The following is a 103,485-nucleotide window of genomic DNA, read 5'->3' as shown; positions in this document are numbered from 1 at the left end:
TTAAATACGGACTGATTAGAATCGCAAATGCGTTAATCAATCCAATAAATAACAGCGATTTAGATAAATGTTATAAACTTTTGTCATGTACTTAGTAATATCACGTTTCTTTTGAATAGAGGCGATCACTAAAAACAGGATGCCCAAGCCCATAATGTGACCGGCCCCGATAAATAAAGCAAATACCCCAATTAAAGTAGTGATTATTCCTAAAGTTATCTGCTTCTTAATATAGGTTTCGCTGGGTCGAATAGTAAAATTAACAGTCATTCTGTTATTATTTGTGAGTTATAAAAATCCCTTTTTTGAATTCTATGAAGCCCTATTAAACCTTACTTGAAGTAGCACTTCCGATTACGGATACTACCTTTAATTGGGAGTTTAATAGATAATTAAGTATTTTCTATTTCGCAACTGTTAGAAAAAGGTGGCTCTAGCTTGTTCTTTAACGGCTTTACTGGCAGTAAACGGAATTCGTGTTGTATAGCCCGCATGTGCCGCAACAATATTCTTAGTAGGCCACCTGAATATATCGGCATTCCATTTAAGAACAGTATCATTGTACACCTCTCTGGCCGCTGTAATTTCTCTTTGCAAATAACTATTCTGCTGCATCGCATCTGCTAATGAGCGATGTGCTTTTAAATCGGGATATGATTCAAAGGCCAGATTAATTTGGCTCATCACATTGTCTACATTTGTGGCCACATTATTGCGATTATTATCAGAAACACCACTTCCACTTCTTAGGGCGGCCACCGACTTCATCACATCTTTATCTAGTTCAACAGCCTTCTCTACAATACCAACAGCGTTTTGCAATATCTGAACTCTTTGCTCAAGAAAGTTATCGATTTGAGAGGCGTTATGCTGCAATTTTTGCTGCAAAGCATTAAAATAATTCTTCGCACTGATCTTCATAAATAAAAAGATTAAGCCCGGAAGAATACCCAACAACCACAAAACTATTTCAAAAAAAACCGAACCTGCCCCAATTTTCGCCGGTAATTGCTTTTCAATGACATTGATATTTCTACCTTCATCATTGACAAATTCGGTACTCATTTCATCCAATTGATTTGCCATAATACTATCTCCTTTTTTGATTGATTTTTATATTTATTAATTCATTATTCGGGCCTTAATTATTCCAATATCTTCATAGCCACTAGTTCGATCATCCGGACTAAAGCCCTGACTACCCTTTGTCTTAACTTCCATTTTTGTTTCCCGGCTCACTCTGATATATTCTGACCAATGAACAGGCACGTCATGCCAATAACCGTCTCCCCCTTTAACTGAAACATAATCCGTTCGATCAACGGTTCGGTATCCCCATGCGTTCACTGCAACCATATCAACTTCATCATTACTGCTGATAAGCGACGTTTTATACATGGTAACAGTATTACAATCAGGTGGTGTTACCTCTTTTAAAGGAAGGCAACTGGCAGCTTCTTCATGATGATAAAAACTGACGTTACTCTCGTATAAGTTTTCATAAATGTGTTCGTGTGTTTGATGCTGAGCATATACTGGAATTGCTAAAAGTGGCGCAAAAGCAAAGTATATGTGTTTAAAGTAACTGTTGTGATACTCTATAAATTTAGATTCGATTTTGTCAAAATCAATATCGGTTAAATAGCTCAGGTTTAAATTTTGTACTACATCTCCCAAATGTTGAGGATATAGATTGTTAATCATCTTGCTTTTATAAAAAGAAAAATCATCCCCAAATCCTACACAGTTGTCTTTTATCAGTTTAGACATTTCTTGTTGAGCCAAAGGTGTAAAAAGCAATCTGAATTGTGACTCGTTATCCCTATCTTTTGCATAAAACAAAGCGTCAAACTCATTATTTCCCAGAGCCGTAAAAGTCCCCCCTTTTTTCATCGAGGTTTCTGTTAATTTCTGTAGTTCTTTACTTCGCTTTTTAACCTTACTAGCAATTCGTTTGGGTTTTAATTCATGGATTTGAGAAGGCTGTCGCGAAAACGACAATTTGTCTGCAGCTTCATTCGCATAAACAAGTTGCGAGTGAATATTAAAATAAGGACACGGCTTATTGACAGTAGCATACAAGGTTTGCGAATGATTCACCGTTTGATAATTGCCGTTGGAATCTCTTTCCCTGGTTGTCCAATGAATTGTTAAAGAGCCTTTATAATCTTTAGTCCCCATTCTATGTTTACGGAAATTGCGCAAAAAGAAGGGATTCCCCTTTATCTCTCCAAACTGTATATGCCGGGTATTCTGATTGATATCCTTTTCATGAGCCGCAACATTGAAACCAAACCTGCTGATCATTTGAGAAAGCCTTTTATTATCGAATGCTTCATCAAACTGAATCAGTGGCAAAGTTTTACTAAATAGTTCTGTATGGTAATTTTTAACCAGTAACAGATTGTTTAAAGGACGCATTTGTAATTCGGCTTCACCCTTTAATTTTTTCGCCACTTCAAGTAATTTACCTTCAATTTTACTCAACGCTTCTAGTTTTCTTTTAAACTTATTGAATAACCAGTAGGCCAAAACAAAAACGACAACAGCTACGCCAACACTAACAATATATTCAACTGTGATATAATCAGATACCAACTTATAACCACTATAAATAATTGTGATAATTGATACGCCGATAAAAAAAGCAGCTACATTTCGAAATCTTGTCTGCCATTTAATGCCTTTGCTAATGCCAGAAGTCTTGGTGTCATTATCTCGTATTTTTCGGTTTGTTGCCCGGTTCGCTTCAATATCAACCTGCGATTTTTCAACCATTTCATTAAACAAATTGACGGTATTTTCATTGTGCAATTGTTTATATTGATTTTGATACGCATCAACCGGGGAATACAACTCCTGCGTTGATAGGTTATTTTCTTGAGCCGCCATTAAATTTCCTTTCCTTTTGAATCTTCTTTGACATAAAAGCTCGTTCTTTTCTCATCGTCTATAATTTTTCGAGCTCCATAAGCCCCAATTAAGCCAATGGGCAATAAGAAGGCTGATGAAACCAAAAAAATCCAAGCCCCTACTACTTTGTTTCCAAATTGTATTATGGCCATTCCAATTAAATTAAACACAACAATGGCCCCTACAACATAAGAAAGAAAGTAATGCTCCGGGTCAGCAATAAAACTCAGGGCGATAACAATATGTATCACCAAAGCAACAGTTAATTGTTTATTCATATGTAAAAATTAAATTGATCAGACTATACAGGAGAAAATCTAAATTGCAGCCTAAAGTAGGCTATTTAAGGCGTGCAGACATTACCACCAGCGTGACAAAATCATACCAAAATCGACACCTTTTACTGAATTACCAGCTTGCCAGATTCTGTATTCTGTTTGTTTACAATCCGATAGACATAAACCCCAGGTACAATATGGCGAACATCAATTTTATGCCTAAATATCTTAGATATTGATAACACTTTTTTTCCCTCCAAATTATAAAGTTCAAAACTCAATGGGTTGTTGTTACCAGAATATTCAACATATAGAAACTCAGCCGCAGGATTTGGAAAGATGGTTATTTTTGTATTGACTAATTTATCGAAATCAGTTGACTGATCTACCGGTGAATAACTATACCTGATCTCTTGGTACTGTTCTTCACTATTACCAGGACCAGCAAATAACAGCTTTCGGGTATCTACCTTGTGGTGAAAATAAAACTGATCAAACATACGGTCATAAGGTAATTTTAATTGCTTATATTCTATTGTGCCATCATATTGGTATCTCTCACGAAGCGTTTTATCATATTTGGTAGTAACCTCATCCCAGTAAAAAGTACCATGACCATTAAAATCGCCATTATCATCATAGGCATAACCTCTAAGGCTGATTCGGCTCCAGTCCGTTTTTGTATTGTTCCAACGGTAAGTATGTAATTCATAAAGTTCCCAATTGGGTGTATACAAGTACCATTGTTTACGCGAATAGTCCCACTTCTTACTAACATTGTCCCAGGTTGATGAATAAATATAATGAATCAAACTTCCATTGATATAAGTGTATTCGTTCATTTCAACCAATGCCCATGTTTCTGTATCAACAAGGTAGTTATCAATATTCTCGGCTAAGCATTTGCCATCAGTATCATAGCGGTATCGCTTTTTTTTGCTAAGCTGCCATCGGCCGTTGGCTGGAATCCAAGTATAAATCAACACTTCTTCCAGCTTGTTTCGATAATCATAAAAATTCTCCGACATTGTTTTAAGCTCCCAACTATTGGCCAACCATTCGTACATAGTAGTAACACCAATCAATCCCTGTCTATTGTAGGCTGTTTCTCGCTTATATTGAGCCTTCCATGCTTGCATAGCTCCATCCCAGCTGAAGTGCGTCCAGGTTTCTTCCTGATGGTTGGTATTATAAGTATAGGCATCTTTCTCTACTTGTTGATCCCAGGCATTGGTCGTCTCATTAAAGTTGAAAGCGATCATGCAATCGAGCTTTTGTTGAAGTGATGCCTCTTGCCCCCAAAGAGGTGACTTCAAACCAATAATTAGCATGAGAAAAATAAAATACTTTGTCTTTTTCATGTTTCAGTTTTGTATTCGCCGACAAAGTAATATGGTGTTGATGTAAAAAAAGTTATCCTGAAATAACTTAAGACTATTTAATCATTTTTCTGAAGTAAATAATTACGCTTTTCTTTGCTGTATTGCTGAGGGGTCATGTTTAAATAGCTGGCGATATATTTGTCAGGCGTACCATCCAAAATCCAATTTGATCGCTCCACCGTTTCATGAAACAACTGATAACGTTTCGATGGGTTACGATGCTGTAGCAAGAACATCCGGTTTTCACGATCTAGCAAAATATTCTCATGAACTTTGTATAGCAGGTAGCTTAGTTCTTTATCCTTCTTTGCCAACTCTTCAATATCCTGCTTTTCAAAATATAAAAGTTCAACATCGGTAATCGCTTCATGTATTTCAATCGATGGGCTACCTTCAATATAACTTTTCAAACTATTAAAAAATAAATATTGCGGCGTTATATTCGTTGTTATTGTCTCATCAATATCGTATACAAACTGATGTACCACACCCTTTATTACCAGGCAGGAACGCGTTGAAATATCCCCCGCTTTTAACAGGCACTCACCCTTCTGATAAAATTCCTTTTGGACTATCGTACAAATGCTTGTAAACAGATGCTGACTCAACTCCGCATTTTGCGCCAGACAATCGTAAAGTAGCTGATAGTCTTCCTTTGTTATTGTCATACTTTTCATGTGTCTGTTACTTATTTACTTTCATACTTGTTCCTATCAGTAGTAATGTAATCCGCTTTAATCATGCTTTTCCATCCTCTTCACCAGGTTGTTGTGTTCACTGAACGATTATTCAGGTTTACTAATGAGGCATAAAGATAATGGCCGTTTGAAATTATACCAGAATTTATCAAAAATTGTCATCCAAGATAAGACAACTATTTTAAATATTGATTGCATAAAGTCGATTGATAAGACCAGTATCTTTCAAATAAAACTATCTTTGCCACACTCCTTTCTCAAATTAATAACGCTTCACATCATTCATTTTTTTTATGAGTGAAGCAACCATTACATAAAAAATCTATCTAACAAACGAATCAAAAGCTTATAACCGCTGGTGACAGAAATAACACACGGCTGTTAGCTTTTGATTTTTAAACTGATTTATTAAAACAATACGTGATTAGAATGAGAAAGGTATTATTATTTGCAATGCTATTGCCTTTACTGGCAGGATGTTTAAATGATGATGATTATGTAGATTATGCAGCGCTGGATGAAGAAATCATTAGCGAATATCTGGCTGAAAATAATATTCAGGCAGAAAGACATTCATCGGGCTTGTATTATACGATTATTGAACAAGGTGACGGTGCCGCAATTGGCGATGATACCGATACCGACGACAGAGTCACATTTTCGTTTAATAGCGAAACCATTAATGGAAAATCGTTTTATGACGAAGACAAGAATCATACAGCCAACCTAAGTACCTTGCCTTATGCCTTCCAGATTGGCATGTCGCAAATAAACAAAGAAGGTGAAATAATCCTTTATTCGCCTTCACAGCTTTGCCGCGATGCCTACGGTTATATTTATGGCGAAGAAAATACAGTGATGGTATACCATATTAAAATTGACAGAGACCAAACGGAAATTGATGAGGAGATTATTGCGGCCTATCTGACAGAGAATAGCATAGAGGCTCAACGCGACGATTCGGGTTTGTATTACGAAATATTAACCGAAGGCGCAGGCGATAATGTGACGTCGAGCTCATATCTTGATGCCAGTTATAAAGGTAGTTTACTCAATGGCGATGTATTCGACGAAGGCACCTTAAGTGGTACTTCTTTATCGGGTTTAATAGAGGCCTGGCAAGTTGGGGTACCACTACTAAATAAAGGAAGTAAGGCCCGGTTTTACTGTCCTTCGCAAATGTGCTATGGCAGCTCGGCCCGCTACGATGGCAATGGTAATGTCACCATCCCGGGCAACAGTATATTGATATTTGAAATTGAAGTGGTTAATTTCTATTAATCCTATACTAACAAACACTTTTTGGCCCTGTTTCCTTTCTGAATCAGGGCTTTTTTGTATTTTGCGTCAAACCCGATTAAAATGAGCGAATCCTTTTTTGAAAAAGAAGACAACGTTAAACAATACTTCGAAATGACCGCCGATTATGACGGTCGTTGGTTTTTAGAGCAATTCAAACGTTTTATTCCCGCCGGCAGTCAATGTCTGGAGCTGGGGATAGGGCCTGGCAAAGACCTGGATAATATACGCCAAACGTATGAGGTGACAGGCTCCGATTATTCGTTTATTTTTGCTGAATTATACAAACGCAGTCATCCCGAGGTAAAGATTAAAGTGCTGGATGCTGTCACCATCAAAATAAAAACTACTTTCGACTGCATTTATACCAATAAAGTACTGCACCATCTGCCCGTTGCCGAGCTTGAACAATCCATAAAGCGACAAACAGAAATTTTGAATGAAAATGGTTTGGTGCTACATACCTTTTGGAAGGGAACTGGCCAGGAGAATTATGAAGGCATGCTGTTTCATTATTATGAAACAGACGAGGTAAAAGCCTTGTTTGAAAAACAGTTTAACATCGTCCATATCAGCACTTACAAGGAATTTAAAGAGGATGACTCCATTCTGGTCGTTGCACAAAAGAAATAGGGAAAAGACGGGAATAGAAGACTGATGACGGGAGACGGAAGTCCGAAGAAGGGAAATAATGTTACCCGTGAAATACGCTTTGGGGACAAAAATAACAGGTATGAGCATTGACAAACAAGAAATAGAACAACTGATTAATAAACAGATTGCCACCGTTGAACGCAAAATAAAATCGCTGAAGGAACTCACTCAGGCTATTGCCCCCGACGATGCCATTGGTCGCGTTAGCCGCATGGACGCCATCAACAATAAAAGTGTAAATGAAGCGGCATTGCGCCAATCAGAAACCAAACTACAAAAGCTACACGAAGCTTTAGAACGCATTAACGATGATGACTTTGGCGTTTGTGTTCAATGCCATGGCCCCATACAACCGGGCCGCATTGTACTGATGCCCGAAAGCCGTAAATGCATGAAGTGTGCGAAATAAGCCCTTTGGCAAGTTTGACCTGAATGGACCCTCCATAGAAGGGCAAGCAACCAACGTAACTTGCCAAAGTACTTACAAAAAAGAATGGTAATTATTTGATAGAAAACAGATTTGATTAAAGCATCTGCTTGGCTTTATCAACAGTTATCTCCAGCACTCTGGTTAAAAATGAGTACTTCTCTTTCATCATATCATACTCAGGGCCGGAACTTATATAGGCCGCCGTGCCCGTCACAATAAAACCGGTTCCGGGATAATCTTTATAACCAGTAACATTTTTGCTACCCAAGGAAGTCTTAACTTGATTATTGACGTTTACGTTTTTCTCAGTCTTTCTAAAACCATAGGCTGGAATAAGTATTCGTTCATCTTCTGTAATCACTAAATAAGAATTCCATGAATTGACAAGATGCGGTTCGATACCCCACGACATTATAGAAACCACACCTTCGTGCTGCAAGACTTCATAAAATTTATCACTCAACTTTTTATCTGTACTCATACTATCTACTTGTTTTAATTCTTTACTCAGTTTAACCCTTATTAATTACTATTTGGCTTGCCAGTAACAACGCTTAGGAGAAATAATAGCTCCTTCTTTCTTAAGTTGTGCCATCGCTTTGTCAACTACTTTTCGGTCAAGACCCGTTAACTCAACAATTTTACCGGCATTTAAAGGAGTTCCATCCTTTTTCATCGCTGCTAAAACTTGTTCCTTTGTTTCCATGATTAAGTCGTTTTAAAATTGAAATTATTTACATGTACAAAGGTATCTACAGCCAGATTCTCAAAAATTAAACTGGTTTAAGAAAGCTCATCAAGAATTCTTTTTTCTCAATTCACTGACATATTCGGGCGTTAACCCAAGGTATGAGGCAATCATATATTGAGGTACTCGTTGCACAAAATCCGGAAAAGAACTACTAAAGTGATGATAAAACTCCTCCTTTGACATCTCATACAGATATTTGGCTCTTAATTGAGATGCTGCCAGATTTTTTTGCATGATTATCCTGAAGTATCTTTCTAATTGAGGCAATGCCTTTAATAAGTCATCAAACACAAGCCTGTCTATCGCCACCAGTGAAGCAGCTTCAATAGACTGAATAAAATACTCCGAAGGCGTGTTGTCCATAAAGCTAAAGAAATCGGTTAGCCACCAACCTTCAAGTGCAAATTGCGTGATTTGCTCGCCCGATTTTTTATTGATAAAGTACATCCTCAGGCATCCTTTTTCAACAAAAAACAACGATTTACTCACCTGACCATTTGAGAGTAACAGCTCCTTTTTGCGCACTGTTCGAGGCTTGATAAACTCCTTTAATATGCGTTCATCACTTTCGCTAAGAGCTACAAATTTTCTTATGTGTTCGAAGAGGTTCATTTGCATCACGATAGTTATTTTTGGCCAAAGTAGGTGTTCATCATTTCCTTTATCTCGGCCAACCATTTATTACGTTGACTTACATCACAATCTTTTATTACACTGATATTCTTACACTCCACATTATTAATCCCACAAAACTTGAAAACTCTGTCTGTCCAAATAGAATCAAGCAGGTTATCTCCTGCCTCGCTAGGTGTATTAGAAGTGTTTATTACAATTGCATTTTTTGCCTTTAATAAACCAAGCAAAACATGTTTTCCGTCCTTCTCAACAAATTGATAAGCAACCCCTGGCGATAACACCCTGTCTAACCACCCCTTTATAATAGCAGGCGGTTGTCCCCACCAGTTAGGATGAATCACGATGATTCCATCGCAATTCATTAAATCTTCACGATGTGTTTTAATTTGGTTGTCCAACTCTGTATTTTCGGCTTCTGTATCTAAAGATAATAATGGATTAAAGTGCTCAGCATATAAATCATGAAAAAGTACAGAATGTCCATTAGCTTCGATCTGCGAGACACATGTTTGGGCTATTGCATGATTATAGCTTTCATTGTTAGGGTGTCCCAGAATAATTAATACTTTCATAATAAGATTGCAACTTACACTGTTTTTCTAATTGTTTTCTTTTCTACATATTATCTTCATGAATTTTTGAGATGGTTTGTTTCCAACATTTAATGCAGGTTCGCATATCTCTTCTGATTTTACCAAACCATATTCTCCAAATTCCCTTTTTACTGAATCGGAATCGTAAAAGAACAACGTGACTCCGTGTTTAGTCTCAAATGCATCTTTACTAATTTCTTTTCCTTGTCCGTATCTAATATCAATTTTTGATAATGCAATAAAAACCATGTATCCATCTGATTTAAGTTGATTATAACAATCGGATATCAGTTTTTTACGTTCTTCTTCACTTAATAAATGAATTAAAGCATAACAAAAGACCCCATCATACAATACTTGCTCAAACGGCATATCAAGAACAGAACCATGATGAACTTTAACACAATCGCCATAGTGTTTTTTTGCTAGGTCAATTGCTGTTTCTGAAATTTCAATGCCTGTTACGTCAAATCCATTATCTGTGAAAATACTGGCATTTCGTCCATAACCAAAACCGGGTATAAGAATTTTATTTAAACCGTATTTCTTAAATAATTCCAATGCTGTAATGGCACAATCAGCAGGTTCAAATCCCCACATTTCCTTTTTATCCCTAAAGTTTGCTTCCCAAAATTCTATCATATTATTACGGATAATTTATCTCAAAACAGTTTCTATTTCTCCAAAATACCTTTTACAACACTATCATTAATCAGTTGCTCGGCATAATCCCATAATTCTGTCGAACCGCCTTTAATCGTTTTCTTCTTCTCGTAAACCGCTTGATATTTAACGCCAAACTCCTTCCAGGTTCCACCATTGTTGGATGTATTCTGCAACAATGGTTCAAGCCTATCCAATGCTTTGGCAAATTTGGCCTCATTTGAAGTACCCGTTTCAAATTCCTTCCATATTTCAATAAACTCAGCAGCTTGCTTCTCTGGTAGTAATCCAAAAATACGTTTGGCCGCTTTCAGCTCCTCCTCTGTATTGTCGTGATTTTTGTTTTGGTCGTAAATAAAAGTATCACCGGCATCTATTTCTACAATATCATGCATTAACACCATTTTTATCACTTTTAATAAATCAATTTCCGCATCAGAATATTGGCTTAAAACAATGGCCATCATAGCCAAATGCCAGCTATGCTCAGCGTCATTCTCGTTTCTGTCACTATTAAATAGTTTAGTCCGCCTCTGGATATATTTTATCTTATCAATCTCCTTAATGAACTCAATTTGTTTTAATAATTCCGTCCGTATCATATCGCTTCTGCATTTTAACGTTGTACAAGTAAAATATTATAAGTCCTGCTCTTTTCTGCAACTGAGTAACAAGCAACAATATAATTCTCTCCATGACTTTGCGGTAGTAGTATAGGTACTATTCGTCACTTCTTTCGATCCCGAATAGTTAAAATCATAGCAAGAATGATTAATACACTGGATAAAATTCGCATCCAAAACCCCCAATTGCTTTCGTCTGAAGTAGCGAATGTAAAATTAAGAATTATCAATACTAAACTGGCAATAATAATGGCTATCGGTCCTTTTTGATTTTTCATGGCTTAGGTTTAGGATTAAGCATACGCGCACATAAGTATTCGATTAATTTATAATGTAATAAAAGTATAGAACAGGATAAATAAAGGTGAAAAGCCGTGGCTTTAACCATTAACAGTCTTTTATGCGCTTATAAGCAATTGCCTGCTCTGCATCATTAACCTCTTTTCCTTATAATTTTAACTATTCTTCCATAAATAATATCGGCCAAATTCCAGTTATACCCTTCAAAATAAGTTGGCCCGGTAAACTGAACCACCACGGCATCAATATCTTTATAATATCTGGCAATACTCTGATAACCCGGCACCAATCCTGTATGTTCATAAACGTAAATAGACGAATAGATGGCCTGTTCTTCTCCATCGAACAAGGTACCATCGTTTAGGGCTCTCAAAAAGACACCAACATCTTCGGCTGAGGCCACCATACCAACCTTTTCCGTTTTTAAGTCTAAAGGATAGCCTACATGATAACCACTCATCACTCTATCCATGTCCACACCATCCAATGAGGCATAGGTATTAGTCAGATTCAAGCGTTTTAAAACTTCTGTTTGTATAAACTGAAAGTGAGGATAACCCAACACTTTATCCATAATTTCGGACAGCAACAAATAATTGGTATTGCAGTATTCGTAGTTTTCACCAGGTTTAAAATTGGCAGGTAAATCAAGAACCAATGCCAGGTTATCTTCATTGGTTTCTTTAGGTGCTACCCAATACAAGGGAGTATCGGTGTAATTTGGAATGCCACTGCGATGCTGCACCAGCATTTTAAGGGATATCTGATCGGCATATTCAATCCGCCCACGCAGCTCTGGCAATAAATCAGACAGTTTATCATCTAAGGACACTTGACCTTTATGAACCAATTTAGCAACTGCCACAGCCGAATAAAGTTTGCTAATGCTAGCTATTTTAAACAAGGCATGCGGATTAGCCGGGATTTTATTTTTAGGATCGTGCCAACCAGCAGCATAATAGGCCGGTGGTTCTCCTGCCTTATCTACATACACAATGATACCATCAAAACCGTGTTCTAATGCTTCGTCTACTTGCTCCTGAACGGTACCAGGCATGGGTTTTATCAAAGCTTTTAGCAACGGCCATGGAACATAGAACATGGAAATGGTCGTTCCAAGAAGCAATAGAATTCTGATGATTTGTTTAGAACGTTTTTTTGACATCGCAGTTTGGTATTAAAAGCTCAAAATAATTAACAACAAACCATCGTGCATGTTTATTGCATATTTCAGAAGGTAAAAAATAAAGACGCTTCATGATTACCGGGTATGCTAATCGATGTCTTTAATTCTGATGATAAAAGGTAGTTTAAAACGGTATTATACTTGAAAGGGAAATATAAATAATGCATTCTTCAATTCATACCCATACCTCTTGCCAGAACCCTCATCTATAAGCATTAAGCAAGTAGTAATTTTATTTTATCAAACCGCACTGATTATTGCCAAGTATAAATTGGCTGCATAAACACAGTAGACTATTAATTCCTCAATTGCAAATTCTGAATTATATTCAGCCATTTCAATATCATAGTCATAATTTAGTTTTGTCCACTTATTTACCGAGTTTAAAGAAAATTGATGACTATTAGACTCATTAAAAACCTCAAATCTTAATTTCCATTTTGCTTTGTTTTTCAACAGAAAGTTACATTCTTCACCATTAGGTTTCATTAATCTGATAACCATATGACCTTTAAGGTTAAATGTAATATCTCCTATTTTTCTTTCGTTCTTAAAGATATCGACTCTACTTGTCCAAATATTTTTAGGTTTAATTTCAATGCTGTTTCTGTTAATAAAAGTTTTAGCTTTACCAGAAAACCAGTTATTATAAACTAATTCACAGATTTCCTCTTTATCATTGACTAATTTGAATCCTCCACTTACAGCTGTTGAAATTATCTTCATACGTTTTTTTATAATTATACCTCAGTTTAATTTATCAGGGAATGCTTATTATCCCAAATATAAAGAATTAAACTCCCACTACAACTGCCAATTAAAAATTTCTACCAATCTCAACCTAATCAACCTTAACCGAGGCTTTTATATGCTATTTGGAAGAAACGAGGTGCGTCGGGTCCCTCTTTCACTCGACCCAAGCAAGCTGGCAGAACAATTGGAGGCTGAGCAGTAACAGTTTAAAACCAGTTAAAGCGATAGCAATGCAATACAAAATACCGACGCCAAAACCATCTCTTCATCAACCTTTTAACATACTAACTGGTCAATATTAACTCAAATAGCAACTGATAACATTTATTGTTCTTTCACTTCTGTATTTTCGGGAAGAGCAGCCGGTGCCGATTTCTTGCTAAACTTTACCACAAACTTCTTCTTCTTGCTTTCTGGTGCCATAATAAAGGTGTAGCCCTTCTCGCCTAAACCAACTTTTTGCTTACGTTCTTCAGCCTTTAATTCCTGCACAATACTATTATAAACCGAGTTAGAAGAGAGCGTCTGCATCATGCTGTTTTTATAGGTAAAATACACCCATGTTTCGGCATCAAATTCAATGTACATTTCAATTGAGTTACCACTTCGTTTACGCGTTATCTCTGCTAACACATTAGCTTCGCGGTTTACCACAAACTGCTTAATATAGGCCAGGTCTGCTTTTCCTTCAGCAATAAAAGCCCGTTTCTTGGTATCCCATTCAAAGTCAATATTACTGAACAGTAACATCTGCTGCAGTTCTGAAGGAATACCAACCCCTTCGCCTGTTATATTCCTTTCATTTTCGGCACGTACAGCCTGTTTATGACCTGTCCATTCAGCCAAACGTTTGATAAAGGTTTCTTTGCTCAGTTTTGAAGCCTTGGCCGATGAAGACAAGATAGAACTGTACAGCACATCTTGTGCTTCTGTATTAAAGAAGAAATCAATTCCCATCATTGACGACAGGATGATGTCGTTCTCATCGCGATTATGAATGATGCTACCCGTTGATTTTAACTTTACCTGATCTAAATCAATACCTAAATCAATATTACCATGTCCCTGGATATTGCAGGCTGCTTCTGAGAAACGCATTAATGTACCAATACTATCCGGATTGGCCAGCTTAGTCTCTGAAGCAATATCAAACGATTGTTCTTCATTGTTGTAAACCAAATAGCCCGATGCATTAATCATTGGTATATCACTGTAATCATTGCGGTCTTCAACAAACGACGAATACACATGTGTACTGTCTTTTGTAATAAAGAAATCCTTATAGATATTTTCGTACTTAAAGTTTTGCAACTCTTCACCTATCGGAATCCTTACATCCGCCGGATCAATTGGTGCATCAAAGCGAATATAGGTTTGTGGCCCTCGTGGGCAACGGTGCAGCATTTGCACACCTCCATCAAACGATAACAATTGCTCAGTTGCACGCAAAGTAGCATTACCCTGATAAGCAAAATGCGAATCGAAGGTAAATAAATCGCCTGGCACAATCTTACTTTCCGCTATGGTCATTTCCTCTTTACCATATTCAATGTTGTGCATTGTCAAGGTCAGCTTTTTACCATCACCATTGAAGTAATCGTATTTTCCGTTGGCTTTGTAATCATACTTTCCATTGATAAACACACGGGCATCGTACATGGTATGTTTTACCAAGGTATCTTTATCCAACACAATGCGCACACTATCAAGTGGATCAAGCGCTGCATCTTCGCGAATAGTAACTAAACCATTACTCAATATCATATCGGCATCACCAACTTCAATATTTTTCACTTCCTCGGCATAAATGGTATTGGTTTCCACATCGTACATAGCCATTGGCACATAAAAAGACAGTGAATCCTGACGGCGATGTGTTGACACAAAGCGGTTACCCTTCGAACCACGTGCTCCCATGTAGATATCATTCTTATCCATATCCCACGAGAACTCACTGATGTAGGATACATAGCGGTTCTTGGTAAAATCAACACGACTACCGCCCGAACGCGAACGGAAAGTACCTTGTCGTGTTTCGAAATTAATATCCGATATCAGGTTAGTGGTGGCAAAGTTCACCCCTTCAACCTCGGCTCCCGACAGGTTAAAATCTGATGAATCGGCCAGGATAGCATGATCAGTGAAATCAATATCTTTCGATACGACATTAGCTCTTGCCATAAAGAAGGTTCCCCCACCTGTCATGCCATAAGGTGTAATTTTGATTTTACCCTGCAGCTGAGCCTCTTCATTAAACATGGTAAAATTCTCTTCCTGGCTGGTGGCGTAAAACTCATCTTCATGAGGCATGTATTCCACATAAATGTACTGCGAGCTAACATCGGGAAATGGTGGCGCATCCGTTTGTTTATTAACCGTGAAGTCATACACCTGCCCCTTCACCATATTAGGCAAAAAGGTAAAATCTTCGGAAAATGAGGTTGATGTCAGGTAGTTGAGTTCACCATTACCTTTAAGGCCTTTGTTGCTTAAATCGATAGTATTGGTAAATGTAGCTTTACCTCCATATACAGGGTATCCTTCTTCGGGTGTTTGCCGCTTAAAGCCAAGCGAGAAATCAGGACGGATGGTCAGGTTCTCCCTAAAGGTTGGAAAGATATTAGACTCAAACTCACCACTAAAGTTAAAGTTAGCTCGTTTAAGTGTATTTATACTGTCCATCTCAAAAGGGTCGAGCGTAAAGAAGATTTCGTCTTTGTGGTAGGCACCACCTTGTATATCTTTACTATCGAAATACACATATGACTCAATCTGGCTATTAATAACTGGGAAATGTGGATTGCTACGTGCACCGGATTTATTATCCGGCTCATCAATCTGCAGATAACCCGAAAGCTGCGAGATAGTGTTCCCTACGTCTGTTAACACCGGCATTCCAAAATAATCATTTTGCCCCGATTGCACCTTCATTTTCAATGAGTCGATATTGCTCATATCAATGCGGAAATCGTCGTATAGAAACTTAAAACCATTACCCGATAAGGTCAGCATACCAGCATTAATAGTTCCGTTAAATACGAAATTCCGGTTCTCTTTTAGAATAATCTGCTGATTACGTGGGAAGAACACCACGTTCTGGTGATCACAAATAGAGATGGTTTCAACGCCATTCAGGTCAAGGTCGAAGTTCAATAAGTCAATGCGGGCGTTGGTTGTCTCGCTTCCTGTGAGTGAAGTAAATCGAATGACATCGTAGTCTTTTCTACCCATCCGAAAATCAAGATAATCACGCAAACGCTGACGAATGGTAATCTCATCGGTATTAATGTTATAGCCAATAAATCCATGAAAAGACAGATCTATCACCTGCTGACGCACCGGACTAAGCGGTAGTCCCATATATTTGGCATACTCTTCGGCCGTGAATGGCACTCCCTTGTAATACTTATCACAATTGCGTAAACCCTGGAGTGGATGAATGGCATCCATACCTTGCAATTGGTTATAGAACTCCTCACGGAAATAACTGAGTGATTCAAAAAAGGCCTGGTTCTGAGCGGCCCCTGTGAGCATGCGCAAATCCATAAACTGCGAACCTATTTTCCAGCGAATCAACTCCACATCCATACTGATATTATGGAAGGTGTTAAAATAAGGACTTAAAGCCAGACCTTCGCCATTACGAATCAAATGCACTTCTTCCAGGTCGGCCATGTATTTAAAAATCAATCCCGGGTGATAGATAAAACCTTTATTCATCACAATTGACACCTCGGTATCGTTACTCAGTATCTGGTCTTTACGCAGGGCAAAATACAGCGATTTGGCCGTAATAAACGTCGTATCGTTACGTGAAATAGTTATAGAAGCAGGATTCTCCTGCGTACCAGCTCCCAGGAACTTGGCGCCATTTTGAGCAAACCCTCCTTCATAATCGATATTCGGGTGAATTTTATCAATTTTAAATCGCTGCTCACTAGTCACAAATTTAGGATAAATGGTCGATTCAGGCGAAGTAATCTGCATCACCTTATGTTCCAGAGTTCCGTGTAGCGGGTAATCGAAATAATGGCGATTATAAAACTCAACTGAATCCACCTCTATTCTTGGCTTATCTGCTTTTAGTTCATAATCTTTAAACGTAGCATACACCATTGAAGACTCAAAACCAGAGCGCTCCCAGGTAATTTTGCCATTTCTTCCCACCCATTTCTTTTCCAATGGATAAAGAATACCTGATGTGTTTTCAATAACAATACTATCGCGTTTCGACACACAAACCAGGTTGGTATTACCTACTATAAGCGATAATTGCTTATTCTCCTTATCATATTCGTAATGACACTCGCCCGTTCGTGCATACCATGTCAATGCTGGTGTTGTATAAACCGCATTGTTATCAACCAGGTTTTTACTAAGAAGAAAAAAAGCCTTTAGATGGCGTAGAGCAAAACGTTTCTTATCCAATAAATCATTAACCGCAGTATGCCAATCATCAAAACTACTCTCTGGATGCCCTTTCTCTTTAAAGGACATAATGGTTGTCATATATGTATGATAATCCGGATAGGGACGGGCTTTCTTTTGAGCCATTTTATTACAAGTGCTCATCATCAGCTCTTGCAAATCGGTGTCGGTAGCAGCCCAAAACAGTTCAAAAGATTCGATAAACGCTTTGGCCGCCTTTTTATCTGTTGCTCCCTTAAAAACTTCCTCCATCTCACCAACAAACAGCTCAGCTTGTCCGCTAAACTTGCTTTGTGCTGTCAGTTGCCATCCTATTGATATAAAAATGAATACGGCTAGTAGTCGTCTAATCATATAATTCAGATTCTGCTCCGTTGTGTGTGTGCACAATTAGTTTACTTGGCCTTTATATACGCAAGTGCAGTCCAATTGTTATCGGTTTTTTCACTTTTTAATACCAAATTATATTGGTTCGCCATATTGTTAATCGTATCAACATCTTCAGTATAAAAACCACTAAAGAAAATATGTCCGCCAGGCTTTAATGCTTCAGCATATTTCGCCATGTCATTTAATAATATGTTGCGATTTATATTAGCCAGAATCAGGTCAAAGCATTGCTCTTTTAATAATTCTGCCCCTCCTAACAACACATCCATATTAGTTACATGGTTCAATTTAATATTTTCTAAAGCATTATTATAAGCCCATTCGTCAATATCTATTCCGGTTATGTGTGCTGCTCCTTTCTTTGAACAAAGCATGCCCAAAATAGCTGTTCCGCAGCCCATATCAAGCACGTTCAGATTCTTCACATCAGTATCCAGAATATAGTGCACCATCAGGCTCGTTGTTTCATGATGGCCCGTTCCAAAGCTCATGCGTGGATCGATAATAATTTCATACTGTGCCTTATGATCCAATTCATGAAACGAACTACGGATAACACACTGATCGGCAATAACAATGGGTTGAAAAAAATTCTTTTCCCATTCGTTATTCCAATTCTGATCGGCAATCACTTCGGTATCAAACACGAGCTCAACGCCATCAATAGGTGATTCTATATCAGATATGTTGACTTGCTTAAAAAGTTCGCTGGGAATGTAGGCGTTAAACCCTTTTTCATACTCTTCGAAACTATCGAAGCCCATCTCTCCCATTTGTGCCATTAATAATTCGTTAGCTATTTGATTGACAGGCGTAACTTCAACCTGCACTTTTGTATATTCCATCTTTCTAATTTTTCACAAAAGTATCTTAAAAAAGACATTAAAAATAATAGCCGGATAAATACTTTGGGGTATCCTCTCCGACTATTATTTTCAATTCTAAATATTATCATTCTTCTTACGGCTTTTTAAACTTAGTCAATTCACTATATCCCATCAACTTACCTTTTCGTATGGTTTCAGTTTTAACCATGCCAACACCTTCTGCATACCACTCAATCGAGCTAATGGTCATATTCATTATTGATTTAGTCACCACATCCTGAGATATTTTCACGCAATCAAACGTACCTGCCGGAGTTGTCACTTTCTCTTCGGCTACCACTTTTCTGTTTTCGATGCTAACGACCATTTTAATCGGAATAGGTCCTCCACTCACATCCATTTGTATGTATCCATCCTTCAATTGCTGCCCTACTTTATACGACGAAGGAATATCTATTTCATCCATCGATACTTTTACCTCCATCCCTTCATAAGCTTGCATCTGTTTTTGATCCATATAACCATTCATGTCAATGTAAAAGGTTCCATCAACACATTTAAACGTTACATCGGTTTCAATGGTCTCTCCATCTCCTTGAGTATCCTCAAACACCTGGTGCACTGAAAACGTGGCGTTGTTAGCTTTATGCTCTACAGCTGTTACCGTTTGTGTAACCACACCAATGCTCCGCCCTTTTTTGTCGTAGTTGGTTATTTCGGTCACCGTTCCTTTTTCATACGGTATGTAGGCTTTACAGTCTTGTGCCTTAGAAACTAAAAATGGCAAAACAATAATAATGCTGCACAGTATTTTTTTCATAGCCAGTAGGTTTATAATTTGATAAATAAACCATCTAAGTTATGAAGTATTTTTCAGGAGGTAAAGTACAGAATTCACTCTGTTGAAAGTGAAAATTTGAATTAGCTATTTTAATTTCTTTAAGTATCTTTAGCATGCAATTGCATAACAAAATAGATGATATCACACCATAATCGAAGCATACTAACCTTGTTTATTGTAGTGTTTCTACAATTAATACATACAAGTGTAAAAGCCGATGATTTAAAAGAGATTGTTATTTTAAACTCATATCATCCTGGGTTTAAATGGACTGCCGACATTAACGATGCAATTACCAAACACTTCAGGACTATTGAATCAACACGCTTATTCACCGAATTTATGGACAGTAAGCGGTTTAATTCTGAGCCTTACTTTCAAACCTTATTAGAACAGTATAAATTAAAATACCGCGATCATCAGATTGATGGTATAATTTGTTCGGACAACCGGGCTTTCGATTTTTTTATTGAACATGGAAAAGAAATATGGGGAGATATCCCTGCTGTTTTTTGTGGTGTAAATAATATTGATAAACAACTCCATGTCTTAAATCCTTCGAAACATGCCGTTGTTTATGAGTTGATTGATGTTAAAGGAACCATAGAGCTGATAGAGGACTTACAACCAGAATTGGAAGAAATAATTGTTATTTCAGACCAAACCCTCTCAGGCAAGATTTTTCTTAATCAGTTTATTGAAGCGTTTGAAAGCGAAAACAGACGATATGCGTATCGGGTGATTAACAACGCCAATCATCAACAGCTCAAACAAACACTCAACTTTCTTCCTTCAGAAAACAGGGCGATTTACTTATTGAGCCTTTATACAGAACGCAACGGCATTCCTAATGAGATGCTTCTTGAAAGTCACTACTTTTTTAAGGATGTTGATATTCCGTTGTATAGTAATTGGGATTTTTTAATGCCCAACTTGATTGTTGGTGGTCGAATATTAAAAGCAACCGACCAGGGTAAGCTTTCGGCACAGTTAATGCAACAGCTACTGTTTGACCAAACCAATAACGTTCATAACCACCCGAAGACACACACAATTATTGATCACAATGTTCTTGAACAATTTGATTTAAACATCAACGGTCTCACTAAGGGCACCCTACTTATTAATGAACAGCTTAACTACGTTAAACAACACAAAAAAGAGCTAATCATTATATTATCACTGCTCATTGTTTTTGTATTTATTATTCTGTTGCTCGTTAGCGATATTATTAAACGAAAAAGCGTTGAAATTAACTTTATTGATAGCGAAAAACGCCTTGAGCTAGCTATTAGTGGAGCGAATGAGGGTTTATGGGACATTAACCTGGAAAAGAAAAATATTTATCTCAATGATCAGTTTGGAAAATTACTCGGATATTCTAACACAGAGGAAGTACCGCTTACACTTGACAACTGGCAATCTTTCGTGAATCAACAAGATGTTGAACAAGTTAAAGAAGCCTATAATTTGCATCGAATTGGAAAAGCAGATGCCTTTCAATGTGAAGCACGCCTGTTGAATAAGGACAAAACCTTAACATGGGTGTCTATTCACGGAAAAATTACTGAACGAATTGATGGTGTTCCATACAGAATAACGGGCATCATTATAAACATTAACAATCAAAAGGCTTTTGAAAGCGAATTGCAAAAAGCCAAAGAAAGAGCTGAAGAAAGCGATCGTCTTAAATCATCCTTTTTAGCTAATATGTCACATGAAATTCGCACACCAATGAATGCCATACTGGGCTTTACCGACCTTCTCATCTATGGTCAGCTATCCCCAAGCGAACAGTACGAATACATGAATTTAATTAAGCGTAGTGGCGAAAATCTTCTCACGCTTATCAATGACATTATCGACATTAGTAAAATTGAATCAGGCGAACTAAAAATATCTCCGGAGCTAATTAATATCCATCAACTAATTAAAGAAGTGTATTCAGTTGGCCTAAGTCTTTGTACTAGCCTGAACAAGCAAGTTGAGCTGAAGCTAAATGCACCGGTTGATAATGGATTAATGATTTTTATTGATCCTCTACGCCTATATCAAATATTATTAAACCTGGTAAGTAATGCCATTAAATTCACCGAAAAAGGCATGGTAGAGATTAATTACACATTATGTGATACTGAATTAACCATTTCGGTGAAAGATACAGGGCCAGGCATCTCAGATGAAGATCAGAAAGTGATTTTCGAACGCTTTAGACAGGTGGATGAATCAACCATAAAAAAACACGGGGGAACCGGGTTGGGATTATCTATCACCAAAAGCCTTGTTGAACTGATGAATGGAAGTATCACGATTAATTCTGAACGTGGCAAAGGCGCACTATTCTCAGTTAATCTTCCCATTAAAGTGCACCAGACATCCAGCATTACATAAACACATAAGTGAAGCAGCAGCTTTTTTTTATCTTTACGGCAAACAATGTTCTATGGAATTATTCTTTGATCCTTCATTTAACGGACAAGGCATTTTAAATGAATCTGAAAGCAAGCACTGCATCAACGTTTTACGTCATAAAGCCGGCGACACTATAACGGTTGCCGATGGTAAAGGTCATTATTACAAGTGCAAAATAATAAATGCACATCCTAAAAAATGTGATCTAAGCTTAATTGATAAACAAACATTCCCAAAAGCAAAATTTGGTATTCATATGGCCGTTGCTCCTACCAAAAGCATAGACCGCTTTGAATGGATGATTGAAAAAGCGATGGAACTAGGCATTAGTGAAATAACACCCTTGCTTTGCGATCACTCTGAACGTAAAAAGGTACGAACGGATCGGATTGAACGTATAGTGGTAGCTGCAATGAAGCAATCACTAAAAGCTTACTTACCTATTATTAATGAGTTAACGCCCTTCGATAAATTCATTCAAAAGAATACTAGCAATGGCTATATAGCTCATTGCTACGATATAAATAAGTCTCCTTTAAAAAAAGCCTATACCACAGGTTCGGATTGCACGCTATGTATTGGTCCTGAAGGTGATTTCTCATTAGAAGAGGTTGAAATGGCTACTAAGGCTGGTTTTAAACCAGTATCATTAGGAAACAGTCGACTGCGAACCGAAACGGCTGGTGTTGTTGCATGTCACACAATTCATTTGCTTAATGACTAAGGAACATCTATACGTCATCCTTATTTTTATCTTTGGCATGTTGATAGCCTTGGCATTTATTGCGGATGCCTATCTTAAGTTTAAGCGCTCTAATACCATTAATCTTAAGGTTGCTCAACAATCTTCAAAATGGAAAAGGATTAAGGAAATTCTTGAAGAGCAATTTGCGTACTATAACCATCTACCTGATACATTAAAAACTGATTTCATACTACGAACCTATCAGTTTATGCAACGTCGCAACTGGGTTTCATCGAGCAAACCTATTGTTGATATGCATCAAAAGACCTTGATTTCAGCCTCTGCGATTCAACTCACGTTTGGTTTAAAACAAGTGAGCTTTGGACGTTTTAAAACCATTATAGTCCATGAAGATGCCTACTACAACCGGCTTACAAGAAAATATCATCGTGGTGAGGTGAACCAAGCGGGATTAATTGTCTTATCGTGGAAGCACTTTGAACAGGGTTATGCCGATGCTAAAGACAAAATAAACCTGGGATTGCACGAAATGGCTCACGCCCTGGATTTAGCTCTGCATCTTTCAGAAGGAAGACGCTACAACGTACATCGGTTAATGGATAAATTCAGACAATCGGCTTTTGAAAAGATGCTGGCCATGCGCAACAACCCTAATGGTTTTCTAAGACAATACGGTAGCACTAATGCCCGAGAATTCTTTTCCGTTGCAATAGAACATTTTTTTGAAGCTCCAAAAGATTTCAGAACGCAAATGCCCGAACTGTATTATGAACTCTGTCAATTATTAAACCAGGATCCTTGTAATAATATATTCAGAGGTTTTCAATCGATTCATAGTGACCAGTTTAAAAATGCGTTTGACAAACAACAACTAAAACTCTATAAACCAAAAATTAACCTAAAGCCCAATGCCAACATTCTGATTCCTTTTGTTTCATATACCCTTCTAGTTGCATTGGTTATACCAGTTATCAATTTATCAATAAGCACGTGGAATACTTTCACTTTTTTAGCTCTTGGAATACTTTATTCTTCAGGTGTTGTGTTGATATATTCAAAGAAAGCCAAAGGACTCAAGATTCTAGATAGTTATTTGCTTAGTAAAACATTACTGCTCAATAACGACTTCTTTTCAGTTCATCTGAAAAACATTGTTAATATCAACTTCACTTATATGCTCACCTACTACAGTACTGAGGTTTCATATTTTGAAGGTGATGATATAAAAACCAAACAACTATCGTTGTATTATTCCCCAGCGAGCATAAAAAAGCTGGAGCGTTTATTACTCCAGCAAAGCATTAAAATTAAGCACAATAACAAGTGGCTCAATAAAGAAGAATCATAATTGACTACAAATATTCATTCAAGTAGTGACTCTCCATATATTCTTTAAATTCCTTTGTCATATTACTAGACAGGTCACCTAACATGCAGGTACCAATAATACAAGCGCGCTTATCGCCCGGACACGACTGAATAGCCACTTTGCCTTCAATCGCTTCATAAATCATCAATAACGATATATCACTTGGCTCTTGCTTGAGTACAAAACCTCCACTGGGTCCCCTGTTTGAGGCAACAAAGTCCTCTTTTGCCAAGCGTTGCATCACTTTAGCAACATGATGTTTCGAACTATCAATCGCTTCTGATATCTGATTAACATTTAGCTTTGTCTCGCTTCGTGCAATTAATACCATTGAATGCAAAGCGATAGATGCTGCCTCTGAAAGTGTAACAATTTTTGACATATCTCGAATTAAAAAGGATATTAAATACTTAAATAATCATTTGCTCAAAAATAGATAAAAAAACCCGTAACTATCGTCGTTACGGGCTATAATAATTAAAGGTTACCTATTCCTTTTCGTATTTTAATGTTTTAGTGGTAATATCACATACTTCAGATGGACCGAAATACTGGATAGGACCTGGATAAACATAGCTTGGGTTGATTGCCCACTCTTCACGGCTTTCAACTAACTTCTGGAACGGAGCTCCGTTTAGCTGAACCAAAGCCTTTTGAATAACAGGCTTCATTTCTCCATGGCGTTTTTCCATATTCATCATCATTGTTACTGGCACACCACCTGCAATCCACTCTGTTGAAGGAGCAGTTAGATTACGCACAGAAGCCATATAACCTGTTTTACCTTCTCCAATCAACATAGAAGCAGTGTTACCTAAAGAATAACAGTAGTCAGCATCGAAGTTAGATGGAGCGGCACAACGACCTTCGTAACCAAAGAAATGAGGTTGACCTTTGAATTTGCCAGTAAATTCTCCAGCTTTTTTCATCTTCTTTAATTTGGCTTTCACCATATCAATTAACATCTTCTCGGTTTCAATTAACGAAACCTGAACGTTACCGTGTGGGTCGCGATCTAACATTAACTGATTAGCAATAGCATTTGGCAAAGAAGAAAATACGGCACGTGATTCTTCAGAAATACGTTCTGCAACGAAATCACGCTTCTCTTTATTGCCCTCCAAAGCATTCACTTCTTCTTCGTTGTGAGCTAAGAAATCGTTAAGCTCAGCAATCAACTTCTTCATGGCAGGAATAAACTCTACCAATCCTTCAGGGATTAATACTGTACCAAAGTTATCACCATTTTCGGCACGCTTAGCAACAATGTTAGCAATGTAGGTTACAACGTCATCTAAAGTTTGCTGTTTAGCTTCAACTTCTTCCGAAACAATTGTTACGTTTGGTTGCGTTTGCAAAGCACACTCTAGTGCAATATGCGAAGCCGAACGTCCCATTAACTTAATGAAGTGCCAGTATTTTTTTGCTGAGTTGGCATCACGCTGAATGTTACCAATCAACTCACTGTATACTTTACATGCAGTATCAAAACCAAATGAAGTTTCAATCATTTCGTTCTTAAGGTCACCATCAATAGTTTTTGGCACACCAATCACCTGAACACCTGCATCAATTTTCTTGTAGTACTCAGCCAAAACACAGGCATTTGTATTTGAATCATCACCACCGATAATTACTAAAGCATCAATACCTAATTCCTTGCAATTAACCAAAGCTTGCTCAAACTGAGCTTCTTCTTCTAGTTTAGTACGTCCCGAACCAATAATATCGAAACCTCCGGTGTTACGGTAATGGTCAACAATATCGCTGGTTAACTCGATATACTGGTTATCAACCAATCCACCAGGACCGCCTAAGAATCCATATAATTTATTTTCTGGATTTAATTTTTTCAAACCGTCATAAATTCCAGAAATAACATTGTGTCCACCTGGAGCCTGACCACCTGAAAGAATTACACCTACTTTTTTAGCCTCATAAGCCTTAGCATCACCTGGTTCGAATGAAAGTACAGGCATCCCGTATGTATTTGGGAACATGTTTTTGATATCTGCCTGATCAGCTACCGATTCGGTTGCTTTACCTTCTACAATCTTAATACCACCTTGAAGTGACGATGGCATCTTTGGCACGTAGCTTTCGCGTGCAATCTGAAGTGGACTTTTAATCATCATACTGTTTTGTATTGTTTTCTTATTTGGAATCTTATTAAATGTGTTTTACAACACCTTTTTATGAAATTCATGCAAATTTGCTCATATTTTTTTAAATCAGGAAGACTCAATATTAACAATTTACAATCTTTAACTTATTTAGAGTGAATTTGATTAAAGTTGCAAACAAACTCGTTTATTCATTTACATTTCATTAGCGAACGATAGAGATTTTACCATTTCCTGCCTTTTGTCAGTTTTTATTGGCTTTAAGATTGATTTGCAGTTTTTTAGGTAATAACTTGTAAGAGAATAGAACATTTCAACTCAATTACAATTAACCATGATATTAAAAAAGCACACTTCAAAGACCATCGCCATATTAACCGGAGGTGGCGACGTACCAGGTTTAAATCCTGCCATTAGAGCGATAACCATACGCGCAACACGGGAAGGATTCAAAGTGATAGGTATTAAAAATGGATGGAAGGGCGTTATATCCATTAATCCGTTACTACCACTTGAAGAACAGCCTTACTGCATGTTGCTCAATGACCACACGGTTAACAGACTTGGCCGGACTGGTGGCACCTTTCTTCACTCGAGTCGTACAAAAGCTGATAAGGTACATATAAGTGATGTGCCCGACCATTTAAAGGCAAGTTATACCGATGAATATAACGATTTAACTAACGAGGCCGTTAATAACTTAAAGCATCTGGGTGTTGATTACCTCATACCAATTGGCGGTGATGATACATTAAGTTATGCCGTACGTTTACATCACGAAGGTGTACGCACCATTGGTATCCCCAAAACAATGGATGGTGATGTGCCCGGTACTGAATATTGCATTGGTTTCAGTACTTGTGTTACCCGCACCATTGAGTTAACACATGCTCTACGCACATGCGCCGGCTCACACGAACGCTTCTTAGTTCTTGAAGTTTTTGGACGAAATGCAGGCTTCTCAGCCCTGTTGCCAACTGTTGGAGGAGCAGCTGATCGTTGTGTTATTCCCGAGCACCAAATCAACATTGAGCAACTTACTGCTTTGATGGTGGAAGACCGAAATAATAACCCAAGTAAATATTCGGTTGTTTTGGTCTCAGAAGGTGCGAGTTACGAAGGAAGTGACATTTTATATACCAGCCATGAAACCGATGCTTTTGGTCATAAAAAACTGGGGGGAATTGGCGAAAACATTGGTGAACAACTCAAACGCCTCTCACCTAAGTTTAACAATGGAAAATCCATTAATGTTATTAATCAAAAGCTTGGTTATCTGGTTCGTTCTGGGGAGCCTGATGCACTGGACTCTATCGTTCCTACTGCCTACGCCAATTTAGCCATGGACCTAATCATTCAGGGTTTATCAGGCCAAATGGTATGTATTAACGATGGTAAGTATAATCACATATCCATTGAAGCAGTAAAAAAAGACGACAAAGGAGAAAGCACGAAAAAAGTGAATATTAGCAAATTTTATGACATTAATCGCTACCGGCCTATTTATTCAAATATAGTAGGCGACCCTATGCTTATTTTAACACGCGAATAGCTTACTTCTTTTAAAAATATGAGGTTATCGGATGGCTTTAACGTTCGATAACCTTTTTCGATATCAATAATTGCTATATTTGGAGTTAATAAATTAACCCGCATGCAATTTTCAGTAATAATTCCTATTTACAACAGACCCGATGAAATCGTAGAGTTATTAGAATCATTAACTCTTCAATCGGCAAAATCAGTATTCGAAGTTATTATTGTGGAAGATGGTTCGGCAATGCCCTGCAAAGATGTAATTGAACCATACTTCAACCAACTGAATTTACATTATTACACACAAGAAAACCAGGGACCTGGTCCTGCCAGAAATCATGGTGCTTCAAAAGCAAAAGGTGAATACCTGATTTTCTTTGACAGTGATTGTATTATTCCATCCAATTATTTTAACCATGTGATGGAACACCTGGACATCCAAAAACTCGATTGCTTTGGAGGGCCAGATGAGTCTCACCCTTTCTTCACCCCTATCCAAAAAGCCATTAGTTACTCTATGACTTCCCCAATAACCACCGGAGGAATAAGAGGTGGCAGCCGAAAAATGGATAAATTTTATCCAAGAAGTTTCAATCTGGGTATTAAAAAGGAAGTATTTGAAACTATTAAAGGCTTTGCGCACATGCGTTTTGGTGAAGATCTAGATTTAAGCATGCGCACCATGAAACAAGGGTATTCTGTTGGACTGATTAAAGAAGCCTACGTATACCATAAACGCCGAACGCATTTTAAAGCCTTCTTTAAACAAGTGTTTAATTCGGGAATTGCGCGTATTGACTTATCGCTTTTGCATGCCGGAACATTAAAACCGGTTCACCTTTTACCATCGGCATTTACGATTGGCTATCCGCTATTGTTAATACTTGGATTAACATTATCTGGATGGTTTCTGTTACCATTCCTACTATTTCCAGCTATTATTTTAACCGATGCTTTTTTCAGAACTAAAAAAATACCAGTAGCTATATTAAGCACGTGGGCCTCATTAATACAACTAACTGGTTATGGTTCTGGCTTTATCAAAGCCTTCTGGATAAGAATAATCAAATGCAAAGGTTCGTTTCACAACTTCGCCAAATCATTTTACGACTAATTTATTATTAAATCCACCTCTTTATCCAACACGACCATCGGTTGATAGGCACGTGCAAACGCTTTGATTTTATTAACAATAAATGATCCCGGGCTTACTTCCTGTTTTGCAAAAGCAATATCCGGAATATTATCAAATACTGAAAACCAATAATTTGCATCCTCTTCGAATGCTGAATAATCTTGAGTAATTTTTTTGTTCATAGGCACTTGTTATAAGTTTATTACCTTATTACCTTATTAACGTAGTGCCTAAGCAAATTATTATACCAGTTACGACATTGTTAACGAAATATTTCTCTCTTCAGCTAAACGACGAAGATTCATCAGTGCATAGCGCATACGTCCTAATGCAGTGTTAATACTAACATTCGTTTCTTCAGCAATTTCCTTGAAACTTAAATCACGATAATGACGCATCACCACAACTTCACGCTGATTATCAGGCAATAAATTAACCAACATACTCACTTCACTCAACACCTGATCGGTTACCATTTGTTCCTCAACAGACTTATCTGAAAACTGTGTTGAGTTAAATAAATCATACTCGTAGTTATCGTTCGAAATAACTGATTGATTTTTTTGCTTACGGTAATAATCAATAATCAGATTGTGTGCTATTCGCATTACCCACGATGAAAATTTACCGCTATCTGAGTAACGACCATTTTTTAAGGTTCTGATCACACGAATAAAAGCCTCCTGAAAAATATCTTCAGCCAACTCTTGTTGTTTAACACACATTACAATGTAAGAAAATATCTTTGCCTTGTGACGTTCAATCAGTATATCTATCGAACCACTATCACCAGCAACAAAATCCTTCACAAGCTGCTCATCAGAAAGCACTAATTGCTTTTCCATACTATAAAATTTTAAACATCTCGTAAAGGTCGTCCTATAGGCAATAATTTTTAAGAAGTCAACAGTAGTTTGTTTTCGAGTGTAAAAAAAGTAAAAAAATGTTTAAAAACCAAATCATTCTTTTTTTTCCTGATGCGATCCAAATTTGTTTCGATTCTATATAAGGGATACCTATCTTTGTTCACACTTAATCTAAAAAATCAGTATGCAGGAGAAAGTGATTACTGTTAAAGGCGCTCGCGTTCATAACCTTAAAAATATTGACCTAAAAATCCCTCGTAATCAATTCATTGTGATTACCGGAGTATCAGGTAGCGGTAAATCATCTTTAGCATTTGACACCCTATATGCCGAAGGTCAAAGAAGATACGTTGAAAGCCTGAGCTCTTATGCTCGTCAGTTTCTTGGACGCCTTGACAAACCGGATGTTGACTTTATAAAAGGCATTCCGCCTGCCATTGCCATCGAGCAGAAAGTGAATACACGAAACCCTCGCTCTACAGTCGGAACAAGTACGGAAATATACGATTATATTAAGCTACTATACGCCCGTATTGGTCGAACTATTTCACCTGTTAGTGGTAATGAAGTAAAGCGTCATTATACCAGCGATGTGGTTAATTTTGCTGCCGAACTTGAAAAAGGAACTAAACTAGCCATCCTCTCACCCATTGTAATTACAGATGATCGCCAATGTCACGAACACCTTGAGATATTATTAAAACAAGGCTTTAGTCGAGTTGAAGCCAACAATAAATTTATTCGCATCGACGATTTATTGGCCGAACAATCCTCCGTAAGCGAATCGTGTCAGGAACTATTCCTTGTTATTGACCGGTTATCTGCATCCGACGATGAAGATACGCTTGGTCGCCTGGGAGATTCTGTTCAAACTGCTTTTTACGAAGGCAAAGGAGAATGCCTTATTAAGGTGTACAATAGTGAGTCAACATCAATACACAATTTCTCCAATAAGTTTGAATTAGACGGTATTGAATTTGAATTACCCAGCGAACACATGTTTACCTTTAACAATCCGGTTGGAGCATGTCCTGAATGTGAAGGATTTGGTAACGTGATAGGTATTGATGAAGACTTGGTGATACCCAACAAAAGCTTATCGGTGTTTGAAGATGCCATTGCCTGTTGGAAAGGCGACAAAATGAAAGCCTGGAAAGAGCAGTTAATAATGAATGCACATCATTTTAACTTTCCGGTTCATAGCCCCTACTTCGAACTAAATCCTGAACAAAGGGAATTACTATGGACAGGTAATCGTCATTTTAAAGGCCTCAATAGTTTCTTTAAACATGTAGAAGAGAAACAATACAAAATACAATTCCGAGTAATGCTATCGCGCTATCGTGGAAAAACAATCTGTCCATCGTGTAAAGGAACGCGGCTAAAGAAAGAGGCTGGATGGGTAAAAGTTGGTGACAAAAGCATTCATGAACTAGTTGTTATGCCGGTTGACCAACTATCTGATTTCTTTGATAAATTAAAACTAAATACGCACGAAATTGAGGTTTCTAAACGTATATTACATGAAATAAGAACGCGTCTGCAGTTTCTCAACAATGTGGGGCTGGGTTATTTAACACTTAACCGCCTCTCATCTACGCTTTCGGGTGGCGAAAGCCAACGCATCAACCTGGCTACCAGCCTAGGAAGCAGCCTGGTGGGTTCACTATACATTTTAGACGAACCAAGTATCGGCCTCCACTCGCGCGATACGGAATTACTCATTAATGTTCTTCGAAACCTACAAAAAGTCGGTAACACAGTGATTGTCGTGGAGCACGATGAAGATATCATTCGTTCCGCCGATACCATTATTGACATCGGACCATTGGCCGGACGCCTTGGTGGCGAATTGGTTTTTCAGGGCGATTACCGCCAGCTGGAAGCTTCAGAACAAAGCCTGACGACTAAATACTTAAATGGAACAGAAGAAATCGCCGTGCCATCGTCGCGACGACCACACAACGATTACATTGAGATAACCGGTGCTTGCGAAAACAATCTGAAAAACATTACCGTCAAATTTCCACTTAATGTGATGACGGTTATAACTGGTGTTTCAGGAAGTGGTAAGTCTTCTTTAGTCAAGAAGATTTTGTATCCGGCCTTGAAAAAACACCTGGGAGGATATGCCGATAAAACTGGCGCTTTTGACTTAATCAATGGGTCAATCAGTAAATTAACAGAGGTTGAATTTATTGACCAGAATCCGATTGGTAAAAGCTCACGCTCCAATCCTGCTACTTATTTAAAAGCCTACGACGAAATTCGCAAGCTGATGGCCGACCAACAAGCCGCTAAAAACAACGGATTTAAACCTTCGCACTTTTCATTCAACATTGATGGTGGTCGATGCGAAGAATGCCAGGGCGAAGGAACCATAAAGGTGGAAATGCAGTTTATGGCCGACATTGTTTTAGAGTGCGAAAGCTGTAAAGGCAAGCGCTTTAAGGACGAAATACTGGAAGTACGATACAATGGTAAAAATGTGCACGACATATTGGAAATGACCATCAACGAAGCCATTGACTTCTTTGCCGAAACCAATAAAACAGTCGAAAAACGCATTATCAAGCGACTCAAACCCTTGCAGGATGTAGGCTTGGGGTATATCAAGCTGGGCCAGTCGTCAAGCACGTTAAGCGGTGGTGAAAGTCAGCGAGTTAAATTGGCTTTCTTTTTAGCCAATGAGCGCAGCCAACCAACCTTGTTTATTTTTGACGAACCAACTACCGGACTGCATTTTCATGATATCCGTAAGCTACTCGACGCGTTTGCTGCTTTAATTAAAAATGGGCACTCGTTAATTATTGTCGAACACAACATGGATATTATCAAATCGGCCGATTGGATCATTGATTTAGGACCAGAAGGAGGCGATGCTGGTGGCAACCTGGTTTTCACAGGTACGCCTGACGAGCTCATCAATTGTAAACAATCATATACGGGAAAATACCTGAAACCGTACATAACAAAAAAAGAGCTCTAGATAGAGCTCTTTTTTTATATTTCAATTTCGTAAACTTACCTTTTCTTTTTCTTATCCGGTTCTAAACCAAACATGACGGCCACACATCCACTAAGAATATCACCATATTCGCCTTCTCGATCCAAAACAGTTAATTCAACAATCAACATCTGCGTACTTTCTACTTTAAAATCCCAAACCAGGCGATAATCATAGTCAACATTGTCAAATAATACATTACCTGCTTTATCGAGGATTCGAAAATGAATATCGGGCAACTGCTTTACCTTTGAGATGGCTACCCGATAACTTTCTCCACTAAAGAATGTCTTATATAATTCTGCCTTTTCACCTTCTTCGAGTACGGCCCCGTTGTAGTTTCCATCATGAATATAGTCACCAAGCTGCTCTTTACCAACATTTTTGGCAAAATTAATGCACTGCGCAGACGCAAATGCACTGAAAACAAATAAGAGTGTAACAAGAAACAGGTGACGCATGTTTATTCAATTCTGATTATGAAACAAATTCAGTTCTAATCTCAGCAACCTTCTTCATCAGCTTATCAAAAACAACCGGAGAAATAACCGCTTCTGACTCCGCTTTAATAGTTGTCACACGGGTTTCAGCATTTGTCTCTGCTTCTATTTTAGACGTATTATTAATCTCTACTTCCTCAAATATCTCGTTTAACTCCGTTATACGACTTAAAATATAACTGATATCTTCATTTGACTTATATTCATCCAGTAAATTAATGACTGTATAAAGACTTAACTTTTGATATACAATCCTATCAATCAGACGCTTATTATTATCTACAGAACCATTTGTCAGACGAGTTGCTAAATACAAGCCTTCAACCCAACCACCAACAAGCACCATAACAGCAATTGCTGGTCTATCATTTTCCGTCAGATAAGCATTTGACGACATAAAGGTTTCGGAGATGATATCTAACATCACATCTCTATTATCGATATTCTCTTCTAGCTTGCGCAAGGTCTCTTCATCAATGGCATCCATAATACCCAAAGCATCGGCTAGCCGCTTAGCATTGGCCATATATTTAATCGAGCTTTGTGTTTGATCAAATAAACTCGTATAGCTTAAATCAGCTGAATAAATACCCAGGTTTAAAGCCATTTGACGATTAGTTGAGTAGTTATCGATGTTAGAAAGCGGATTTAATAAATCTTCGTTGTAAGTTGCTCCGGCCCGCTTAATCAACATAGCTGTTTCCAAGGGTGATGGCAAGGAGTAAAAAATTAGTTTTGATTTTTTAAAATCATCCACCAACTTTCCATCGACACTTACTGACTCTACAATATCCTGCTCTTCCGACTTTTGCTTCTTCTGGCTTGAATTACATGAAGAAAACAAAACACCAACAAGGGCGAATGTTAAAAGATAGACGGTAGTTTTGGTCATTACACTTCTCATAATGATAGAATATTTATACTTCTTAATAAGTTATCTTGCTAGTTTCAAGATTGAAAATTAATATAAAAATATTAAATAATACGAATTAGCTTCGCTTTTAGTAATAATAAAAGTGCGATTAATACGTATAACAAAACATGCCTAACTAAAGTTTATCAACTACAACAATTAATATACAGGCAGTTAGAACAAAAAAGTCCCACTTTCAGGAAAGCAGGACTTCAATCATAATTATTTTCTTTTTACTCGTATGACGAGAAATACTTCATGAATTGGGCACGTTCGTACATAGCTGGATTTTCTATTTTACTATAACTCATCAAACCTCTAAAATCAGAAAGTGAATTATACCCTTTATCCTCCATCCATTTTGTTAATACTTCAAGCATTTCGGTTATTACCTTGGGGCCATTCTTATAGATTGCCGAACATGTCTGGACGGTTGTAGCACCTGCCAATAATTGTTTGACTACAGAAGCACCATCATGTACACCGGTAGATGCAGAAATATCAATATTATGCACTTTATCTGAAGCAATGGCAACCCAACGCAAAGTACGACGCATATCGGCCGGTGTGCTCAACACCTCAGCCGATGTTAAAGTCATTTTATTAATATCAATATCCGGCTCATAAAAACGATTGAATAACACAACACCTTTGGCTCCTGAAACTGATATACGATTAACTACATTTACCAGGTTTGAAAAGTATAAGCCTAACTTAACCGAAACAGGGATACTAACTACTTTACTAACATTAGATACGATATCTACATATAGTTGCTCGTATTCTTCCGGATTGCTATTTTTATCCGTATTTAAAACAAACACATTCAACTCTAATGCGTCTGCTCCTACTTCTTGAATTTGTTGTGCAAAATCAACCCATTCATCCGAAGAAAAACAGTTGATACTTGCTATTACAGGAATATCATACTTCTCTTTTGTTTCCTTGATGACATTTAAATAATCGCCAACTGAGTTATCACGTGTATAACCTTTAACATAGTCAGCGGCCTCTGGATAATCAAAGCCTTCGCCTTTATAAATGATGTTATTGATTTCGTGGTTAATCTGCTCTTCAAAAAGTGATTTAAGCACCACAGCTCCAGCACCAGCTTCAACGAGCTTGCCAATCTTTTCAGCACTATTTGTTAAGCCTGAACTACTTACAATTATTGGATTTTTTAAAGTTAATCCCAGGTATTTAGTTTCTAAATTTGCCATCGGGTCATTTATTTTTTATACAATCTTGATAAGAACAAATATAAACAAAAGTCATCCACATGAAAGCTTTGACTAATATTTTATCAACACATTGATGTAGCGAATGGTTTTAATGATAATTACGAGCTCCGAATATCGAACTTCCCACCCTCACCATTGTACTTCCTTCTTCAATGGCTAAAAGGTAGTCGCCCGACATGCCCATGCTTATTTCAGTGAAGTTATCATTTGAGGCAAAAACCGATTTTTTAAGCTTGTCAAAAGTTTGTTTTAAGGAGGCAAATTCCTTTCGGATTTGATCAGTATTATCAGTATATGTTGCCATGCCCATTACACCTTTTATTTCAACGAATTCAAGCGTCGACAATAACTCGTCATTTAACATCGTCAATAATTCACTCTCAGAAAAACCAAACTTAGTTTCTTCTTCAGCAATGTGCACTTGTAGCAAACAGGGAATTTTACGATCGTTCTTTTTCCCTTCCTTATTGATAGTTTTCAATAACTTTTCTGAATCAACACCATGAATCAGGCTAACGAACGGAGCAATGTATTTGACTTTATTGGACTGCAAATGACCAATCATATGCCACTCAATATCTTTCGGCAAAGTCTCATGTTTGGCAGTCAGTTCCTGCACTTTATTCTCTCCAAACACACGCTGACCAGCGTTGTAAGCTTCCATTAAGTCTTCGTTGGGTTTGGTTTTCGAAACAGCTACCAATAATGCTCTGTTATTTATCTGCTCTTTAACAGCTTGAAGGTTATTTTGTATCGACATCGTTATATTTTTAAAAATACAAATTTACTTAACAAAGCTCAGTGTACAAAAAAGCCCCCTGCTGAAAGGGGGCTTAAACGGATATTTAGTTAGTCTGAATTTTTGGTAAAGACTATTTAGATTCTAATTTATGAATAACTAAGCCCGAACGCAACTTAGGCTCAAACCAAGTTGTTTTTGGAGGCATAATGTTACCAGTATCAGCAATATCGATTAACTGCTGCATAGAAACAGGATACAAAGCAAAAGCTATTTTCATATCACCTGAGTCCACGCGCTTCTTCAACTCGCCTAAGCCACGAATACCACCGATAAAATCAATACGTGTTGAACGACGTAAATCTTCAATTCCTAACATTTTATCCAACACATGGTTAGAAAGAATTGTCACATCTAATACACCAATTGGGTCATTATCGTCGTAAGTTCCTTCTTTAGCATTTAACTTATACCATTGACCTTCTAAGTACATGCTGAACTCATGTAATTGAGCAGGACGATACTCACCCTCTCCCATGCATTCAACCTCAAATACCTCGTTCAACTTCCCTAACAATTCGTCAGGAGTTAATCCATTCAAATCTTTCACAGCGCGGTTGTAGTCAATAATTTTCAACTGATTGTCTGGGAAGTGAACAGCCATAAAGAAGTTGTATTCTTCATCGCCGGTGTGATTTGCGTTCTGACCGCTTTTTTCATCACCAATACGCGCAGCAGCAGCTGTACGGTGGTGACCATCGGCCACATAAGTTGCAGGCACTTTAGTTTCAAACAACTCTTCTAAACGCTTGTTGGTGTCTGCATCGTTTATGGCCCACAAGTGGTGACCAAAACCATCTTCTGCAGTAAAATCGTAATCAGCCGCCTGGTTCTTAACGATATTTTCTACAATCTCGTCAATTTCAGGCACTGCTTTATATGAAAAGAATACTGGCTCAATATTAGCATCCAGGTAACGCGTTAAAATCATACGATCTTCTTCTTTGTCCGGACGAGTCAACTCATGCTTTTTAATGATGCCATTAGCATAATCTTCGCAAGCAGCAGCTCCAACAATACCGTACTGTGTGCGTCCATCCATTGTTTGAGCGTAGATATAATATTTTGCCTCTTCATCCTGCACTAACCAACCTTTTTCCTGGAAAGCTTTAAAGTTAGAAACTGACTTTTCGTACACTTCTTCGGAGTGAATATCAGTACCGGCAGGACAATCAATCTCAGCGCGCGTGATATGCAATAATGAACAATCTTTTCCTTCTGCCATTTGTGCAGCTTCGACGCTGTTCATAACATCATATGGTAAACAGGCTAAATCCTGCGAAATGTTTTGTGGCGGTCTTAGGCCTTTGAATGGTTTAATAATTGCCATTTCTTGATATTTAGTTAGTTTTACTTATTAATAACTTAGGCTATGATTACACTTTTTGTAGGTAACCAACAGTGCTAGCAAATGTAAGGAAAGCTGTTTTAGCTATTTTGTGACATTCGTCAATGCTTAAGATGATTTTTCCTGTTATAAAACACATATTACCTACAGCATATTTACAAATAACATCTTTGCCGAGCACAATGCTTTAAAGGAGGGTATCCGTATAACGAAAAATAGCAGGTTACTTGCGCCCCTGCTATTTTCTATATCACTAAATTACTATATAACTAATAAGCTATACAGCAATTTTATTTATTCACTCTGAATGTTTCATCGCCATTTTCGAAGAAACCAATGATTTGCTTAGCAGCAGCAACACCGGCATTGATGTTGGCTTCAGCTGTTTGAGCACCCATTTTCTTAGGAGTAAAGAAGAAGCGACCTTCGAACTTAGCTTCAAAATCAGCTTTGTTATCAGGAGCAATGTCTGAGATATAAGTAAAGTCAGGACGATCTGCCATTAACTTTAAAATCTCTTCTTCATGAATCACTTCTTTACGTGCTGTATTAACCAAAGTACCACCTTTAGGCATCTTGTTTAATAAGTCGTAGTTGATCGACTGCTTTGTATGTTCATTGGCAGGAATGTGTAAAGATACATAGTCACACGTTGAATATAGTTCTTCAACTGTTTCCAATGGCTTGATGCCTGCTGCTTCAATTTTCTCCTTCGCTACGAATGGATCGAAAGCATAAATTTCCATTCCGAACCCTTTGGCAATATCCGCCACATAATGACCAACATTTCCATAAGCATGAATACCGATTTTCTTTCCGCGCAACTCTGTTCCAGCCGTTCCGTTGTAACCATTGCGGGCCATAAACACCATCATTCCAAGCACTAACTCACCTACTGCGTTAGAGTTTTGACCTGGTGTATTCATTGCTACAATACCCTTTTCAGTACAAGCTTCTAAATCCAGGTTGTCATATCCAGCACCTGCTCGAACAACAATTTTTAATTCAGGAGCAGCATCAATTACTTCGCGAGTAACTTTATCCGAACGTACAATCATTGCATACACATCCTTCACTGCTGTTAACAATTCAGACTTATCTGTATATTTTTCAAGGAGAACCAATTCGTAACCAGCCTCTTTCACAACTGGGGCGATTTGATCAATAGCCGCCTTAGCAAATGGCTTTTCGGTAGCAACTAATATTTTTTTCATTGTTCTTGGTTTTTTAAGTGGTGATAAAAAGTAAGCCCCTAAGGGCCTACTTATATTTTATCATCAGAATTTGGCAGCTACAATTTAACTACTGCCTTCTGACTCTTAACTAACAAACTTTTTTCTAATGCTTAGCTTCAAATTCCTTCATAGCATCAGCTAATGCCTGGATGCTTGACTTAGGCATTGCGTTGTATGTAGAAGCACGGAATCCACCAACAGAACGGTGACCTTTTATGCCGCTCATACCTCGTGCTGTAGCGAAATCGAAGAACTCTTTCTCTAGCTCTTTGTATTCATCGTTCATGATGAAGCAAATATTCATTAATGAGCGATCTTCTAAATCAGCTACTGGAGCTTTGAATAAACGGTTACGATCGATTTCATCGTAAAGAACAGCTGCTTTTTCAATGTTGATTTTTTCCATTGCAGCCACACCACCCATTTCTTTCAACCACTTCAAAGTCTGAAGAGCTGAGTACACCGGGAATACCGGAGGTGTATTAAACATTGAACCACCATCGATGTGAGTTTTATAGTTCAACATTGTTGGAATGTGACGATCAACTTTTCCTAAAGCATCTTCTTTAACAATAGCGAAAGTAACACCTGCAGGTGCTAAGTTCTTCTGCGCACCACCATAAATTAAAGTATACTTTGAAATATCAACCGGACGAGAGAAAATATCCGAAGACATATCAGCTACTAAAGGTACATTTACATCAAGATCTTTCTTGATTTCAGTACCATATATAGTATTATTGGTTGTGATGTGGAAATAATCTGCATCAGCAGGAATGTCATATCCTTTGGGAATATGGTTGTAAATTGAATCTTTAGATGATGCAACCTCTACAACCTCACCAAAACCTTTAGCTTCTTTTAAAGCTTTATTTGCCCATGTACCGGTGTTAAGGTAAGCTGCTTTTGATTTCATTAAGTTGTAAGGAACCATACAGAATTGTGTACTTGCACCACCACCTACGAAAACCACTTCGTATCCTGCAGGAATGTCCAACAATTCTTTAAATAGAGCTGTTGCTTCGTCCATAACAGCAACAAACTCTTTGCTACGGTGCGAAACCTCTAACAAAGACAAGCCAGTTCCGGCAAAATTTAAAACGGCCTCTGCCGAGTTTTTAATTGTTGACTCAGGCAAAATTGATGGTCCTGCTGAAAAGTTGTGAATCTTCATTTTATTAAAAATTTAAATACTGCTAATTAACTTTAGTTTGTTTGATTAATGTTTTGAGTGTATAAAATTATGAAATATCTAGTGCAAAGCACACAAAATCAGATAAAATATAGCTTACAAATTAAAAGCAGTAGTTATCTAAATTTGATGGTATTCTTTATTCACACGGATGAACTTCAATTGTTAAGTCACCAAATATCAACACTCTAACTTCGACACTCAAACGAGGAACAAAAACATGATAATTATCACATTTTTGTTCGATATTTATTAGTTTTTCTTATACCAAGATTATACAAAAGGTATTTTAACCACTTTGGCTTTCAACTTGCGGTTACGAACTTTGATAAAGATTTCAGTATCAAACTTTGTATACCCTTTGTTGATATAAGCCATACCGATACCTTTCTGAAGCATTGGCGACATAGTTCCAGATGTAACTCTACCTATTACTTCATCGTTTGCATTCACTACTTCGTAATCCTTACGTGGAATACCTCTGTCTTCCAAAACAAAACCTCTAAGACGTTTCGAAACGCCTTCCTCTTTCTGCTTTAACAAGTATTCACTATCAATGAATTTATTGCCGTCATTGAATTTAGTAATCCAACCTAATCCAGCTTCAATCGACGAAGTTGTGTCATCAATATCGTTACCATATAGGCAGAACCCCTTCTCTAAACGTAAAGTATCACGGGCAGCTAAACCAATTGGAAGAATTCCTTCTTCTTCACCAGCTTTAAAAATTTCCTCCCATACTTTTTCAGCATCGGCATTGTGCATGTATAGCTCGAAGCCTCCTGAACCAGTATAACCAGTGTTTGAAATAATCACATCATCAGCACCTGCAATGGCTCCTGTAGTAAAAGTATAATATGGCACTGATGATAAATCAATATCAGTTAATTTCTGAAGAACAGCCTCTGCTTTCGGTCCCTGAATGGCTAACTGAGAAATTGCATCACTGGCATTTTCCAACTCAGCACCCATGGTGTTTTGCTCGTTCACCCAGGCCCAATCTTTATCAATATTAGCTGCATTTACCACCAATAAATACTTCTCTTCTTCGTATTTGTATACCAGTAAATCGTCAACAATACCACCTTTACCATTAGGAAAACATGAATATTGCGCTTGTCCAACAGATAAAGCTGCTACATCGTTAGAAGTAACTTTTTGCACCAATTCGAAAGCCTTAGGCCCTTTTACCCAAAACTCACCCATGTGCGACACATCAAAAACACCTACACCGTTACGCACGGTCATGTGTTCGTTGTTAATACCTGAATATTCAATTGGCATTTCATAACCTGCAAAGGAAACAATCTTTGCTCCAAATGACTCGTGAAACTTGTAAAAGGCCGTTCTTTTCATTTTATAACGCTATTAATCTTTATTATTTCGGTTAATTATTGCTTCGTTGTACAGTAACAAATATTACCGTGAGCAATTGAACAAATGTAAACAAATATTCAACTGCCAAAAAATGATAATTATTGGCTTAAAAAGCTAACTAATATCACCTCGTCACTGTGACATTTGAATGCAAATAAATAAATTCGTTTAAAAAAGTTACTTTTGCCAAATAATTTGTAATTTGAGCATCATTAATTAATAATACATATGCCAAACCCATATTCGCACATTGACTTAGGTTATCTGGAAAGTATTACAGATGGCAGTTATGACCTTATTAAAGAATTGATAAGTATTTTTATTGAGCAGATTCCTGAATTTAAAGACGGATTTGATGAAGCTCTTTCCTCTAAAGATTGGAGTAAAATTGCTGCTGTAGCTCACAAAGCTAAATCATCGGTGATGTCAATGGGAATGGAAGAGTTAGGTAATAAGGATTTAAAGAATCTTGAATTGATTGCTAAACTTTTGAAGTTGGACGGCTTGCAAGCTGACAGCGAAGAAGCTGTTCAAATACAAAAAAGTGTTGATAGCTATTCTGATGAACGGAAAGAATGGTTGTTGGCTAATAAAAATGAAAGCTCAGTAAAAGAATTAATTAACCATTTTAACCACACCTGTGAATCAGCATTATCTGAGCTACAGGAGGTTTTAGAGAATTAAATAAACCAAAAAATATGCTACAAGTTAAAGAACAAGATGGTATAAAGTATGGCTCACTTGCAGAAACCAATCGTTTAAATGCTACAGTAGCCGCAGAAGTAAAAGCTGATTTAACAGCTGCTTTATCATCTCAAGGTGCTAAAATGATACTCAACTTGTCTAACATTAGCTTTATTGATAGTACTGGCATTGGCACTTTAATTAGTGCATTAAAAACGGCCCGCCAAAACGGTGGTACTTTTCAATTATGCTGTATTAAAGCAGAAGTATTGAGCTTATTAAAACTCATGAAGCTCGATAAGGTTTTTGATATTTTCGATTCAGAAGAACAAATAGCATAATACTAAAATAAAAACCGCGTAAGCGGTTTTTTTAGTGCCTTACCGCAGTATGCCTTAAGCGCTGTTCAACCGTATCCAAATCTAATTTGTCTTTTAGGTACAAAATGGTTGTTTCAGGCAGAAGTTCACCTAATTTACTTCTCTGATGAGCCTTAATAGCCTCGCGCACTTTGCTGGCACTAATAAAACCACCGTCCTTTTTCCCGGTTTCTAATCGCTGCACCTCACAAAACGCCACACCTTTCGTTGGCAAAATGGTTTTCATCGCCTTATTATACAATGCAGTAGTTGCACAGTAGTTTTCCGTTCCAACATATCTTTTATTAATTCCTAATAAAGGCGCTATATGTTGACTAAAAATCTCAATATCTAACTCCGCTTGTTTTTGTGTGATGGCGTCGGGCGCTTCGTTCTTCAGAAAATAATTGGGAAATGTTGCGCACGAAACAATGTACTCACCACCCTTTACAAGCTGAATATTCGACAGATGTTGCGTTCCCAGACGAATCATTTCAAAACGATCGCTAAACGAAAATGTTGATTTTTCGGCCTGCACAACAAAAACATACAACCAGTCATTCTCCGTTGATGCCTTCTCAATTAAATATTGGTGCCCTAAAGTATATGGATTCCCATTAATAACGATGGCTGCCACTTTCTCTGCTTGTTTGTCGTACTTTATCGACTGCAAATATTGTTTATAATCATCGATACTCTGATAGCCAAATTCAAGAACTGAAATTAAAGGCTGTGCTGAAGCTATATGACGATAGCCAATACCTTCGAAACGACTGATATTATCAGGACGGGTAAATACAAAAGCCTGTTGATATTGACTCATTACGCGCTCTGTCAGATGAGTAACAATATGTGCAAAAGCACCTGATTCGCGAAACTGAGGAGCTACTGCTACATATTTCAAAATCTTCCCCTGACACGAACCAACACCAACAATATCATCATTTAAAGTATAAAGAATCACACTGTACTCAACAGTTGATTCATCAAAATAAAATCCAAGTGGAGACAAAAAGCGCCTTATCAACTCCACATCAAACTTACTACTCAAATCCGGCTCTTCAATTCTAAAATCTGAATTCTCAATCATAACTATTTTTTAGCAAATTCAGTCTTACAATGACACAAAGTTATAGTTAATGCTAATAGATCCGCCGATCCACCCGGCGATATTTTTGAAGTATTACACCATTGCACCAAGTCATAATAAGGTTCTTTATCACCACTCTCCCACGCTACTTTTGCCTGACCAGCTTTTTGCTTTATCGCTTCCAGCACCTTTACATCGTGGCGAAATAGAATATTTGTATCGTTATTAAGCGACATAACCTTCAGCAAAACAGGCACCAATAGTTCATTTAATTCAACATCTGTATATGATGAAAATGGCTTTTTTATCCGCTCCTGTAACAATGGTAAAGCGTGGTGAAGCACAGTTGGCAATCCCTGCTCTGCTTCTCCCCTGGCTCCGGCCGCCTGTAAGCCGTATTTCTTAAAACACTGCTGACCATGAGTTAATTCTGCATCATTGCCAACCAGGCACAATTCCTTTTGCACCATACCACGCGTTATTTGCTGAATAATAGAAGATAACGCATTGATTTTTAAACACCCATTTTTTTTAACAACTCTGGTAACAGCAAAACAAACCAATGCCATCAGAAAAATAGCCCCCTTATGCGTATTGACATCACCAGTTGCCTCATACATGGCCGCTTCCATTTTAAGGCCAATGGTTCTGATTTGTGGTAATGCTTTAGCTACATCAGCACCATCAAAAGACAATGCAAAGTTGTTAATCTCTATAAAATACGGCGATAAGGCTGCTATTGAATTAATAAAGCTAATAAAATCCATATCGGTATGAGCCCCGGCTGAATTCCGGCAAACCAATCCCGGCTTGGGATTTAAAGCCACTTCGTGCAGAAGACCACTAATTGCATAAGAAGCCACTTTATTCACCAAATCTGCCTGCTTCTGTTGTTCTATAAACTTATTTATAGCATCAAGCATGGCCTGTCTCACCTCTTCAATCGTATGCCGCTTCGTCTTTCTGCATTCTTCAGCAGCATAATGGCAGATAAAACAGGCTTTTGCTTTTCCGGATGAAACAGGATGACCGTCGGATGCCAATACATCCAAATCAACAATTCGTCCCAATTTAAAATAGCCTTCAAACGCCTCGGTTATTGCTTTTAAATCATTTTTGTCAATTTGTTCCTGCTTAAAAAGATAGAGAACAGCATCGCCAGCCACATCGCTTAAAATCTGTTTCGTTTGCCATTTACAATTCGGATGATGACTCAATAGGAAAATGCGAAAAGCTTTATCAACCTCCTTAACAAATTCAAAAAGTTGAGCATTTGACTTCGGAAGACCAGGGATATTGAGCTGCAACGACACTAAATGAAAGCCATCAGCAATCATCTTCAACTTGTCATCTTGTCGCTTTTCCCTGGCGTTCAAAAGTTGAGCAAATATTTCCGCTTCCTGCAATAGTTCCATTACTCTTTCACTTGACGAATAACATCGATAACAGTTCCATCGCGGTACTCAACAATGCCCACTATTCGGTCGGTTGTTTCAATTGGTTTAGCTAAGCCAGTAATACCTTCCACCTCGTTGGCCAAAGCTTCTATATCTTTTACTTTAATGCCAGCGGCTTCCAGGTTAGCCTTCAACTCAGGGCGTTGAGGATTTACACAAATACCACGTTCAGTCACCAGCACATCAATACTTTCACCTGGTGTAACAATGGTGTGCACTTTCTTTTTCACAATTGGAATTCGACCTCGGAACGATGGACAAACCACCACTGTTAAAGTAGCTCCAGAAGCAGTGTCGCTGTGTCCTCCTGATGCGCCACGCACATACCCTTCAGAACCAGTTATCACATTCACATTAAAATTAGTATCAATTTCCAAAGCTCCCAATACAACAATATCCAGCTTATTGGTCATACAACCACAATTAAATGGATTAGCATATAATCCGGCTGGAATTTCAATGTGGTATGGATTCTCCATTAAAGAAGAACTCACAGCTGCATCAAATGACTGCACATCGAAAATAGAGCTGAACAATCCTTCATTAAGCATATCAACACCGTATGAAGTGACGCCTCCTAACAAGAAACTGCCCTTAATAGCACGTTTCTTCATAATTTTCCGAATGTACTTGGCCACAGCTAATGAAGCTCCTCCTGCTCCAACCTGGAAACTAAAACCTTCTTTCAATTCGCCAGAGCGTTCAATCACCTCAGCAGCTAGTCGTGCAATTTGCAAATCCATTGGCGCTTTAGTAATACGTGTTGTTCCTCCCGCAATCTTAGATGGGTCACCAATGGAATCCACTTTAACGACATAATCAATGTAGTTTTGCGTAATTGACTGTGGTACACATGGGTAATCCACGATATTATCGGTCACCACAATGACTTGTTTGGCATACCACGAATCAATAGCAGCATAGCCCATAGAACCGAAAGCCGACTTACCATGGGCTCCTGTGGCATTTCCCTCAATATCAGATGCCGATGCCGCCAAAATGGCTAAATCAATCTTAATTTTACCCGTATGAACGCTTCGAACACGACCTCCATGCGAGTGAATTACAAAAGGCTTTGGTAACACACCTTCGGCAATGGCTCTTCCCAACTCGCCACGGATACCGCTGGCATAAATCTGCGTTATGGTTCCATCTTTAAAATAAGGTAGAATAGGATCATGCGCAGTTGTCAAACTACTTGCTGCCAATGTGATATCCTTAATGCCTAATTCGGCTAATATTTTAATCGATTCGCAAATTAAATTATCCCCCCCTCGCAAATGATGATGGAACGAAACTGTCATACCATCCTTTGGATTGGATTTTATGATGGCCTCACGCAATGATTCACACATTTTGTTGGAGTGTGGCATCTTAGCTTTGTTAGGCGGTGGCACTGTTTTTTCCTCCATCCAGCCTTTCTTAAGCTTGGTAAATGAGCCTTCAAATGGTTCGAGCTTTCCAACTCCGGCCAGCTCCTCGGGTATATCTATATTTACTTTATTTTTCACAATAGTCAGAATTAAAGTGATTCAACATCAATATCAGCCATTTCCAACACACGTAAAGCACGTTGAACAACGGGTGCATCAACCATTTTACCATCAACAGCAAACACACCAATACCTTCAGCTTTATTGCGCTCAAAGGCTTTAACGATTTTAGCTGCTTTCCGAATCTCCAGCTCAGTAGGTGTAAATACCTCGTTAACTATTTCAATTTGGCGCGGATTGATAATGGCTTTACCCGTAAAACCAAGCTTTTTGATGTACTCGGCTTCTTCGCGCAAGCCGTCTTCATTTTCCACATCCACGAAAACAGTATCGAAAACATCAATTTTACAGGCTTTGGCCGCCATCACAATCTGCTTGCGGGCATAATCGATGCCAATGCCATCATTGGCTTTCACCAATTGCATATCGGCTGCCAAATCCTGTCCGCCAATGGAAATAGCATCAATACGCGGTGAAAATTTTGCGATGTCGTAAACATTTTGCACACCCAGAGCCGTTTCAATCATCACATGTACTTTCATCTGGTCGTGTGGTAGCTGATGCTCGTCTTCAATTCGCTCTATCACGGTGATAATGCGTTCAATCTCCTCTAAAGTTTCAACCTTTGGCAAACGAATCGCATCAGGCTGTAAGGGTACAATCTGCTTTAAATCTTCTAAGCCAAATGGTGTATCAATATGATTGACACGAACCGTCACTTCGCAGCCTTCGTAAGAAATATATTGGAGCATGTGCGACACTAAAATTCGCGCTGCATCTTTTTGATTTAAAGCAACGGCATCTTCTAAATCGAGCAAAACGCCATCGGCACCATAAACACTCCCTTGTTGTAGCATAGCAGGGTTGTTGCCAGGAATGTAAAGCATGGTGCGCCGCTTAAATGTTGTTTGTTTCACTTGCATCTCTTATCAGTTTAAGGTTCCGGTTTGTAGTTGGGCAGCTCTCTTTAATGCCGTCTCTAACCTAGCCGAAACGGTTGGTGGCAACGCACCTTTATCGTTGATAATTAAACGAACATCAGCAATCGCGAACTTATCTAAATTAGCATGAATCTGTTTTAGTAAATCCTCACCAAATTGCTGCATTACAATGGACTTGAGTTCAATCAGTCGACCTGCTCCTTTTTCAACAGGTTCAACCATAACCAGTATGTCGCTTGACTCAAAACTACCAGCCTGTGCTTTTTGTTTTAGTTCCATATTTTACCATTAAAGAAAATTTTCATCAAATATTGAATATTATCTGTAAATAACCTAGTTAGAACAATGGTTCTATAACATGTTTTCACTTTACACACAATAACAGACAGCCCATCTCCCTCTATACCTGGTTATTATATTAATAAATGACTTTTATCAAACACCTCAAAAAACAACATAGAAAACTGATTTTATGACAATTGCAATCACACCCACATTCTTCCTAAAATATTTGTTTAAGCGATGAAAAATCTTTTCTTTGCTTGACACTAAAAAAGCCTGGCAAGAATACTCTTACCAGGCTTTTACTATTTTTAGTAATACGATTACTATAAGAAATCATCGAAATACCGCGTCACCTTTTCCATTAGATGGATGCGATCTTTTCCTCTCACGTTATGTTCATGACGTGGATAGGCGAAATAGTCAATTTGAACTCGATTCTTCACACATTCGCGGGCAAAAGTTAAACTGTGTTGCCAAACGACCACCGGGTCAATTGCTCCATGAATCACCAATAATCGACCTTTCAAGTCCTTAACCTTTAGATTAAGATTAGCCTGTTCATAGCCTTGCGGATTTTCATCTGGCATATCCATGTAACGCTCGCCATACATAATTTCGTAGTATTTCCAATCGATAACTGGCCCACCAGCCGCTCCAACCTTAAACACTTCAGGATGTTGCGTCATCATCGAAACAGTCATAAAACCACCATAACTCCAACCATGCACACCAATGCGTTCTGCATCGACGTACGACAATGACTTTAAGTATTCAATGCCCTGCATTTGGTCCTCTACTTCTGGTTGCCCCAATTGACGGTGAATAGCTTGGGCAAACTCTTTTCCACGGTATGAGGTTCCTCTGTTATCCAGTGTAAAGGCGATATAGCCTTTTTGAGCCATATATAACTGCCATCCGCGCACACCGCCTAACCAGCGGTTTTGAACCATTTGAGAATGAGGGCCTCCATATACATATACAATAACCGGATACTTTTTTGTTGCATCAAAATCAACCGGCAATACCATTCGGGCATTTAAATCAAACTGACCATCTTTCGTCTTCAACTTTAACAACTCCACTTTACCAGTTTCAATGCCTTTATACGGATTTTCAACAACTTGTAATGTACGAATGGTTTTTCCGCGAGTATCGTTCAGCTTTGTTTTAGATGGCACATTTAATGACGAGAAAGTCGTTAACGCATAGCGACCATCTTTGCTAATTTTCACACGGTGCACACCTGCTTCGCTTGTTACTCTAGTCATTTTGCCCGATGCCAGACTCACCTTGTAAACATGACGCTCCAACGCTTCTTCTTTAGTCGACTCTATAAATATGAATTTATTGGCCTTGTCAAAACCTAGTACATTGGTTACTTCCCAATTACCTTTGGTTAATTGTTTTTTCAACTGACCATTTGAAGAATAAATGTATAAATGATTAAACCCATCTTTCTGACTTTGCCAAATAAAATCGCCATTCTTACCCGGAATAAATAAAGCCGGATGCTGCGGTTCTGTCCAACGATCATCTTTTTCCTCAAATAAGGTAGAAACGTACTCACCAGTAGCGGCATCATACTTTTTCAATTGCATATGATTCTGCCCCCGGTTAAGCTCAGCAATAAGAATAAACTTATTATCCGGAGTCCAGCAAACATTGGTAAAGAAGCGGTCTTTAGGCGCTCCTGTTTTTAAATAAATGGTCTTTTTAGAGGTCACATTATAAACACCAACCGTTACTTCGTGGCTGGCCATTCCGGCCATGGGGTATTTAATGTTCTCTACCTTGGCCACACGTTCTTCCACATTAACTAAAGGATAATCACTCACCATCGAATTATCCTCGCGATAAAAAGCAATTGCAGAACCATCAGGCGACCAAAAAGTACCTTTATTGATACCAAACTCATTGCGATGAACAGTGTGTCCAAAAATGATATCATTACCCTCATTACCTGCAACTAAAACAGTTTCATCATTTTCGCTTTTTAAGTATAAATCATTACCAACAGTATAAGCTACTGTTTTGCTCCTTTTGTTTAAATCAAAATTAGCACCCTTTGAATCACGTCCTACAAACAGCTCCACTTTGCCACTAGGTTGATTAATTGTATAAAAACCATCTTTACCTGTAAAAGCAAATTGAGTCGCTGAATCCCAGGTTAATCTGGGCAGACGTCTTAATTCTCCATACCCCTCTTTTTCTAAAACCTCGTTTAACCACTTAATGTCAAAAGCGAAAGTTTCAGCATCGGAATTAAACGATTGCACAAACACCGAATCGTTACGTTGAATAACCAACTGATTGGCATCACCTTTAAAATTAACGTTTAATGCCCGTGGATAATAATTATAAAATGTCTTACCACCATGAATAACATCCTCAATAGTTAATTGGGCATTTGTTGTGGCTATGGAAAGAACAACCAACAGCAACAATAAAACTCTCTTCTTCATTCTCATTTATTTAGTTATTTTCATGTACGTCATAATTATATTAACAGCTATGTGTTAAATTATTAAATGCATAGTTGACAAAAATATATTAACTAAACAATGAGATAAGTAATTAAATGCACCATAGCAATGGTCACAGTGTCATTTTTAAACAATAATCAAGACCAAACTATTTTATTTTTATTTTTTTTCATCAACAGCGGTTATAATTGACAACTTTTAGATATCTTTCTGAAAATTTTGAACCTGTTAAATCTCAATAAAAGCATATATACAATGAAGCGTTCGGTAGTTTTATTTTTATTAGCTGTATTAGCATTAGTATCTCCATTAAAATTAAATTCACAGGAAGACGTTTTATTTTCAAATTGTATTAACCAGCTCAAATCTCCATTTGTAGCCAGTGGCCAGCCTTTTAGAGCATTTTTAACCGGAACCGAAGTTGCCGAATTTCACACAACATTTTTCTCTGGCAGCATGTACCGTGTCGTTGCTTCGAGCCATCAGGATAACAACATTTTATTTTCAATTTACGACAAAGAGCGCAATCTACTCTTCTCAAACGAGCATCACGAAGCGGCTGGAACCTGGGATTTCAAAATCGAAGGTTCGGTTGAATGCATTGTAGAGGCCCGATTAAACCCTGAAAAATCAACCTCGGGAATAGCCATGCTAATGATTGGGTTTAAAAGCTTAGAGGAGATGAATTAATTTCATAATCATCTTGGTTAATTGGTTAAATACTAACCTCGCGGAGGTTATTTTATAAAGTAGGATGAGTGAGGAAATTTTAAAAGCCCTGATACAACTATTTGCGCTCATCGCATTTCCTCGTACTGAAATAAAGTCGCGACGATTCATTGTCAAATCTTTTCTTAACCAACAACTTAACAACCGATTAGTAGAAGAATATCTTCAGTTATTTGATCGCCTACACGAAGAAAATGAACAACGCTTATCCGACAAGGGTAAGTTTCGAAAAAGACATTCGGCCAGCTCGGTTAAAGTGCTTAAGATTGCTACCGAAATCAACGAAGCCTTAACGTATTACCAAAAATTAATTGTTCTGATTCAGCTAACTGAATTTCTGAACATTGATATTGGCATGAGTGAATATGAGCGAGAGTTTATCGAAACAGTTGCTCAAACCTTTAATATTCCAGAAGAAGAATACCACTTAATCAACAACTTTATCACAAGTCCTTTTTCAGAATTACCCGATTCGAGAAATGTACTTATTGTGGATAACAAACCATACCACGACAATGCAGCTTTCAGGCACTTATATTGGGATAACCTAAAAGGTGAATTGCGTGTTGTGCGCCTTAAATCAGTCAATCTTTTTGCGTTTCGCTTCAGAGGTAATATGGATTTAAGCATGAATGGCCAGCTGATAAACGAAGGCCGTGTTCAAATTCTCAACCCGGGGAGTTCCCTTCGAAACAAACTGATTGACACCATCTTTTACAGTGATGTTTTTGGCCAGTTCATTGGTGACAATACAGATGATGCCATTGATTTTCGTTGCGTTAATGTTGAATATCATTTCAGTAAAAAAGCCATTGGTCTGCACAAAACATCGTTCGCCTCCAAATCGGGAAAACTGGTTGGTATAATGGGATCCAGCGGCGCGGGAAAAAGCACCTTAGTGAATGTGCTGAGCGGTATTAACACTCCCACCAAAGGTCAGGTTTATCTTAACGATATTGATGTTCATGACAATATCGATCAAGCAAAAGGCTTAATTGGTTACGTGGCACAGGACGATTTACTGATGGAAGATTTAACAGTGTATCAAAACCTGTATTACAATGCCAAATTGTGTTTTGATAACCTTCCTGAATACCAGATAAAACGAAAGGTTTTGAAGTTACTCAGCTCTCTGGGACTTTATGAAATTCGTTTTATGAAAGTAGGCAGTCCGCTGAATAAGAAAATTAGTGGCGGCCAACGCAAACGACTAAACATTGCCCTCGAATTAATTCGCGAACCATCGATATTATTTCTCGATGAACCAACATCTGGACTTTCTTCGCGCGATTCTGATAACATTATCGACCTACTGAAAGAACTATCAATCAGAGGCAAACTGGTTTTTGTAGTTATCCACCAACCTTCATCGGACATTTTTAAAATGTTTAACCAGCTATTGGTTTTAGATACTGGTGGTTACCTGATATACAATGGCGATCCTGTTGAAAGTGTCAATTATTTTAAGGCCTGTATCAACCATGCCAACCGCGATGAAAGTGAATGTCCAACCTGTGGTAATGTTAATGTGGAGCAAATCCTCAACATCGTTAATTCGCAAATATTGGATGAATATGGGAACTTCACACAAACGCGACGTGTCGATCCGAAAGAATGGTACGATTTGTTTCACGAAGGGTGGGATTCGCACGAGCCTCCGGCTTCAGAACGTTCGACTTTACCAAAGATAAGCTTCCAAATACCTAATCGACTGAAACAGTTGTTTATTTTTATGAAGCGCGACATTGCTTCGAAACTATCCAACAGGCAATATCTGTTGATTAACCTGCTGGAGACACCTGTTTTAGCTTTGTTGCTTGCTTCCATTATTCGCTACTACGACGTGGACAATGCCACTGATTCGGTATATAGTTTTGTAAAAAATCCGAACATAACTGTTTACATAATCATGTCGGTTATTATTGCATTGTTTGTGGGCTTGACGGTAAGTGCCGAAGAAATTATCAGTGACCGAAAAATTCAAAAACGAGAATCGTTTCTTAACCTGAGCCGTCTGAGTTATTTATGCTCAAAGTTTTTTATACTCTCAGGACTTTCAGCCATTCAGTCGGCACTATTTGTTCTCATTGGCAATTACATTATTGAATTGAATGGCCTGTTTTGGCATTACTGGCTTATACTTTTCAGCAGTTCGGTATTTGCCAATATATTAGGACTCAATATATCAGATACCTTTAAGAAGACGGTCAACATTTACATTATCATCCCATTTCTAATCATTCCACAATTGATTTTAAGTGGAGTATTTATCAGTTTTGATCGCTTGAATCCTTCCATTTCGAGCCCTGAAAAAATACCATTCTACGGTGAAGTAATTACCGCGCGGTGGGCTTTTGAAGCATTGGCCGTTGCGCAGTATATGGAGAACGATTTCGACAAACAATTTTACAGTTACGAAAAGCTAAAAAGTCAGGCTAAATACAGAAAAGAATTCTGGATACCGGCACTCAATATTCATCTTTCAAAAGTGAAAGCCTACACTCAATTTAACGAAGCTATAGATCAGCAAAAACTCAATTATTCGGTCGATTTGATTAACGCAGAGCTACAAAAGCACTTTGAACAATATCCAGAACGTTCAGCTCAACCCTACCAACTTTCAAGAACGGTTAAAGCTCACGAGATTGATTCGGTTAACTTCTATCTATTTCGTTTAAAGGAGTATTATAAAACACTATATAACCAAGCGGATATTAAGCTGGACGGAAAAATAAAAGACCTCACAAATACCGAAGAACGCAGAGTTGCCTATATAGATGCTAAAAAGAAGTACCACAACGATGATCTGGAACGTTTTGTAACCAATTCAAACAATTTCTTTTCCAACAAAATAATTGAGTACAATGGTGCGCTGTGGCAAAAAATTGACCCTATTTACCAGGATCCGGAGCCAGCTTTTTTAAAGGCTCATTTTCTGTCGCCTAGCAAAAAGGTAAATAACGCCCACGTGAGCACCTTTTATGCCAATACCATAGTCATATGGGTAATCAATATTATTTTATTTATTATGCTATACTTCAGAGCGCTGCCTAATTTATTACGACTCCGCACTTTGGTTAAATGGTATTTTAAAGACAGAAAAAAAGCTGATAAGAACTAATCCTTACCAGCTTTAAAATATCATTAGAAAGACTTTATTCTTCCATCTCAATCATTTTAAAAGGGATATTAATTATCGACTGATAGTCTTCACCCGCCTCAAACATATCCTCATCATCTTCTTCATAATACCAATTAATCTCCACCGGATTTCCTTTTTTATGAATCAGCTCAAGACGTTTAAAAATATCCAAAATACATTTAGATGAACTTGTATTAAAATACTCTAATTGGATGTTGACGTTGGTTTCTTCAGAAGGTGCATCACCAAACTTCTCAAGCCAATCAATTATCGGCTTGTAAAACTCAACAGAATTTTCGGGAATAGAACGGCCCTTAATTTCAACCACTCCATTTTCCCCATCCAGTCTTACAAATGGTGTTTTTGGACTTCCTTCACGAATAATTGTTTCCATACTGGTAGCTATACGGTTAACTAATGTATACATCTAGCGAGAAAAAGATGTATTCATCATCAAATTGATAAAAATAATACTCTAATTTATTGCCTGTTTTCCTAACGATATCGAGCATTCCAAGGCCTCCCCCTCCTTTTTCTGAAAACTCATCGTTATTAAGTATATCCCTGTATAACAAGCGAACTTCTTCGTCTGACAGGGAGTTTACCTGGTCAATTCGGTCTTTAATATAATTTAATTTTTCCTTTTTCACAAAATTGCCCGTTGAGATACGGTAAAAGGTGCCATCTTTGCTTAAAATAATAATTCCAAAATTACTACTTTGCTCAACTGGTGCGGATGCTGGCGGAAAGTCAACATGGTGATATAGGTTTTGAAGACTCTCCACAAAAACATTGTAAACTTTCTTTCGAACACGATTCTTTTCATTCTTCATGTTCAGACTGTTTTCAATGGATTGCAAAGCCTCTGAAATTAAGTCTGGCGTAATACTTCCGTTATACTCCAGAATAACTTCACCCTGTTTCTTCTCTAAATACCAGTTTTTTAATTCAAATGCCATCCCAATGGTCTAATTGCCTACAAATATAGAAAAATTATGTTTTTCCCTTCGGGCACAAGTTTACATTAAATACATCAGTTTTCCCTTAAATGATTCAACTATTTGGTAAAGCCACCGTAAATACTGATAAAAACAACATTTTAGTTGACCATTTAAATGCCACCGCCTTCGGCATATAATAAATCGCGTGGTTTAAATTGAACAATTTTTGAATCAGGCGCAATAGTACTGGTCACCCACACATTACCTCCAATCACCGAATTAGCACCAACAGTAATTCGACCTAGTATAGTTGCCTGGGCATAGATAACCACATTATCTTCTATAATTGGATGACGAGGAATGCCTTTTATCGGATGGCCATTCTCATCCAAAGGAAAGCTCTTCGCTCCAAGCGTTACTCCCTGAAATAACTTAACGTTGTTACCAATAATTGAAGTAGCACCAATTACAACACCTGTTCCGTGATCAATACTAAAATACTCACCAATGGTAGCACGAGGATGAATATCAATACCCGTCTCAGAATGTGCCATTTCGCTAATCATACGTGGAATAAGAGGAACGCCAATCACTAACAAGGCATGCGCCATCCGATAATTAGTAATAGCTCTGATGGCTGGATAGCAAAAAATGACTTCCCCTCTGCTTTGAGCAGCAGGATCACCCACGAAGGCAGCTTCCACATCCGTTGTGAGTACACGCCTGATTTCAGGTAATTGACTTATAAACTGACTGGCAAAATCATGTGCCAGGCTTTTTCGCTCACCCAGATCAAAGCCTTCAGGTTTATCACACATAAAACAAAGACCGGCGAATATTTGATCCACCAATAAACTATAGAGTTTTTCGGTGTTAACACCAATGTAATAACTCACACTATCGGGTCTTATTGAACTATTACCATAATAACCCGGGAATATAATTTCGCGCGAGAGGTTGACAATTTCTTCTAACGCCATAATTGATGGCATTTTATGATCCTTAAAGGTTGGATGACAAACACCTTTGTAACTCTGCTCTTGCGAAAGCTCCTCAATTGCTTGCTTTACTTTTGAAATATGGTCGGGAGTCATTGTTATAAAATTTGGTTAATATGGTTTATGGCTTGTTGGTAGCGCTCGTGGCCCTGGCCTTTAATTATCTGGTATGTAAAATTATACATTTTTAGTTCAAGCTCATATTGTTCAAATAAATACATCCGCTTTGCTTCATTTTCACGAATTCCATCGGCTACCCATTCAAGATCAGGGTAACACAATAGGTGTAAATCAATTTTCACTTCCGACAGAAAGTGTTCAACCCATTCTGGCACCCTATGATACACTTCTGATAACCACACTTTTGTAATTATTAAAAAGGTATCAAAAACAATTAGGGACTGATTTAACTCACAAGCTTTCCAGTAAGATTCGATCTGATACTTAGCAATTTTCACAACATCATCGTAAGTATATGAACGATTAAGCCCCTCAACATAATCCCGCGCATATTCCGGTTCCCAACGAGCTCCATATTCCTCACTTATATGTTTAGACAATGTCGATTTAGCCGTTGACTCAGGCCCGGTAAATACAATAATTTTAGGGCGTTTATTCTGCATTATGAACCATTAATCGTTTCCACTCCATATACCCAACCACAGCACCAACTGTATAAACTAAGAATAAAAAGCTATAAAAATATAAACCTTTGTATAGATACATGCCCATGGATAGTGTATTAATGCCTACCCAAAACAACCAATGATGAATGTATTTTCGAGCCAAAAGCCAGGTAGCTATTATTGAAGCTGCCGTTGTTAAGGAATCTAAATATGGCAAATCAGAACTGGCGATATCAACCATTGCTGGAATATAAAGCAATGCACCTAGTAAAAGAAAATAGACCATACTTCCAACAACTGTTAATTTAGCCAGTAGTTGCCATCTGAGTCCTTTAATAGGAACCGATGTTTGCTCGCCATTCGTTTGTCCACTTATCCAGTACCACCAGCCATAAATACTGATAATAACATAGTACAGCTGTAAACCCATATCGGCATATAAAGCAGACTGGTAGAAAACAATAAGTGAGACTACGGATGCAACTATTCCCCAAGGCCATAACCAGGCTTTTTCCCGAATCGAATAAAACAAATAAATTAGCGAAGCGACCGTGCCGGCCACTTCAAAACCATAACGATAAATAAAATCTATCATTCAACTACTAATAACTTGGTGAGAAATTACAATTATTTCAGGTACTGTGAATAATCTCTTTTCGATTCTACAATTTCGATGGCCTTATTATACGTTTCAGAAATTGGATTAATCGATTGGAAGTACTCCGAAGAAGAGAACAAGTCGCGGGCAATTAAAGCTTTTAACTGCGCTTCGATTAATGGTCTGGATATTTCCAATTCATCTGCATTTTTCTCAACATCTTCTTTTTCACCTTCACTGATCAACATTTCAATAATTTCATCAGAGATCGCGAATTCTTTATCAAAAGTTTTATAGTCCACGTATTGATTCTCAAGCTTATCACGCCTTCCATCAACATAATTTAAAACTATGCGGTTAACAGCTCCACTTGCCACTAAATCACGGTAATAATCGGAATACATACTCGTATCTACCGCTATAAAAACATCGGGCATTATACCGCCACCGCCATAAACTGTGCGACCTGATACTTTTGTTTTATATTCCAGCGTCTCATCAAAATGGATACTGTCTGCATTTGACAGCTCTCCGTGTAAATATCGCTCACCTAATTCGTTATGATAAGCATCAACACCATTGCCATAATCCTTTTGAATACATCGACCTGCCGGCGTGTAATATTCGGCTATAGTTAAACGAATCATTGAACCATCAGGGAAGTCAAATGGACGCTGAACCAAACCTTTACCAAAACTACGGCGACCCAATACCAAACCTCTGTCCCAGTCCTGAACGGCTCCGGATACAATCTCGCTGGCTGAAGCCGAGCCTTCATCAATCAATACAACCAAATTACCTTTTTCAAACAAGCCTTTTTTACGAGCGTGATGATTACGACGTTCACTATTTAAACCTTGGGTATACACCAATAATTTATCTTTATCCAACAACTCATCTGCAATATCAATAGCTGCTTTTAAATAGCCTCCTCCGTTGCCTCGTAAATCAAGAATCAGATTTTCATATTCATCCTCTTCCAGCTTCTCCAATGCCTCAACAAACTCATCGTGCGTGTTTAAGGCAAAACGTGAAATCTTTATATAAGCTGTCTTGGGTGTTGCCATATAAGCCGCTTCTACACTGTACAATGGAATTTTATCACGTGTAACTACAAATTTAAGCTCTCCATCAGCTCCTCGTCGCAAAACACTTAGGTTAACTTTTGTACCTTTCTTTCCTCTCAGGTAATTAAAAACATCGCTGTTTTTTATACCAACACCTGCCACATTTTCTCCATCGATACCTACAATACGGTCGCCAGCACGGATACCAACTTTCTCAGATGGTCCACCAAGAACGGGATTAACGACCATTAAGGTATCATCAAGAATATTGAATTGTATACCAACTCCTTCGAAACTACCATCCAATGGTTCGTTCATAGCTGCCACTTCATCGGCTGAAATATAAACCGAATGTGGATCAAGGCTTTTCAGCATACCAACTATGGCCTCTTCAACTAACTCTTCATTATCAACCGAATCAACATATAAAGAATTAACCAATTGATAAGTTAATTGTAATTTCTGAATGTTTTTATCATAGACCTGTGCATTGGTAATCAATACACTTAAAGTAAAAGCAAGGCTTAAAATCAAACTCTTCTTAAATCCCATCATCTCCGTTTTAGTTATGTGCTACGCCATTTTTGCAGCAATTAGTAAAATGTCATCTGCAATAAATGTGACCTGAACTATAAAGATAAACAAAGGCCGGAAAGAAAAAGTTCCTCCGGCCTGATATTTTTATAAAAATTGAATATTGCTTACTCCCACTCGATTGTTGCAGGTGGTTTAGAACTAATATCGTAAACAACTCTATTCACTCCTTTTACCTTATTAATAATATCGTTTGATACTCGTGCTAAGAAATCGTATGGTAAATGCACCCAATCAGCGGTCATACCATCGGTAGACATTACCGCACGCAGCGCTACCACTTTTTCATAGGTACGCTCATCGCCCATTACGCCAACCGACTGAACAGGTAGTAACATGGCTCCCGCCTGCCAAACCTGGTCATATAAGTTATTATCTTTCAAACCTTGAATGAAAATATGATCAACTTCTTGTAGCAGAGCTACTTTTTCAGCAGTGATATCACCTAAAATTCGAATGGCCAAACCTGGTCCCGGGAAAGGGTGACGACCTAACAGATTCTCATCGATACCCATAGCGCGACCTACACGACGCACCTCATCTTTAAACAATAAGTTCAATGGCTCAACTACCTTTAGATTCATTTCTTCAGGCAGACCCCCAACATTGTGATGCGATTTAATGGTTGCTGATGGCCCGTTAACTGATACCGATTCAATCACATCAGGATATATCGTACCTTGCGCTAACCATTTTACATCCTGGATTTTATGCGCCTCGGCATCAAACACCTCAATAAACACACGACCAATAATCTTGCGTTTTGTTTCCGGGTCTGAAACTCCATCTAACTCACCCAAGAATTCTTTTTTGGCATCTACTCCAATCACATTTAAACCCATGTGCTTGTATGAATCCAACACCGCCTCGAACTCATTTTTACGAAGCAAACCATTATCAACGAAGATACAAGTCAGGTTTTTACCAATGGCTTTGTGTAATAAAACACCAGCTACCGTACTATCAACACCCCCAGATAAACCAAGAACTACCTTATCATCACCTAACTTAGCTTTTAAACCGGCAACGGTTGATTCAACAAATGAATCCGGTGTCCAGTCCTGCTTACAACCACAAACACCAACAACAAAGTTCTTTAGTATTTGAGTACCTTCTGTACTGTGATATACTTCAGGGTGAAATTGCATTCCGAATGTTTGCTCGCTTTCTATTTTATAGGCTGCCACCTTCACATCTTTGGTACTGGCAATAATATTATAGCCCTGAGGAAGATTAACGATTGTATCACCATGCGACATCCACACTTGTGAATGATGGCTGACACCAGTTAATAATTCGCTGTTATTATCTACAAACTCAAGGTTAGCACGTCCGTACTCTCTTGTTTTAGAAGGCTGAACTTCACCTCCATAAAACTGTGACAAATACTGAGCACCATAACAAACCCCTAACAAAGGCATTTTTCCTTTAATAGCAGTCAAGTCAGGCTTTGGAGCCTCCTCGTCGCGCACACTGTAAGGACTTCCACTTAGAATAACACCTTTAACTGATTCATCCATATCAGGACAATTGTTAAATGGGTGAATTTCACAATACACATTAATCTCGCGCACTCGCCTTGCAATCAACTGCGTGTACTGAGAACCAAAATCCAGAATAATGATCTTTTCCTGCATTAAAATTTGCCTTTATTCTTAGCTAACAACCTAAAAAAGAACAGATAACATTTTAAACACGTTTTCCAACTCCTAATTAAGTGTAACCAATAGTTATACCTTTAAAAATTTGAGCGCAAATATACGATTTAATATTTGATAATGGAGAGCTTAAGAACAATGAAAGCCTAAAACTTAATTCGTGATAAGTGATACTTTTCGACCTCTTCCCCTTCACTCTTTTGAATAACAAAAACCAAGTGATCCTTATCCTCAGTTATATCTTTAAGCGACAAAAACACTTCACAGGCACTTTTAGCCTTAAAATCAACACCTTCAACATCCACTAAAATATCGCCTTTTTCAATTCCTAAAGAATCAGCTTTACTACCCTGCCACACGCCATTAACAACAAACAGTTCATCTTTCATAATTAAATCTAAGCCAAAACTTCGGGCTTTTATTGATTGAGGCTCTTTTACATGAAAGAAAAATCGCTTTTGCGGATAATCCAATATAAAATCAGCCTGCTCCAATACTTTCATCCCAATTTTTGATTTACCGGCACCAGCTTCTACAATGACATCATTAAAAAACGACTGGCCTATCTGTAAATTAATTTGATTATGTATTTGCGACTCAAATTCTCCGGCTCCCCATGCACCATGTGAATTTGTTCCATCTGAAACATAAAGTGGTGCATTTATTACAGCTCTTTTTTGGAGCCAATCTGCCGTTTTATTCCACAAAGCAAAAGAGTCTCCGCTTCCTGTATCAATCAATACCCATTTAATGTCTCTATCGTTAACTTTCACTTTAACGAATGGAGAGCTTTGCTGCTTGTTCACTTTAAGCTTAGAGCCTTTTACCTTCTCTCCAACAATGGTTTGATACGAATCTGCAATTATCAGCTTTTGCTGTTGCCAATCAACTTTAAAAGCGCCAAACCTTAACAAATTACTTCCAATAATCCCTTTATATCCTAAACATCTAAAGGGGCCTTCAAATACATCAACATATAAAATTGGTATATCCTGATAAACCAACCCACCCACGTTGATTTGACTGGCCACTACCTGCTGAGCCATCTCTTTTTTACCACTGGCATCACCAATTCTTATTTCCTGAGTATTTGAAAAGTTTTGTTGAGTGCTATCCTTAAACAGTATACACATAGCTCCGGTATCCACCAAATAGCGTCCTTCAACACCTTCAATCGAGGCATTAATCACAATTTTATCGTAAGAATATTCAAAAGGAATCTCCGCATAAAACTTATCACCATTAGCATGGCCTCCTTCGGCAAATTGTGCCAATAGCAGGACTGAGTTGACATGTAACAATACAATTATTACAACTCTAATACTGTTTTTATAAAAACGATTTTTATTCATAACTTACAACTAAACAATTACTAAGACCAATGTAATAAATAGACTTTGGTTTATAGACATGGTAACAATATCGACATTCCTTATTCTTTTTACTAATTTCGCATAAAATTATATGCTTTGGATAACAATCAGGACAAACAATGGTATGCCTTGTATACCAAATCACGTGGAGAGAAAAAAGCTTTAGAGCAACTAACCTCAATGGGTATTGAAACCTATTTACCCCTAAAAAAAACCTTAAGACAATGGAGCGATAGAAAAAAATGGGTAGAAATGCCCGTCATTAGTTCATATATTTTTGTAAAGATTCCAAAATCGAGTTATCGCGAGGTGTTTAATGCACATAGCGTAGTGGCATATGTATCATATAAAGGAAAGGCCTGCATTATTCCGGAAAATGATATTATAGCGATGCAACGAACCATTGAAAATCAAATGGATTTTAGTGTAGAAGCCAACCAAATTGAAAAAGGTCAACACATCACTGTAACATCAGGCCCACTTGAAGGCATTAAAGGTGAAGTATTGGAAGTGCAAGGAAAGAAAAAAATTATCTTGCGCATCCAACACATTGGTTATACATTGGTGGTAAACCTGGACGATGCTACTTTTCAGAAGGACTAAATAATAATGCAACATCCAGTTAAGGATTTACATCATACAACAATCGAATATTACCAGCCTTACATTCTAATTTATTCTCAATAATGAATTCACCCCAAAACTGCAAAATATTAGTAACCGGAGCTGCAGGTTTCATCGGTTTTCACTTATGCCAACAACTGCTTGATTCTGGTTGCAATATTATAGGTATTGATTCTATCAACAGCTATTATTCAACCAAACTCAAAGAGGATCGATTAAAAGAACTAAACCAGCACACTCAATTTCGTTTTATCAAACTAGATATTTGCGACAAACCAAAACTTGACCAATTATTTAAAGATGAACAATTTGACTACGTCTTTAATTTAGCAGCACAGGCTGGTGTGCGCTACAGTATTGAGCAACCCTATAAATACATCGATAGTAACCTGATTGGTTTTATAAATATACTTGAGGCTTGTCGGCATTTTCCGGTTAAGCACCTAATTTATGCTTCATCCAGTTCGGTTTATGGCAATTCGGAGAATATTCCGTTTAGCACTGAAGAATCTTGTAATGAGCCGGTTTCACTTTACGCTGCCACAAAAAAATCAAATGAAATGATGGCGCATAGCTATGCTCATTTATATAAAATTCCAGTAACAGGGCTCCGTTTCTTCACCGTTTACGGTCCTTATGGACGGCCTGACATGGCTTACTTCTCTTTTACAAATAAAATTGTAAACAACGAACCTATCCAGGTGTATAACAACGGCGATTTAATGCGAGACTTTACCTACGTTGATGATATTGTTCAGGCCATTGAAAAATTGATTGATTTACCTTTTGACACCCCTGAAGAAAAGGAAAAACCATATCGCATATTCAATATCGGCAATAACCGACCAGTTAAACTTATGGACTTTATTACCACCCTTGAAAAGCATCTTGGCATGGCAGCAATAAAAGACTACCGGCCAATGCAAAATGGTGATGTTTACCAAACATATGCCGATATTTCTGATTTAGAACAGCGCATTGGTTTCAAGCCCAGCACCAGCATTAATGAAGGTTTAAAGAAATTTATTGACTGGTATAAGCACTATTATCATATCACCATCAAATAATCTGCAACAACATGTACGAAGAAGAATTACCGATTGAAGAATATATTTATAGTGAGGCTTTAAAAGAACGTCACGAAGACAGCCAACGCTTCAAAGAGCTAATTGCACTAAACGACGCTTCAGATGAAGATGCTGCTACCGAATTATTATATGTCAGCAAGCGCTTATTCTATAATTTTTATGGACTGGATAAAGTCATGGACGCTCGCAATACAATTCTTCATTTCTTCGATGTTGATACCGATGACGATACAATCCCTTCAACCATGAACTGTGGTCTTGATGAACACAACGAACTAATTGAAGATGTTTTGAATGCATTGGATGATGTTGATGATTTAAAAAAACTGAATCCTAAGAAAATGGCTAACCGTTTTCCCGAACTTCCGTTCCTGACATTGATGAAAATTGTGCTAATGGAAATTCAGGAAGAAACGCCCAATAAGATTCTTAAACAACTGGATGATGCCCTTTCGATTTATCCCGATGACATTTTGTTAAAATTAGAGCAGGAATCGGCGCTTAGTCGCGAAGGTAAAAAAGGCAAATTCATTTCTGATGAATTCGTTCATTCAACAACTGCTTCTGGCCTTTTTAAACGAAAAGTTATTCACTCGTTTGAATTGATGAGTCTGCACGCTGCCCTATTCGAATATTTGGTCAGTAAAAAAGACATCTTGCTATTAGATGCCCTGATGTTTGCTTCTCAAACGCTTTATCCGGAATGGGAAGATGCCTGGAGCGACAAAGAGGTTTACAGTGAAATTCTCAAAGTTGAATTCTGCCAGTTAAATGTGAATATTGGGTAATTCACGATTTTAAACACAATCGTCTAATAAACCGGAATGATGTGGAACTTGATGGAGTTCCACTCTAAAAATTCGCTTCAATATCTAATTGCCTGCCTTCGACAGCGGCTTTTTTATCCATCGAGCTTCCTAGTGCCAAACCAATGGACATACCAATACCGATACCAATCCCTAAAAATGCCATATTGTCAATCATATTGCCATAGGCAATACCAATTGGCACACCAAAAACCGTCATTCCCAGCACCATCCATAGATTTCGGTAATGATTTTTGGTGACAAGCTTCAACTGTTTCTCCAACAGTTTAAGAATAGCGTTTTTCGAGGTTTTAATCTGCTTTTTTAATTCAAACTTATTGTCAATAGCATGATTAATCAGCTCAATATTATCGTTAATAAAACGAACAACTTCACTGGGTAATTCCCTTTTATTAAGCTCACTAACAAGTCGAACCATATAGGTGTAATGCCTAAAATCTTTTTGAGAAACTTCGAGAGGCTTCAGCGCTCTAAGCGGTATAATTTGTGAATATTCCATTGTATGGTTGGTATTAAGAAGCATGCAAGTAACAAAAAATACAGACATATATAAAAAATAAAAGGCTCAAGTTTTACCCCAAGCCTTATTAATAAACGACGTGCCAGTTGGCGCTTAATCGTTCTTAAACACTAATGTATCATTATCAACAGCGACCAAAATACTTGAATTGACTGCTATTTCATCGGCCAGTATTTTTTTAGATAACTGATTCAGCACCAAACGTTGAATCACACGCTTGACAGGACGCGCACCAAACTGCGGTTCATAGCCTTGCTGTGCAATAAAATCGATAGCCGCCTCACTTAGCGTAATAGTCAGGTTGTTCTTCAACAGCCTTTTTTGTAAGGCTTTTATCTGAATCTGCACCACTTCCTTCACTTCGTCAAGGTTAAGCGGGGTAAACATCACAACCTCATCAATCCGGTTCAAAAACTCAGGACGAATCGATTGCTTCAACAAGGTCATCACTTCCTGTTTCGTTTCATCAACCACATACTCCCGCTGTTTCATATCCATGCCTTCCAGCTTGCTTTGAATAATGGCTGAACCCATATTGGACGTCATAATGATGATGGTATTTTTAAAATCAGCCACCCGGCCTTTATTATCCGTCAATCGCCCTTCGTCCAGCACCTGCAACAGTATGTTAAAAGTATCGGGGTGCGCTTTTTCAATTTCATCGAGCAACACAACCGAATAGGGTTTGCGACGAACGGCTTCAGTCAGCTGCCCACCTTCATCATAACCCACATACCCCGGAGGTGCTCCAACCAAACGGCTGACTGCATGGCGCTCCTGGTACTCACTCATATCAATACGTGTTAAGGCATTTTCATCGTTAAACAAGTAATCGGCCAATGTTTTAGCCAACTCTGTTTTTCCAACACCCGTTGTACCCAAAAACAGGAAGGAACCTAATGGACGACGACTATCCTGTAAATTGGCTCGCGAACGTCGGACGGCATCAGAAACAACCTCAATCGCTTCATCTTGCCCAACGACACGCTTGTGCAGCTCATTCTCCAGATTCAGAAGCTTTTCCCGCTCACTGCTTAACATTTTAGCCACCGGAATACCTGTCCACCTGGCGACTACTTCAGCAATATCATCGCTACTCACCTCTTCCTTAATTAAGGCATTTTCCTGGTTTTCATTGAGGTGTTGCTGAGCAATCTCCAGCTTCTCTTCCTCTTCTTTTATTTTGCCATAGCGCAGCTCGGCCACCAGACCAAAGTTTCCATCCCGTTCGGCCCGGTCAGCCTCCTGTTTCAGTTGATCCACCTTTGCTTTTATCGCCTGTACCTCCTCGGCTGCATGACGTTCGCTATCCCACTTGGCAAAAATACTATTGCGCTGCTCCTTCAAATCGGCCAGTTCTTTCTTAATCTGCGTCACTTTTGCCTTATCGTTCTCCCGCTTAATGGCTTCCAGCTCAATTTCGTATTGCATAATACGACGATCCAAAATATCCAGCTCTTCAGGTTTTGAATTCATTTCAAGGCGCAACTTGGCCGCCGCTTCATCCATTAGGTCAATGGCTTTATCGGGCAAAAAGCGATCGCTGATATAGCGATGCGACAACTCAACTGCCGATACAATAGCACTGTCTTTAATGCGCACTTTATGATGCTTTTCATAGCGATCTTTAATACCACGGAGAATAGAGATGGCGCTCTCCTTATCCGGCTCATCTACCATTACCTTTTGGAAACGGCGCTCTAAAGCCTTGTCTTTTTCGAAATATTTCTGAAACTCATCCAGGGTAGTGGCTCCAATTGCACGCAGCTCCCCTCGGGCTAATGCCGGTTTTAGAATATTGGCCGCATCCATGGCTCCCTCGCCTCCACCAGCTCCAACTAATGTATGTATCTCGTCAATGAACAAAACGATGCGGCCATCTTCCGAAATCACTTCCTTAACAACCGCTTTGAGCCGTTCCTCAAACTCGCCTTTGTATTTCGCCCCGGCTATCAGCGCTCCCATGTCCAGCGAATAGATAATTTTATCCTTTAAGTTCTCAGGTACATCTCCTTTTACCAAACGATGGGCTAATCCCTCTGCAATGGCAGTTTTACCTGTTCCAGGCTCACCTACCAACATGGGATTATTCTTTGTCCGGCGTGATAAAATCTGTAAAATACGGCGTATCTCATCATCCCGACCAATAACCGGATCGAGCTTACCATCATTGGCCAGCTTATTGAGATTACGGGCATATTTTTCAAGCGACTGATACGTTTCTTCCTGCGATTGCGACGTCACATTTTTACCCTTTCGGAGCTCCTCTATGGCTTTTTGTAGGTCTTTTTCACCAACACCGCTATCCTTCATTAAACGGGCGGTTTCATCTTTAGCCTTTAAAATTGCCATCATCAGATGCTCCACTGCAACATACTCATCCTTCATCTGCTTGGCCACATTTGCGGCATTATGAAGCATACCAGCAGCCTCACGCGATAACATGACATCTCCGCCCTGCACTTTAGGAAAACTCTGAATAATACTGTCGAGTGTTTGCTGAAACACCCCTGTATTTATACCTAGTTTATTGAGAATAAACGGCAACACATTTTCATCAACGGTAAAAATACCTTTTAAAATATGGGCATTTTCTATTTGCTGATGACTAAACGATTGTGCAATTTGCTGAGCCTGTTGAATGGCTTCCTGCGACTTGATGGTATAATTATTAAAGTTCATAGCATTTTTTATTAACACATTTTGTATTTCAAATGCTATGCCCTCCTTAAATACACGACATATTAACCTTAATTACAGTAAGTTAAATGTCATTTTGTCTCAAAATAGCAATGCTAAATGACAAAAAATCAGGAATCAACCTAATAATCAGTTTCTGAAGTAATACGTTTATACATTTCAAAATAATCGTTCACATCAGGAGCCTGTCGCATCAGTTGACCTCGTTCTTGTTCATCACCCATCCAACGGTAAACCCACGAGATGCCATAACTATTATAATAGTGGCTGTTCTGCTGATACACCTCATCGCTCATGGCATCATCCAAACTAATAAACTTATAGTCGGCTGCTTTTAAAGCATCAATTATCTGAGGTAAATAATCGACATTAATTGAATTATCATGACACAGGTATATGTGTTTAATTGGCCTGCCATATTGAGCAACGGTCACTGAGTCCATCCAATCAAAATGACGCAAAGTAGCCGCGATATAAGCCTGCCCTATTTCCTTTGCCTTATCTAAACTATCAGTGTCTAAATAATATTCGTAGATAGCATTAAACATCCAGTCGGAACTCTCAACCGTAAAAGGTGTCGATATCAGCCTTAAAGAATCTAAAACCAGCTTGATTGCCGTTTGTTGCAATGAATCGTTTCCCAAGTCGTTGTAGGGAAAACGAAAATAGTCAATCGTTTTTCCTGATTCAGCCGCTATCTCAGCACTGACTTTCATCCCCTTAACAATTTCATTGGTAAAGGCTTCAAGACCTATGATTGAATAATTCGGATGCGAATAGGTGTGATTACCAATGGTTATATGATCGTCATCAATCCACCTCTTCAAATAATGACTATTGGTATCTACACTGGTATCATTAAACAACAAGCCTTCGTTGATAAAAATAGCAGCAGGAAGTTGATTGTCCGAAAGGTAATTTAAAAAAGCTATTTCACTTTCTGCACGGTACTTTCGTATGTTCGGAACATCATCGATTGTGATGGCCACCTGTTTTTGTTCGGTCATTTGGCACCCTGTAATAATCAAAACTATAACGGATAAAAAAACGAGCTTCTTCATTATTTTTATATGAATTTAATATGATGAACTTCTATTTACTCTCACTATTTAAAATGCAATCGCCCTATAAAATTACAATTTATAACAAATACCTCAAACTTACTTTCAATCACTAATACATGTTATATTTTATTAAAAAAATGATTTTTGTCACAAACATTGGTGTTTGCGATAAAAAATTATCTAAATTTGATACGGGAATACACCAGGGAGTAAGACAATACAACAAACAGAACATATTTTTTAACCAGGCTATTACCATTTGCGTATGAGTTACTTAAAGTTCGACAAGGCTCAATTGGTAAACACTGAATACTCCTTAAAAAAGGAATTCATCCGTACCAATCGAGCAGGCTCCTTTGCCAGTTCAACCATTATTAACTGCAACACCCGAAAATATCATGGGTTACTAATTTGTCCGATTGATGAATTTAATGGAGATAATCATGTCCTTCTTTCTTCACTGGATGAAACTGTTATCCAACACGGTGCCCCCTTTAACCTGGGCATCCACAAGTATCCTGGAACCTATAGCCCCAAGGGACATAAATACATCCGAGAGTACGAGGTAGACCCTAATCCGGCTATTACCTATCGGGTAGGTGGCGTTTTGCTTAAAAAAGAAATTTTACTGGTTGAAAAAGAACAACGTATTTTGGTAAAATACACATTACTCGAGGCTAACTCGCCAACTACAATTCGTTTTCAGCCATTTGTGGCGTTCCGCAATATTCATGCTTTAACCAAAGCCAATCTCGATGCAAATACTCGAGCAGCGGAAGCAAAAAATGGCATCAGCCTGAAATTATACGAAGGATTTCCTCACTTATTTATGCAAACGTCCAAGGCAGCAGAATTTGTTCATGCACCCGACTGGTATTTCGATATCGAATATAAGGAAGAGAAAAAACGCGGTTACGCATGTCATGAAGACTTGTTTGTACCCGGCTACTTTGAGATGGAAATCAAAAAAGGCTCGCCCATCATTTTTTCTGCCGGCACTAAGGAAGCAACTCCAGGCTTATTGGTCCGACAGTTTAACACTGAACTAAAAAAACGTATTAATCGTGACAGCTTTCAAAGCTGTTTAAATAATTCTGCTCAACAGTCGATTTCCAGAAAAGGTAAATCAGTGAGCGTTATCAATGGCTTCCCTTTTCTAAGTCATAGCGAACGTAACACCTATTTATCCATACCTGGCCTTTGTCTGGCTCGAGATGATGAAAAGACTTTTAATGATATTTTAAGTACCACATTAAAGTCAATTACCAATCGCTTTTCTCCAGAAAAAGCCTTAAATAAAGACCGAACATCGGTTGATGTACCTTTATGGTTTTTCTGGACATTGCAACAGTATATTGCTTATGGTGCTGCAGAAAGCGAAGTATGGTCAAAATATAAAAAGACCATCAAGGAGATTCTTAAAAACTACAAGAGCGAAACGCATCTGGCGTCCGAATTACACGATAACGGCCTTTTATGGACCAAACAAAAAGGTGTTACATGGATGAAAGTGCGCAACAATGGCACCTTCCTTCAGCAACGTATGGGTTATGTTGTTGAAGTCAATGCCCTGTGGTATAACGCCATCGTTTTTGCCATTAAGTTGGCTACAGCCAATAACGATAAGTCTTTTCTGAAAGAGTGGCAGGATTATCCTGAAAAAATAAAAGCCAGCTTTATTGAGGTTTTCTGGAATGATGAAATGAGCTATCTGGCCGATTACGTAACACATGAATACACCAGCTGGAGTATTCGTCCAAACATGTTATTTGCGGCCTCATTACCAAACTCATGCCTTGACTTTGAGCAGAAAAAAACGATATTAGACAAAATAGAAAGTGACCTTTTAACACCAAGAGGTCTAAGAACATTGTCACCCAATAGCCAAGACTATCTGGGTGTTATCAATGGTAACGAATATGAACGAAACAGGGCTTTCCACAATGGCTCGGTATTTCCATGGCTATTTGGCCATTATGCCGATGCTTACCTCGATTTGCACAAGGCATCGGGTGTGGCCCACATTAAACGACTACTTGAAGGATTTGAGGAATGTATGACCGAGCATGGCATTGGTTCTATCTCTCAAATTTACGACGGCAACCCGCCTCATAAACCTAATGAAGCCACCTCATACGCATTGAGCGTGGCAGAAATCATCAGGGTTGGTAAAATGATTAGTAACATATCTGACAAGTAGCAATTTATGAAAGTATTAATGTTCGGATGGGAATTTCCTCCTCATATATCAGGTGGTTTAGGAACTGCCTGCTACGGATTAACCAAAGGTTTATCTAAAATAGATGATTTAGATATTGTGTTTGTGGTGCCCAAAGCATATGGTGACGAAGACCAAAGCAAAATGCAACTGGTGGGGGCCAACAACACACATATTAAACAAGTACAAGAACACATTAAGCAATTTAAATCAAAACATACCTATCTCGAAGTTGAATCGGAACTGATACCCTACAACGATCCGGAGGAATACTATACTTTCCGGGATTCAAAGTTATATGGTAAAAACAAGCTTTTCAAAGTAAATAAAGAAGGTAAGCTCGAGTTTAGTGGCAAATACGGCACCAACCTTATAGAAGAAATTTACAAATATGCCTATGTAGCTTCAACCATCAGCATGGACAACGAACATGATGTGATTCATGCCCACGATTGGTTGTGCTATCCAGCCGGCATTGCCGCTAAAGAGGTGTCGGGCAAGCCCTTGGTGGTGCACGTGCACGCTACCGACTTCGATAGAAGTGGCGGTAGTGTAAACCCCAAAGTATTTGAAATTGAGAAAATGGGAATGGATGCAGCCGATAAAATCATTGCCGTTAGTAACCTGACGCGCAATATTGTGATTGAGAAATACGGCCAGCATCCGGATAAGGTAGAAACCGTGTACAATGCTGTTGAGCCGGTTTCTTTTGAACAGAAAAAAGCCATAAAAAAGGGTGTTAAAGAAAAGGTTGTCACCTTCCTTGGTCGAATAACCATGCAAAAAGGTCCTGAATATTTTGTAGAAGCCGCCAACGAAGTATTGAAACGAACCGACAATGTTCGCTTTGTAATGGCAGGTAGTGGTGATATGCTGGAAAAAATGGTCAATCGCGCAGCTCAACTGGGCATAGCCGATCGGTTTCATTTTACCGGCTTCTTAAAAGGTGATGATGTTTTCCAGATGCTAAAGATGAGTGATGTCTATGTGATGCCATCCGTTTCTGAACCATTTGGTATCTCACCCTTGGAAGCTATGCAGTCGAATGTACCAGTTATCATCTCTAAGCAATCGGGTGTTTCCGAAATATTAACCCATGCCGTCAAAGTCGATTACTGGGATATTGATGCCCTGGCCGATGCCATATATGGCATCATCAATTACAATTCATTATCAGGCATATTTAAAGAGAAAGGCAAAGAAGAAGTCGATAACCTGAAGTGGACAAACGCAGCCCTTCATGTACACGAGGTGTACCAAAATGCCATTAACTCATTCCTTTAATCTTAAAACAAAACCATATGAAGTCCATTTGTTTATATTTCCAGATACACCAGCCATTACGTTTAAGAAGATACCGCTTTTTCGATATTGGTAACGACCATTACTATTACGATGATTTCACTAATGAATCCATCATGCAAAAAATTGTAAAGGAGTGTTACCTGCCAGCCAATGAAATACTATTAAACCTAATTAAAGCAAACAAAAAGCACTTTAAAGTAAGCTTTTCTATTACCGGAGTCGTACTCGACCAGTTTGAGCAGTATGCTCCTGAAGTAATTGAAAGTTTAAAACAGCTGGCCGATACCGGATGTGTTGAATTCATGGCTGAAACCTACTCTCATTCATTGGCAGCGTTAAAAGACAACAATGAATTTAATGCCCAGGTTAAAGCTCACAGCCAGCATATTCATGAATTATTCGGCCAAAAGCCCAAAGTATTCCGCAATACCGAGCTGATTTACTCCGATGAAATTGGAAAAGCAGTGGCATCCATGGGCTACAAAGGTATGCTAACCGAAGGAGCTAAGCACATCCTTGGCTGGAAGAGCCCCAATTACCTGTATTGCAACGCCATCAATCCAAAACTAAAGCTATTGATGCGTAATTATACGTTGAGTGATGACATAGCCTTCCGCTTCTCTGAAGAAGGCTGGAACGAATGGCCATTAACAACCGAAAAACTAGTTGGTTGGTTGGAGCAGATGGATGAAAAGGAAGAGGTAGTCAACATTTTTATGGATTACGAAACCTTTGGCGAGCACCAGAAAAAAGAATCAGGCATCTTTGATTTCTTGAAAAGCCTGCCAGCTGCAGTATTAAAAAACGGTCACTACGAATTTATAACACCATCAGAAGCGATAAAAAAATACCAGCCCATTGCAGTTGCCCATGTGCCCAATACCATTTCTTGGGCCGATGAAGAGCGCGACTTGTCTGCCTGGTTAGGTAACTCCTTGCAAGACGAAGCTTTTACCAAACTGTATGAATTACGTGAAGATGTCAGTGCACTAAATAACGAGCGGATTAATAAAGACTGGAACTACCTTCAAAGCAGCGACCATTTTTACTATATGTGCACCAAGTTCTTCTCTGATGGCGATGTGCATTCATATTTCAATCCTTACAACTCACCCTATGACGCATTTATCAACTATATGAATGTATTAAGTGACTTTAAACTTAGAATTAAGGAATTAATGGATGCCAAGCAAAACGATTCCACTTTTGATGAGCTACAACAAAAAGACAAGCTTATCAAACAATACAAGAAAGAAATAAACAAACTTAAAAAGCAAATACTACAAGAGTAGGCATACTTAACGCAACAAAATAAACAATTTGAAACCACTTATGCGCCAGGCTTAACTCTCCACTTTTTCAGATGAATTAGTCGGTTCATAAGTCATAATTATAATCATATGAAAAAGGTAAAACCAGATCCGGATTTTATATTCGAAGTTAGCTGGGAAGTATGTAATAAAGTAGGAGGAATTCATACGGTTATTTCTACCAAAGCCCAATCGCTAAAACAAACGCTTAAGGATAACATTATATACATTGGTCCCGATTTTAATTACAAAGAACATCGCGATAAAGAGTTTAAAGAAGATGATTCACTTTATCCTGAATTTAAAGAAAAAGCCACCAAGCTTGGCATCCCCATTCGTATTGGTCGCTGGAAAATTCCGGGCGAGCCACAAGTGATACTCATCGATTTTAAGCCACTGCTTAAAAATAAAGATGCTTTTTATGCCAAAATGTGGGAAGTATACAGGCTTGAATCGCTTTATGGGGCTGATGACTACCACGAACCGGCCATTTTTGGTTATGCAGCCGGACAAATCATCGAAAGCTTTGTTAATGAGTATGTCTCCAGACGCAATAAGGTAGTGGCTCAATTCCATGAGTGGATGACCGGAGCTGGTTGCTTATACATCGAGCATAACATGCCCGAAATTGCTACTATCTTCACCACCCACGCTACAATGCTGGGGCGTGTATTGGCCAGCAATGGTGAAGCCCTGTATGATAACCTATACCAATTCGACACCAAAGAAAAAACCACCCAGTATAACGTATCGGCTAAATGCTCTCTGGAGAAAAAGGCCGCTTTGGCTGCTGACTGCCTCACAACCGTCAGCGAAATTACAGCCAGAGAATGTAAGCAGTTCTACAATCGGGAGGTTGATGTGCTGTTGCCCAATGGCTTTGAAGATGACTTTGTGCCGGAGCCCAGTACATTGAAAAACACCAAATCATCGTCGCGGCGTCTATTAAAAGATGTAGCCGAAACAATGCTAGGTCATCAGCTACCGGCCAACACGCTTTTTGTTGGAACAGGCGGACGTTACGAGTATAAAAACAAAGGCATTGATGTGTTATTAGAGGCTTTAGGACAACTGAAAAACGATAAAGCCCTGGAGCGCGAAATTGTAGCTTTCTTCTTTATTCCCGGAGATCAACGAGGGCCCAGAAAAGACCTGGTCAACAACCTGTCGACAGGCAAAAAGGACGAAGCTCTTGTAACGCCATTTATTACGCATTACCTGGGTAATGTTGACCATGATCCCATATTAAATAAGATAAAACATGTAGGTTTTACCAATGGTGTCAACGAAAAGGTAAAAGTCATTTTTGTGCCAACTTATCTAACCGGTCACGATGGCATCTTCAACAAGTCTTATTACGATTTGCTAATGGGACTTGACTTGTCAATATTCCCATCATACTACGAACCCTGGGGCTATACGCCAATGGAAAGTATAGCGTTTGGCGTACCTACCATAACCACTTCATTGGCCGGGTTTGGCAAATGGGTGATGCAAATTGAACAGAATGGCAAAGGTGGTGTTGAAGTCATTAATCGAAATGACGCCAATACGGCTGAACTGGTTCATAATATGACGCACTACATTCAGCGCTTTGCACAGCAATCCATTGAAGACCTTGAACAGTACAGTGAAAATGCAAGGCAAATTGCCCAAAAAGCACTCTGGAAAAATTTTATTGGCTACTACCATAAAGCCTATGAATTAGCAATTAGAAATAACATGAGCAAAGGAAAACATAAGCACGAAAGCAAGCAGTTACAAGTAGCCAAAACTAACCAATTGCAATGGCGAAAATTAATCGTTGAATCGAACCTTCCAGATGAACTATCAGGTCTTGAAGAACTATCGAAAAATTTGTGGTGGTGCTGGAATTACCAAGCCATTGACCTGTTTAAATATATCGATCCGGAACTATGGATTAAAGTGAAACGAAACCCCATTGTTTTACTCAAATCAGTGAGTAGCACACGCCTGGCTGAACTGGAACAAGACACGGAATTTTTAGATAATTACAAAGCCGTATACAAGGACTTTAAAGACTATATGGCCGTTAAGCCTGCAGCCAGTCAGCCTAAAATTGCCTATTTCAGTATGGAATACGGCTTAAGCGATAACCTAAAAATCTATTCAGGAGGTTTGGGTATTTTAGCTGGCGATTACCTCAAAGAAGCCAGTGATTCCAATGTGAATATGGTTGCTGTAGGCTTCATGTACAAGTTTGGCTATTTCACACAACGCCTGTCGCTTAAAGGAGAACAGCTGGTTGAACTTAATGCTCAGAAATTCTCGTTCATACCTATCACTCAGGTGCGCGATGAGGCGGGTGTACCTAAGACTATTAACTTCCACCTGGAAGGACGCACCGTTAAAGCCCTTATTTGGGAAGTTAATGTGGGTCGTATAAAACTTTATCTGCTCGACACCGAAACAGAGATGAATAACGAGCAGGATCGTTTCATCACCCATCAGTTATATGGTGGCGACTGGGACAACCGCATCAAACAAGAAATATTGCTGGGTATTGGTGGCATCCGTGCTTTAGATGAATTGGAAATTGATGCCGACTTATATCACTGTAACGAAGGTCATGCTGCATTGATTAATGTGGAGCGCCTGCGCCAGTATATCAACGATGGCTATTCATACGAAGAAGCTTTAGAGGTTGTGCGAGCTTCATCTTTATTTACAACACATACACCAGTGCCAGCCGGTCACGATACCTTCTCTCCTGATATGATTCGCCACTACCTCTATTACATTCCTGAGGAATTAGGCATCAGTTGGGATAAATTCCTGGCACTTGGTCGCGCTAATCCTTTGGATGACAACGAGAAATTTTCGATGAGTAACCTGGCTGCACACACATCGGTAGCGATGAATGGCGTAAGCTGGTTACACGGCAAAGTATCGCAAGAGATGTTTAACAACCTCTACGAAGGCTATTTTCCTGAAGAGCTGCACATTGGTTATGTAACCAATGGGGTACATTATCCCACCTGGACAGCGAAAGAATGGCGAATTTTATACGAAAGCGAATTTAAAAAAGGATTTATCGACGACCAGTCAAACAAAAAGTATTGGGAGAAGATACATGATATTTCGGATGAGAAGATATGGGCTACCAAAAACTGTTTGCGGAAACAATTAATCGACTATGCCAAAGACCGCTTCCACCGAAACTGGATTAGGCGTTATGAAGATCCGAAGAATCTGGTGGAAATCATGGATTCTATCGATGAAAATACCTTAACCATTGGTTTTGCCCGTCGTTTTGCCACTTACAAACGTGCTCACCTTTTGTTTAGCGATATTGAACGTTTATCGCAAATACTGAACCACCCCGATATGCCGGTTCAATTTATTTTTGCGGGCAAAGCACACCCAGCCGATAAAGCTGGTCAGGATCTGATTAAACTCATTGTGGATGTATCGCGTCGTCCTGAGTTTGTGGGTAAAATCCTCTTCCTCGAAAACTACGACATGGAGCTGGGGCAGAAACTGGTGAAAGGTGTGGATATTTGGATGAATACCCCAACCCGTCCGCTGGAAGCGTCGGGGACATCTGGTGAAAAAGCCGTGATGAATGGCGTAATGAATTTTAGCGTGCTCGATGGCTGGTGGTTAGAAGGTTATCGCAAAGGTGCCGGCTGGGCCTTAACCGAAAAACGCACCTACGAAAACCAAGGCTATCAGGATGAGTTAGATGCACAAACCATCTACTCGATGTTTGAAAACGAGATTGTACCTTTATTCTATAAGCGTGATAAAAACAATATCCCGGTCGATTGGGTGAAATACATCAAAAACTGTATTGCTGATATAGCTCCTGATTATACAACCAAGCGCATGATGGACGATTACAAGGAGCGATTCTATGAACCCATGTATAAGCGAGTGAAAAAAGTGCGCCTGAACGATTACCAAATTGCAAAGGATCTGGCAGCGTGGAAACAGAAACTACTGGCATCCTGGGATAAAATTGAAGTGGTTTCGGTAGATGCACCAAGCACGCCTAAGCACAAATACTTGTCGGGTGAGGCTTACCACATGGAAGTGGCTCTCGACCTGAAAGAACTAATTGAAGAAAATATCTGTGTAGAGTTGGTTATCCGTAGTTCAGCTGAAGAACAAAATGCAGGCCCTATCACTACTCAAAAGTTCGACCAGGTGCGTCAGGTAGATACATTGGCGTTCTACGAGTTGGATTTAGAGCTTCTCGATCCCGGTATATTCGATTTTGGCGTTCGTGTATATGCCTGTAATCCTTCATTGCCTCACAGGCAAGATTTTAGCTATGTGAAGTGGATTTAGAAGAACAATAGTTTATTAGGTTAATAGGTCGGTAGACAATTAGATCAATAGATTATTACGAAGAGCTGTTCAGGGTTGAGCAGCTCTTTTTAGTTATGGAGAACACAATGGCTATAAAACACAACCAATTAATATATCCACAAAAAACCCGGCTAATGCACAATAGCCGGGTTTTCTGAAAAAATCACTCATTATAAAACTTAAAGTAAAGGATCTATTCCGGAAGATTGAGATACAATTTTAACTCAATCGCTGATGATTGGCTCTTCTGTGAAGGACCACCACCGGGGCCGCCCGGACCACCAGGACCACCGCCACCAGGGCCGCTCATGCCACCACCTGGAGGCATTCCGCCGCCCATACCACCGGGGCCACCTCTCATCGCCATGTCACCCTGAGGACCACCTCCTTCGGGTCGACCACGGCCTCCTTCCATTTCTCCACCCACAGTGAATTTAAATGCCAATTTGGTAATATCGTCTTTGGTTAAGGCCTCCAATCCCAGAAAAGTATTGAAAGGTATTTTCACCTCATAAAACCAAATGCCGTTGGCGGGATCTTCGCCTGTTTGTATTTTAATACTTAATAAACTGTCAACAACAAGCATGGTTTCTTCTTCAAAATTATAATAACCGCTAATAGCAATTTGCGACACAACAGACTGAGCTTCAAAATTACCTTTCGGCATCATGCCATGCTCTTGTTGAGCAGGCTCGGGGCGATCGCCACCCTGCATCTCCGAAGCATTCATCCGGCCCTGTTTTCCATTACGATTCATAGGACGCCCAGCTACCGGGTATTTCAGCAAATACGGATATTTCTTTTTTCCCTTAGGATCAATCTCAACTTGTAAACCACCAAACATTATTTGCCGCCAGGTATCTTCATCGGCAATTCTAAAGGCCAGATACAAATACTCAGCATCGTTCGATACTGCATAATTCAGTTTTGTATCAGCATCATAAAAACGCAGCGGCAGCCCCCAGTCGTCGTAACTGCCATCAATTTCTATAGCAGTTTCTTGCCAGTTTGTACGTTCGTGCTTTTTTTGCGCACACGATGTACTTGCAATAAGCAGGATCAGATAAATTACATAGTGTTTGTTCATACCAATAAATTAAGATGTTATGGTTTTCAACTTCTTTGGGAAATTAGTACTATATAACTGCACCCAAAAGAGAAATAAACAAACCGGGGAAGTTTATCTACCAACTATCGGATAGTTGCCAATTAACTAAATACCTTGATCTTAGAATATTTGCAATGAAGTGCTTATTACTATTTGTAAATGACCTCCATACTGGTATGGACAAGAAAGGATCTAACACACAAACAACAGAGCTCACGGTTGAATAGGCATCCTCACGATTCATGAACCTTCCCGTCGTAAGAGTATCCTTTCCCGTCGCATTTAGGAGTGTTCCCGTCGCCAGATTGAGGCTTCCCGTCGCAATAGGACAAGCTCCCGTCGCACCACCAAAGCTTCCCGTCGCCAGTCTGATTGTTCCCGTCGCAAAACCAGGGCTTCCCGTCGGTCGATACTCCGTCCCGTCGTAATTAGAGCAACTATTCCGTAAAATGTGTTATGAATGAATCAACGACAGACTGATGACAAAAGCTACTACCGATATGCATAAGCCCACCACAAAGGTGATATAACCCATGCGCAGGTAAGTGTACTTTTTGTTTAACACCCTTCCTAAATGGTATAAATCGCGGGTGAGGCTTTTATAGAGGTAGTCTTTGTCGCACATTAATTCGTCCATGCCCCACTCAAAATCATCCTGCTCCATTTGATGAAAATTTCCAAAGAAAATGAGGTTACCACGTTTATTGCTCACATCCTCACGCGTCATCAAACCATGGGTTGTGCGCGGAATAGTTGAAATGATAGAGATAATAATGGTGGCCACGCTAAAGCTCACTAACACCAGCGCCGGTATCAACAGGTAAGGATTGTTATCGAGCTTTGGAAACAAGGCCGATAAAACAATGGAGATGATAATACCGTTCACACTAATGAGGGTATTAGCTTTTGTATCTGCAATCTGACTTAACGATAAATGGTTGCGCAACGTGACCCTGAACATGGTTTCAATGCCCTTATCCGGCTTTTCTATTGCCCCCTTTTTCTTCTTTTTCTTTTTCTCTGTTTGCTTCATCAATTCCTCTCCTGTCTGGATTTCTTTTTTAGATAACTCCAGTAACCGCTCACGGTTTTTTTCTTTACCATTCTGGTAATTCACCTTGGCATAATTAGTATAAAACTGATGATCATCGAAAAAGACAATGCAATCTTCAATCCACTGCTTGGGTGTTTTGTCAACACGACTATTAATTTCATTAAATAGATTCAGAAACTGGATACGGATGTAATCCTTATTCTTAAGGTGTGATAAATCAGCATCTTTAATTATCTGCTCATAAATATCGCCAGGTTGATGCCCCAGCTTAGTGCTTAAAATAACACGCTCCACCAATCGAATGGATTCTTCAGGATATTGCTTTCCTTCTAAAATTTCTCGCGCAAAAGCAGCCGAACGCTTTTCATGTCCTTTAATTTCTTCACAAGCCTTAACATCATGAAACAAAGCAGCTAGCTGAATACTCTCCAGCTCTTTTTCATTAATCTCAGGTGTTCCAATACCTATTTCACTAACAGAATGAAGTACGTTGAGCGTGTGTTCCCAATTATGAAAGCTATGTTCGTTTTCCTGGTATTTCTTTATTTGTTCTTCAGCTATTGGCATACAATCCGTCACCAATAATGTCCATGGCTGATCTGTCATATTCTAAAAATTTGTTCTCTTACAAGTTAGCAACTAATTCAAACATATACTGCTGCGAACTTAATTTGTTGTTTCCCTTAACCAATTGATTATCTCCTTCAGGTGTTATGAGGCGAGCCTTTTTTGCATCATTCGACTGATAGTTAATCTGTTTCAATAACAAACCCCGGACACTGGCATCCCAAATCGGGAAAGCTATCTCAACACGACTCGATAAATTTCGTGTCATCCAATCGGCCGATGCCAGGTAAGTCTCTTTCTCTGATAATTGATAAATGCGTGTGTGTTCCAGGTATTTATCAATAACGCTTACAATGGTCACATTCTTTTTCTGTTTTTCTGTTAGTGGGCAATAGCAGCAAATACCGCGCACCACCATTTGAAACTTTACGCCTGCATCAGCGGCCTCACGTATCAAATCAATCATCTCAGGATCTTCAAGACTATTGAGCTTAATGTGTAGTTGTTGCTCCGCTCCTGCCTTGGCCTTTTCCATCACTTTACGAATAGCTTTTTTTACTTTTGTTCGCAACACAAATGGCGCTACAAGTAAATGCTTAAAATGAGGCTCGTATTGTTCATCTTTCAGAAACTTAAAAACCTCATCCAAGTCCTTTGTATAACGCTCATCGGCCGTTAAAATACCGTGGTCGGCATAGATACGGGCAGTTTTCTCGTTTAAATTTCCTGTTCCCAGGTAGGCATATGATTTTAACACCCCATTCTCACGTCGTTTAATCAAAAACACCTTGGCATGCACTTTCAACTTGTCAATGCCATATTTCACAACTGCTCCCGCTTGCTCCAGGCGCTCGCCCCAATAGATATTCGATTCTTCGTCAAAACGTGCCAAAACCTCAGATAACACAAACACATTCTTTCCGCTTTTCGCTGCCTTTTCAAGTGCCATACCAACTTCTGAGCCTTTGCTCACACGATACAAAGTGGTACTTATTTCTTCAACAGCCTCATCTTCGGCTGCTTGCTTAAGAAACCTGGTTACATAGTCGAACGACTGGTAAGGATAACTTAAAAAGACATCCTTTACACCAATAGTTTGATACCAATCCAAACTGTTATCCAGCGATTTACAAGCTATTTCCTTATCCCTTCTGTAATATAAATGCGGCTTGTGTTCAAACTCGGGAAAACCAAAAAAATCGTAATAGTTGTGATAGTTTCCTCCGGCAATTAAGCTGGCCATGTCCAGGTCGAGCTTCTTGCGCAAGCTATTAATATGCTTAAAGGGTATATTTTCGTTAAACAATAAACGACACGGCAGACCTGTATCGCGCTTTTTCAGGCTCTTTTTAATCTTTTTGACAATGTTTTCGTCCTGCTCCTCATCAATGTATAATTCGGCATCACGTGAAATTTTAAAAGCATAAGTCTCTGCCTCATGGCCCAGAATTTTATGCAGATTGTACTTAAAGACATCATCGACCTGCACAATTTTGGTATAGTCCTCGTTTTGTTCCAATGTGATAAAGCGCCCCCATCGGGCATAATCCATCTCCAACAAATACTGTTGCTCGCCATCAATAATTAGCTGATAGATAGCCTGATTTTTAAGCTCTAAGAAGATGTCATTAGTTATTTCGAGTACTTTAAACTCCTCCTTGAAATGCTTGTCGTAATACTGCTCAAGCAGCTTTTGGTCAGCTTCATTTACAACACCACATAAAAACCTAATACCTTCATTGGTCATTTCAGGCACTATTTCATTAAAAAACAGCTTACCCAAGTAGGCTTGCTGTTCGCTAACAATGGTATTTATCTGCTGTAAAATAAACGAGGGTCGATAACCAAATTTATTTCGCTTATCGCCTTTGTATTTCTGTGCAAAACGATGACTGGCCACCCTAACTTTATAAAATTCCTCAAGGTTGGATGAGTAAATAGCCACAAACTTCAAACGTTCCAATAAGGGTACATCTTTAGAAGCTATTTCCTGCAATATGCGGCCATTAAAGGATAACCAACTTAAATCTCTATCTAGGTATTTCATTGATGCCAGAAGCTTTTTCTTTCAATAAACTATTTAGTAACTACTTCTTCATACACATTCTCGTCAAGCTCGTTTAGGTCTATCCCATTATAATTTACTTCAATCCTCAATGCTTTTAATCCCGATGCACCTTTTAAATCTTCCAACTCCAGGTCTTCAACCTTGTTGGTAATATATCCCTGATTTTGCATAAAATCAAGATAATGCCTGTATTCTGCAATTTCATCGGCATGCGAATACACAATGGCTATTTTACCAACCTGTGTGATGCGTTCGGTTGTTCCTCTCACATGAGCCTTGTCAATTCGCTTTTTGGTAATCTCGTATCGAATATTGTAAGCACCAGCAACATCAAACTTTTTCTCATCCTGACGAAAAGCAATGCTCAAGGGGTTAGAATGCACCAAAATCAATTGGGTGATATCCAACTTTGTTGGCAAAATTGGCTGAAGTTGACGCACCTGACGCGCCACTTTAACCATTACCAATAATTGCCACAAGCGAATATTCTTTAAATATATCGGACTATATTCCATGTCCTTAACTAAAGATTGCCCGATATATGCATTGTATTCAATACCATCAGTGCGGTATTTTTCAAAATAATGTGGATACACCATCTGCGCCCCCACCTGTTCTTTATCGATAATTTCACTTACTTTATCATTGATAAGCGTAAGGCTGTCTTCAAAATCTTTGCGTTTATTGTATATCACACCCAGCTCCGGATCCAGCATTTTCTCGTACCTTGAGATGGTCTGACTCATCTGTGGATAGCGTCCTTTGAACAGCTCGATAACTGGCTTTATTTCTTTCTTTAAAAAGTCAATAATTACCACCTCATCACCAGCTTTAAGGCCCGAACGAACGGTTTTCAAATGTTTATTAATAGTATAGCGCAAATCGTTCATTAATGGCACATCAGCCACTACCTGGACTTCATCAATAATTTGCTTTACAGCCAATAGCTGCGCTTTTAAATCGTCACGAATAGCCACATTACGCTCAATCGACGAACCCCGTATATCAGATGCACCATAAATAGGCACAACATCAGGAAAGATGATGTCTTCACGTTTGATATTTTCTGAGGTTTCTTCAGTGTTAATCAAATTTGTAGCAGCTTCTCTAAAGCGCCACTCAACAGTTGGATGAATAGCTGTATATTCTTCCTGAATAACCGATCGCACCAAATCATCCCAATCCTCTTTCGAACGCTTCATTGCCAAAGCAAAAATAGGGAATAAATCGTGTAGCAATTTCAGTTGAATCATCGTAATGCTTCCTGGCTTTTTACAACCAAATTCAAGCATACCCATTATTTCGCCATCCAACAACAATGGAACCACGGCATGACTTCTGACACCATGTTTTAAGAATCCATCAACCACATCATTCTTTTCTAACTCGGCCATGTCTGATGTGAGTACTATTTCCCTGCCTTTAAATGCCTTCTCGTAAAAAGTACCTTTATAATCGTGACAATCTAATTCCTCACGAGGAATAATGGTGTTCCAGATAAAATTTTGATTCACATTCGTTTCAAAGCCATAGTTGGCAGCCATTCCAAATTCAGCCTCAGGGTTTTCAATTAAGGTTCTTATTTTATCTCTCAATTTCAAAAAACCCTCTTTGGTGAGGATGGTCTCTTTTTTAAGCAAATCAGATTTAAGCTCCGAAATAGTATGATCGCGCGTTACATCATGATATTGAAACTGCAGAAAGCCCTTGAATTCAAATTTATCAAGTGGAATCAACTTATTCCATAGGTCTAAATCATGGTCATTGTCCAAAAGCATTTTTAACTCTTCTGATGATAATGACTTCACTTTTCCTTTCGTACTAATATCTAGAAAACGCGAATTAAAACGTTTGTTGAAATATTTAACAACCTTCGTATCGGCATTGGTTATTTTAAGGGTAAATGGCAAATCAATAGGTACATCCACCTTAAAATAACGCTCCAGGATAATAAAATAAGCTTGATAAAGTACGGTGACCAACATCAGATTCTCATCCAACTCCATTTCACCTTCTTTAGCTAATTCAATAATGCGGTTACCTTTACCCAATATTCTTTTAAATGCTTTAGTTGAGTATAGTTCCGTTTCCATATCAAATGGTTTCCAGGCAGCGCTCAATTCCATCTCATCCTGCAACGGGTTGAATGTAAAACACATTAATTGCTTTACCAAATCAGGATATCTGTCAAGTGTAGCTTGTGTTACATTATCTGACTTTAACTCAGGGGCAGCATCCAACTTCATCAGAAGGTCAACAGCCATTAAGTTCATCACATGAGACCTATCCTTGCTAATAGCTTCAATTTCTTTAATCAGATATTGGAAACTTAAGAATGTTTTAAATGGTATTTTACACAAACTGCAATTTACCTTTATGTGTTCTTTTTTAATCATTTTTCCAATTTTGTATCAAATATCTACACCCATTCAATTATTTTCAAACAAATGTGTATAAAACAGTTAAATATAAGTTTGAAGTAGATTCTTCAATTGATGAACAGTTAACAAGCCAACTTGGTTGACTGCCACATTGACATCTTTTGTATGCTTTTACAGGTTTAAAGTCGGTAATTTTACATTGACAAAAATGTTACCATTCCTTATAATCTGTGCCTATTTACTATCTTTGAGAGCTACTATTTAAGTCTGGGATTTGAAAAGAGAACTCGAACAAGCTATTAATAAAAAGGATTTCGACTCCATTGTGTTATATCGATTGCCGCACAAAATTGATAAACACATACTTGTAGGCTATAGCGAAATAATATACAATGGCATCAATGTGCATCATTGCATGGATAAGGGTTTTGTATTTGAACCTTTTGATAATGCGAAAACACATGGCTTATTTATTAACCAGAGTTACTCAACGACATACGATCAATTGAGTGATGCCGAAAAAATCAATTTATCAAGACTTTTTGTTATTGACGCTGATGCCCCTGTGGTAGAAGATGATTTTGATGCCTATAAACAACACTTCGAACAAATGCACCAGTCTATCTCCGATGGTCAGCTGGATAAAGTAATTTTGTCGCGTGTTCAATGTGGCCCGTCTATTCACAAAGAGCATATCGTCAACTTATTTGAGACTTTAGCTGATAAATACCCACATGCTTTTGTGTATGCCATTAGTTCGCCCGATTGCGGCACATGGATTGGTGCTGGCCCCGAGCTACTGCTAAGCAAACATGAAAACAGGCTTTCAACCGTTTCGTTGGCAGGCACGATTCCAAATAATGACACTTCTCTGTGGAGTGACAAAGAAATAGATGAGCAAGAGTTGGTTACCAATTATATTGAAAACACCTTAATACAGCACCAGGCCGATAATATTGAATATTCTGAACCTGTTACGATTAACGCAGGACAGGTTAAGCACCTGTGCACCAACTTTAATTTTGAATTAAAGCAGACCAATGGCAACTACATTGGCCTATTGTATGAACTGCACCCAACACCAGCTGTCTGTGGCATGCCCAAAGAAAAAGCTTACCAGCTGATACTGGAAACAGAGAAACATAAACGTCAATATTATTCCGGCTTTCTTGGCCCTGTCAATAATGGTGATTTTGAGTTTTATGTCAATATTCGTTGTTTACAATTGTATGCCTCACAGTCAGTATTATATATTGGTGGAGGATTAACGCTCGGCAGCAAGGCTGAGAACGAATGGCAGGAAACACAGTTAAAGGCACAAACCCTATTGTCTGTCTTAAAAAATATTTAACCTTTGCACACTTATGAATAAAGCAGTTTCTGATAAAAAAGTTGTAAAAAGCTTAATTGACATTTGCATCTCCGAAGGCTTGCGTGAAGTTGTTATTTCACCAGGTTCAAGAAATGCACCGCTCACATTAACCTTTACAGCACACGACGAGTTTGAGTGCTTTAGCATTGTTGATGAACGCAGTGCGGGATTCTTTGCATTGGGCTTAGCTCAACAAACAGGCCGACCAGTGGCATTGGTTTGCACCAGCGGTTCGGCATTACTTAATTATGCACCGGCCATCTCTGAAGCCTATTATCAAAACATTCCATTAGTAGTGATAAGTGCCGACAGACCGATGGAATGGATTGACCAGGCAGATGGACAGACCATTCGACAGGTAGGATCACTGGATAATATTGTGAAATACAGTTGCCAGCTACCAACTTCAAAAAATGCCAGTTCATGGCATGTTAACCGTGTAGTGAGTGAAGCTTTTTACCATTGTCAATACAAGCAAGCAGGCCCTGTTCACATTAATGTGCCCTTAGCCGAACCATTGTATGGCAAAACGGTACATCCCGAAGAAAAACAACGTCAAATAAAGCAAGTAACATCCTGTAGTTCAATTAGTAGCGAAGCCATTAATACACTTAGCGAAGAGTGGAATAATAATGACAAAATACTAATAGTCGCAGGCATGCAGCAACCCAATCCACATTTACAGGAAGTCCTCAGACAACTTTCCGATATGGAGCAGGTCGTTGTATTAACCGAGACGACCTCTAATGTAAAGGGGGAGCAAATAATTAGTGGAATTGATAAGGTTGTTTCAACCATTACTGAAGAGGAAGTACACTTTTTTAAACCTTTACTACTAATTACATTGGATGGCCCTGTCGTGTCAAAAATGGTCAAAACATTCCTGCGCAATTACCAGGCGAAATCACATTGGCATATCAGTTCCGTCAATCATCACCTGGATACATACCAGCAATTAACTACCTCTATTGAAGCTGAACCGGTTGAATTTTTCAAGCAACTAATGCCTAACATCACATCGGTTAAAAGTCGCTACAAAACCACCTGGCTAAACCGTGCTGAACGCTCTGAGAAACATCATAACGAATACCTGGATAAAAATGGCTGGAACGACTTAAAAGCCTTCTCTCATATAGCAACACAGCTCCCACAAAATTGGCAGGTGCAATGGGGAAACAGTTCAGCTATTCGTTATGCGCAACTATTCCACGAGTTTTATAACCAAAATGCCTATTGCAATCGTGGAACCAGTGGCATTGATGGTAGTGTTAGCACAGCAGCTGGAGCTAGCTACATCAACAATCAGCCAACGCTATTAGTTGTGGGCGACTTATCGTTTATATACGACAGTAATGGCCTTTGGAATAATTACCTAAAACCCAACTTGCGTATCATCGTCATCAATAACGGTGGTGGCGGTATTTTCCGATTTATCCCAGGGCCATCGGACTCTGAAGAACTGGAGAACTATTTTGAAGCCTCGCACCAATTAAACCTTCAGCCGCTGGCCGAGATGTATGGCCTCCGCTATTTAGTGGCCAGTGACGAAGCAACGATGAACGAAAGCCTGTCACAATTGTTTGCACATAGTGAAAGACCTATCATATTAGAAGTAAAAACACCTGCCAAAGAAAATGCCGGTGTACTTAAATCTTATTTTAAACGCTTAAAAGAAGAATTATGAGTCAACGTAACTGGACTTCTGTAAAAGAATACGAAGACATTAAGTTTGAATACTTTGAGCGCATTGCAAAAATCACGATTAACCGCCCTCGTGTTTACAACGCTTTTCGACCTAAAACCATCAATGAGCTGCTTGACGCCTTTGATATCTGCCGCGAAAGACAAGATATTGGCGTGATCGTTTTAACCGGCGAAGGCGACAAAGCCTTTTGTTCGGGTGGCGACCAAAATGTAAAAGGCCATGGCGGTTATATTGATCAGGGTGGTGTGCCTCGCTTAAACGTATTGGATTTGCATAAACGCATTCGTTCGATGCCTAAGCCCGTGGTGGCCATGGTTAATGGCTATGCCATTGGTGGCGGTCATGTTTTGCACGTGGTTTGTGATTTAACCATTGCCTCTGAAAACGCTATTTTCGGTCAGAGCGGACCTAAAGTAGGCAGTTTTGATGGTGGTTTTGGCTCATCGTACCTGGCGCGTCATGTTGGACAGAAGAAAGCGCGTGAGATTTGGTTCCTTTGCAAACAATACTCAGCCAAAGAGGCCGAAGACATGGGCTTGGTTAACACCGTTGTGCCACTGGAGCAGTTGGAAGATACAACCGTTGAATGGTGTCAGACTATGTTGCAACGAAGCCCCATGGCATTGCGCATGATTAAACGTGGCCTAAATGCTGAATTAGATGGACAAACAGGTATTATGGAAATGGCTGGTGATGCTACTTTAATGTTCTATTTGATGGAAGAAGCGCAGGAAGGACGTAATGCATTCCTCGAGAAACGTGATCCTGATTTCCACCAATTCCCAAAATTCCCTTGATAGAGGTAAATATTTATAAAGATAAATGTGAGAAGCGTAGTTCAATTTGAGCTGCGCTTTTTTTAGCTCCAATTCGCATACATTATCCAAAACAGAAGCATCGGAGGCATATGAACATGTATTCAAATACAGGATATAAACTATTGCCTAAATTCTAATGAGCAATTTAGCCAATGGCTTAAAAAATATACTCTTTGCTTATCCAGATAGTGAAAGCTAAAACGACCAGAACAATAATGGTACTTCCGGCTATTTTATTTATCCAGAACAAACGGCGTAAATTGATTTTGGAGCGAAACAGGTTAACTAAAGAACTTAATATTAACCACCAGGTTGCCGCACCTGTAAACACCCCTCCTATTAGCAACAAATTATCTATTCCTGTTTTTTCGGCTCCAACCACTCGAAAACTTGCAAAAAATGCCATAAACAGAAACACAGCTAAAGGATTAGCAATAGTTAAAGCAAATGTGGAGAAAAAGTCCTGCAAAAGACTACTACTTTTTTTCTTTTGCTTTCTCAACTGAATAGCCGGATTGGTTGTAAATATTTTTAATCCCAGTGCGATTAAAATCAAAGCGCCAAATATTTGGATCCATAATAACTGGGACTCAATAAAACCAACGATAAATGAAAGACTAAAACCGGCAATAATAGCATAAATAGTATCTGACAGAGCAGCCCCTAATCCGGATACAAAACCCGATAAATGTCCTTTATTAAGGGTTCTCTGAACCACCAAAACACCTATAGGACCTAAGGGTATAGAAGCTGAAATTCCAATAATAACTCCATCAATTATATTTCCAATACTCATCAAATGCCTTTTTGTAGCAGCTCTGCTGTACTTATCTTATCGTGCTATCACCAAAACAAGAACGTCAGCTTACCTTTTATATTTATCGCAAAAGTCAGGCAAAATTATAAAAACCTTTTTTAATACGACATTCATTGAATAGATATTAATGAAGAATTATAAATAATGTAATAACTCAATAATACTATTCTGTGGTATTTTATAAACTAATCTTCATAAGTTAAGCATTTTACCGTTCGATAAAAATCATAACTATTAGATAATTCTCACCCATGGGTTAAAAATGTTCGAGTCAATTGAGCATGAGAATTACCTGAAATGGTATTATATAAACAGCCCACTCTACCATTAGCAACTCATATACTGAACATTACATTTAAATACTAATCTCTTGGATTACTTTTAAGAATAATTTAACTTGGTAGGAATTAACACAAAGTTAACATTCGCTTAAAATTAAATCAATGCTATAGTTCGGTTGAGTAACTATGTTTGCCTCGCGAAAAAGAACAACAAATAACATTTTCTGATGGAAAACATTTATTTAATTCTGGTCATTGTTTTGTTTGCCTTGGCCATTTCAGATCTAATTGTAGGTGTGAGTAATGATGCTGTGAACTTTTTGAATTCAGCAATCGGAGCAAAAGCAGCGCCTTACAAGTATATTATGATCGTAGCCGCTCTGGGTATATTATTCGGAGCCACCTTTTCAAGCGGTATGATGGAAGTTGCCCGAAAAGGAATCTTTAACCCGCAGTATTTTGTCTTCTCCGAAATCATGATCATCTTTTTGGCGGTGATGATAACGGACGTCATTCTGCTGGATGTGTTTAACACCTTTGGTATGCCTACATCCACCACGGTGTCCATTGTGTTTGAAATCCTGGGTGCTGCCGTTGCTGTTGCACTTATTAAAGTATCTAACAATCCTGAAATTGCCTTGAGCGAGTATATCAATACCGCAAAAGCGTTAGCCATCATCTCAGGCATTCTGCTTTCGGTGGTGATTTCCTTTAGTGTTGGAGCTTTAGTTCAATATATCACACGTTTAATCTTTTCGTTTGATTACGATAAGCGTCTTAATTACTTCGGTGCCATATGGGGAGGTATTGCCATTACTGCAATTACCTATTTCATTTTGGTTAAAGGTGCCAAAGGTGCTTCATTTATGCACGCCGACACTAAGGAATGGATTAAAAGTAATGGTTTAACAATTATTGCAATCAGCATGGTTGGCTGGACAGTACTTTTACAAATCCTTAAGTTGATATTTAAAGTTGACATTCTTAAGATCATTGTATTAACAGGTACTTTTGCCTTGGCAATGGCATTTGCCGGTAACGACTTGGTTAACTTTATTGGTGTACCATTAGCTGGTTTCGAATCATTTAAAATATTTGCTGCCAGTGGCGATGCTGGCACCAGCATGGAAGCCCTGGCTGGGAAAGTGGCAACACCAACTTACATGCTGATTATTGCAGGTGCAGTTATGGTTGTAACATTATGGACATCGAAGAAAGCAAAGGCTGTAGTAAAAACATCATTAGACCTAAGTCGCCAGCAAGAAGGTGATGAGCGCTTTGGTTCATCCTATTTTGCTCGTTCATTGGTGCGAGTTTCAATCAATGCTTCAAATGCTGTTAGCTCGGTATTCCCTAAATCATTGAACAACGCCATTAACCGTCAGTTCGACTCATCGAACTACGAAGAACGAAGACGTAAGTTGGGTTCTGAAGCGCCGGTATTTGATATGCTTCGTGCCTCGGTTAACCTTGTTGTTGCCAGTATTCTTATCTCCATTGCAACTAACATGAAGTTACCTTTATCAACGACCTATGTAACATTTATGGTAGCTATGGGTAGTTCGTTGGCTGACCGTGCATGGGGACGCGAAAGTGCTGTTTATCGTATTACCGGTGTATTGTCTGTAATTGGCGGATGGTTCTTCACTGCTTTATCGGCATTTACAGTGGCCTTTGTAATGGCTCTTTTAATCGCTACAATTGGAATCTGGTTTGTGGCTGTTTTAGTGGCTATTGCAATTTATGTGGTATTCCGTACGCATATTATCCACAAGAAAAGCACTAAAGAAGAAACTGAGATTGAAGAGTTTGAAATTGAAGAAGTAAACGGTGAGATTCTAGCTGAAAAAGTTCTTGAGAAGTGTAAATACAGTGTTACAGATATTCTTAAGAAAGTATCTCAAATTTATGCTCAGGCTATTCATGACTTTGAAGCGGAAGACAGAAGAAGCCTAAAAGAAATTAATAAAGAGGTGAAATCGCTTAATAAAAAAGCGAAGAAGCTTAAAGGTAATGTATACCCAACTGTGAAAAAGCTTCAAGAGCAATCAATTGACTCTAGCTTGTATTACATTCAGGTAGTTGATTACTTGCGTGAAGTTGCACATTGCCTTGAATATGTAACTGAACCCGCATTTGAGCACATTGATAACAACCACAAAGTGTTCTCACCTGAACAGTTTGAAGAGTTAAACGGCGTTCGTGTGGATGTTCAGGATTTTATGGCTAAGGCAATCAGAATAATCACACAAGGCGATTATGGTTCGTTAGAAGAGTTAATCGAACAACAACAAACAGTTTTTGCTCAAATGCGTGATAATCGTAAGAAACAGTTGAAACGCATTAAGAATGAGAAGGCAGGAACAAAAGTAAGTTTACTATACCTGAATACCTTGCATGAGACGCAAAACTTAATGTTACACCTGGTGAACTTGGTTAAGGCGCAGCGTGATTTTGTTGACTACCAGTCGAAATAATAAATCAATCATTGACGATAAGATAAGAAAGAAGCCATGGTGCTTCTTTCTTATTTTTTTATATTAGCTTTCCATAAATCTCATTGTAAACCACTCGTATTCAAAATTGTATTATCAAAAGACTGCTTCAGATATACTTTTTAAAATGAATACAAATAAATGGTTCATCATGACTAAAAAGCTTTATGTGTTAGCTATACTATTGGTCTGCATTTGCACAATTAATGCTCAAGAGCCGGAGACATTTACGCCTCATGGCAAAATAGAAGGCCGTATCTACACCGATTTTAGTGCTGATATAGTTGGTGATGGTCATAACAAAGCATTTGAATTAAAGCGTGCTTATTTTGGCTATCAATATCAAATTACACCAGTTTGGCGTACTCATTTACGTGTTGATGTTGGAGGCAGTGAATTTATTTTTGATGGTATCGTTGATGGTGCTGTTTTCGATGGAGCCGAATCGCAATATGTCTTTTTTAAAACCGCTGCCTTATTCTATGAAAAAGGCTCTTGGTTTGGCGCCTTTGGTTTGCACGACACCTACCAGTTTAAAGAACAGGAAACCCTTTGGGGTAAGCGCTATATTTTACCATCAATGTTGGATAAGCAGAAATTTGATTTTAGTGCAGACATTGGAGCATCCATGCAATACCGTACCGCTAATCTCAATATAGACTTTGGTATTTTCAACGGCGAAGGGTACAAACAGTTACAGACCGATGATGCTTTTCGCGGCAGTTTAGGTATTACCAAACGGTGGTTGAGCCATCGGTTAATAACCAGAATTTATGGCGATTATTCAGCAGCTGCAACACACCTATATTCAGTCACCGGTTTTATAGGAGTTGACCTAGATAAATTTACCTTTGGAGCCGAATATACCTATCAGAATAATTATGCTTATTATGATGGACACAACCGAGAAGCCTATTCTTTGTTTACTCAATATAACATAAGACCTCGCTTAGGTCTGTGGGCACGCGTGGATGGCATGCATTCTTTGTTTGATTTGGGTGAGAAATTTGAAGGCGACCACCAGGACCACATGGATACGTGGCTTGCGAAAGATGGTGAAGATTTCTATGTTGGCCTGGAGTATGTAATGGTACCACGAAGGATCAACACCTCAATAAACTATCAGCATCATCGTACTAATGAAGTTAATCCTTACAATTCGGGAAAAATATACTTTAACCTGGAAGTCAGCTTTTAATACCCAAAAATTAGCTACAATACTACTTTTTGATTAGTTATCCCGACGTTTTTTTTCTTTGTGCTCCATCCTGAATGATAAAAACAATAAATACAGTAACACAAAGATGGCTAAGCCTGCTGTTGGAATGGCCGCTTTTTGCCCAAATAAGGTAATAGCCGTCACCACTGCAAAACCCGAACTTTTGACCGTGAGTAACAAATTCTCAGACATAGCCTTAACTTTATTTCTTCTGAGCAGACTGCAAAGCTTTTCGTAGGCTAATCCAAGCACAAAATGCGTTAAAAACAAGACAAATCCTATTTTGAGCAACATTGCCGGCTCACTAAAAAACACTTTACGGTTAAGACCTACTGCAATAAAAATAAGCAAAGCAAAACCCCAGTCAACCACCTTACCCCTCACCTTATCAACTACTTTAAAAGGCATTGGCATTAACAAAACTCGTGATATCAATAACGGAATGACGATGGTTTTAACCATCAACATAAACAAGTCGAAAGACTGTATACCATTGTTACCGGTAATCCATCCTACTGCAAAAGGTGTAATAAAAACGGTGCATAAAAACGCACCAAGCACACCTTTAATCGAATATTCAACATCTCCTTTAAGTATGTATGAAAAAGGAATTATTGCCACTCCCGGAGGTGTAGTAGCAATCACTACAAAACCATAGAACAATTCTTTATCATCGATGATTAAATAAGCCAAACCAATCATTACAATGGCATATACAATATAATTCAAAAGAATACCCGTCATCATAGGTTTTAACAATGACTTCGGTGGATAAAAACTAGAAGACCGAATATTGGTCATTGAGAAAGTCATCACGATTGCCAGAACATAGATGGTGTAAGCTTTAATATGCCCGGCAAAATCACCAAACACCAGTCCCACAACAACCGCTAAAACTAAAACGAAGTTACGATTACGAACTAAATTGAGTATATATTGCATTGTAAAATTCTATAAGCATTAATTTCATTGGAACAGCGCAAACTTACAAATTTTATTTAGAATTATTCTACATTAAAAACGCGATATATTCCATTTGCATTCCAGTGAAGCAAATATGTACTTTTGCACTTAATCATTTTTTAATAGTATACAAATAGCACACATATGAAAGGTCAATTATATCTTATCCCCAATACGCTGGGCGAAAGTCCAATTGAACGTAACCTCCCTGCCGAAACGATTGAGACAATCCGCTCTATCAAACATTTTGTTGTAGAGAATATACGTTCAGCACGTCGTTTTCTAAAAAAAGTGGACAAAGACATTGAAATTGATGAACTTACCTTTTATGTATTGGATAAACACACCAATCCCAATGACATTCCGGGATTTTTAAAACCTTGCTACGATGGTAATAACCTGGGACTATTGTCGGAAGCTGGTTGCCCAGGTGTGGCCGACCCTGGTGCCGATGTGGTTAAACTGGCTCATGAAAAAAAGGTACAGGTCATACCATTAGTTGGCCCCTCTTCTATCCTACTATCTGTGATGGCATCGGGATTGAACGGGCAAAGCTTTGCGTTTAATGGCTATATTCCTCTAAAAAAAGGTGAAGTAGGCAAACATATTAAACACCTGGAAGAACGCTCTATCAGAGAAAAACAAACACAGTTATTTATTGAAGCTCCTTATCGTAACCTGAAGGTTCTGCAAGAGATATTATCAGCCTGTCGGCCTCAAACACGATTGTGCATAGCCTGCGATATAACATTGGAAACAGAATTTATCCAAACCAAAACCATTGCACAGTGGAAAAGTAATATACCCGAAATTAATAAACGACCTGCTATCTTTTTAATTTTAGGATAAAAACCTTTTACCACTATATATCCAACTATTTAAATACCTTTAGGCGATTACAACTTCAAAAAATAGGAAACAATCAAATGAAAAAAATTATTCAGAAAATGGCCGGCACAGGCCTTGCATTGATAGCTCTAGTAATAGCTCAATCATGTTCAACACCAAGCGGACCAGCTAAGATGACAAACAAGGCTGATAGTTTAAGTTACAGTTACGGTGTAATGATGGCACGTGAACTTAAAAATGAAAAAGGTTTAAACCCTGAGTTAATTGCTGCTGGCATTAAAGAAGCTTTAAACGAAACTGCTCAAGTAACGCTTGAAGAAGCTAGTCAGTCCATTGCCATGGGTAAAGCACAAATTGGTATCGATTTTTTAGCTGAAAATGCGAAAAAAGAAGGTGTTATGATGACAGAAAGTGGCCTTCAACACAAAATACTAGAAGAAGGAACTGGCACCTCTCCTGCTGCTACAGACGTGGTTACAGTTCATTATAAAGGTTCATTAATTAATGGTGAAGTATTTGACAGCTCCGAAGGTGGTGAACCTATTTCTTTCCCATTAAACAGAGTTATTCCAGGATGGACAGAAGGTTTGCAGTTAATGAAAGAAGGTGGAAGATCGATTTTTTACATTCCCTATGAATTAGCTTATGGCGAGCGAGGTGCCGGTCAGGTAATTCCTCCATACGCTGCTTTGATATTTGAAGTGGAGTTATTAAAAGTGGAGAATTCAAAGAACTAATTTCCCTATTATACTTCTGAACAGGTAGCATCAACAATGCTACCCTTTTTATTGAAAAAAAATTTAAGAGCTATACAACTAGCATCTAAAAACTTACAAACCTCCTTTAAAAATACACTATTTTTTTAGTACTTTTTTGTTTTGCAGTTTAAAAATAAACCCTACTTTTGCAACCGTTATCAAAAGAGATAGACACTGAAACACTAGTGACCACAAGGGTTTCAGACAAAATATTAAAATATTGGAGAGATGGCAGAGTGGTCGAATGCGGCGGTCTTGAAAACCGTTGTACCGCGAGGTACCGGGGGTTCGAATCCCTCTCTCTCCGCAGTTTAGCTTGCTTAGCAAGCAATTATGAAATTTACACTTAATTCCACACGCATCACCTAATAAGGTGGTGCGTTTTTTTTATTTCTAAACTCTATCTGCAAAACTTGGGATTAGAGGATCAGAACCTAGGTTTTCTGAGACTATTTACCTACAATGTTTGTATAGCGTACCTAATGTTGCCAACAGCCTGTCGCATGAAGCGTATGGAGATTTATCCATGCTAACTTTCCAAATAGATCAGAGCCAAAACGTTGAATTTGATTTTATCTTTTCGTTTCAAAAGCCAAATCAACCTTTACTTTACATTTTGGATAAAAGACCTCATTTTGATTCAAAGAGAATAGAGGTGAACTATCAAATCTGATAAGTATTCGGCTTATAAATCGTTTTAGTCCTCTACTCTCCCTGAATCTGGTTGAATCGCTTCAAATAGAATGATAGACATAAAGGTCTAATAAAGGTTTTTAAGAGGTTCAACACATTGTTTTAATCCTAAATCAAATGTAATGAAAAATTATTCGCTATTTATTGGTATTGATATATCTAAAAGCACTTTAGATATCATTGGCTTAAATCCCCAGTCTCAAATCACATTACAGCATTTAGTCATTGCTAATACTCGTTTGGCGGTCAAACAGTTTCTGAAGAAATCAGCGATTGATAAATCTTCCACACTGGTTGTTTTTGAAAATACTGGCATATATGGTCATAACCTCTCTCAGGTACTTAGCCAGGCTGATGTTGATTTTGCCGAAGTTTCTGCCCTAGAAATACACCGATCACTTGGTATAAACAGAGGTAAATCAGATAAGAAAGATGCCTTTTCCATCGCCAAATATGCTATTTCACATCTGTTTGAATTGGAACTATCTCATTTAGCAGACTACGATATAAACAAGCTTAAGTTGCTTTATTGCCAAAGTGAAAAGATAGTAAAGGCAATTGGGCAGTTTAAGTCCATAAAAGAGTCAGAATTGTTTTTGTCAAAGGATATGACAAGGGAACTTGCCCGATCCAATGATAAGCTAGTTAGAGGGCTTAAAAAAGCCCTAAAAGAAGTTGAGTCATTAATATCTAAATTAATAAAGTCCAACCTAGACCTTGATAACAATTATAACCTGGCTAAAACAGTTCCTGGTATTGGTGTTCAGCTAGCAACATATCTTATTATTGTGACACATAACTTTACCCGTTTTTCGAATAGCAGAAAACTAGCCTGCTTTGGCGGTGTAGCTCCTTTCCCTTATCAATCTGGATCTAGCATTCATGGTAGAACAAAAGTGAGTCACCTGGCAGACAAAAAGCTTAAAACACTATTGAATATGGGGGCGCTGTCAGTAATGAAATGCGACTACCAAATGAGGGAATATTATGACCGTAAAGTAGCCGAGGGTAAAAACAAAATGCTGGTACTAAATAACCTTAGAAATAAAATGTTATCTCATGTTTTTGCCGTTAAAATAGACAACAACCATACATTAACACACACAAATTTGCTGTTTAAAATATATCAAAACAGCTTGTCTTTTATCATAGAATACGATTTGGCGTTGGTTGCCGAAGTCACAAAGACTCCAAAGTGAGCCGGACTCCATATGCTTTATTGCGGTTTGTTAGCGCCAGTTTTTTTATTCTAGACAAATATTGCAAACCATATAGCGAACAATATTATTGTCGGAACTCCGATTCCAAGAATTCTAGCAACTCTTGAAATTTTAAAAGTCTTAATAACTGAAGGGCTGTTTATGTATGCTAACAGTCCGCCAATTAAGATGAGTATTCCTAATTGTTCTGTAAATGTTGTCAATATTATAGTCCATAAGAGATATGTCAGCACTATTGTAATTACCAGCCAACCAATTTTTTTTATTTTCCAAAGTCCTATTACACCGATTGGAACTAATATTATTGGGAGCAAAAATTCAATAACACTAAAATCCCAATTTTTAAAGTCTGCAAACATTAGAAAGACATAGTCCCAGTCGAATGATATGTAAGCAAAGTATGCTATTAGTATTCCTACACTAATAACCTTAATGACAATATTTTGCTTTTTTGAATTGTAATCAATATTCTCAGACATTTCCCTAGTTTTCTGTTTGTTATTTGGTTGACAATATATTTAGCAGCTTGCTTGAATTTCAAATTGGCGCTAACGGTTGTTGCATGGCGTCGTAAGGGGATTTAACCTCACAAACTTTCTTAATTGCGCTAAGCCAAAACGCATATTTGTTTTACATTTCTTTTTTAAAGCCAAATCTGCGATTTGGCGCTGATTGCCGAAGTCACAAACTATCCAAAGCACGCCTCGCCCCTTTTGCTTTATGACGGCTTGTTGGTGGCTGGGCTTTAATTTCCTGCTCCTTCGACCATAAATTCAGATAACGCAACGTCTTTGTATTTTGTCCCTGCATAAACATCTAATATTTCAAAGGTCAATTTATCACCCTGTTTAATTTCAAATGGAGCATCTAAAAACTTATTGTCTCTTTTATATTTGAAAAACTTTCCAATATCAAAACTTTGAAAATGCCAAGTGTCAATCAACTCTACAATGCATACAGGCTTATCATTGTAATAAACTTATAAGTTTCGTATCCTGGAATTCTGTTGCCAAACCTCTAATGATTTACAGTATCTATTAAATACATTTACAATTCCATAAAACTGATATGCACCACCATATTCAGTACTTTCTGGGAAATTGAATGTAAAACCAAATTTTTCTCCTACACCATAATCAGTTTTTCCTTCAATCCAAGATGTAGTTAGGTCATAATCCATAACATTGCTAATGGAATAGTCAATATTTCCTTGTGGTTTTAATTCTGACGATGAAAATGCATTTCCCATTGGCATTGTCCAAATACACCAAAATTCATTTGTCCGATACCCATTAATACTACTTTCATAGTAATCACTGCTTTTGTCAATTTGCCTTGACTTAATATGTTCTAAATCCTGAGAAACAACATTCAGATTTATAAAGCATAAAACTATAAATATCCCTTTTTTCAGCATGTGAGTATTTTTTTGCCTTGCCACCAACGGTTGGCCGCATGGCGCTGTAGCAGATTTGCGTTGAGATTGTCGGTCCGAGAGGACGAGACTATCGAAGCGGGAATTTGCCCTCCAAAACTGAGCCGAGCCCTGCTATGCGCTATTGCGGCGTGTTAGGCTTTGTTATTTATTCAATTTTTTACTTTTCATATATTCCAAGAATGGTTGAGGATTATTTCCTCGATAATTAAAGGAACCAATTAAACCATCAAATGCTGGTAAATATTTATTATAATCTTCTTCAGTCATAGCAGCGAATGAGAAAATTATAAAGGAATCTTCCGTTTCAGAATACATTACTTCTTCTTTAAATCTGTCTGTTAGGTTTGAAAATGAATATAAAACGCCACTTTTTAGTCCTCCTGTAACATCAATTGGGATTTCTTCAAATGTACAATTAGGATATTTATTTTTAAATTTCTCTAGGTCACCTTTTATAAACTCTTCTAAGTTTTCTTGATTACTTTCTTTGTCAATGCCATGTGCATAGCAATAGTTCACTTTTGATTTTCCGATTTCCGATTTAGGGTAGAAAAAACAAACAAGTCCAATTTTTTCAGCTGATTTTTTGTCATTTATCCATTCAGCCGGTGTTTCTAATGTGAATATATGCTTGTCTCCATAAACAACGTTAACCTCTGGTTTTGATTCTGTTTGAGAAAAGGTCTTAGTACAAATAAGTCCCAAACATATAATTAAAAATGTCTTTGTAAATATCGTTTTCATTTTGTCGGATTTGGTTTAATAAAGCCTAACGGTTCGGCCATATGAAGCGTATGGAAAATTAACTTTACAAACTTTCCAAATTGAACAAAGCCAAAGCGGTGTATTTGTTTTTAACTTTTTATTTCAAAGCCAAATCAGCGATTTGGCGGTGGTTGCCGAAGCCACAAAACTTTCAAAAAGAGTCGGACTCCATATGCTTTATTGCGGTTTGTTAGGCTTAGTTTTTATTTATTTTACATGTTCCAATATATGAATTGTAAGGATTTCCTTCAATTTTTACCTTTCCAACAACAATACTATCTAAGACCATTATTTTTCTTAAATCGATTACTGGTAATTTTCCGCGATAAGGACCTTCTTTAAGTTTGGAATATGAATAAATAGCGCACTTACAATCGCAAATCATATGTTTCTGAGGTTCACCAAATAATTCAATTAATTGATTCTTGTTAAGCAACATTAACTGGTCTTTACTTTTTCCACCTAATTCAAAATCGGCAAAAACTTTTATGACCTCACCTTTATTATTCACAGTGATATTTGAATATTTTAAACTGTCATTTCCTCCGTGTAATCTTAACCCATCTGAACCTTCAATAAAAAAGACATCTTCTGGAGAATTGGTATATAATAGCTGTTCGATAAAATCAATTGTATCTACTTTAAAGGGTTTTCCAATGATATCAATTACATAGTCAACATCATCACCTGGTTGGATTTTATTGAAATTATTTTCGTTATACATTTCGGTAAAAACCGTATTGTATTTTGGGTCAGGATTTAATGCTTTGTCAACTTCGATAAGTAAATAAATAATTAGTCCACTTGCAACAAGCAGAAATATAGCCAAACCAATAAGAATTTTATTTCTTAGTTTTTTATTCATTTTCTATCGTGTTTTGAATGATAGACCTGATTAGATTAGGAATGTCAAATTAAGCCTAACGTACAAATGCATGATGCTGTGGCCACTTATGGTTTTGTCGGTCATCCACATTTGTGGCCATGCATTATGCATTTGCACGTTAGGCGTAGTGTTTATTTGTATTTAATCGTCAACTGCAAAAAGCAAGTTGTCCGCTGAATAACGGTGTATTTAGAACGACATTCCTTCAATTGTACACGTTTGTAAATCCATTTTTTCAGTCCTTTTAAGTATTCCCATTGATTTATCATCCTGAGGATATGCAGCGATGGAATACTGCAGAAAAATGAAACTATATTATATGTTGACCTGGTCCGATGTTATAAACCCGTGAAGTATAAGAAATTCAAGGGCTTAATAACTTGACTTTGTCTTGTATTTCTGATAACTTCTCTCACCAAAGTCGATGAAACGTCGCTTGCATTTGAAAAGGCTGCTTTTCACGGAATCTCCGTCTCGACTTTGAAGTCAATGAAATTATTTCCTTGTTTATGCCATCGGGCCGGTCTCCCTTATTTACCTGTTTCATTTTTCTGAAATCCGACTGAAAATTGTCGTCATGTTGTTCCATATTACGCTCTAACGGTTTGGCCATATGAAGTGGCCCGATTTGCGTGTGGTATATTCGCTTTCTTGTTTATGCCATTGCCCGCGCGGGAGCCAAACTCCCAAATCTCGCCAAGGCCAGGGCTACTTTATGATGGCTTGTTGTGTACAGTTATTTATTCAAATTATCGAACGTTAAAACTACTTTTGGATTCTGGGCATCCATGAACATTTTGCTTCTACCATACAGACATATTTTCCCAATTTTATCGAACACATTGTGCTCACCATTACCATTTATAAGAACTTCGTCTGTACATATTCCATCAAGATGGTTTTCATCTATGTAGCTCCAATATTTTTCGATTTCGTCTTTAAAAACAATAGTAAAAGCAGGCTGTGAATACTCAATTAAATAGTTTCCATCATCCATTTCTCTAGGATTAAAGTCAGGGTGAAAATTATAAATCTTATCTAAAGTCTGAAGAGCAGAAGAAATAATATCAGTAACCCTTTCTGAAAATATGATTATTGTTCCAAACTCAAAAACAGCAAGCTGCAACTTTTCACCTGTGTAGTATTTAGATTTCTCTAAAATGAGATTTAAGTTAATTGGTAGATTGGGTTTCCATTTAGGTTTTGGTGGAAAATCAACTACTTTCTTTTTCTTGTTAAATATTTTATCAAATAGTCCCATTCGTTTGGGTTTGTTTTAATTCTGACTAACGTAAGAATAACAAGTTAACATTCAGCGCACTACAAATGCACTACTATTACACAACCTAGTTATGCCATACCTATACGTTAGCTTCAGAAATCAATGGCTTTGGAATAGGGGGAATTGTACACAACGGTTCGGCCATATGAAGTGGCACTGGTGCGTGTGGTATATTCGCTTTCTTGATTTCGCTCAAGCTGGCGCGGGAGCGGAACTACCAAAATTCACCAAAGCCAGGGCTACTTTATGATGGCTTGTTGCCTGCAGTAGTTTATTTTTCAGGTTTCGCAATCATAATAGAGTGCCCTAAAAAATATCCCAAAACTTTTTCTGCTCCAATCTCAAGAAATATGGGATTAAAGGCTTCATGTTCAGGAACAATTTTATTCAATGTATTTTTCGCAATATCTAGTTGCCAAATACAAGCGACAGCACCTGTATTGTCAAAGTAGAACTTAGTTTCGTCATTATTCCATACACCCGAACCAAACGACCAAGAACCATCATATTGTTGAGATATAAGAGTTTCGGAAGAAATTGGAACTAACAAATCACCAGCAAAATCATCCTCGACAATTTTCATTTTGTGTAATATTAAGTTTACATCCTTAAATTCAACTCTTAGCTTACCTGAATGCGATGGAAACAAGGTTTGATAAGGTCTTCTACCAGCACTAGCATGCCCTTGGATTTTCATAGAAGAAACGTTAATTAATTCGTCGTTTTTTAGGTCATATTGCTAAGTACATGACAAAAGTTTATAACATTTATCTAAATCGCTGTTATTTATTGGATTGATTAACGCATTTGCGATTCTAATCAGTCCGTATTTA

85 protein-coding genes, 1 tRNA gene and 1 pseudogene are annotated in these 103,485 nt (G+C 38.3%); 29 read left to right on the top strand and 58 right to left on the bottom strand.

What is annotated here, in order from left to right:
* Window positions 1–36: 36 nt before the first annotated feature.
* From J1N10_RS15625 to J1N10_RS15600, 6 genes are all read right to left on the bottom strand, one after another.
* The gene (locus J1N10_RS15625; RefSeq protein ID WP_262327664.1) at window positions 37–270 is read right to left on the bottom strand and encodes a hypothetical protein; all 234 of its coding nucleotides are present in this window, start codon (window positions 268–270) and stop codon (window positions 37–39) included.
* Between the two features lie 147 nt (window positions 271–417).
* Window positions 418–1,086 carry a LemA family protein gene (locus tag J1N10_RS15620; RefSeq protein WP_262327663.1) on the bottom strand — a complete coding sequence of 223 codons (669 nt, stop codon included), beginning with the start codon at window positions 1,084–1,086 and terminating at the stop codon, window positions 418–420.
* Window positions 1,087–1,122: 36 nt separating this feature from the next.
* Window positions 1,123–2,892: an MAG1210 family protein gene (locus J1N10_RS15615; protein ID WP_410053451.1), complete on the bottom strand. Its 1,770-nt coding sequence runs from the start codon at window positions 2,890–2,892 to the stop codon at window positions 1,123–1,125.
* Window positions 2,892–3,191: a hypothetical protein gene (locus J1N10_RS15610; RefSeq protein WP_262327661.1), complete on the bottom strand. Its 300-nt coding sequence runs from the start codon at window positions 3,189–3,191 to the stop codon at window positions 2,892–2,894. The genes J1N10_RS15615 and J1N10_RS15610 overlap by 1 nt, the downstream gene beginning before the upstream one ends.
* Before the next feature lie 122 nt (window positions 3,192–3,313).
* A complete protein-coding gene (locus J1N10_RS15605) occupies window positions 3,314–4,552 on the bottom strand; it encodes a T9SS type A sorting domain-containing protein (protein WP_262327660.1) in 1,239 nt (412 codons plus the stop codon).
* 77 nt (window positions 4,553–4,629) lie between these two features.
* Window positions 4,630–5,241, bottom strand: coding sequence for a Crp/Fnr family transcriptional regulator (locus J1N10_RS15600; RefSeq protein WP_262327659.1), 612 nt, complete (start codon window positions 5,239–5,241; stop codon window positions 4,630–4,632).
* A 459-nt stretch (window positions 5,242–5,700) separates the two neighbouring features.
* On the opposite strand from J1N10_RS15600, the gene J1N10_RS15595 reads away from it, so the two are divergent.
* The 3 genes from J1N10_RS15595 (at window position 5,701) to J1N10_RS15585 (ending at window position 7,633) form a co-directional block, all read left to right on the top strand.
* Window positions 5,701–6,552 carry an FKBP-type peptidyl-prolyl cis-trans isomerase gene (locus J1N10_RS15595; protein WP_262327658.1) on the top strand — a complete coding sequence of 284 codons (852 nt, stop codon included), beginning with the start codon at window positions 5,701–5,703 and terminating at the stop codon, window positions 6,550–6,552.
* A gap of 81 nt (window positions 6,553–6,633) precedes the next feature.
* The gene (locus J1N10_RS15590; RefSeq protein WP_262327657.1) at window positions 6,634–7,203 is read left to right on the top strand and encodes a class I SAM-dependent methyltransferase; all 570 of its coding nucleotides are present in this window, start codon (window positions 6,634–6,636) and stop codon (window positions 7,201–7,203) included.
* A gap of 100 nt (window positions 7,204–7,303) precedes the next feature.
* The gene (locus J1N10_RS15585) at window positions 7,304–7,633 is read left to right on the top strand and encodes a TraR/DksA family transcriptional regulator (RefSeq protein WP_262327656.1); all 330 of its coding nucleotides are present in this window, start codon (window positions 7,304–7,306) and stop codon (window positions 7,631–7,633) included.
* Between the two features lie 115 nt (window positions 7,634–7,748).
* Here the strand turns inward: J1N10_RS15585 and J1N10_RS15580 are convergent, their stop codons facing one another.
* The 11 genes from J1N10_RS15580 to J1N10_RS15530 all read right to left on the bottom strand — a co-directional run bounded on the left by J1N10_RS15580 (window position 7,749) and on the right by J1N10_RS15530 (window position 19,624).
* Window positions 7,749–8,135: a pyridoxamine 5'-phosphate oxidase family protein gene (locus J1N10_RS15580; RefSeq protein WP_262327655.1), complete on the bottom strand. Its 387-nt coding sequence runs from the start codon at window positions 8,133–8,135 to the stop codon at window positions 7,749–7,751.
* Between the two features lie 48 nt (window positions 8,136–8,183).
* On the bottom strand, window positions 8,184–8,360 hold the full coding sequence (locus J1N10_RS15575; protein ID WP_262327654.1) for an HTH domain-containing protein: 177 nt from the start codon (window positions 8,358–8,360) through the stop codon (window positions 8,184–8,186).
* 90 nt (window positions 8,361–8,450) lie between these two features.
* Window positions 8,451–9,023 (bottom strand): Crp/Fnr family transcriptional regulator, encoded by a 573-nt coding sequence (locus tag J1N10_RS15570; protein WP_262327666.1) that lies wholly within the window; start codon window positions 9,021–9,023, stop codon window positions 8,451–8,453.
* Window positions 9,024–9,031: 8 nt separating this feature from the next.
* Window positions 9,032–9,613: an NAD(P)H-dependent oxidoreductase gene (locus J1N10_RS15565; RefSeq protein ID WP_262327653.1), complete on the bottom strand. Its 582-nt coding sequence runs from the start codon at window positions 9,611–9,613 to the stop codon at window positions 9,032–9,034.
* 27 nt (window positions 9,614–9,640) lie between these two features.
* Window positions 9,641–10,276, bottom strand: coding sequence for a class I SAM-dependent methyltransferase (locus J1N10_RS15560; protein WP_262327652.1), 636 nt, complete (start codon window positions 10,274–10,276; stop codon window positions 9,641–9,643).
* 32 nt (window positions 10,277–10,308) lie between these two features.
* Window positions 10,309–10,899 carry an HD domain-containing protein gene (locus tag J1N10_RS15555; protein WP_262327651.1) on the bottom strand — a complete coding sequence of 197 codons (591 nt, stop codon included), beginning with the start codon at window positions 10,897–10,899 and terminating at the stop codon, window positions 10,309–10,311.
* Window positions 10,900–11,353: 454 nt separating this feature from the next.
* Window positions 11,354–12,385 (bottom strand): serine hydrolase domain-containing protein, encoded by a 1,032-nt coding sequence (locus J1N10_RS15550; protein ID WP_262327650.1) that lies wholly within the window; start codon window positions 12,383–12,385, stop codon window positions 11,354–11,356.
* Between the two features lie 261 nt (window positions 12,386–12,646).
* The gene (locus tag J1N10_RS15545) at window positions 12,647–13,132 is read right to left on the bottom strand and encodes a hypothetical protein (RefSeq protein WP_262327649.1); all 486 of its coding nucleotides are present in this window, start codon (window positions 13,130–13,132) and stop codon (window positions 12,647–12,649) included.
* Between the two features lie 351 nt (window positions 13,133–13,483).
* On the bottom strand, window positions 13,484–17,941 hold the full coding sequence (locus tag J1N10_RS15540; RefSeq protein WP_262327648.1) for a hypothetical protein: 4,458 nt from the start codon (window positions 17,939–17,941) through the stop codon (window positions 13,484–13,486).
* A 41-nt stretch (window positions 17,942–17,982) separates the two neighbouring features.
* Complete coding sequence (gene prmA / locus J1N10_RS15535) at window positions 17,983–18,822, bottom strand: 50S ribosomal protein L11 methyltransferase (RefSeq protein ID WP_262327647.1); 840 nt, start codon at window positions 18,820–18,822, stop codon at window positions 17,983–17,985.
* Between the two features lie 115 nt (window positions 18,823–18,937).
* A complete protein-coding gene (locus J1N10_RS15530) occupies window positions 18,938–19,624 on the bottom strand; it encodes a DUF3108 domain-containing protein (RefSeq protein WP_262327646.1) in 687 nt (228 codons plus the stop codon).
* A gap of 156 nt (window positions 19,625–19,780) precedes the next feature.
* Between J1N10_RS15530 and J1N10_RS15525 the strand changes: the two genes are divergently transcribed.
* Genes J1N10_RS15525 through J1N10_RS15515 form a run of 3 tightly spaced genes read left to right on the top strand, consistent with a single transcriptional unit; the run spans window position 19,781 to window position 24,111 of the window.
* Window positions 19,781–22,036, top strand: a complete 2,256-nt coding sequence (locus tag J1N10_RS15525) for a PAS domain-containing hybrid sensor histidine kinase/response regulator (RefSeq protein WP_262327645.1) — start codon at window positions 19,781–19,783, stop codon at window positions 22,034–22,036.
* Between the two features lie 52 nt (window positions 22,037–22,088).
* Window positions 22,089–22,781, top strand: a complete 693-nt coding sequence (locus tag J1N10_RS15520; protein ID WP_262327644.1) for a 16S rRNA (uracil(1498)-N(3))-methyltransferase — start codon at window positions 22,089–22,091, stop codon at window positions 22,779–22,781.
* The gene (locus J1N10_RS15515) at window positions 22,774–24,111 is read left to right on the top strand and encodes a zinc-dependent peptidase (RefSeq protein WP_262327643.1); all 1,338 of its coding nucleotides are present in this window, start codon (window positions 22,774–22,776) and stop codon (window positions 24,109–24,111) included. The genes J1N10_RS15520 and J1N10_RS15515 overlap by 8 nt, the downstream gene beginning before the upstream one ends.
* A gap of 4 nt (window positions 24,112–24,115) precedes the next feature.
* On the opposite strand, the gene J1N10_RS15510 is transcribed toward J1N10_RS15515, so the two are convergent.
* Window positions 24,116–24,514, bottom strand: a complete 399-nt coding sequence (locus J1N10_RS15510) for an RrF2 family transcriptional regulator (RefSeq protein ID WP_262327642.1) — start codon at window positions 24,512–24,514, stop codon at window positions 24,116–24,118.
* Between the two features lie 106 nt (window positions 24,515–24,620).
* The gene (locus J1N10_RS15505; protein WP_262327641.1) at window positions 24,621–26,267 is read right to left on the bottom strand and encodes a diphosphate--fructose-6-phosphate 1-phosphotransferase; all 1,647 of its coding nucleotides are present in this window, start codon (window positions 26,265–26,267) and stop codon (window positions 24,621–24,623) included.
* Window positions 26,268–26,589: 322 nt separating this feature from the next.
* On the opposite strand from J1N10_RS15505, the gene J1N10_RS15500 reads away from it, so the two are divergent.
* Together J1N10_RS15500 and J1N10_RS15495 are read left to right on the top strand one after the other, a co-directional pair.
* A complete protein-coding gene (locus J1N10_RS15500; RefSeq protein WP_262327640.1) occupies window positions 26,590–27,807 on the top strand; it encodes a 6-phosphofructokinase in 1,218 nt (405 codons plus the stop codon).
* Window positions 27,808–27,909: 102 nt separating this feature from the next.
* A complete protein-coding gene (locus J1N10_RS15495) occupies window positions 27,910–28,905 on the top strand; it encodes a glycosyltransferase family 2 protein (protein ID WP_262327639.1) in 996 nt (331 codons plus the stop codon).
* Here J1N10_RS15495 and J1N10_RS15490 read toward each other — a convergent pair.
* A complete protein-coding gene (locus J1N10_RS15490; RefSeq protein ID WP_262327638.1) occupies window positions 28,902–29,108 on the bottom strand; it encodes a hypothetical protein in 207 nt (68 codons plus the stop codon). The two genes, J1N10_RS15495 and J1N10_RS15490, sit on opposite strands and share 4 nt — an antisense overlap.
* Before the next feature lie 69 nt (window positions 29,109–29,177).
* Window positions 29,178–29,771: a sigma-70 family RNA polymerase sigma factor gene (locus J1N10_RS15485; RefSeq protein ID WP_262327637.1), complete on the bottom strand. Its 594-nt coding sequence runs from the start codon at window positions 29,769–29,771 to the stop codon at window positions 29,178–29,180.
* Window positions 29,772–29,976: 205 nt separating this feature from the next.
* Here J1N10_RS15485 and uvrA point away from each other — a divergent pair, with 205 nt between their 5' ends.
* Entirely contained in the window at window positions 29,977–32,781 is a 2,805-nt protein-coding gene (uvrA, locus tag J1N10_RS15480) for an excinuclease ABC subunit UvrA (protein WP_262327636.1), read from the top strand.
* Window positions 32,782–32,816: 35 nt separating this feature from the next.
* On the opposite strand, the gene J1N10_RS15475 is transcribed toward uvrA, so the two are convergent.
* From J1N10_RS15475 to gcvT, 8 genes are all read right to left on the bottom strand, one after another.
* The gene (locus tag J1N10_RS15475) at window positions 32,817–33,260 is read right to left on the bottom strand and encodes a hypothetical protein (protein WP_262327635.1); all 444 of its coding nucleotides are present in this window, start codon (window positions 33,258–33,260) and stop codon (window positions 32,817–32,819) included.
* Between the two features lie 16 nt (window positions 33,261–33,276).
* Window positions 33,277–34,203, bottom strand: coding sequence for a hypothetical protein (locus tag J1N10_RS15470; RefSeq protein ID WP_262327634.1), 927 nt, complete (start codon window positions 34,201–34,203; stop codon window positions 33,277–33,279).
* A gap of 242 nt (window positions 34,204–34,445) precedes the next feature.
* Window positions 34,446–35,432, bottom strand: coding sequence for a dihydroorotate dehydrogenase-like protein (locus tag J1N10_RS15465; protein WP_262327633.1), 987 nt, complete (start codon window positions 35,430–35,432; stop codon window positions 34,446–34,448).
* A 109-nt stretch (window positions 35,433–35,541) separates the two neighbouring features.
* Entirely contained in the window at window positions 35,542–36,213 is a 672-nt protein-coding gene (locus J1N10_RS15460) for a YggS family pyridoxal phosphate-dependent enzyme (RefSeq protein ID WP_262327632.1), read from the bottom strand.
* Between the two features lie 112 nt (window positions 36,214–36,325).
* Window positions 36,326–37,582 (bottom strand): DUF1015 domain-containing protein, encoded by a 1,257-nt coding sequence (locus J1N10_RS15455; RefSeq protein ID WP_262327631.1) that lies wholly within the window; start codon window positions 37,580–37,582, stop codon window positions 36,326–36,328.
* 308 nt (window positions 37,583–37,890) lie between these two features.
* Entirely contained in the window at window positions 37,891–38,814 is a 924-nt protein-coding gene (locus tag J1N10_RS15450) for a 3-phosphoglycerate dehydrogenase (RefSeq protein WP_262327630.1), read from the bottom strand.
* Window positions 38,815–38,938: 124 nt separating this feature from the next.
* Window positions 38,939–40,009, bottom strand: coding sequence for a 3-phosphoserine/phosphohydroxythreonine transaminase (serC, locus tag J1N10_RS15445; RefSeq protein WP_262327629.1), 1,071 nt, complete (start codon window positions 40,007–40,009; stop codon window positions 38,939–38,941).
* A 291-nt stretch (window positions 40,010–40,300) separates the two neighbouring features.
* Window positions 40,301–41,383 (bottom strand): glycine cleavage system aminomethyltransferase GcvT, encoded by a 1,083-nt coding sequence (gene gcvT, locus J1N10_RS15440; RefSeq protein WP_262327628.1) that lies wholly within the window; start codon window positions 41,381–41,383, stop codon window positions 40,301–40,303.
* Between the two features lie 249 nt (window positions 41,384–41,632).
* Between gcvT and J1N10_RS15435 the strand changes: the two genes are divergently transcribed.
* Window positions 41,633–42,088, top strand: coding sequence for an Hpt domain-containing protein (locus J1N10_RS15435; protein ID WP_262327627.1), 456 nt, complete (start codon window positions 41,633–41,635; stop codon window positions 42,086–42,088).
* Window positions 42,089–42,102: 14 nt separating this feature from the next.
* A complete protein-coding gene (locus tag J1N10_RS15430) occupies window positions 42,103–42,429 on the top strand; it encodes an STAS domain-containing protein (RefSeq protein WP_262327626.1) in 327 nt (108 codons plus the stop codon).
* Window positions 42,430–42,460: 31 nt separating this feature from the next.
* Here the strand turns inward: J1N10_RS15430 and citC are convergent, their stop codons facing one another.
* The 6 genes from citC to J1N10_RS15400 form a co-directional block, all read right to left on the bottom strand.
* Window positions 42,461–43,537, bottom strand: coding sequence for a [citrate (pro-3S)-lyase] ligase (gene citC / locus J1N10_RS15425; RefSeq protein ID WP_262327625.1), 1,077 nt, complete (start codon window positions 43,535–43,537; stop codon window positions 42,461–42,463).
* Window positions 43,538–43,539: 2 nt separating this feature from the next.
* Window positions 43,540–44,952: a triphosphoribosyl-dephospho-CoA synthase gene (locus J1N10_RS15420; protein ID WP_262327624.1), complete on the bottom strand. Its 1,413-nt coding sequence runs from the start codon at window positions 44,950–44,952 to the stop codon at window positions 43,540–43,542.
* Window positions 44,952–46,505, bottom strand: coding sequence for a citrate lyase subunit alpha (gene citF / locus J1N10_RS15415; RefSeq protein ID WP_262327623.1), 1,554 nt, complete (start codon window positions 46,503–46,505; stop codon window positions 44,952–44,954). The genes J1N10_RS15420 and citF overlap by 1 nt, the downstream gene beginning before the upstream one ends.
* Window positions 46,506–46,516: 11 nt before the next feature.
* Entirely contained in the window at window positions 46,517–47,410 is an 894-nt protein-coding gene (locus J1N10_RS15410) for an HpcH/HpaI aldolase/citrate lyase family protein (RefSeq protein ID WP_262327622.1), read from the bottom strand.
* Window positions 47,411–47,416: 6 nt separating this feature from the next.
* Window positions 47,417–47,707 (bottom strand): citrate lyase acyl carrier protein, encoded by a 291-nt coding sequence (gene citD / locus J1N10_RS15405; protein ID WP_262327621.1) that lies wholly within the window; start codon window positions 47,705–47,707, stop codon window positions 47,417–47,419.
* A gap of 329 nt (window positions 47,708–48,036) precedes the next feature.
* Window positions 48,037–50,175, bottom strand: a complete 2,139-nt coding sequence (locus J1N10_RS15400) for a S9 family peptidase (RefSeq protein ID WP_262327620.1) — start codon at window positions 50,173–50,175, stop codon at window positions 48,037–48,039.
* 276 nt (window positions 50,176–50,451) lie between these two features.
* Between J1N10_RS15400 and J1N10_RS15395 the strand changes: the two genes are divergently transcribed.
* Window positions 50,452–50,886: a hypothetical protein gene (locus J1N10_RS15395; protein ID WP_262327619.1), complete on the top strand. Its 435-nt coding sequence runs from the start codon at window positions 50,452–50,454 to the stop codon at window positions 50,884–50,886.
* 64 nt (window positions 50,887–50,950) lie between these two features.
* Window positions 50,951–54,046, top strand: a complete 3,096-nt coding sequence (locus tag J1N10_RS15390; protein ID WP_262327618.1) for an ATP-binding cassette domain-containing protein — start codon at window positions 50,951–50,953, stop codon at window positions 54,044–54,046.
* A 34-nt stretch (window positions 54,047–54,080) separates the two neighbouring features.
* On the opposite strand, the gene J1N10_RS15385 is transcribed toward J1N10_RS15390, so the two are convergent.
* From J1N10_RS15385 to J1N10_RS15350, 8 genes are all read right to left on the bottom strand, one after another.
* Window positions 54,081–54,461: a DUF1987 domain-containing protein gene (locus tag J1N10_RS15385; RefSeq protein WP_262327617.1), complete on the bottom strand. Its 381-nt coding sequence runs from the start codon at window positions 54,459–54,461 to the stop codon at window positions 54,081–54,083.
* 16 nt (window positions 54,462–54,477) lie between these two features.
* Window positions 54,478–55,026 (bottom strand): SiaB family protein kinase, encoded by a 549-nt coding sequence (locus J1N10_RS15380; RefSeq protein WP_262327616.1) that lies wholly within the window; start codon window positions 55,024–55,026, stop codon window positions 54,478–54,480.
* Window positions 55,027–55,178: 152 nt separating this feature from the next.
* The gene (locus tag J1N10_RS15375) at window positions 55,179–56,102 is read right to left on the bottom strand and encodes a serine O-acetyltransferase (protein WP_262327615.1); all 924 of its coding nucleotides are present in this window, start codon (window positions 56,100–56,102) and stop codon (window positions 55,179–55,181) included.
* A 2-nt stretch (window positions 56,103–56,104) separates the two neighbouring features.
* Window positions 56,105–56,629: an ATP-binding protein gene (locus tag J1N10_RS15370; RefSeq protein ID WP_262327614.1), complete on the bottom strand. Its 525-nt coding sequence runs from the start codon at window positions 56,627–56,629 to the stop codon at window positions 56,105–56,107.
* The gene (gene pnuC, locus J1N10_RS15365; protein WP_262327613.1) at window positions 56,619–57,227 is read right to left on the bottom strand and encodes a nicotinamide riboside transporter PnuC; all 609 of its coding nucleotides are present in this window, start codon (window positions 57,225–57,227) and stop codon (window positions 56,619–56,621) included. Before pnuC ends, J1N10_RS15370 begins: the two co-directional genes overlap by 11 nt.
* 32 nt (window positions 57,228–57,259) lie before the next feature.
* Window positions 57,260–58,852 carry a S41 family peptidase gene (locus tag J1N10_RS15360; RefSeq protein ID WP_262327612.1) on the bottom strand — a complete coding sequence of 531 codons (1,593 nt, stop codon included), beginning with the start codon at window positions 58,850–58,852 and terminating at the stop codon, window positions 57,260–57,262.
* 146 nt (window positions 58,853–58,998) lie between these two features.
* On the bottom strand, window positions 58,999–60,528 hold the full coding sequence (gene guaA, locus J1N10_RS15355) for a glutamine-hydrolyzing GMP synthase (RefSeq protein ID WP_262327611.1): 1,530 nt from the start codon (window positions 60,526–60,528) through the stop codon (window positions 58,999–59,001).
* A 167-nt stretch (window positions 60,529–60,695) separates the two neighbouring features.
* The gene (locus J1N10_RS15350) at window positions 60,696–61,901 is read right to left on the bottom strand and encodes an aspartyl protease family protein (protein ID WP_262327610.1); all 1,206 of its coding nucleotides are present in this window, start codon (window positions 61,899–61,901) and stop codon (window positions 60,696–60,698) included.
* 117 nt (window positions 61,902–62,018) lie between these two features.
* Between J1N10_RS15350 and J1N10_RS15345 the strand changes: the two genes are divergently transcribed.
* From J1N10_RS15345 to J1N10_RS15335, 3 genes are all read left to right on the top strand, one after another.
* Entirely contained in the window at window positions 62,019–62,525 is a 507-nt protein-coding gene (locus tag J1N10_RS15345) for a UpxY family transcription antiterminator (RefSeq protein ID WP_262327609.1), read from the top strand.
* Window positions 62,526–62,608: 83 nt separating this feature from the next.
* Window positions 62,609–63,613, top strand: a complete 1,005-nt coding sequence (locus tag J1N10_RS15340; RefSeq protein WP_262327608.1) for an NAD-dependent epimerase — start codon at window positions 62,609–62,611, stop codon at window positions 63,611–63,613.
* A gap of 11 nt (window positions 63,614–63,624) precedes the next feature.
* Complete coding sequence (locus J1N10_RS15335) at window positions 63,625–64,422, top strand: hypothetical protein (RefSeq protein ID WP_262327607.1); 798 nt, start codon at window positions 63,625–63,627, stop codon at window positions 64,420–64,422.
* Between the two features lie 64 nt (window positions 64,423–64,486).
* On the opposite strand, the gene J1N10_RS15330 is transcribed toward J1N10_RS15335, so the two are convergent.
* The 3 genes from J1N10_RS15330 to J1N10_RS15320 form a co-directional block, all read right to left on the bottom strand.
* The gene (locus J1N10_RS15330) at window positions 64,487–64,960 is read right to left on the bottom strand and encodes a hypothetical protein (protein WP_262327606.1); all 474 of its coding nucleotides are present in this window, start codon (window positions 64,958–64,960) and stop codon (window positions 64,487–64,489) included.
* Window positions 64,961–65,074: 114 nt separating this feature from the next.
* Window positions 65,075–67,663: an ATP-dependent chaperone ClpB gene (gene clpB / locus J1N10_RS15325; RefSeq protein ID WP_262327605.1), complete on the bottom strand. Its 2,589-nt coding sequence runs from the start codon at window positions 67,661–67,663 to the stop codon at window positions 65,075–65,077.
* A 140-nt stretch (window positions 67,664–67,803) separates the two neighbouring features.
* Window positions 67,804–68,742, bottom strand: coding sequence for a polysaccharide deacetylase family protein (locus tag J1N10_RS15320; RefSeq protein WP_262327604.1), 939 nt, complete (start codon window positions 68,740–68,742; stop codon window positions 67,804–67,806).
* A gap of 268 nt (window positions 68,743–69,010) precedes the next feature.
* Here J1N10_RS15320 and J1N10_RS15315 point away from each other — a divergent pair, with 268 nt between their 5' ends.
* The 4 genes from J1N10_RS15315 (at window position 69,011) to glgP (ending at window position 77,892) form a co-directional block, all read left to right on the top strand.
* Window positions 69,011–70,945, top strand: a complete 1,935-nt coding sequence (locus tag J1N10_RS15315; protein ID WP_262327603.1) for an amylo-alpha-1,6-glucosidase — start codon at window positions 69,011–69,013, stop codon at window positions 70,943–70,945.
* A 6-nt stretch (window positions 70,946–70,951) separates the two neighbouring features.
* Entirely contained in the window at window positions 70,952–72,247 is a 1,296-nt protein-coding gene (locus J1N10_RS15310; RefSeq protein ID WP_262327602.1) for a glycosyltransferase family 4 protein, read from the top strand.
* A gap of 17 nt (window positions 72,248–72,264) precedes the next feature.
* Window positions 72,265–73,560 (top strand): glycoside hydrolase family 57 protein, encoded by a 1,296-nt coding sequence (locus J1N10_RS15305; protein ID WP_262327601.1) that lies wholly within the window; start codon window positions 72,265–72,267, stop codon window positions 73,558–73,560.
* 108 nt (window positions 73,561–73,668) lie between these two features.
* Window positions 73,669–77,892 carry an alpha-glucan family phosphorylase gene (gene glgP / locus J1N10_RS15300; protein ID WP_262327600.1) on the top strand — a complete coding sequence of 1,408 codons (4,224 nt, stop codon included), beginning with the start codon at window positions 73,669–73,671 and terminating at the stop codon, window positions 77,890–77,892.
* A 214-nt stretch (window positions 77,893–78,106) separates the two neighbouring features.
* On the opposite strand, the gene J1N10_RS15295 is transcribed toward glgP, so the two are convergent.
* The 4 genes from J1N10_RS15295 to J1N10_RS15280 all read right to left on the bottom strand — a co-directional run bounded on the left by J1N10_RS15295 (window position 78,107) and on the right by J1N10_RS15280 (window position 85,106).
* Window positions 78,107–79,000 carry a hypothetical protein gene (locus J1N10_RS15295; RefSeq protein WP_262327599.1) on the bottom strand — a complete coding sequence of 298 codons (894 nt, stop codon included), beginning with the start codon at window positions 78,998–79,000 and terminating at the stop codon, window positions 78,107–78,109.
* A gap of 475 nt (window positions 79,001–79,475) precedes the next feature.
* Window positions 79,476–80,681, bottom strand: coding sequence for a Pycsar system effector family protein (locus J1N10_RS15290; protein ID WP_262327598.1), 1,206 nt, complete (start codon window positions 80,679–80,681; stop codon window positions 79,476–79,478).
* A gap of 19 nt (window positions 80,682–80,700) precedes the next feature.
* Window positions 80,701–82,689 (bottom strand): polyphosphate kinase 1, encoded by a 1,989-nt coding sequence (ppk1, locus tag J1N10_RS15285; RefSeq protein WP_262327597.1) that lies wholly within the window; start codon window positions 82,687–82,689, stop codon window positions 80,701–80,703.
* Window positions 82,690–82,718: 29 nt separating this feature from the next.
* Window positions 82,719–85,106 carry a GAF domain-containing protein gene (locus J1N10_RS15280; RefSeq protein ID WP_262327596.1) on the bottom strand — a complete coding sequence of 796 codons (2,388 nt, stop codon included), beginning with the start codon at window positions 85,104–85,106 and terminating at the stop codon, window positions 82,719–82,721.
* A gap of 259 nt (window positions 85,107–85,365) precedes the next feature.
* Here J1N10_RS15280 and J1N10_RS15275 point away from each other — a divergent pair, with 259 nt between their 5' ends.
* The 3 genes from J1N10_RS15275 to menB are packed head-to-tail and all read left to right on the top strand — an operon-like array spanning window position 85,366 to window position 88,965.
* Window positions 85,366–86,442, top strand: a complete 1,077-nt coding sequence (locus J1N10_RS15275; RefSeq protein WP_262327595.1) for an isochorismate synthase — start codon at window positions 85,366–85,368, stop codon at window positions 86,440–86,442.
* Between the two features lie 13 nt (window positions 86,443–86,455).
* Complete coding sequence (gene menD, locus J1N10_RS15270) at window positions 86,456–88,147, top strand: 2-succinyl-5-enolpyruvyl-6-hydroxy-3-cyclohexene-1-carboxylic-acid synthase (protein WP_262327594.1); 1,692 nt, start codon at window positions 86,456–86,458, stop codon at window positions 88,145–88,147.
* A complete protein-coding gene (menB, locus tag J1N10_RS15265) occupies window positions 88,144–88,965 on the top strand; it encodes a 1,4-dihydroxy-2-naphthoyl-CoA synthase (protein ID WP_262327593.1) in 822 nt (273 codons plus the stop codon). Before menD ends, menB begins: the two co-directional genes overlap by 4 nt.
* A 178-nt stretch (window positions 88,966–89,143) precedes the next feature.
* On the opposite strand, the gene J1N10_RS15260 is transcribed toward menB, so the two are convergent.
* On the bottom strand, window positions 89,144–89,782 hold the full coding sequence (locus J1N10_RS15260; RefSeq protein ID WP_262327592.1) for a LysE family translocator: 639 nt from the start codon (window positions 89,780–89,782) through the stop codon (window positions 89,144–89,146).
* Between the two features lie 529 nt (window positions 89,783–90,311).
* Between J1N10_RS15260 and J1N10_RS15255 the strand changes: the two genes are divergently transcribed.
* Both J1N10_RS15255 and J1N10_RS15250 read left to right on the top strand, forming a co-directional pair.
* On the top strand, window positions 90,312–92,561 hold the full coding sequence (locus J1N10_RS15255) for an inorganic phosphate transporter (RefSeq protein WP_262327591.1): 2,250 nt from the start codon (window positions 90,312–90,314) through the stop codon (window positions 92,559–92,561).
* Window positions 92,562–92,730: 169 nt separating this feature from the next.
* Window positions 92,731–93,777 carry a hypothetical protein gene (locus J1N10_RS15250; RefSeq protein WP_262327590.1) on the top strand — a complete coding sequence of 349 codons (1,047 nt, stop codon included), beginning with the start codon at window positions 92,731–92,733 and terminating at the stop codon, window positions 93,775–93,777.
* A 33-nt stretch (window positions 93,778–93,810) separates the two neighbouring features.
* Here J1N10_RS15250 and J1N10_RS15245 read toward each other — a convergent pair whose 3' ends face one another.
* Window positions 93,811–94,740, bottom strand: coding sequence for a bile acid:sodium symporter family protein (locus J1N10_RS15245; protein WP_262327589.1), 930 nt, complete (start codon window positions 94,738–94,740; stop codon window positions 93,811–93,813).
* A gap of 165 nt (window positions 94,741–94,905) precedes the next feature.
* Here J1N10_RS15245 and J1N10_RS15240 point away from each other — a divergent pair, with 165 nt between their 5' ends.
* From J1N10_RS15240 to J1N10_RS15225, 4 genes are all read left to right on the top strand, one after another.
* On the top strand, window positions 94,906–95,610 hold the full coding sequence (locus J1N10_RS15240; RefSeq protein ID WP_262327588.1) for an SAM-dependent methyltransferase: 705 nt from the start codon (window positions 94,906–94,908) through the stop codon (window positions 95,608–95,610).
* 77 nt (window positions 95,611–95,687) lie between these two features.
* A complete protein-coding gene (locus J1N10_RS15235; protein WP_316044939.1) occupies window positions 95,688–96,347 on the top strand; it encodes an FKBP-type peptidyl-prolyl cis-trans isomerase in 660 nt (219 codons plus the stop codon).
* 243 nt (window positions 96,348–96,590) lie between these two features.
* Window positions 96,591–96,675 (top strand) — tRNA-Ser (locus tag J1N10_RS15230).
* A 508-nt stretch (window positions 96,676–97,183) separates the two neighbouring features.
* Complete coding sequence (locus tag J1N10_RS15225) at window positions 97,184–98,260, top strand: IS110 family RNA-guided transposase (protein WP_262327587.1); 1,077 nt, start codon at window positions 97,184–97,186, stop codon at window positions 98,258–98,260.
* A 50-nt stretch (window positions 98,261–98,310) separates the two neighbouring features.
* Here the strand turns inward: J1N10_RS15225 and J1N10_RS15220 are convergent, their stop codons facing one another.
* The 6 genes and pseudogenes from J1N10_RS15220 to J1N10_RS15190 form a co-directional block, all read right to left on the bottom strand.
* A complete protein-coding gene (locus J1N10_RS15220) occupies window positions 98,311–98,760 on the bottom strand; it encodes a hypothetical protein (RefSeq protein ID WP_262327586.1) in 450 nt (149 codons plus the stop codon).
* 266 nt (window positions 98,761–99,026) lie between these two features.
* A pseudogene (locus tag J1N10_RS21440) lies at window positions 99,027–99,530 on the bottom strand (NADase-type glycan-binding domain-containing protein).
* Window positions 99,531–99,860: 330 nt separating this feature from the next.
* Window positions 99,861–100,463, bottom strand: a complete 603-nt coding sequence (locus J1N10_RS15205; protein WP_262327583.1) for a hypothetical protein — start codon at window positions 100,461–100,463, stop codon at window positions 99,861–99,863.
* 217 nt (window positions 100,464–100,680) lie between these two features.
* A complete protein-coding gene (locus J1N10_RS15200; protein ID WP_262327582.1) occupies window positions 100,681–101,349 on the bottom strand; it encodes a hypothetical protein in 669 nt (222 codons plus the stop codon).
* A gap of 757 nt (window positions 101,350–102,106) precedes the next feature.
* On the bottom strand, window positions 102,107–102,631 hold the full coding sequence (locus J1N10_RS15195) for a hypothetical protein (protein ID WP_262327581.1): 525 nt from the start codon (window positions 102,629–102,631) through the stop codon (window positions 102,107–102,109).
* A gap of 292 nt (window positions 102,632–102,923) precedes the next feature.
* A complete protein-coding gene (locus tag J1N10_RS15190) occupies window positions 102,924–103,349 on the bottom strand; it encodes a hypothetical protein (RefSeq protein WP_262327580.1) in 426 nt (141 codons plus the stop codon).
* Window positions 103,350–103,485: the final 136 nt, after the last annotated feature.

Source organism: Carboxylicivirga litoralis, assembly GCF_025499605.1.
Taxonomy (GTDB): Bacteria; Bacteroidota; Bacteroidia; order Bacteroidales; family Marinilabiliaceae; genus Carboxylicivirga; species Carboxylicivirga litoralis.
This window is presented reverse-complemented; position numbering and strand designations above follow the sequence as displayed.

What these genes read in the sequence shown, in the direction of transcription:
- J1N10_RS15625 (WP_262327664.1), bottom strand. Translation starts at nt 270, where the DNA reads ATGACTGTTAATTTTACTATTCGACCCAGCGAAACCTATATTAAGAAG.
- J1N10_RS15620 (WP_262327663.1), bottom strand. Translation starts at nt 1,086, where the DNA reads ATGGCAAATCAATTGGATGAAATGAGTACCGAATTTGTCAATGATGAA.
- J1N10_RS15615 (WP_410053451.1), bottom strand. Translation starts at nt 2,892, where the DNA reads ATGGCGGCTCAAGAAAATAACCTATCAACGCAGGAGTTGTATTCCCCG.
- J1N10_RS15610 (WP_262327661.1), bottom strand. Translation starts at nt 3,191, where the DNA reads ATGAATAAACAATTAACTGTTGCTTTGGTGATACATATTGTTATCGCC.
- J1N10_RS15605 (WP_262327660.1), bottom strand. Translation starts at nt 4,552, where the DNA reads ATGAAAAAGACAAAGTATTTTATTTTTCTCATGCTAATTATTGGTTTG.
- J1N10_RS15600 (WP_262327659.1), bottom strand. Translation starts at nt 5,241, where the DNA reads ATGACAATAACAAAGGAAGACTATCAGCTACTTTACGATTGTCTGGCG.
- J1N10_RS15595 (WP_262327658.1), top strand. Translation starts at nt 5,701, where the DNA reads ATGAGAAAGGTATTATTATTTGCAATGCTATTGCCTTTACTGGCAGGA.
- J1N10_RS15590 (WP_262327657.1), top strand. Translation starts at nt 6,634, where the DNA reads ATGAGCGAATCCTTTTTTGAAAAAGAAGACAACGTTAAACAATACTTC.
- J1N10_RS15585 (WP_262327656.1), top strand. Translation starts at nt 7,304, where the DNA reads ATGAGCATTGACAAACAAGAAATAGAACAACTGATTAATAAACAGATT.
- J1N10_RS15580 (WP_262327655.1), bottom strand. Translation starts at nt 8,135, where the DNA reads ATGAGTACAGATAAAAAGTTGAGTGATAAATTTTATGAAGTCTTGCAG.
- J1N10_RS15575 (WP_262327654.1), bottom strand. Translation starts at nt 8,360, where the DNA reads ATGGAAACAAAGGAACAAGTTTTAGCAGCGATGAAAAAGGATGGAACT.
- J1N10_RS15570 (WP_262327666.1), bottom strand. Translation starts at nt 9,023, where the DNA reads ATGCAAATGAACCTCTTCGAACACATAAGAAAATTTGTAGCTCTTAGC.
- J1N10_RS15565 (WP_262327653.1), bottom strand. Translation starts at nt 9,613, where the DNA reads ATGAAAGTATTAATTATTCTGGGACACCCTAACAATGAAAGCTATAAT.
- J1N10_RS15560 (WP_262327652.1), bottom strand. Translation starts at nt 10,276, where the DNA reads ATGATAGAATTTTGGGAAGCAAACTTTAGGGATAAAAAGGAAATGTGG.
- J1N10_RS15555 (WP_262327651.1), bottom strand. Translation starts at nt 10,899, where the DNA reads ATGATACGGACGGAATTATTAAAACAAATTGAGTTCATTAAGGAGATT.
- J1N10_RS15550 (WP_262327650.1), bottom strand. Translation starts at nt 12,385, where the DNA reads ATGTCAAAAAAACGTTCTAAACAAATCATCAGAATTCTATTGCTTCTT.
- J1N10_RS15545 (WP_262327649.1), bottom strand. Translation starts at nt 13,132, where the DNA reads ATGAAGATAATTTCAACAGCTGTAAGTGGAGGATTCAAATTAGTCAAT.
- J1N10_RS15540 (WP_262327648.1), bottom strand. Translation starts at nt 17,941, where the DNA reads ATGATTAGACGACTACTAGCCGTATTCATTTTTATATCAATAGGATGG.
- prmA (WP_262327647.1), bottom strand. Translation starts at nt 18,822, where the DNA reads ATGGAATATACAAAAGTGCAGGTTGAAGTTACGCCTGTCAATCAAATA.
- J1N10_RS15530 (WP_262327646.1), bottom strand. Translation starts at nt 19,624, where the DNA reads ATGAAAAAAATACTGTGCAGCATTATTATTGTTTTGCCATTTTTAGTT.
- J1N10_RS15525 (WP_262327645.1), top strand. Translation starts at nt 19,781, where the DNA reads ATGATATCACACCATAATCGAAGCATACTAACCTTGTTTATTGTAGTG.
- J1N10_RS15520 (WP_262327644.1), top strand. Translation starts at nt 22,089, where the DNA reads ATGGAATTATTCTTTGATCCTTCATTTAACGGACAAGGCATTTTAAAT.
- J1N10_RS15515 (WP_262327643.1), top strand. Translation starts at nt 22,774, where the DNA reads ATGACTAAGGAACATCTATACGTCATCCTTATTTTTATCTTTGGCATG.
- J1N10_RS15510 (WP_262327642.1), bottom strand. Translation starts at nt 24,514, where the DNA reads ATGTCAAAAATTGTTACACTTTCAGAGGCAGCATCTATCGCTTTGCAT.
- J1N10_RS15505 (WP_262327641.1), bottom strand. Translation starts at nt 26,267, where the DNA reads ATGATGATTAAAAGTCCACTTCAGATTGCACGCGAAAGCTACGTGCCA.
- J1N10_RS15500 (WP_262327640.1), top strand. Translation starts at nt 26,590, where the DNA reads ATGATATTAAAAAAGCACACTTCAAAGACCATCGCCATATTAACCGGA.
- J1N10_RS15495 (WP_262327639.1), top strand. Translation starts at nt 27,910, where the DNA reads ATGCAATTTTCAGTAATAATTCCTATTTACAACAGACCCGATGAAATC.
- J1N10_RS15490 (WP_262327638.1), bottom strand. Translation starts at nt 29,108, where the DNA reads ATGAACAAAAAAATTACTCAAGATTATTCAGCATTCGAAGAGGATGCA.
- J1N10_RS15485 (WP_262327637.1), bottom strand. Translation starts at nt 29,771, where the DNA reads ATGGAAAAGCAATTAGTGCTTTCTGATGAGCAGCTTGTGAAGGATTTT.
- uvrA (WP_262327636.1), top strand. Translation starts at nt 29,977, where the DNA reads ATGCAGGAGAAAGTGATTACTGTTAAAGGCGCTCGCGTTCATAACCTT.
- J1N10_RS15475 (WP_262327635.1), bottom strand. Translation starts at nt 33,260, where the DNA reads ATGCGTCACCTGTTTCTTGTTACACTCTTATTTGTTTTCAGTGCATTT.
- J1N10_RS15470 (WP_262327634.1), bottom strand. Translation starts at nt 34,203, where the DNA reads ATGAGAAGTGTAATGACCAAAACTACCGTCTATCTTTTAACATTCGCC.
- J1N10_RS15465 (WP_262327633.1), bottom strand. Translation starts at nt 35,432, where the DNA reads ATGGCAAATTTAGAAACTAAATACCTGGGATTAACTTTAAAAAATCCA.
- J1N10_RS15460 (WP_262327632.1), bottom strand. Translation starts at nt 36,213, where the DNA reads ATGTCGATACAAAATAACCTTCAAGCTGTTAAAGAGCAGATAAATAAC.
- J1N10_RS15455 (WP_262327631.1), bottom strand. Translation starts at nt 37,582, where the DNA reads ATGGCAATTATTAAACCATTCAAAGGCCTAAGACCGCCACAAAACATT.
- J1N10_RS15450 (WP_262327630.1), bottom strand. Translation starts at nt 38,814, where the DNA reads ATGAAAAAAATATTAGTTGCTACCGAAAAGCCATTTGCTAAGGCGGCT.
- serC (WP_262327629.1), bottom strand. Translation starts at nt 40,009, where the DNA reads ATGAAGATTCACAACTTTTCAGCAGGACCATCAATTTTGCCTGAGTCA.
- gcvT (WP_262327628.1), bottom strand. Translation starts at nt 41,383, where the DNA reads ATGAAAAGAACGGCCTTTTACAAGTTTCACGAGTCATTTGGAGCAAAG.
- J1N10_RS15435 (WP_262327627.1), top strand. Translation starts at nt 41,633, where the DNA reads ATGCCAAACCCATATTCGCACATTGACTTAGGTTATCTGGAAAGTATT.
- J1N10_RS15430 (WP_262327626.1), top strand. Translation starts at nt 42,103, where the DNA reads ATGCTACAAGTTAAAGAACAAGATGGTATAAAGTATGGCTCACTTGCA.
- citC (WP_262327625.1), bottom strand. Translation starts at nt 43,537, where the DNA reads ATGATTGAGAATTCAGATTTTAGAATTGAAGAGCCGGATTTGAGTAGT.
- J1N10_RS15420 (WP_262327624.1), bottom strand. Translation starts at nt 44,952, where the DNA reads ATGGAACTATTGCAGGAAGCGGAAATATTTGCTCAACTTTTGAACGCC.
- J1N10_RS15410 (WP_262327622.1), bottom strand. Translation starts at nt 47,410, where the DNA reads ATGCAAGTGAAACAAACAACATTTAAGCGGCGCACCATGCTTTACATT.
- citD (WP_262327621.1), bottom strand. Translation starts at nt 47,707, where the DNA reads ATGGAACTAAAACAAAAAGCACAGGCTGGTAGTTTTGAGTCAAGCGAC.
- J1N10_RS15400 (WP_262327620.1), bottom strand. Translation starts at nt 50,175, where the DNA reads ATGAAGAAGAGAGTTTTATTGTTGCTGTTGGTTGTTCTTTCCATAGCC.
- J1N10_RS15395 (WP_262327619.1), top strand. Translation starts at nt 50,452, where the DNA reads ATGAAGCGTTCGGTAGTTTTATTTTTATTAGCTGTATTAGCATTAGTA.
- J1N10_RS15390 (WP_262327618.1), top strand. Translation starts at nt 50,951, where the DNA reads ATGAGTGAGGAAATTTTAAAAGCCCTGATACAACTATTTGCGCTCATC.
- J1N10_RS15385 (WP_262327617.1), bottom strand. Translation starts at nt 54,461, where the DNA reads ATGGAAACAATTATTCGTGAAGGAAGTCCAAAAACACCATTTGTAAGA.
- J1N10_RS15380 (WP_262327616.1), bottom strand. Translation starts at nt 55,026, where the DNA reads ATGGCATTTGAATTAAAAAACTGGTATTTAGAGAAGAAACAGGGTGAA.
- J1N10_RS15375 (WP_262327615.1), bottom strand. Translation starts at nt 56,102, where the DNA reads ATGACTCCCGACCATATTTCAAAAGTAAAGCAAGCAATTGAGGAGCTT.
- J1N10_RS15370 (WP_262327614.1), bottom strand. Translation starts at nt 56,629, where the DNA reads ATGCAGAATAAACGCCCTAAAATTATTGTATTTACCGGGCCTGAGTCA.
- pnuC (WP_262327613.1), bottom strand. Translation starts at nt 57,227, where the DNA reads ATGATAGATTTTATTTATCGTTATGGTTTTGAAGTGGCCGGCACGGTC.
- J1N10_RS15360 (WP_262327612.1), bottom strand. Translation starts at nt 58,852, where the DNA reads ATGATGGGATTTAAGAAGAGTTTGATTTTAAGCCTTGCTTTTACTTTA.
- guaA (WP_262327611.1), bottom strand. Translation starts at nt 60,528, where the DNA reads ATGCAGGAAAAGATCATTATTCTGGATTTTGGTTCTCAGTACACGCAG.
- J1N10_RS15350 (WP_262327610.1), bottom strand. Translation starts at nt 61,901, where the DNA reads ATGAATAAAAATCGTTTTTATAAAAACAGTATTAGAGTTGTAATAATT.
- J1N10_RS15340 (WP_262327608.1), top strand. Translation starts at nt 62,609, where the DNA reads ATGAATTCACCCCAAAACTGCAAAATATTAGTAACCGGAGCTGCAGGT.
- J1N10_RS15335 (WP_262327607.1), top strand. Translation starts at nt 63,625, where the DNA reads ATGTACGAAGAAGAATTACCGATTGAAGAATATATTTATAGTGAGGCT.
- J1N10_RS15330 (WP_262327606.1), bottom strand. Translation starts at nt 64,960, where the DNA reads ATGGAATATTCACAAATTATACCGCTTAGAGCGCTGAAGCCTCTCGAA.
- clpB (WP_262327605.1), bottom strand. Translation starts at nt 67,663, where the DNA reads ATGAACTTTAATAATTATACCATCAAGTCGCAGGAAGCCATTCAACAG.
- J1N10_RS15320 (WP_262327604.1), bottom strand. Translation starts at nt 68,742, where the DNA reads ATGAAGAAGCTCGTTTTTTTATCCGTTATAGTTTTGATTATTACAGGG.
- J1N10_RS15315 (WP_262327603.1), top strand. Translation starts at nt 69,011, where the DNA reads ATGAGTTACTTAAAGTTCGACAAGGCTCAATTGGTAAACACTGAATAC.
- J1N10_RS15310 (WP_262327602.1), top strand. Translation starts at nt 70,952, where the DNA reads ATGAAAGTATTAATGTTCGGATGGGAATTTCCTCCTCATATATCAGGT.
- J1N10_RS15305 (WP_262327601.1), top strand. Translation starts at nt 72,265, where the DNA reads ATGAAGTCCATTTGTTTATATTTCCAGATACACCAGCCATTACGTTTA.
- glgP (WP_262327600.1), top strand. Translation starts at nt 73,669, where the DNA reads ATGAAAAAGGTAAAACCAGATCCGGATTTTATATTCGAAGTTAGCTGG.
- J1N10_RS15295 (WP_262327599.1), bottom strand. Translation starts at nt 79,000, where the DNA reads ATGAACAAACACTATGTAATTTATCTGATCCTGCTTATTGCAAGTACA.
- J1N10_RS15290 (WP_262327598.1), bottom strand. Translation starts at nt 80,681, where the DNA reads ATGACAGATCAGCCATGGACATTATTGGTGACGGATTGTATGCCAATA.
- ppk1 (WP_262327597.1), bottom strand. Translation starts at nt 82,689, where the DNA reads ATGAAATACCTAGATAGAGATTTAAGTTGGTTATCCTTTAATGGCCGC.
- J1N10_RS15280 (WP_262327596.1), bottom strand. Translation starts at nt 85,106, where the DNA reads ATGATTAAAAAAGAACACATAAAGGTAAATTGCAGTTTGTGTAAAATA.
- menD (WP_262327594.1), top strand. Translation starts at nt 86,456, where the DNA reads ATGAATAAAGCAGTTTCTGATAAAAAAGTTGTAAAAAGCTTAATTGAC.
- menB (WP_262327593.1), top strand. Translation starts at nt 88,144, where the DNA reads ATGAGTCAACGTAACTGGACTTCTGTAAAAGAATACGAAGACATTAAG.
- J1N10_RS15260 (WP_262327592.1), bottom strand. Translation starts at nt 89,782, where the DNA reads ATGAGTATTGGAAATATAATTGATGGAGTTATTATTGGAATTTCAGCT.
- J1N10_RS15255 (WP_262327591.1), top strand. Translation starts at nt 90,312, where the DNA reads ATGGAAAACATTTATTTAATTCTGGTCATTGTTTTGTTTGCCTTGGCC.
- J1N10_RS15250 (WP_262327590.1), top strand. Translation starts at nt 92,731, where the DNA reads ATGACTAAAAAGCTTTATGTGTTAGCTATACTATTGGTCTGCATTTGC.
- J1N10_RS15245 (WP_262327589.1), bottom strand. Translation starts at nt 94,740, where the DNA reads ATGCAATATATACTCAATTTAGTTCGTAATCGTAACTTCGTTTTAGTT.
- J1N10_RS15240 (WP_262327588.1), top strand. Translation starts at nt 94,906, where the DNA reads ATGAAAGGTCAATTATATCTTATCCCCAATACGCTGGGCGAAAGTCCA.
- J1N10_RS15235 (WP_316044939.1), top strand. Translation starts at nt 95,688, where the DNA reads ATGAAAAAAATTATTCAGAAAATGGCCGGCACAGGCCTTGCATTGATA.
- J1N10_RS15225 (WP_262327587.1), top strand. Translation starts at nt 97,184, where the DNA reads ATGAAAAATTATTCGCTATTTATTGGTATTGATATATCTAAAAGCACT.
- J1N10_RS15220 (WP_262327586.1), bottom strand. Translation starts at nt 98,760, where the DNA reads ATGTCTGAGAATATTGATTACAATTCAAAAAAGCAAAATATTGTCATT.
- J1N10_RS15205 (WP_262327583.1), bottom strand. Translation starts at nt 100,463, where the DNA reads ATGAAAACGATATTTACAAAGACATTTTTAATTATATGTTTGGGACTT.
- J1N10_RS15200 (WP_262327582.1), bottom strand. Translation starts at nt 101,349, where the DNA reads ATGAATAAAAAACTAAGAAATAAAATTCTTATTGGTTTGGCTATATTT.
- J1N10_RS15195 (WP_262327581.1), bottom strand. Translation starts at nt 102,631, where the DNA reads ATGGGACTATTTGATAAAATATTTAACAAGAAAAAGAAAGTAGTTGAT.
- J1N10_RS15190 (WP_262327580.1), bottom strand. Translation starts at nt 103,349, where the DNA reads ATGAAAATCCAAGGGCATGCTAGTGCTGGTAGAAGACCTTATCAAACC.